The sequence below is a fragment of the Streptomyces sp. HNM0574 genome, assembly GCF_012726235.1.
Lineage (GTDB): Bacteria > Actinomycetota > Actinomycetes > Streptomycetales > Streptomycetaceae > Streptomyces.
This window is the reverse complement of the sequence record NZ_JAASAH010000003.1, coordinates 402738-518080: the sequence shown is the minus strand read 5'-3', so window position 1 is coordinate 518080 and position 115343 is coordinate 402738. Positions and strand designations below refer to the sequence as shown.

At 73.0% G+C, this 115343-nt stretch carries 84 protein-coding genes and 1 other RNA gene (1 of these 85 only partly in view); 59 read left to right on the top strand and 26 right to left on the bottom strand.

The window, feature by feature from the left end; translation table 11 throughout:
* Nucleotides 1-1335: the 3' portion of a preprotein translocase subunit SecA gene (gene secA, locus HCC30_RS08965; RefSeq protein ID WP_169441816.1), read on the top strand. The gene continues 1485 nt to the left of window position 1, outside the view; only the last 1335 of its 2820 coding nucleotides appear in the window; its start codon lies beyond the left edge, outside the window; the stop codon is at nucleotides 1333-1335.
* Between the two features lie 93 nt (nucleotides 1336-1428).
* Here the strand turns inward: secA and HCC30_RS28510 are convergent, their stop codons facing one another.
* Nucleotides 1429-2304, bottom strand: a complete 876-nt coding sequence (locus HCC30_RS28510; protein WP_240979408.1) for an Rv3235 family protein — start codon at nucleotides 2302-2304, stop codon at nucleotides 1429-1431.
* Nucleotides 2305-2585: 281 nt separating this feature from the next.
* Here HCC30_RS28510 and HCC30_RS08955 point away from each other — a divergent pair, with 281 nt between their 5' ends.
* From HCC30_RS08955 to HCC30_RS08915, 9 genes are all read left to right on the top strand, one after another.
* Nucleotides 2586-3092, top strand: coding sequence for a hypothetical protein (locus tag HCC30_RS08955; protein WP_169441815.1), 507 nt, complete (start codon nucleotides 2586-2588; stop codon nucleotides 3090-3092).
* Nucleotides 3093-3182: 90 nt separating this feature from the next.
* Nucleotides 3183-3926, top strand: a complete 744-nt coding sequence (locus tag HCC30_RS08950; RefSeq protein ID WP_346776550.1) for an HAD family hydrolase — start codon at nucleotides 3183-3185, stop codon at nucleotides 3924-3926.
* 477 nt (nucleotides 3927-4403) lie between these two features.
* Nucleotides 4404-9440 carry an NAD-glutamate dehydrogenase gene (locus HCC30_RS08945; protein ID WP_169441813.1) on the top strand — a complete coding sequence of 1679 codons (5037 nt, stop codon included), beginning with the start codon at nucleotides 4404-4406 and terminating at the stop codon, nucleotides 9438-9440.
* A gap of 193 nt (nucleotides 9441-9633) precedes the next feature.
* Complete coding sequence (locus HCC30_RS08940; protein WP_169441811.1) at nucleotides 9634-11076, top strand: polysaccharide pyruvyl transferase family protein; 1443 nt, start codon at nucleotides 9634-9636, stop codon at nucleotides 11074-11076.
* Between the two features lie 269 nt (nucleotides 11077-11345).
* Nucleotides 11346-12812: a bifunctional cytidylyltransferase/SDR family oxidoreductase gene (locus HCC30_RS08935; RefSeq protein ID WP_169441810.1), complete on the top strand. Its 1467-nt coding sequence runs from the start codon at nucleotides 11346-11348 to the stop codon at nucleotides 12810-12812.
* Nucleotides 12812-14947 carry a hypothetical protein gene (locus HCC30_RS08930; protein WP_169441808.1) on the top strand — a complete coding sequence of 712 codons (2136 nt, stop codon included), beginning with the start codon at nucleotides 12812-12814 and terminating at the stop codon, nucleotides 14945-14947. Before HCC30_RS08935 ends, HCC30_RS08930 begins: the two co-directional genes overlap by 1 nt.
* Nucleotides 14948-14988: 41 nt before the next feature.
* Nucleotides 14989-17211 carry a glycosyltransferase family 4 protein gene (locus tag HCC30_RS08925; protein ID WP_169441807.1) on the top strand — a complete coding sequence of 741 codons (2223 nt, stop codon included), beginning with the start codon at nucleotides 14989-14991 and terminating at the stop codon, nucleotides 17209-17211.
* 45 nt (nucleotides 17212-17256) lie between these two features.
* Entirely contained in the window at nucleotides 17257-18306 is a 1050-nt protein-coding gene (locus tag HCC30_RS08920) for a glycosyltransferase family A protein (protein WP_169441805.1), read from the top strand.
* 31 nt (nucleotides 18307-18337) lie between these two features.
* Nucleotides 18338-20473: a hypothetical protein gene (locus HCC30_RS08915; protein WP_240979446.1), complete on the top strand. Its 2136-nt coding sequence runs from the start codon at nucleotides 18338-18340 to the stop codon at nucleotides 20471-20473.
* Nucleotides 20474-20505: 32 nt separating this feature from the next.
* On the opposite strand, the gene HCC30_RS08910 is transcribed toward HCC30_RS08915, so the two are convergent.
* The gene (locus HCC30_RS08910) at nucleotides 20506-22944 is read right to left on the bottom strand and encodes a glycosyltransferase (protein ID WP_169441803.1); all 2439 of its coding nucleotides are present in this window, start codon (nucleotides 22942-22944) and stop codon (nucleotides 20506-20508) included.
* A gap of 219 nt (nucleotides 22945-23163) precedes the next feature.
* Here HCC30_RS08910 and HCC30_RS08905 point away from each other — a divergent pair, with 219 nt between their 5' ends.
* A complete protein-coding gene (locus tag HCC30_RS08905) occupies nucleotides 23164-24282 on the top strand; it encodes an acyltransferase family protein (protein WP_169441801.1) in 1119 nt (372 codons plus the stop codon).
* Between the two features lie 220 nt (nucleotides 24283-24502).
* The gene (locus HCC30_RS08900; RefSeq protein ID WP_169441800.1) at nucleotides 24503-25468 is read left to right on the top strand and encodes a class I SAM-dependent methyltransferase; all 966 of its coding nucleotides are present in this window, start codon (nucleotides 24503-24505) and stop codon (nucleotides 25466-25468) included.
* A gap of 37 nt (nucleotides 25469-25505) precedes the next feature.
* Here HCC30_RS08900 and HCC30_RS08895 read toward each other — a convergent pair whose 3' ends face one another.
* From HCC30_RS08895 to HCC30_RS08880, 4 genes are all read right to left on the bottom strand, one after another.
* A complete protein-coding gene (locus HCC30_RS08895) occupies nucleotides 25506-26408 on the bottom strand; it encodes a carbohydrate ABC transporter permease (protein WP_169441798.1) in 903 nt (300 codons plus the stop codon).
* Complete coding sequence (locus HCC30_RS08890; protein WP_346776556.1) at nucleotides 26405-27688, bottom strand: sugar ABC transporter permease; 1284 nt, start codon at nucleotides 27686-27688, stop codon at nucleotides 26405-26407. The genes HCC30_RS08895 and HCC30_RS08890 overlap by 4 nt, the downstream gene beginning before the upstream one ends.
* Before the next feature lie 47 nt (nucleotides 27689-27735).
* The gene (locus HCC30_RS08885) at nucleotides 27736-29175 is read right to left on the bottom strand and encodes an ABC transporter substrate-binding protein (RefSeq protein ID WP_169441795.1); all 1440 of its coding nucleotides are present in this window, start codon (nucleotides 29173-29175) and stop codon (nucleotides 27736-27738) included.
* Nucleotides 29176-29285: 110 nt separating this feature from the next.
* Entirely contained in the window at nucleotides 29286-32678 is a 3393-nt protein-coding gene (locus HCC30_RS08880; protein WP_169441794.1) for an FtsK/SpoIIIE domain-containing protein, read from the bottom strand.
* Between the two features lie 642 nt (nucleotides 32679-33320).
* Here HCC30_RS08880 and HCC30_RS08875 point away from each other — a divergent pair.
* The 4 genes from HCC30_RS08875 (at nucleotide 33321) to HCC30_RS08860 (ending at nucleotide 39096) form a co-directional block, all read left to right on the top strand.
* Entirely contained in the window at nucleotides 33321-35084 is a 1764-nt protein-coding gene (locus HCC30_RS08875; RefSeq protein ID WP_169441792.1) for a serine/threonine-protein kinase, read from the top strand.
* 188 nt (nucleotides 35085-35272) lie between these two features.
* Nucleotides 35273-36676, top strand: a complete 1404-nt coding sequence (locus tag HCC30_RS08870; protein WP_169441791.1) for a serine/threonine-protein kinase — start codon at nucleotides 35273-35275, stop codon at nucleotides 36674-36676.
* Between the two features lie 83 nt (nucleotides 36677-36759).
* Entirely contained in the window at nucleotides 36760-37878 is a 1119-nt protein-coding gene (gene prfB / locus HCC30_RS08865) for a peptide chain release factor 2 (RefSeq protein ID WP_169441789.1), read from the top strand.
* Nucleotides 37879-38205: 327 nt separating this feature from the next.
* Complete coding sequence (locus HCC30_RS08860) at nucleotides 38206-39096, top strand: LPXTG cell wall anchor domain-containing protein (protein WP_169441788.1); 891 nt, start codon at nucleotides 38206-38208, stop codon at nucleotides 39094-39096.
* A 129-nt stretch (nucleotides 39097-39225) separates the two neighbouring features.
* On the opposite strand, the gene HCC30_RS08855 is transcribed toward HCC30_RS08860, so the two are convergent.
* On the bottom strand, nucleotides 39226-39429 hold the full coding sequence (locus HCC30_RS08855; protein WP_169441787.1) for a hypothetical protein: 204 nt from the start codon (nucleotides 39427-39429) through the stop codon (nucleotides 39226-39228).
* Nucleotides 39430-39811: 382 nt separating this feature from the next.
* Here HCC30_RS08855 and ftsE point away from each other — a divergent pair, with 382 nt between their 5' ends.
* The 7 genes from ftsE (at nucleotide 39812) to HCC30_RS08820 (ending at nucleotide 45656) form a co-directional block, all read left to right on the top strand.
* The gene (gene ftsE, locus HCC30_RS08850) at nucleotides 39812-40501 is read left to right on the top strand and encodes a cell division ATP-binding protein FtsE (RefSeq protein ID WP_169441786.1); all 690 of its coding nucleotides are present in this window, start codon (nucleotides 39812-39814) and stop codon (nucleotides 40499-40501) included.
* Nucleotides 40502-40617: 116 nt separating this feature from the next.
* Nucleotides 40618-41529: a permease-like cell division protein FtsX gene (gene ftsX, locus HCC30_RS08845; RefSeq protein WP_169441785.1), complete on the top strand. Its 912-nt coding sequence runs from the start codon at nucleotides 40618-40620 to the stop codon at nucleotides 41527-41529.
* Nucleotides 41530-41596: 67 nt separating this feature from the next.
* Nucleotides 41597-42862 carry a S41 family peptidase gene (locus HCC30_RS08840; protein ID WP_169441784.1) on the top strand — a complete coding sequence of 422 codons (1266 nt, stop codon included), beginning with the start codon at nucleotides 41597-41599 and terminating at the stop codon, nucleotides 42860-42862.
* A gap of 18 nt (nucleotides 42863-42880) precedes the next feature.
* Complete coding sequence (gene smpB / locus HCC30_RS08835; protein WP_169441783.1) at nucleotides 42881-43408, top strand: SsrA-binding protein SmpB; 528 nt, start codon at nucleotides 42881-42883, stop codon at nucleotides 43406-43408.
* Nucleotides 43409-43556: 148 nt separating this feature from the next.
* Nucleotides 43557-43926, top strand: a transfer-messenger RNA (tmRNA) gene (ssrA, locus tag HCC30_RS08830).
* A 123-nt stretch (nucleotides 43927-44049) separates the two neighbouring features.
* Complete coding sequence (locus HCC30_RS08825; RefSeq protein ID WP_169441782.1) at nucleotides 44050-44724, top strand: GPP34 family phosphoprotein; 675 nt, start codon at nucleotides 44050-44052, stop codon at nucleotides 44722-44724.
* A 2-nt stretch (nucleotides 44725-44726) separates the two neighbouring features.
* Nucleotides 44727-45656, top strand: a complete 930-nt coding sequence (locus tag HCC30_RS08820) for an oxygenase MpaB family protein (protein WP_169441780.1) — start codon at nucleotides 44727-44729, stop codon at nucleotides 45654-45656.
* A gap of 215 nt (nucleotides 45657-45871) precedes the next feature.
* Here HCC30_RS08820 and HCC30_RS08815 read toward each other — a convergent pair whose 3' ends face one another.
* Nucleotides 45872-47104, bottom strand: a complete 1233-nt coding sequence (locus HCC30_RS08815; RefSeq protein ID WP_169441778.1) for an MFS transporter — start codon at nucleotides 47102-47104, stop codon at nucleotides 45872-45874.
* Nucleotides 47105-47428: 324 nt separating this feature from the next.
* Here HCC30_RS08815 and HCC30_RS08810 point away from each other — a divergent pair, with 324 nt between their 5' ends.
* The 4 genes from HCC30_RS08810 to HCC30_RS08795 all read left to right on the top strand — a co-directional run bounded on the left by HCC30_RS08810 (nucleotide 47429) and on the right by HCC30_RS08795 (nucleotide 53704).
* The gene (locus tag HCC30_RS08810; RefSeq protein WP_169441777.1) at nucleotides 47429-48394 is read left to right on the top strand and encodes a LysR family transcriptional regulator; all 966 of its coding nucleotides are present in this window, start codon (nucleotides 47429-47431) and stop codon (nucleotides 48392-48394) included.
* Between the two features lie 124 nt (nucleotides 48395-48518).
* Entirely contained in the window at nucleotides 48519-49865 is a 1347-nt protein-coding gene (locus HCC30_RS08805) for a nitrate/nitrite transporter (protein ID WP_169441776.1), read from the top strand.
* Between the two features lie 157 nt (nucleotides 49866-50022).
* Nucleotides 50023-51201, top strand: a complete 1179-nt coding sequence (locus HCC30_RS08800; protein WP_169441774.1) for a uroporphyrinogen-III synthase — start codon at nucleotides 50023-50025, stop codon at nucleotides 51199-51201.
* Nucleotides 51202-51385: 184 nt separating this feature from the next.
* Nucleotides 51386-53704 carry a UvrD-helicase domain-containing protein gene (locus tag HCC30_RS08795; protein WP_169441772.1) on the top strand — a complete coding sequence of 773 codons (2319 nt, stop codon included), beginning with the start codon at nucleotides 51386-51388 and terminating at the stop codon, nucleotides 53702-53704.
* A 291-nt stretch (nucleotides 53705-53995) separates the two neighbouring features.
* Here HCC30_RS08795 and HCC30_RS08790 read toward each other — a convergent pair whose 3' ends face one another.
* Nucleotides 53996-54202 (bottom strand): cold-shock protein, encoded by a 207-nt coding sequence (locus tag HCC30_RS08790; RefSeq protein WP_169441771.1) that lies wholly within the window; start codon nucleotides 54200-54202, stop codon nucleotides 53996-53998.
* A gap of 312 nt (nucleotides 54203-54514) precedes the next feature.
* Between HCC30_RS08790 and HCC30_RS08785 the strand changes: the two genes are divergently transcribed.
* Both HCC30_RS08785 and HCC30_RS08780 read left to right on the top strand, forming a co-directional pair.
* Entirely contained in the window at nucleotides 54515-55948 is a 1434-nt protein-coding gene (locus HCC30_RS08785; protein WP_169441769.1) for an NAD-dependent malic enzyme, read from the top strand.
* 483 nt (nucleotides 55949-56431) lie between these two features.
* Entirely contained in the window at nucleotides 56432-56713 is a 282-nt protein-coding gene (locus HCC30_RS08780) for an HU family DNA-binding protein (protein WP_169441768.1), read from the top strand.
* Between the two features lie 154 nt (nucleotides 56714-56867).
* Here the strand turns inward: HCC30_RS08780 and HCC30_RS08775 are convergent, their stop codons facing one another.
* Entirely contained in the window at nucleotides 56868-57596 is a 729-nt protein-coding gene (locus HCC30_RS08775; protein ID WP_240979407.1) for an HAD family phosphatase, read from the bottom strand.
* Between the two features lie 62 nt (nucleotides 57597-57658).
* Nucleotides 57659-58399, bottom strand: coding sequence for a GntR family transcriptional regulator (locus tag HCC30_RS08770; RefSeq protein WP_169441766.1), 741 nt, complete (start codon nucleotides 58397-58399; stop codon nucleotides 57659-57661).
* Nucleotides 58400-58667: 268 nt separating this feature from the next.
* Here HCC30_RS08770 and HCC30_RS08765 point away from each other — a divergent pair, with 268 nt between their 5' ends.
* The 5 genes from HCC30_RS08765 to HCC30_RS08745 all read left to right on the top strand — a co-directional run bounded on the left by HCC30_RS08765 (nucleotide 58668) and on the right by HCC30_RS08745 (nucleotide 63840).
* Nucleotides 58668-59816 carry an extracellular solute-binding protein gene (locus HCC30_RS08765; protein ID WP_169441764.1) on the top strand — a complete coding sequence of 383 codons (1149 nt, stop codon included), beginning with the start codon at nucleotides 58668-58670 and terminating at the stop codon, nucleotides 59814-59816.
* A 65-nt stretch (nucleotides 59817-59881) separates the two neighbouring features.
* Nucleotides 59882-60811, top strand: a complete 930-nt coding sequence (locus tag HCC30_RS08760; RefSeq protein ID WP_169441763.1) for an ABC transporter permease subunit — start codon at nucleotides 59882-59884, stop codon at nucleotides 60809-60811.
* Nucleotides 60799-61674 carry an ABC transporter permease subunit gene (locus HCC30_RS08755; RefSeq protein WP_169441761.1) on the top strand — a complete coding sequence of 292 codons (876 nt, stop codon included), beginning with the start codon at nucleotides 60799-60801 and terminating at the stop codon, nucleotides 61672-61674. Before HCC30_RS08760 ends, HCC30_RS08755 begins: the two co-directional genes overlap by 13 nt.
* Nucleotides 61671-62858, top strand: coding sequence for an ABC transporter ATP-binding protein (locus HCC30_RS08750; protein WP_169441760.1), 1188 nt, complete (start codon nucleotides 61671-61673; stop codon nucleotides 62856-62858). Before HCC30_RS08755 ends, HCC30_RS08750 begins: the two co-directional genes overlap by 4 nt.
* A 4-nt stretch (nucleotides 62859-62862) precedes the next feature.
* Nucleotides 62863-63840, top strand: a complete 978-nt coding sequence (locus tag HCC30_RS08745; RefSeq protein WP_169441759.1) for an endonuclease/exonuclease/phosphatase family protein — start codon at nucleotides 62863-62865, stop codon at nucleotides 63838-63840.
* 59 nt (nucleotides 63841-63899) lie between these two features.
* Here the strand turns inward: HCC30_RS08745 and murA are convergent, their stop codons facing one another.
* Complete coding sequence (gene murA, locus HCC30_RS08740) at nucleotides 63900-65234, bottom strand: UDP-N-acetylglucosamine 1-carboxyvinyltransferase (RefSeq protein ID WP_169441758.1); 1335 nt, start codon at nucleotides 65232-65234, stop codon at nucleotides 63900-63902.
* Nucleotides 65235-65662: 428 nt separating this feature from the next.
* Here murA and HCC30_RS08735 point away from each other — a divergent pair, with 428 nt between their 5' ends.
* The 10 genes from HCC30_RS08735 (at nucleotide 65663) to HCC30_RS08690 (ending at nucleotide 78528) form a co-directional block, all read left to right on the top strand.
* A complete protein-coding gene (locus tag HCC30_RS08735; RefSeq protein WP_169441756.1) occupies nucleotides 65663-66358 on the top strand; it encodes a YqgE/AlgH family protein in 696 nt (231 codons plus the stop codon).
* Nucleotides 66359-66369: 11 nt separating this feature from the next.
* Nucleotides 66370-66672 carry a DUF3039 domain-containing protein gene (locus HCC30_RS08730; RefSeq protein WP_169441755.1) on the top strand — a complete coding sequence of 101 codons (303 nt, stop codon included), beginning with the start codon at nucleotides 66370-66372 and terminating at the stop codon, nucleotides 66670-66672.
* Nucleotides 66673-67016: 344 nt separating this feature from the next.
* The gene (locus tag HCC30_RS08725) at nucleotides 67017-68354 is read left to right on the top strand and encodes an extracellular solute-binding protein (RefSeq protein ID WP_169441887.1); all 1338 of its coding nucleotides are present in this window, start codon (nucleotides 67017-67019) and stop codon (nucleotides 68352-68354) included.
* On the top strand, nucleotides 68351-69265 hold the full coding sequence (locus HCC30_RS08720; protein ID WP_169441753.1) for a sugar ABC transporter permease: 915 nt from the start codon (nucleotides 68351-68353) through the stop codon (nucleotides 69263-69265). Before HCC30_RS08725 ends, HCC30_RS08720 begins: the two co-directional genes overlap by 4 nt.
* Nucleotides 69262-70122: a carbohydrate ABC transporter permease gene (locus HCC30_RS08715; RefSeq protein WP_169441751.1), complete on the top strand. Its 861-nt coding sequence runs from the start codon at nucleotides 69262-69264 to the stop codon at nucleotides 70120-70122. The genes HCC30_RS08720 and HCC30_RS08715 overlap by 4 nt, the downstream gene beginning before the upstream one ends.
* 61 nt (nucleotides 70123-70183) lie before the next feature.
* Nucleotides 70184-71887: a beta-N-acetylhexosaminidase gene (locus tag HCC30_RS08710; protein WP_169441750.1), complete on the top strand. Its 1704-nt coding sequence runs from the start codon at nucleotides 70184-70186 to the stop codon at nucleotides 71885-71887.
* A 470-nt stretch (nucleotides 71888-72357) separates the two neighbouring features.
* Complete coding sequence (locus HCC30_RS08705) at nucleotides 72358-73218, top strand: FAD binding domain-containing protein (protein WP_240979405.1); 861 nt, start codon at nucleotides 72358-72360, stop codon at nucleotides 73216-73218.
* Complete coding sequence (locus tag HCC30_RS28505; RefSeq protein WP_240979404.1) at nucleotides 73215-75554, top strand: 2Fe-2S iron-sulfur cluster-binding protein; 2340 nt, start codon at nucleotides 73215-73217, stop codon at nucleotides 75552-75554. Before HCC30_RS08705 ends, HCC30_RS28505 begins: the two co-directional genes overlap by 4 nt.
* 76 nt (nucleotides 75555-75630) lie before the next feature.
* Nucleotides 75631-77997 carry a molybdopterin cofactor-binding domain-containing protein gene (locus HCC30_RS08695; protein ID WP_169441747.1) on the top strand — a complete coding sequence of 789 codons (2367 nt, stop codon included), beginning with the start codon at nucleotides 75631-75633 and terminating at the stop codon, nucleotides 77995-77997.
* 195 nt (nucleotides 77998-78192) lie between these two features.
* Complete coding sequence (locus HCC30_RS08690; RefSeq protein WP_169441745.1) at nucleotides 78193-78528, top strand: hypothetical protein; 336 nt, start codon at nucleotides 78193-78195, stop codon at nucleotides 78526-78528.
* Between the two features lie 87 nt (nucleotides 78529-78615).
* On the opposite strand, the gene HCC30_RS08685 is transcribed toward HCC30_RS08690, so the two are convergent.
* From HCC30_RS08685 to HCC30_RS08665, 5 genes are all read right to left on the bottom strand, one after another.
* Nucleotides 78616-79824 (bottom strand): hypothetical protein, encoded by a 1209-nt coding sequence (locus tag HCC30_RS08685; RefSeq protein ID WP_169441744.1) that lies wholly within the window; start codon nucleotides 79822-79824, stop codon nucleotides 78616-78618.
* Nucleotides 79825-80046: 222 nt separating this feature from the next.
* Nucleotides 80047-81198 (bottom strand): hypothetical protein, encoded by a 1152-nt coding sequence (locus HCC30_RS08680; protein WP_169441742.1) that lies wholly within the window; start codon nucleotides 81196-81198, stop codon nucleotides 80047-80049.
* A 35-nt stretch (nucleotides 81199-81233) separates the two neighbouring features.
* Nucleotides 81234-83033, bottom strand: coding sequence for an NAD(P)/FAD-dependent oxidoreductase (locus HCC30_RS08675; RefSeq protein WP_169441740.1), 1800 nt, complete (start codon nucleotides 83031-83033; stop codon nucleotides 81234-81236).
* A 214-nt stretch (nucleotides 83034-83247) separates the two neighbouring features.
* Nucleotides 83248-83580, bottom strand: a complete 333-nt coding sequence (locus HCC30_RS08670) for an AzlD domain-containing protein (protein WP_169441739.1) — start codon at nucleotides 83578-83580, stop codon at nucleotides 83248-83250.
* Nucleotides 83573-84382 (bottom strand): AzlC family ABC transporter permease, encoded by an 810-nt coding sequence (locus tag HCC30_RS08665; RefSeq protein WP_169441737.1) that lies wholly within the window; start codon nucleotides 84380-84382, stop codon nucleotides 83573-83575. The genes HCC30_RS08670 and HCC30_RS08665 overlap by 8 nt, the downstream gene beginning before the upstream one ends.
* A gap of 82 nt (nucleotides 84383-84464) precedes the next feature.
* Here HCC30_RS08665 and HCC30_RS08660 point away from each other — a divergent pair, with 82 nt between their 5' ends.
* The 8 genes from HCC30_RS08660 (at nucleotide 84465) to HCC30_RS08625 (ending at nucleotide 95413) form a co-directional block, all read left to right on the top strand.
* Entirely contained in the window at nucleotides 84465-84902 is a 438-nt protein-coding gene (locus tag HCC30_RS08660) for an Lrp/AsnC family transcriptional regulator (protein WP_169441736.1), read from the top strand.
* 168 nt (nucleotides 84903-85070) lie between these two features.
* Nucleotides 85071-87431, top strand: coding sequence for an ABC transporter family substrate-binding protein (locus tag HCC30_RS08655; RefSeq protein WP_169441735.1), 2361 nt, complete (start codon nucleotides 85071-85073; stop codon nucleotides 87429-87431).
* 180 nt (nucleotides 87432-87611) lie between these two features.
* The gene (gene typA, locus HCC30_RS08650; protein ID WP_169441734.1) at nucleotides 87612-89483 is read left to right on the top strand and encodes a translational GTPase TypA; all 1872 of its coding nucleotides are present in this window, start codon (nucleotides 87612-87614) and stop codon (nucleotides 89481-89483) included.
* 249 nt (nucleotides 89484-89732) lie between these two features.
* The gene (locus HCC30_RS08645; RefSeq protein WP_169441733.1) at nucleotides 89733-91367 is read left to right on the top strand and encodes an ABC transporter substrate-binding protein; all 1635 of its coding nucleotides are present in this window, start codon (nucleotides 89733-89735) and stop codon (nucleotides 91365-91367) included.
* Between the two features lie 6 nt (nucleotides 91368-91373).
* Nucleotides 91374-92297, top strand: a complete 924-nt coding sequence (locus tag HCC30_RS08640; RefSeq protein ID WP_169441732.1) for an ABC transporter permease — start codon at nucleotides 91374-91376, stop codon at nucleotides 92295-92297.
* Nucleotides 92290-93312 (top strand): ABC transporter permease, encoded by a 1023-nt coding sequence (locus HCC30_RS08635; protein ID WP_169441731.1) that lies wholly within the window; start codon nucleotides 92290-92292, stop codon nucleotides 93310-93312. The genes HCC30_RS08640 and HCC30_RS08635 overlap by 8 nt, the downstream gene beginning before the upstream one ends.
* Before the next feature lie 6 nt (nucleotides 93313-93318).
* Nucleotides 93319-94299, top strand: coding sequence for an ABC transporter ATP-binding protein (locus HCC30_RS08630; protein WP_169441730.1), 981 nt, complete (start codon nucleotides 93319-93321; stop codon nucleotides 94297-94299).
* Entirely contained in the window at nucleotides 94289-95413 is a 1125-nt protein-coding gene (locus tag HCC30_RS08625; protein ID WP_169441729.1) for a dipeptide ABC transporter ATP-binding protein, read from the top strand. Before HCC30_RS08630 ends, HCC30_RS08625 begins: the two co-directional genes overlap by 11 nt.
* 308 nt (nucleotides 95414-95721) lie before the next feature.
* Here HCC30_RS08625 and HCC30_RS08620 read toward each other — a convergent pair whose 3' ends face one another.
* From HCC30_RS08620 to HCC30_RS08600, 5 genes are all read right to left on the bottom strand, one after another.
* Nucleotides 95722-96819: an oligopeptide/dipeptide ABC transporter ATP-binding protein gene (locus tag HCC30_RS08620; RefSeq protein ID WP_169441728.1), complete on the bottom strand. Its 1098-nt coding sequence runs from the start codon at nucleotides 96817-96819 to the stop codon at nucleotides 95722-95724.
* Between the two features lie 24 nt (nucleotides 96820-96843).
* Nucleotides 96844-97914 carry an ABC transporter ATP-binding protein gene (locus HCC30_RS08615; RefSeq protein ID WP_169441727.1) on the bottom strand — a complete coding sequence of 357 codons (1071 nt, stop codon included), beginning with the start codon at nucleotides 97912-97914 and terminating at the stop codon, nucleotides 96844-96846.
* Between the two features lie 9 nt (nucleotides 97915-97923).
* Nucleotides 97924-98901, bottom strand: a complete 978-nt coding sequence (locus HCC30_RS08610) for an ABC transporter permease (RefSeq protein WP_169441726.1) — start codon at nucleotides 98899-98901, stop codon at nucleotides 97924-97926.
* Between the two features lie 143 nt (nucleotides 98902-99044).
* Nucleotides 99045-100838, bottom strand: coding sequence for an ABC transporter substrate-binding protein (locus tag HCC30_RS08605; protein ID WP_169441725.1), 1794 nt, complete (start codon nucleotides 100836-100838; stop codon nucleotides 99045-99047).
* A 137-nt stretch (nucleotides 100839-100975) separates the two neighbouring features.
* Entirely contained in the window at nucleotides 100976-102013 is a 1038-nt protein-coding gene (locus tag HCC30_RS08600; protein WP_169441724.1) for an ABC transporter permease, read from the bottom strand.
* Between the two features lie 500 nt (nucleotides 102014-102513).
* Here HCC30_RS08600 and HCC30_RS28975 point away from each other — a divergent pair, with 500 nt between their 5' ends.
* The gene (locus tag HCC30_RS28975) at nucleotides 102514-103749 is read left to right on the top strand and encodes a hypothetical protein (RefSeq protein ID WP_169441723.1); all 1236 of its coding nucleotides are present in this window, start codon (nucleotides 102514-102516) and stop codon (nucleotides 103747-103749) included.
* 334 nt (nucleotides 103750-104083) lie between these two features.
* Here HCC30_RS28975 and HCC30_RS08590 read toward each other — a convergent pair whose 3' ends face one another.
* A complete protein-coding gene (locus HCC30_RS08590) occupies nucleotides 104084-106348 on the bottom strand; it encodes a prolyl oligopeptidase family serine peptidase (protein ID WP_169441722.1) in 2265 nt (754 codons plus the stop codon).
* A gap of 223 nt (nucleotides 106349-106571) precedes the next feature.
* On the opposite strand from HCC30_RS08590, the gene HCC30_RS08585 reads away from it, so the two are divergent.
* From HCC30_RS08585 to HCC30_RS08570, 4 genes are all read left to right on the top strand, one after another.
* Complete coding sequence (locus tag HCC30_RS08585; RefSeq protein ID WP_169441721.1) at nucleotides 106572-106766, top strand: DUF2304 family protein; 195 nt, start codon at nucleotides 106572-106574, stop codon at nucleotides 106764-106766.
* A gap of 72 nt (nucleotides 106767-106838) precedes the next feature.
* Nucleotides 106839-107840, top strand: a complete 1002-nt coding sequence (gene mshB, locus HCC30_RS08580; RefSeq protein ID WP_169441720.1) for an N-acetyl-1-D-myo-inositol-2-amino-2-deoxy-alpha-D-glucopyranoside deacetylase — start codon at nucleotides 106839-106841, stop codon at nucleotides 107838-107840.
* Nucleotides 107837-108289 (top strand): DUF6113 family protein, encoded by a 453-nt coding sequence (locus HCC30_RS08575; protein ID WP_169441719.1) that lies wholly within the window; start codon nucleotides 107837-107839, stop codon nucleotides 108287-108289. Before mshB ends, HCC30_RS08575 begins: the two co-directional genes overlap by 4 nt.
* Before the next feature lie 129 nt (nucleotides 108290-108418).
* Nucleotides 108419-110653, top strand: coding sequence for a hypothetical protein (locus HCC30_RS08570; protein WP_169441718.1), 2235 nt, complete (start codon nucleotides 108419-108421; stop codon nucleotides 110651-110653).
* Between the two features lie 83 nt (nucleotides 110654-110736).
* Here HCC30_RS08570 and HCC30_RS08565 read toward each other — a convergent pair whose 3' ends face one another.
* Together HCC30_RS08565 and HCC30_RS08560 are read right to left on the bottom strand one after the other, a co-directional pair.
* Nucleotides 110737-111624: a transglutaminase-like domain-containing protein gene (locus HCC30_RS08565; RefSeq protein ID WP_169441717.1), complete on the bottom strand. Its 888-nt coding sequence runs from the start codon at nucleotides 111622-111624 to the stop codon at nucleotides 110737-110739.
* 5 nt (nucleotides 111625-111629) lie between these two features.
* Nucleotides 111630-112664: a GNAT family N-acetyltransferase gene (locus HCC30_RS08560; protein ID WP_169441716.1), complete on the bottom strand. Its 1035-nt coding sequence runs from the start codon at nucleotides 112662-112664 to the stop codon at nucleotides 111630-111632.
* A 151-nt stretch (nucleotides 112665-112815) separates the two neighbouring features.
* Here HCC30_RS08560 and fdxA point away from each other — a divergent pair, with 151 nt between their 5' ends.
* Both fdxA and dapC read left to right on the top strand, forming a co-directional pair.
* A complete protein-coding gene (gene fdxA, locus HCC30_RS08555; RefSeq protein ID WP_169441715.1) occupies nucleotides 112816-113142 on the top strand; it encodes a ferredoxin in 327 nt (108 codons plus the stop codon).
* Nucleotides 113143-113375: 233 nt separating this feature from the next.
* Entirely contained in the window at nucleotides 113376-114491 is a 1116-nt protein-coding gene (gene dapC / locus HCC30_RS08550; RefSeq protein ID WP_169441714.1) for a succinyldiaminopimelate transaminase, read from the top strand.
* Nucleotides 114492-114674: 183 nt separating this feature from the next.
* On the opposite strand, the gene HCC30_RS08545 is transcribed toward dapC, so the two are convergent.
* Nucleotides 114675-115121, bottom strand: a complete 447-nt coding sequence (locus HCC30_RS08545; RefSeq protein ID WP_169441713.1) for an ATP-binding protein — start codon at nucleotides 115119-115121, stop codon at nucleotides 114675-114677.
* Nucleotides 115122-115343: the final 222 nt, after the last annotated feature.

Genomic DNA, 115343 nt, shown 5'->3' with positions numbered 1-115343 from the left:
ACGAACATGGCCGGCCGCGGTACGGACATCAAGCTCGGCGGCAACGCCGACGACCTCGCCGAGAAGGAGCTGCGGGCCAAGGGCCTGGACCCGGTCGAGCACGCCGAGGACTGGGCCGCCGCGCTGCCCGGCGCCATGGAGAAGGCCGAGAAGGCCGTGGAGCAGGAGTTCGACGAGGTCAAGGAGCTCGGCGGGCTGTACGTGCTGGGCACCGAGCGGCACGAGTCGCGCCGCATCGACAACCAGCTGCGCGGCCGCTCCGGCCGTCAGGGCGACCCGGGCGAGTCCCGCTTCTACCTGTCCCTGGGCGACGACTTGATGCGGCTGTTCAAGGCGCAGATGGTCGAGCGCGTGATGTCCATGGCGAACGTCCCGGACGACGTGCCGATCGAGAACAAGATGGTCACCCGCGCCATCGCCTCGGCCCAGTCGCAGGTCGAGCAGCAGAACTTCGAGATCCGCAAGAACGTCCTCAAGTACGACGAGGTCCTCAACCGTCAGCGTGAGGTCATCTACGGCGAGCGCCGCCGCGTCCTGGAGGGCGAGGACCTGCGCGAGCAGGTGCGGCACTTCATGGACGACACCATCGAGGCGTACGTCCAGGCCGAGACCGTCGAGGGCTTCGCCGAGGAGTGGGACCTGGACCGGCTGTGGAGCGCGTTCAAGCAGCTGTACCCGGTCAAGGTCACGATCGAGGAGCTGGAGGACGCCGCGGGCGACCGCGAGGGCATCACCTCCGACTTCATCATCGAGTCCATCAAGGACGACATCCACCAGCAGTACGACGCCCGCGAGGAGGAGCTCGGCGCGGACATCATGCGTGAGCTGGAGCGTCGCGTCGTCCTCTCGGTGCTCGACCGCAAGTGGCGTGAGCACCTCTACGAGATGGACTACCTGCAGGAAGGCATCGGCCTGCGGGCGATGGCCCAGAAGGACCCGCTGGTCGAGTACCAGCGGGAGGGCTACGACATGTTCCAGGCCATGATGGAGGGCATCAAGGAGGAGTCCGTCGGCTATCTGTTCAACCTGGAGGTCCAGGTCGAGCAGCAGGTCGAGGAGGTCCCCGTCGAGGAGAAGGCCGAGGCCGGCGAGAAGAAGGCCTCGCTCGACAAGGAGGAGGCCGTCCCCGCCGGCGCGGGCGCCCCGGCCATCCGCGCCAAGGGCCTCGACGCCCCGCAGCGCCCGGACCGCCTGCACTTCTCCGCGCCGACCGCCGAAGGCGGCGTCGTCGAGGGCGAGATGGACGCGGGCGGCACCCCCGTCCGCTCCGAGGCCGACGGCATGACGCGCGCCGAGCGGCGCAAGGCCCAGAAGGGCAAGCGCCGCAAGAAGTGACCTGGGCATCAAGCCCGGTCCGGGCCCCGTCACCTCGCACCGAGGCGGCGGGGCCCGGCCGCGTTTCCGGCCGGGCCGCGGTGGTCAGCCTGGTCAGCCCTCGACGGCGGTCCTGGCCGGGAACAGGCCGTCCAGTTCGACGGCGGCGCAGAGCCAGCGGCGTTCGGCGTCGTACTCCAGGCGGAAGGCCATGGCCCGCTGACGTCCGCCCGTCATCACCCGCGCGAACGCCTCGATCACGCCCTCGCGGGGGCGGGTGCCCCGCGCCTCCAGCACGGTGGGGGTGCCGCGCTCGCGGCCGCGCGGGCGGAGCGGGGCGAGCGGCCCGAGCGCGAGCAACTGCTCGTACGCGGCGTCCGTGACGTGGCGCAGCAGCGCGTGCACCGGGCGCTGGCCGCTGAGGACCAGCAGCAGCTGCCGGGCGAACCACAGCGGGGGCTGCCGCTCGCGCTCCCGCATCGCGGCGGCCCGCAGGGCCGAGGCGGCGGGCCGGGACGAGGGGCGGCGGCTGTCCCGCCGGCCCGGCGGCCGGGTCCGGGCGGCCCCGCGGGTGCGCGGGACGGGGCGCTCCACGGGGGCGTTCTGCGGGGTGTCGGGTGCGGTGTCGTCCGGGGTTCGCGGGGCGGCGTCGGCGTCCGGCTCGGTGTCGTCCGGGGTGCGGCGGCGTTGCTGCGGGACGCGGCCTTCCGCGGTGGGGCGGCGTTCCGCGTCCGCTGCCCAGGTGGCCGAACCGGCCTGCGCCGTGCGGGAGTTGGGCGTCGCGGCGGAGGGTTGCGTCTCCGGCCGGCTGTGCGCGGCCGTGCGGGGCGGGGCCGTGTCGTCCGGGGCCTGCGGTCGCCGGGCGCTTGCCGCGGCCGTGGCAGGGGCGGATAAGGCGGTCGTGGCCGTGGGCTCGGCCGTGGTGGTCGCGGGTGCCGGCTCCGTGGTCCTGCGGTGCTCGGCGCTCGTCGCGGTGACGTCTGTGCTCATGCTGGAGTCCCCCGTTCCGTGTCCTGGGCTCATCCGCGTGCTGGCGGATACCCGCCGGTAGGTTCCGGTTGTTTCTAGCGGTCGTGATCACGGGCTGCAACGCGTTGCAACCCGGACGGGGAGCGGCGAAAAATTCCCCCGTAAGACGGTCGGGGCTTCTCCGTGTTGACGACGGGCCCCGCTCACCTGCGGTTGTCGGCGGCACCGGCGTCGCGCCGACGGCGAAGTGGGTCCGTATCCTGACGGAGCATCCGGTCCGGCGATACACGAAAGCGGCAGCCATGCGCGTCTACCTCCCCCTGACTCTCCCGGCTCTCGAAGCCGCTCACCGCGCGGGCCGCTCCGGTCCCGAGTCCGGCGCGCAGACCGCGTACGCCGTGACCCCGGGCCTGCGCGAGTGGTGCGGCACCGAGGACTCGGAGGAGCTGGAGTACGCCGCGCTGAGCTGCGCGGCCGAGGCGTCGCTGCGGCTGCTCGCGGCCGCCCCCGAGGCGCCGCGGCGCCGGGTCGTGCTCGCCGCCGAGATCCCCGACGCGGCCGTGACCCCCGCGCCCGAGGAGACCGCGAGGCTGCTGGGCGAGGTGCGGGTCGAGGGCGCGGTGCGGATGTCGCAGGTGGCGGCCGTGCACGCGGATGCCGAGGACGCGGAGCAGGTCGTCACCACGGCCGCCGGCGCGGTGACGGCGGCGGACGACGGTGACGAGGGCGCGGCGGCCACGGCCGACCGCGCCGGGGACCGCGACCTGCTGTGGTTCGCGACGCAGGAGATTCCGGGCCTGCTGTCCTGACCTGCGGTTCCGTCCGGCCCGGCGGCCGCGTCCGGTGAGTTCTTCGTACCGGCCGCCCGGCCTGTGGATAACGCGTACCGGCTGTCGGCCGTGACGCGTACCGTCATGGACATGGATTCGGGGAAATCTTCGGGGAACACGTCGACGGACGATTCGAGGGGGGCGGCCGGACGGGCCCACATCGTGTGGGACTGGAACGGCACGCTGCTGCACGACATCCACGCGGTGATCGAGGCGACGAACGCCGCCTTCGGCGAGCTCGGCATGGAGCCCATCACGCTGGAGCGGTACCGCGAGCTGTACTGCGTTCCCGTGCCGAGGTTCTACGAGCGGCTGATGGGACGCCTGCCGGACGAGCAGGAGTGGCAGGTCATGGACGCCACCTTCCACAAGCACTACTGGCGTGAGGTGCGCGGGGCGGGGCTGGCGGACGGCGCGCAGGAACTGCTGGCGGCGCGCGGCCGGGGCGGGGGAACGCAGTCGCTGTGCTCGCTGGCGCCGCACGAGAGGCTGCTGCCGCTGCTGGACACCTACGGCATCGCGCACCACTTCGTCCGGGTCGACGGCGCGACGGGTCCCGCCGGCGGCGGCAAGGCCGAGCAGATGGCCGGGCACCTCAGGGCGCTGGACGGGGTCGACCCGGCCCGCACGGTGGTCATAGGTGACGCGGTGGACGACGCCCTGGCGGCGGCGCACGTCGGTGCGCACGCGGTGCTGTACACCGGGGGCTCGCACAGCCGGGCCAGCCTGCGCTCGGCGGGGGTTCCGGTCGTGGACACCCTGGCCGAGGCCGTCGACACCGCGGACGATCTGGCCCTCCGGGCCGCCGGCTGACCGCCGTGTCACAGCTCCGTAGCGGGCGTGCATCAGGCCCGTACCGGTCGCACACCCGGCGTCGGGCAGCGCGCGGGCGCGCTTCTCACCGCCGGGTGTGCGCCCCCGCCCGCCGGGCCCGTGCCCAGGCGGGCGCGGGGGCCTCACGAGCAGCGGGGACGCGGAAGCGCGCCGGGTCGCTGTCCAAACCGTCAAAGTTCGCTCTTCAGCTTTGTACACATACGGCCCATGACGGGTCCCTGGCGTAGAGCGATAGCCTTACGTACGTGATCAGCGCGATATCTCACGGAGACGGCGCGAGCCGTGGTGGCTACGGCAGCCACCCGGGCATCGCCGTCGCCCCGCGCGCCACAGCGCCCGGGCATCCGCTGGTCTCTTCGCACGGCACGGCGTCGCGTTCGAACGGTCACCCCGTGGCGATTCCGCGCATCCACCACCCCGACGTCACGCAACGGCGCGCGACAGGAGCCAGAGGACATGCAGACCAAGCTGGATGAAGCAAAGGCCGAGCGGCTGGCAGAGGCCGCCCGGGTAGCTGAGCAAAGCTCTGCCGGGGGGCACCACCCCGTGCCGGGCCTTGAGAACGGCGCCCTCGAGGCGTTTCTCCAGCGCTACTACCTGCACACCGCCCCCGAGGACCTCAACGGCCGCGACCCGGTCGACATCCTGGGCGCCGCGTTCGCGCACTACCGGCTGGGCCAGGAGCGCCCGCAGGGCACCGCGAACGTCCGGGTCTACACGCCGTCCGTCGACGAGAACGGCTGGACGTGCACGCACACGGTCGTCGAGATCATCACGGACGACATGCCGTTCCTGGTCGACTCGGTCACCAACGAGCTCTCCCGCCAGGGCCGCGGCATCCACGTCGTCATCCACCCGCAGGTGGTCGTCCGCCGCGACGTGACGGGCAAGCTGCTGGAGGTGCTCGACGCCGGCCGCGACCAGACCTCCGACGGCACGACGCCGACCAACGGCGGTTCGGGCCAGGAGCTGCCGCACGACGCGGTCGTCGAGTCCTGGATCCACGTCGAGATCGACCGCGAGACCGAGCGCGAGGACCTGAAGGAGATCACCTCCGAGCTGCTGCGCGTCCTCTCCGACGTCCGTGAGGCCGTCGAGGACTGGCAGAAGATGCGGGACGCGGCGACGCGGATCGCGGACGGGCTCCCGCAGGAGCCGCTCGCCGCCGATCTGCCGGAGCGCGAGATCGACGAGGCGCGGGAGCTGCTCGGCTGGCTGGCCGACGACCACTTCACCTTCCTCGGGTACCGCGAGTACGAGCTGTCGGAGGAGACCGTCGAGGGCGAGGAGGAGCTCGTCCTCGCGCCCGTCGCCGGGACCGGCCTCGGCATCCTCCGCTCCGACCCGCACCACACCGACAGCGTCGACGGCCACCCCGTCTCGCCGTCCTTCAACCGGCTGCCCACCGATGCGCGCGCCAAGGCGCGCGAGCACAAGCTGCTGGTGCTGACGAAGGCCAACAGCCGGGCGACGGTGCACCGTTCGTCGTACCTCGACTACATCGGCGTGAAGAAGTTCGACGCCGAGGGCAACGTCGTCGGTGAGCGCCGCTTCCTGGGCCTGTTCTCCTCCGCCGCGTACACCGAGTCGGTGCGCCGCGTCCCCGTCATCCGCCGCAAGGTGGACGAGGTGCTGGCCTCCGCCGGCTTCGCGCCCGACAGCCACGCGGGCCGTGACCTGCTCCAGGTGCTGGAGACCTATCCGCGCGACGAGCTGTTCCAGACGCCCGTCCCGCAGCTGCGCGACATCACCACCTCCGTGCTCTACCTCCAGGAGCGCCGCCGGCTGCGGCTGTTCCTCCGGCAGGACGAGTACGGCCGGTACTACTCGGCGCTGGTCTACCTGCCGCGCGACCGCTACACCACGGGCGTCCGGCTGCGCCTGACCGAGATCCTCACCGAGGAACTGGGCGGCGCCAGCGTCGACTTCACGGCGTGGAACACCGAATCGGTGCTCTCCCGGCTGCACTTCGTCATCCGCCTGGAGCCCGGCGCCCGCCTGCCGCACCTCACCGACGCCGAGACCGACCGGATCGAGGCGCGGCTCGCCGAGGCCGCCCGGTCCTGGGCCGACGGCTTCAACGAGGCCCTGATCGCCGAGTTCGGCGAGGAGCACGCGGCCGAGCTGCGTCACCGGTACGACGCGGCCGCCTTCCCCGAGGGCTACAAGGCGGACTTCGCGCCGCGCGCCGCCGTCGCCGACCTCCAGCACATCCAGCGACTGGCCAGCAGCGAGGGCGACTTCGCGCTCAGCCTGTACGAGCCGGTCGGCGCCATGCCGGGCGAGCGCCGCTTCAAGATCTTCCGGGTCGGTGAGCCGGTCTCGCTGTCCGCGGTGCTGCCGGTGCTCCAGGCCATGGGCGTCGAGGTCGTCGACGAGCGGCCGTACGAGCTGCGCGCCTCCGACCGCAGCACGGCCTGGATCTACGACTTCGGCCTGCGGCTGCCCAGCGGCGCGCAGGAGCTCGGGGACGACGCGCGCGAGCGCTTCCAGGACACCTTCACCGCGGTGTGGACGGGCCAGGCGGAGAACGACGGGCTCAACGCACTCGTCCTGACCGCGGGCCTGACCTGGCGGCAGGCGATGGTGCTGCGCTGCTACGCGAAGTACCTGCGCCAGGCCGGCGCGACCTTCAGCCAGAGCTACATGGAGGACACCCTCCGGCGGAACGTGCACACCACGCGCCTGCTGGTGAACCTCTTCGAGGCGCGGCTCGACCCGGGCCGCTCCGGCGCCGGCCACGAGCTGACGGACGGGCTGCTGGAGGAGCTGGACGGCGCGCTCGACGAGGTCGCGAGCCTCGACGAGGACCGCATCCTGCGCTCCTTCCTGACGGTCATCAAGGCCACGCTGCGCACCAACTACTTCCAGAACGCGAGCGACGGCAGCACCGCCAGCACCGGCCGGGGCACCGGCATCGGCCGCAGCCGCGGCCTCGGCGCCGAGAACCCGCACGCGTACATCTCCGTGAAGCTGGACCCGCGGGCGATCCCGGACCTGCCCGCGCCGCGCCCCGAGTACGAGATCTGGGTGTACTCGCCGCGCGTCGAGGGCGTGCACCTGCGCTTCGGCAAGGTCGCGCGCGGTGGTCTGCGCTGGTCGGACCGTCGGGAGGACTTCCGCACCGAGATCCTGGGCCTGGTCAAGGCGCAGGAGGTCAAGAACACCGTGATCGTGCCGGTCGGCGCGAAGGGCGGCTTCGTCGGCAAGCAGCTGCCGAACCCGGCCGTGGACCGGGACGCGTGGCAGGCCGAGGGCATCGCCTGCTACAAGACCTTCATCTCCGGCCTGCTCGACATCACCGACAACCTCGTCGCCGGTGAGGTCGTCCACCCGCAGGACGTGGTGCGGCACGACGGCGACGACACCTACCTCGTCGTCGCCGCCGACAAGGGCACCGCCACCTTCTCCGACATCGCCAACGAGGTCGCCGTCGCGTACGGCTTCTGGCTGGGTGACGCCTTCGCCTCCGGCGGCAGCGCCGGCTACGACCACAAGGGCATGGGCATCACCGCGCGCGGCGCCTGGGAGTCGGTCAAGCGGCACTTCCGCGAGCTGGGGCACGACACCCAGACCCAGGACTTCACCGCGGTCGGCGTCGGCGACATGTCCGGTGACGTCTTCGGCAACGGCATGCTGCTCTCCGAGCACATCCGCCTGGTCGCGGCCTTCGACCACCGGCACATCTTCCTCGACCCGAACCCGGACGCGGCCACCTCGTACGCCGAGCGCCGCCGGATGTTCGAGCTGCCCCGCTCGTCCTGGGCCGAGTACGACACCTCGCTGATCTCCGCCGGCGGCGGTGTGCACCCGCGCAGCGCCAAGTCGGTGCCGATCACCCCGCAGGTGCGCGAGGCCCTCGGCATCGACGAGGGCGTCACCAAGATGACCCCGGCCGAGCTGATGCGGGCGATCCTGCGGGCCCCGGTCGACCTGCTGTGGAACGGCGGCATCGGCACCTACGTCAAGGCGGGTTCGGAGACCAACGCGGACGTGGGCGACAAGGCCAACGACGCGATCCGGGTGGACGGCCAGGACCTGCGGGTCAAGGTCGTCGGCGAGGGCGGCAACCTCGGCCTCACCCAGCTGGGCCGGATCGAGTTCGCGCTCGGCGGCGGCCGCGTCAACACCGACGCGATCGACAACAGTGCGGGCGTGGACACCTCCGACCACGAGGTGAACATCAAGATCCTGCTCAACTCGGTCGTCGCGAACGGCGACATGACCGTGAAGCAGCGCAACGCCCTGCTCGCGGAGATGACGGACGAGGTCGGCGAGCTCGTGCTGCGCAACAACTACGCGCAGAACACCGCCCTGGCCAACTCCCAGGTCGGCGCCTCCAGCCTGCTCCAGGCCCACCAGCGCTACATGCGGCGGCTCAGCAAGGAGGGCAAGCTCAACCGGCAGCTGGAGTTCCTCCCGAGCGACAAGCAGATCCGTGACCGCATCGCCGCGGGCCACGGCCTGACCCAGCCCGAGCTGGCCGTCCTGCTCGCGTACACGAAGATCACCGTCACCGACGAGCTGATCGGTACGCAGCTGCCGGACGACCCGTACCTCCAGGGCCTGGCGTACGCGTACTTCCCGAAGGCGCTGCGCGACCGCTTCCCCGAGGAGGTCATCGGGCACGCGCTGCGCCGCGAGATCGTCACCACGCTGCTGGTCAACGACACGGTGAACACCGGCGGTTCGACCTTCCTGCACCGCATGAAGGAGGAGTCGGGCGCGTCGACGGAGGAGATCGTCAGGGCGCACACAGCGGCCCGGGAGATCTTCGGCCTCGGCGCCATGTGGGACGAGGTCGAGTCGCTCGACAACGTCGTGTCCGCCGAGGTGCTCACCAGCATCCGGCTCCAGTCCCGGCGGCTCGTCGAACGGGCCACCCGCTGGCTGCTGAACAACCGTCCGCAGCCGCTGGCGCTCGCCGACACGATCGAGCTGTTCCACGAGCGCGTCGAGCAGGTGTGGGCCGAGCTGCCGCAGCTGCTCAAGGGCGACGACCTGAAGTGGCAGCGCGCCATCTTCGAGCGGCTGGAGACGGCGGGCGTCCCGGAGGGCTTGGCGCAGCGTGTCGCCGGCTTCTCGGCCGCGTTCTGCGGGCTGGACGTCGTCGCGGTCACCGACCGTACGGGCGTCGATCTGATCGACGTCGCCGCGGTCTACTTCGACCTCGGTGACCGGCTCGGCATCACCCAGCTCCAGGAGCGGGTCAGCGAGCTGCCGCGGGCCGACCGCTGGCAGTCGATGGCGCGCGCGTCCATCCGCGAGGACCTCTACGCGGCGCACCAGCTGGTCGCCGCCGACGTCCTGTCCGAGGGCGGCGAGAGCGCGACGCCGGAGGAGCGGTACGCGGAGTGGGAGAAGAAGAACCACAACATCCTCTCCCGTGCCCGGGCGACGCTGGAGGAGATCCAGTCCTCGGAGACCTTCGACCTGGCGAACCTCTCGGTGGCGATGCGCACGATGCGTACCCTCCTGCGCAGCAACCGCTGAGCCGCGGGGCCGGGTGAGCCCGGCCGCGTGAGCGGCGCCTTCCGGCCGTCTTCCCGGGCCCTGTGCCCGGGGAGGCGGCCGTTTGCGTGCGTGCGGCCGTCTCCGGTAGCGGCGGTGCGGGGTGCGCGGCAACGTGGGTTTCCCCGCCCCGTCGCTTTCCCACGGCCTGTCCGGTCAGAGACGCAGGTGAACAATGAAGCGCATCCTTCTCCGCTCGGGTAAGAGTCCGTTCGACGTCGTCACTCCGGAGCAGGTCATCTCGCAGGACCTGATCGGCACCAACTCCGGGAACCTGCTGTTCAGCGACGCGGCGCACAAGATCCTGCTCACCCCCGGGACGGAGGTGACCTCGAACGGCATCAGGACCGACCCCTCGCCGTCGAGCGCCGCGCGGATCAACGAGCGGTACGACGTGTTCGTCGTCCCGCTCGCCAACGCCTTCCGGCCCAGCTTCCAGGGCGCACTGGACCGGCTCTCGCAGCTGATCGAGCAGCTGCGCATCCCCGTCGTGGTGCTCGGCGTCGGCGCGCAGGCGGGCGCGGACTACGACACGGCGGGCATCAGTGAACTGCGGCCCTCGGTGCGGCGGTTCATGAAGGCCGTGCTCAAGCGGTCGGAGTCGGTCGGTGTGCGCGGCGAGATGACCGCCGACTACCTGCGCGGGCTGGGCTTCGACGAGGTCGAGGTGATCGGCTGCCCGTCGATGTTCCTGCACGGCGACACCTTCCCCGAGCTGCCCGCCTTCGACGGCAGGCGGAAGCTGACGCCCAAGGCCCGGATCGCGGTGAACGTCTCGCGGGGCTCGTCGAAGGTCGGCCCGATCGCGGAGATCGTCGAGGGCACCTGCCGCCGCTACCCGAACCTGGGCTACTTCGCGCAGAACCTCACCGACGCCGAACTCCTCTTCTGGGGCGACACCTCGCACGCCACCGGAAGCACCAAGCGGATGCCGACCCTGGGCACCCACCCGCTGCTGCGCGACGGCCGCCCCCGGGTGCCGATCGACCCGGTGACGTGGATCGAGGAACTGCGCGGCTACGACTTCGCGTTCGGCACCCGCATCCACGGCAACATCGCCGCGCTGCTCGCCGGCACCCCGGCCGTGGTGCTCTGCCACGACTCGCGGACGCTCGAACTCTGCCGCTACTTCGAGATCCCGTACCAGATGCTCGGCGAACTCCCGGCCGACACCGACCCGGCCGACCTGTACGAGAAGGCCGACTTCTCCGGGCTGACCGGCGGCCACCAGGAGCGCTTCGAGCGGTTCACGGCCTTCCTCGACAAGCACGGGCTGCCCAACACCTTCACCCACGGCGACGGCGGCGCCGCCTTCGACGCACGCCTCGCCGAGCTGCGGCTGCCCGACTCGATCCGCCGCTGGGACGGCTCGGACGACGGCGCGCTCGGCTACCGGATCGGCTGGCTCCGCGAGCAGACGCAGCGCGGCCAGCAGAGTCTGCACAAGGAACTGAAGGCGGCGCGGGAGACCCTCGCGGAGCTCCAGGCCCGCAACGAGGAGCTGGAGCGCCGGACCGCGGCGGTGGAGCAGCGGCTCGCAGCTCCGGGCCCGGGCCCGGCGGCCACGGCCTCCGCCGTCCGGGCGTGGCTCCGCCGCAGGCTCGAACGCCGCGCCTGACCCGCGTCCGGCCCGTGCCCGGCCCGCGTCCGCCCCGTTCGGGCCCCGGGCCCGGGCCACCCGGACGGGGGAGGGCCGGGGCCCCGGGGCGGCCGACGGAGTGCAGGACCCTCCCGCTTCGCTGAGGATGAAGGCGACAAACCTCGCATCTGTGGGGAACCGGCGTACCGGGCCGAGCTGTTCGGACGCCGGTGCCTCCACGACGGCGCGGCCGGGCGGGCACCAAGGGCCCGGACCGGCGGCGCCGCCGCAGGGGAAAGGGAGCCGCCATGACAGCCCCGACGCGTGCCGAGCGCCGTACGAGCGCCACGGGTCCGCTGCACAACACCGCCGTCGTCCTGGCCGCCGGGACGGGGGAACGAGTCGGACTCGGGACCCCGAAACAGCTGGTGAAGATCGCGGGCAAGACGATCCTGGAGCACACGCTCACCGTCTTCGAACTCGCCCCCGGCATCGACGACATCGTGGTGATGATGACGCCCGGCTACGTGGGCGACGCCGAGAAGATCGTCGACAAGGCCGGGCTCACCAAGGTGACGCACATCCTGGAGGGCGGGGCCAGCCGCAACGCCACCACCGAACGCGCGCTGGCCGCCCTCGCCGCGCGGCTCCCCGAGGGCGAGGACCAGAACGTCGTCCTGCACGACGCCGTCCGCCCCCTGCTGTCGCAGGAGGTCATCGCGAGCTGTCTGACGGCGCTGGAGACCTACCGCGCCGTCGACGTCGCCATACCCTCGGCCGACACCATCATCGTCACCAGACCGCACGGCGACGACGGCGAGTGGATCACCGACATCCCCGACCGCAACCGGCTGCGCCGCGGCCAGACCCCGCAGGCGTTCCGGCTGTCCACGCTGCGCGAGGCGTACGCGCGGGCCGCGAAGGACCCCAACTTCGTGGCCACGGACGACTGTTCGGTCGTGCTGACCTATCTGCCGGACGTGCCGGTCGACGTCGTCGTCGGCGACGAGCACAACATGAAGATCACCGAGCCCGTCGACATCCACCTCGCCGACCGGCTCTTCCAGCTCTCCTCGCACACCGTCCCGCCCCGTCCGGACGACTCGGCCTACCGCAAGCTGCTCGCCGACAAGACCCTCGTCGTCTTCGGCGGCTCCTCCGGCATCGGCGCCGACCTCGCCGGCCTCGCCGAACACCACGGCGCCCGGGTCTTCCGGCACAGCCGCTCCACCACGGACACCTACGTCGAGCGGCTCGGCGACGCGGAGCGGGCGCTCGCCGAGGCCCACGAGAGCACCGGACGCGTCGACTTCGTCGTGAACACCGCCGCGATCCTGCGGATCGGCAGGCTCGCCGAGTTCGACGACGCGCTGGTGCGCGAGACCCTCGACGTGAACTACCTGGGTCCGGTGCTCATCGCCAAGGCCGCGCACCCCTATCTGGCCGCCAGCAAGGGCCACTTCCTGCTGTTCACCTCCAGCAGCTACACGCGCGGACGGGCCGAGTACAGCCTCTACTCGTCCACCAAGGCCGCCATGGTCAACCTCGTGCAGGCCCTCGCCGACGAGTGGGCCGAGGACGGCATCCGCACCAACTGCGTCAACCCCGAGCGCACCCGCACCCCGATGCGGCTCCAGGCGTTCGGCGAGGAGCCCCCGAGCACGCTGCTCACCTCGGAGGCCGTCGCCAGGACCTCCCTGGACGTGCTGCTGTCCTCGCTCACGGGCCACGTCATCGACGTGCGCCTCGACGATCCGATGGAGAACGCTTCCTGATGCCCCGCATGGAACCCGGCGCGGCAGCCCGCCTCCTCGCCCAACGCCCGTACGCCACCGCCTGCTTCGCGCTCGGCTGGCTGCTGATGCCGGCCGCGGCGCTGTGGGGGAACGCGCCCGCGTTCGCCGCCGCGCTCGTCCTCGGCTACCTCTCCGACCGGTCGCTCAGCCGGGACGGCGGGCGGCTCGACAAGGCCCTGCGCGAGGTGCGGTTCCCCGCGACCGTGCGCTTCCTGCTCCGCCAGGTGCTGCTGGTCCTGCTGCTGGTGCGGGCCGGCGCGTCCGCCGGGCTGCTGACCGTCGCGCTGGTGGCGCTCCTCGCGTACTACCTGTTGCAGGTGCCGCAGAGTGTGCTGCTGCACCGGGTCCGCGGCTCGCGGAAGCTGCCGCTGGCGGCGCGCAACATCGACCTGACGGGGCTGGGGCTGCGCGACACCCCGTCGCGGACGTGGACGTCCAGGGCGTTCAGCAAGTCCATGCACACCGACGTCCTGGCGATGGCCGGGCTGCTGGCCGCCGTGACCGTCGGCCTGGACTGGCCCGGCTACCTCGGCTGCGGCCTGACGGTGGCGCTCTGCCTCGGGTACGCGCTGGTGCTGGGCGTGGTGTGGCTGCGGGCGCGGGGCATGCCGGACAAGGAGCGGGTGCTCGACCACGCGGACGCCTGGCTCCGCTCGTACCGGCCGACGGTGATGCTCTACTTCTCCGGCACCAGGGGCTCCGCCTACCAGGCCAACATGTGGCTGCGGACGCTGGCGGCGGCGGGCGGGCGTCCGCTGGTCCTGCTGCGCGAGCGGCACATCCTGGAGAACCTCGACCCGACGCCGCTGCCCGTGCTGTGCGTCCCGTCCGCGACGGACGTGATGAACCGCGACTTCTCCTCGGTGCGGCTCGTGCTGTACCCGGCGAACGTCGGCCCGAACATCCACGTGCTGCGGATGCCGCAGGCCAGGCACGTCTTCATCGGCCACGGCGACAGCGACAAGGTCGCCTCGATCAACCCGTACGCGAAGGTCTACGACCAGGTGTGGACGGCGGGACGCGCGGGCCGGGACCGGTGGGCGGCCGCCGGGGTCGGCGTGCGCGACAGCGCCGTCGTCGAGGTCGGCCGGCCCCAGCTGGCCGAGGTGCGGCGCGGCCCGCGCCCGGCGGACGGCAGCCCGCTCACCGTGCTGTACGCGCCGACCTGGGAGGGCTGGACCGACGAGCCGGGCAACACCTCGCTGATCGTCTCGGGCGCGGCCGTCGTCGAGCTGCTGCTCTCGCTCCCGACGCCGGTGCGCGTGCTGTACAAGCCGCACCCGTACACCGGCATCCGCGCGCCCGAGGCCCGCGAGGCGCACGGGGCGATCGTGGCCGCGCTGGAGCGGGCCAACGCGCGCGCGGAAGCGGACCGCGCCGGGGCGGACGGCGGGGAGGAGGCGCTCCGGGTGGCCGCCGCGCGGGAGGAACTGGAGCGTGTGGAGGCCGAGTTGGCGTCCCTCGGCAGCCGCCCCCGGCCTGAGGCCGACGACGCGGAGCGCTCCCGGGACGCGCACTTCACCGCGGCCGACGCGGCCCGCGCCGAGGAGCTCGCGCGGGCCAGGGAGGCGCTGCTGTGGCGCGGCACCGAACCGTGGCGGCACCAGCACATCACCGCGGAAGGACCGCACCTGTACTCCTGCTTCAACGCCTGCGACCTGCTCGTCTCCGACGTCTCCAGCGTCGTCTCCGACTTCATGGCCGGCGGGAAGCCGTACGCGATCACGGACGTGGCGGAGCTCGGCGCGGACGAGTTCCGCCGCCGCAACCCGTCGGCCGGGGCCGCGTACCTGCTCTCGCCGGACGCGCGGGAGCTCGGTGACATCGTCACCCACGCCGCTGCGCACGCCGGTTCCGGGGACGACCCGATGGCGGAGGAGCGGGCGCGGCTGCGGCACTACCTCCTCGGGCCCGAGACGCCGGACGCCACCACCCGGTTCAACGCGGCGGTCGCGGCGCTCCTCCCGCCGGAGGCGGAGCACGGCCCGGATTCCGCGACGGAGCCCGTCACCGACGCGGACGACGGGGAGGACCCGGACGGTCCGGAGGCGCGCGGGTCAGCGGCGCACGGTCCGCCAGGACCCGAGGAACCGACCTCCGTGCCCGCCGGATAGCGGCCACGACGACGTCCCACGACCAGTGCGCGAGGCTCACGTTGAAGATCTCCTTCCTCATCCACTCCGGCTACGGCGTCGGCGGCACCATCCGCAGCACGCTCAACCTCGCCACCGCGCTCGCGGACCGCCACGAGGTGGAGATCGCCTCGGTCTTCCGGCACCGGGACGTCCCCGCCTTCGAGGTCGACCCGCGCATCCGCCTCGTCCCGCTCCTGGACACCCGCCCCGGGCACCCCGAGCGGGACACCGGGCACCCGCTGCACCAGCGCCCCTCGGAGCACTTCCCGCAGGGCGAGGGCCGGTACCGGCAGTACAGCCTGCTGACGGACGAGCGGGTGCAGGCGTACCTGGCGGCCACCGACGCGGACGTCGTCGTCGGCACCCGGCCCGGACTCACCGCGTACCTCGCCCAGTTCGTCCCCGCGGGCGCGGGCACCGTGCGCGTCGGGCAGGAGAACATGTCGCACAACCATCACGGGCACGCGCTGCGGACCGAGATGGCGCGGCACATCGCCCGGCTGGACGCCTTCGTCACCGTCTCCGGCACCGACGCCGCCGTCTACCGCGCGCACCTGCCCCCGTCGGTGCCGGTGCACCACATCCCCAACAGCGTGCCAGCGCCGCAGCTGCCGCCCTCGGACGGGACCAGCCGGATCGTCGTCGCGGCCGGGCGGCTGGCCGCCGTCAAGAGCTACGACCTGCTGGTCGACGCCTTCGCCCGGGTCGCGGCCCGGCACCCGGACTGGCAGCTGCGCATCTACGGCGGCGGCGACCAGCGGGCCGCGCTGCGCAAGCGCGTGGACGGGCTGCGGCTGCACAACCACGTCCGCCTGATGGGCCCGCACTCGCCGATCGACCCGGAGTGGGTGAAGGCGTCGATCGCCGTGTCGACCTCCCGGCACGAGTCGTTCGGCATGTCCGTCGTCGAGGCGATGCGCTGCGGGCTGCCGGTCGTCAGCACCGACTGCGACTACGGGCCCCGCGAGATCATCCGGCACGGCACCGACGGGCTGCTCGTCCCCGTCGGGGACGCCAGAGCCGTGGCGAAGGCGCTGCTCACCCTGATCGAGGACGAGGACCTGCGGCACCGCATGGCGGAGGAGGCCCTGCGCGGCGCGGGCCGCTTCGACCCGTCCCGGGTGGCGCGGCAGTACGAGGACCTCTTCCGCTCCCTCGTCCCCGCGGGCGAGGAGGAGAGAGCCGGGCGGGCCCGGGACGACGTCCCCGCGGGCGCGGGCGTGGGCACCCTGGCCCGCGCGGGCGGCACCGGACCGGAACCGGAACCCGGTCCCGCGCCGGCCGCGACCGCCCCCGTCGCCGACTGCGCCGTCGCCCCCGACGGCGGGCTGACCCTGCGCTTCCAGCCGCCGCTGACCGCTTGGGACGACCCGGACTTCCGGCGGGACGGCGTGCCCCGGCTGGTCTGCGTCCGGCGGGGCCGGCGCGGGAGCCGCGAACGCACCTTCCCCGTCGGGCTGGAGGGCGACGTGACGGTCCCCGCGGGCGGGGACTTCGCCGAGGGGGTGTGGGACGTCCACGTCACGCCGCCGGACTCGTCCCGCAGGCTGCCCGTCACGGCCCGCACCGTCGACCAGCGCGGCGCGCTCCACCCGCGCGCCCCGGGCGCCGCCGGACCGGTCGGGCACGTCCTGCCCCGGCGCGATCCGGAGGACGGGCGGCTCACGCTGCACACCTGGTCGCGCCCGGTGCACGCGGAGGTGACCGGAATCGACGTCGGGCGGGGCGACTTCGTCGTCCACGGCCTCCTGCTCGGCGCCCCGGACCGAGCGGAACCCGGGCCCCCGCCCGAGCTGGTGCTGACCCTGCGGGCCGCGCCGGAGCGGCAGTTGAGGTTCCCGGGGGAGTGGCGGGACGGCACGGGGTTTTGGTGCACGGTCCCCGCGGCCGTGCCCGCCGCGGCGCAGCGCAGCCCGCACGACGTGTGGGACGTCGCGCTGCGGTACGCGCCGGAGGCGGAACCGGTCGCCGTCGGACGGTTCCTGGACGACATCGTGGAGAAGAAGACCGCCTGCGCCTACCCCCGCCTGATCCTGCCGAAGGGCGGCCGGGCCGCGCCAGGTGACCTCGCGCGGCGGCTCGTCGACCGGGGCGCCCCGTCGCGGGTGCGGGTGCGGCTGTTCCACTCGCGGCACAACGATCTCGCCCTGAACGTCGTCGACATCGGCCCCGGCGAGCGGGAGCGGTGGCCCGCGCTCCGCGGCTGCGGCCGCTTCCTCCGCCGCCACCTGGCCTCGGCCTGACCCGGGCCGCGAACCGAGGAGCACCCGCATGACGGAGCAGCAGCGATGACCGAGCAGGAGAGAGCAGTGAGCGAACCCGACGTCACCGTGATCGTCGGCGTCTACAACGGGATGCCGTATTTCCGCCGGTGCCTGGCCTCCCTGGAGGAGCAGACGATCGGCCCCGGACGGCTGGAGGCCGTCGTCGTGGACGACGGATCGACCGACGGCAGCGGCGAGTTCGCCGAACGGTTCGCGCGCGGCACCGACCTCCCCGTCCGCGTCGTGCACCAGGAGAACTCCGGCGGGCCCAGCCGCCCGCGCAACGTCGGCCTCGGCCTGGCGCGCGGCCGGTACGTCTTCTTCCTCGACGCGGACGACTACCTGGGCGAGGAGGCGCTGGAGCGGATGGTCGCGGCCGCCGACCGGAACAAGACGGACGTCGTCCTCGGCCGCATCACCGGCGTCAACCGGAAGGCGCCGCGCTCGATGTTCACCGAGAACGTCGAGCGCACCGACCCGTACAGCAGCAACGTCACCAGAACGATGAGCGCCGAGAAGCTCTTCCGCCGCAGCCTGCTGGAGCGGCACGGCCTCCGCTTCACCGAGGGCATGACGCACGGCGAGGACACCTGCTTCACGCTGGAGGCGTACGTGCGGGCCGACGGGCTCTCCGTCGTCGCCGACTACCCCTGCCTGTACATCCTCGGCCGCACCGACGGCGGGAACCTCACCAGTGTGGAGAGCACCACGGACGGATTCCGCGCCGCCGAGGCCCAGTTGGGGCTGATCGCCCGGCTGCTGCCGCCGGGCGAGGAACGGGACCTGCTGTCCGTCCGGCCGTTCCGGATGAAGATCCTGCGGACGTTCAGGACCCGGATGCGGCGGGAGCCGGAGGAGCTGTGGCAGGAGTGCTTCGACCACGCGGTGCCGCTGCTGGAGCGCTATCTGACCCCCGGCATCGAGCGCCGGCTCCGCGCCGACGAACGGCTGCGCCTGCACTTCCTCGCCGAACGCCGCTCCGACCTCTTCCGCGACGTGCTGAAGGTGATGGCGGCCCGCGACGCGGCGGCCCGGACCCCCGCGCCGGACCCCGGCCGTGACCGCGCCGAGTGAACTCCCGCCCGGGCGCCGCCTCTTGAACGCCCTGGGCGGTCTGTTCCGGCCCGCCGCGCTGCCGCTCGCGCTGGCCGCCGGCTACCTGCTCCAGCTGCTGGGCGTCCTGCTGGTGCTCACCCCGTGCGTCCTCGCGGGCGCGGTGCTCGGCGTCGGGCTGGAGGCGGCGCTGCTGGGGCGGCGGTGCGGCGGGGTCGCGCGGCGGCTGGCACGGCTCCAGTTCAGCCGCCCCGTACGGCAGTTGCTGCGGGACGCGCTGCTGCTCGGCGGCCTGCTGCGGGTGGACGCGCTGCGTCCGCCGGGCGCCGGGGCCTGGCTGCTGGTGGCGCTGCTCGCCTGCTGGGCCACGCACTTCGGCTGCCAGGGCGTGGCCGGCCGGGTGCGCCGCTCCCGCAGGCTGCCGTTCGTCACCCGCAACATCGACACCGACGGCCTGCGCCTCGGCCACGCCCCGCCCAGGCTGTTCGGCGGCCAGGGCACGGCGCGGCTGGTGGCCGTCGCGGCCGTGGTGACGGCGGGCACCGTGGTCACCGCCGCGACCGGCCGCGCCTGGTGGGCGGCCGGTGCCGCGACCGCCTGCTGCGCGGCCCTGTGCGCCGGGACGCTGCTGCTCGGGCTGCGGCTGCTGCCCTCCCGGCGCCCGGTCGGCGAGGCGGAGGCGCTGGAGTGGCTGGAGGACTGGCTGACGGCGTACGCGCCGACGGTCGGCCTCTACTTCTCCGGCGGGGCGAGCTCCGCGTACCAGGCGAACATGTGGCTCTCCACGCTGGCGCGGCTGGAGGGCAGGCCGCTGATCGTGCTGCGGGAACGCTTCATGGTGCGGAAGATCGCCGCGACCGACGTACCGGTGCTCTGCGTCCCCAAGGTCGCGCACCTGATGCAGCTGGAGTCCTCGGGCCTCGCCGTGCTGCTGCACCCGGCCAACTCCGGTAAGACCTCCCAGGTGCTGCGCATCCCCACGATCAAGCACGCCTTCATCAACCACGGCGAGAGCGACAAGCTCTCCTCCTGCAACCCCTACGCCAAGGCGTACGACCAGGTGTGGGTCGCGGGCCCGGCCGCGCGCGAGCGCTACCGGCTGGCCGACGTCGGCGTGGACGACGCGGACGTCGTCGAGGTCGGCCGTCCCCAGCTCGCCCCGATCCGCGCCGGTTCGGGCCCGCCGCCGGACGGCCGGATCACGGTGCTGTACGCGCCGACCTGGGAGGGCTGGACCGACGACCCGGGCAACACCTCCGTCGTGCTCGCCGGTGAACGCCTCGTCCGCACGCTGCTCGCCGACGGCCGGGTGCGCCTGCTGTACAAGCCGCACCCGATGACCGGCTCCGTCGACCCGGCGGCGGGCGCCGCCGACCGCCGCATCCGCGCCCTGGTCACCGAGGCGGCGGCCCGGACGGCGGAGGGACCCGTGGCGGGGCCGGGCGAACTCGCCCGCGCGGAGGCCGCGTTGCACGGGCTGACCGAGCCGGGGTTCCGCCCCGGCGCCGACGAGGCCGAGCGGATGCTGCTCCAGTCCGCGCCGCCCGCCGACCGCGCGTCCCGCGTCGAGAGGGCGACGGCCGCCTGGGAGCAGGCGTACTGGGACGCGGCCCCGGCCCGGCAGCACCGCGTCGTCGCCGGGCCGCCCGGACCGCACCCCTCCGTCTACTCCTGCTTCAACCAGGCCGACGCGCTCGTCTCCGACGTCTCCTCCGTCGTCTCCGACTGGCTCGCCGGCGAGAAGCCGTACGCGGTGGTCAACACCAGCGGCCTGGCCGAGGACGACTTCCGCGCCGCCTTCCCGACGGCCGGCGCCGCGACGGTCCTCTCGCCGTCGGCCGCGGAGGTGCCCGCGTTCCTCGCCGCCGTCCGCGACCCCGCCTCGGACACCCTCGCCGGTGCCCGCGCCGCGCTGAAGGTGCGGCTGCTCGGCCCCGCCGAACCGCCTTCCCTGGAGCGCTTCGACCGTGCGGCCCTCGCCCTGCGTGCCGAGGCCGAGGCGCACCGCTCCAGATCGCCGCAGGCCGCCGAGGCGGGACGCGAGGAGGCCAGGGCCGTGGCGGCGGCCGACTCCGAGGCGGAGCGGGCCGAGTCCGATCCGGAACCGGATGCGGAACCCGGGCCGGACGCCGGACACACCGCGGCCGGGCCCGCCGCCTCGGACGGGCCCGGCCACGAGGTGCCGTGACGGGAAGCCAACTCCCGGGTGCGGACGCGGAGTCAGGCGTCCTGCGCGCTGCGTCTGCCGGTGGGCTCGGACCGCTCACCGGTCCCCGGCTCGGTGTCCTGCGCGTACTCCGTCTCCCAGGGGGATTCCGTCTCCGGCTCGGCGGCGGACGGCGGTTCGGGCGTCTCGCGCGGCGGGGTGAGGTGCAGCGCGAGGTCGTTGTTGAGCGAGAAGTACAGCCGTACGCCGCGGGGGCTGTCCGCGAGCCGGGCCGTCGGCACCACGTCGGTCTTCTTCCGGTCGGCGAGGTCGCCGAGCAGCCGCGCGAGCCGGACGGTGTCGCCGTCCGCAGCGCGCAGCCACAGATCCCACACGGCCCCCTCGTCCTCACCGGAACCGGAACCGGAACCTGAACCGGAACCCGGCGCCCGGTCCGTGCCGAGCGTCGCCGGGAGGTCGTACGGCAGCTCGAAGGAGACCGTGCCGCCCGACTCCGGGGCGTGCAGCGGGAGTTCGAAGGCGTGCGGGCCCTCGCCGCGCGGGGCGGCCACCACCGTGCCCCCTTCCCACGCGCCGGTCCGCGCCGCCCGCCCGTACAGCCGCGCGCGGACGCCGAAGCCCCGCGAGCCGAGCGCGACCGAGGTGACCTCCGCGTGCCCGGCCCGCCGCCAGGCGCGCACCGCGAGATAGCCGTCCGTCGTGGTGTACGGCACCCACGGGTGCACCTCGCCGTCCTCGCCGACGGGCGCGGGCAGCGTCAACAGCCGTGCCGTCTCGACGAGTTCGGCGCGCACCCGGCTGCGCCGCCCGTCGAGCGCGCGCTCCACGTAGGTGTCCCAGCGGGCCTCGGCGAGCCGGTGCCCGGCGTGCTCCAGCCGCACCTCCAGCCAGCCGCCGGCCGCCTCCGTCAGCGGCGGCAGCGGAACCCGCACCTCGGCACCGGCCTCCCGGCGGCGCGGCCGCAGCACCAGCGAGGCTCCACCCCGCGGCAGCCGCCCGGCCCGCAGCCGCACCGCGAGCGAGCCGTCCGCGGTGACCCGGACCCGGGCCCGGGGGCGGCGCATCGCCGGCGGCTGCGCGGCGGCCTCGGTACGGCGGTCGTGCCGCCCGCGCTGCGCCCGCAGCCCGCGCAGCGCCTGCCGCAGCGGCCGCAGCAGCGGCCCCGCGAGACGGCGCACGCCCCGGCGCAGCACGCGGCGCATCATCCCGGGCAGCGAGTCGCCCCGGGGCGGCGCCTCCTTCGGCGCGCTCTCCGCCGGCTCCGCGGCCGCCGGTGCCCCCGCCGCACCGGTGATCCCGGGCGCGGCGGCACCCCGGCGCTCCTCCAGCAGCTTGTCGATCAGCTGCTCGTACTCGGCCGCGATCCGCTTCGGCGCGTACCGCTTCGCCTTGTGCTGCGCCGCCTGCCCCATCCGGTGCCGCAGTCCGGGGTTGTCCATGAGCTGGGCGAGCGCGTCGGCGTAGGCGCGGACGTTGCGCTCCTCGTCCTCGCCGAGCGGGGTGAGCAGCCCGTCCTGCCCGTGGCCGACGATCTCGCCGGGGCCGTAGGGGCAGTCGGTGCTGATGACGGGGACGCCGCAGTGCATGGCCTCGACCAGCGTCATCCCGAAGGACTCCGCGTCCGAGGAGACGGCCGCGATCGCGCCCTTGGCCCACTCGGTCTCGATCGGCGCGTGCGGGCCCATCAGCGAGACCCGGTCGTACAGCCCGAGTTCGTCCACCCGGGCCCGCAGCGCGGCCTGCTGCCTGCCGCGTCCGTACAGCCGCAGCCGCCACTCCGGGTGGTCGTCGGCGACGAGCGCGAAGGCCGCCAGCAGCCGGTCGTAGCGCTTGACCTTCACCAGCCGCCCGGCCGCGACGATCAGCTTGCTGTCCCCGTGCGAACTCTCGACGGCCGTCGCGGGAACGGAGTTGGGGACGCAGGTGATCAGCGTGCCGCTCGCGTCGGCCTCCGGGATCGCCGCCCGGTACTGCGCGGCGTCCGCGTAACTGACGGTGATGAACGCGTCGAGGTGCGGGACGGCGGCGTCCTGGTGCCCGCGGACGTGGTCGTTGTGCATCGCGTGCGTCAGGTGCTCCTGGCCGATCCGGACGTAGCGCTGCTCGCCGTACGCGGCCAGGTAGTCGTTCAGCTTGGGGCGGGTGGCGATGACGACGTCCGCCTCCGTCCCCCGCAGCCACTCCCGCACCCGCTCGTCGCCGAGTCGGGTCGCGATGCCGCGCTCGAAGTGGTCGACGCCCTCGGTGAAGCGCTCGCTCCGCTCGTGGAAGCGCGGGTCCTCGCCGTCGTAGCGGGGACTGTCCCGCCGCAGGTCGATCAGGGACGACAGGCGCACCCGGGAGTCGAAGGGCAGGGCCGGGGCCGCGGCGGTCCGGCGGAGGCTGACGACCTCGACCGAGTGCCGGGCCGCGAGCGCACGGGAGAGGTTCACCGTCGCGCGGATCGTCCCGCCGATTCCGTAGGCGTTGTCCAGCAGGAAAGCGATCTTCATTGAGCCAGATTCCTCACAGGCGCTGCTCCAGGGAGGCATCCGGATTTCCTCAATGCCCCGCGACGCGAAGATTGTGCCCATGCCATGTGCGGATCGCGAGTTGATACCGGTGCCTCACGGTTCGTGGCGCGTGGCATGCGCCGGGTTCCGTCACCCGTACGTGGCGGCGGCGGCATGGCTCGCGCGGGGGCGTGCGGGAGTGGGCCTACCGTCTGATCAATGTCCTCCGAGACCCTCTCCCACCCGGTCAGCGCCGCGCCGGCGGTGTCCGGGAGCAGTGCTGCTCGCGACCCCTTCCTGGACAACGCGAAGTTCCTGCTCGTGGTTGTGGTCGTGATCGGACACAGCTGGGCTCCCCTCGCGGAATCCACGCGCGGACTCAAGGCCGCCTACCTGTTCGTGTACGCCTTCCACATGCCGCTGTTCATCCTGCTCTGCGGCTATTTCTCCCGTGGTTTCACCGGCCGCCCCGAGCAGGTGCGGAAGCTGGTCGCCACCGTGCTGGTCCCGTACCTGCTCTTCGAGACCTGCTACGCCGCGCTCGAATCCGCCGTCCGGGACCGGCCCTTCTCGCTCACCCCCGCCGAGCCCACCTACCTGTGCTGGTTCCTGATCGCGCTGTTCGTCTGGCGGCTGACCGCGCCGGTGTGGCGCGCGGTGCGCCTTCCGGTCGTGGTGGCCGTGGCGATCTCGCTGGCCGCGGGGCTCGCCGGTACGGCGGAGGATCTGGCGCTCACCCGCGTACTGATGTTCCTTCCCTGGTTCGTGCTCGGGCTGCGGCTGCGGCCGGAGCACTTCCGGCCGCTGCGCGCCCGTGCCGCGCGCCGGTGGGCGCTGCCCGTACTGGCGGGTGCCGCCGCGGGCGCCTGGTGGGCGGCGCCGCGCGTGAGCCGGGACTGGCTGCTGATGCAGCGGGGCGCGGACGGACTCGGGGTGGAGCCGCTGCCGTATCTCGCCGCCCGCGCGGGCCTGTTGGTGCTGACGGCGGTGCTGGTGGTGGCCTTCCTCGCGGTGGTCCCCAGCTCGCGGCGGGGGTTCACCCGGCTCGGCACGATGACGATGTACCCGTTCCTGCTGCACGGCCTGATCGTCAAGTCCGCCGAGGGCGCGGGACTTTACGCGTACGTCCGGGCCGGCGGGCCCCTCGCGCTCGTCGCGCTGACCCTCGTTGCGGGGGCGCTCGCGATTCTGCTGTGCGCGCCGTTCGTGCGCCGCGCGCTCCGGTTGGTGGTGGAACCGCCGTTCCCGCGCTTCCTGGTACCCACGGGAACCGCGAAGGGGCACCCCGGGCAGCACGGGCACCCCGGACATCCCGGACGTCCGGCCAACGCCGGCTGAACTGCCGATGGCCGCAGCCGGTCGCGCAGCGGAAGCCCTGCGCGGCATCCCCCGAGCGGGGTGCGCACCCCGGCGGACGGCGCCTATACAGGGCTGAGGCCCTGTCTCCGGCGGCCGGCGGTCCCTCCTGATGCGCCGCGGCGGACGCGGTCCGTCACCGGCGAGCCGGCACGGCCTGAGCACGCAAGCCGAAGCTCCCCTGTTCTAGGAGACGCGCCGCATGACTGCTTCCGCCACACCCGCCTCCCCCTCCGGCACCGCCGACGAGGGCGGGCACAAGCTCCCCCGGCCCGGCTCCTTCTACGACGTGCCGGGCTGGTTCTACAACGGCGACGTCGTCCTCTTCGACTGGTTCCTCGGCCGCCAGAGCCGCCTCGACCAGCGCGGGGACCTGCTGGAGATGGGCGCGTACATGGGCAAGAGCGCCATCATGATGCGCTCCTACCTGCGCCCCGACGAGACCTTCACCGTCTGCGACCTGTTCGACTCCGACCAGGAGGCGGCGGACATCTCCGCGCACAACGAGCGCGAGATGCGCGGCTCGTACGCGACGCTCACCCGGCGCGCCTTCGAGGCCAACTACCTGTCCTTCCACGAGCGGCTGCCGCGCATCCTCCAGGCGCCCACCTCCGTCGTGCCGGACGAGGTCGAGGACGGCAGCTGCCGGTTCGTGCACGTGGACGCCTCGCACATGTACGAGCACGTCCACCCCGACATCGACGCGGCCCGTGCCGCGCTGGGCGAGGACGGGCTCGTCGTCCTGGACGACTTCCGCTCCGAGCACACCCCGGGCGTCTCCTGCGCGACCTGGCAGGCGGTGCTGGAGGGCGGGCTGCGGCCGGTCTGCGTCACCAGCCAGAAGTTCTACGGCACCTGGGGCGACCCGAAGGCCGTGCAGGACGAGCTGCACGCCGAGCTGAAGGAGCGCGGCGACTGCTGGCTCCAGTACCAGGACGTCGCCGGGCACCGGCTGCTGCTGGTCGGCGGCCGGAAGGCCGCGCCGCCGCCCGTCCCCGCCTCCCGGCACGCCAAGGGCACCGGCCGGGCCGAGGGGCAGGGGCAGCGGCAGGAGGCGGGGCGCGGCCCCGGCGGGCGGCCCCGGCCCACGCTGGCGCGCCGGGCCGCGCGCGAGCTGCTGCCGCCGATCGTCGCGCGCCCGCTCGCCCGCGCCCTCGCGCGCCGGTAGCGGTTCCCGTGCGCGGTGAAGTGGCGTGCTCCGGGCGTCACTTCACCGCGCCCGCCAGCACGCCGGTGACGAACTGCCGCTGGAAGGCGAAGAAGACGGCCAGCGGGACCAGCATCGAGACGAAGGCGCCGGGCGCCAGGACGTCGATGTTGTTGCCGAACTGCCGTACCTGCTGCTGGAGCGCGACCGTGACGGGCGGGCTGCCCGAGTCGGCGAAGATCAGCGCGACGAGCATGTCGTTCCACACCCACAGGAACTGGAAGATGCCCAGCGAGGCGATCGCGGGCCCGCCCAGCGGCAGCACGACCCGGGTGAACAGCCGGATCTCGCCCGCGCCGTCCAGCCGTGCGGCCTCCAGCAGTTCGCGCGGGATGCCGGCGAAGAAGTTCCGCAGCAGGAAGACGGCGAACGGCAGCCCGAACGCGGTGTGGAAGAGCACCACCCCGGCCGTCGTCTCGAAGATGCCGAGCGCGTTGAACAGCTTCGCCACCGGGATCAGCGCGACCTGCACCGGCACCACCAGCAGCCCGACGACCAGCAGGAAGGCGGCGTCCCGGCCGGGGAAGTCCAGCCAGGCGAAGGCGTATCCGGCGAGCGCCCCGAGCAGCACGACCAGCGCGGTGGACGGCACCGTGATCAGCACGGTGGTCAGCAGCGAGCCGGTCACCCGGTCGTCGGCGAACAGGGCCGTGTAGTTCTCCGTCGTCAGCCGCCCCGGGTCCACGATCCAGGGGAAGTCGGCGGAGAGGCCGAGGACGGTCCACCAGCCCGAGCTCGCGCTGTCGCCGGACGGGCGCAGCGAGGAGCCCAGCAGCCCGGCCGTCGGCAGCAGCCACAGCAGGGCGACGGCGACCAGCCCGAAGCGCACCGCCCAGTGCCCGGTCAGCCCCACGATCCGGGCGGCCGGGGCTCCGCGGCGGGAGGTGCTGGTGGCGGTCATCGGCGGGGCTCCCTGCGCAGGCGTCGGACGTTGAGGACCATCACCGGCACCACGAGCAGCAGCAGGATCACCGCGATCGCGCTGCCGACCCCCTGGTTCGTCCCCGTGCCGAAGGACGAGAGGTAGAGCTGGAGCGCGAGGACGTTGGCGTCGGCCTGGGTGGCGCCGGGCGCGATGATGTACACGAGGTCGAAGACCTTCAGCACGTTGATCATCAGCGTGACCAGGACGACGGCGAGGACCGGGGCCAGCAGCGGCACCGTGATCCGGCGGAAGACCTGCCACTCCCCGGCGCCGTCCACCCGCGCCGCCTCCAGCAGTTCACGCGGTACGCCCGCGAGCCCGGCCGCGATCAGCACCATGGCGAACCCGGCCCACATCCAGATGTACGCGCCGATGATCGCGGGGGTGACCAGCGCGGGCCCCAGCCAGTCGACGCCGTTGTACGGGGCGGCGAAGTCGGCGGCGGGCAGGCGCAGCCGGGAGCCGTCGGCCGCGGGCGGCAGCGTGAACGTCCCGTCCCCGGCCGTCTCCGTGGACGCCACGACCCGGCCGCCGTCGACCGCCTCCACGGTGATCCCGCCGAGCCCCCGCTCGCCCGGGTCGACCGCGCCGGGTTCGCCGCCTCCGCCGCGGGTGAAGTCCAGCCAGACGGTTCCGGTGACCGAACTCGCGTCCTTCGCGGGGGACTTGGCCGCCGGCGCGTCGGCCGCCTCCTGCGGCGGGATGCCGACCAGGGGCAGCGCCGCCGGGTGCGCGGAGGAGACGGGGGAGGTGGTCACGAAGCCGCCGTTGTCCGCCGCGGGTTCCAGGGGCGCGCCCGGGCGCGGCCTGGCGCCCGGCCAGACGGAGCTCTCGGCGAAGGTGTCGTGCACGCCCGTCCACACGGCGTTGGCCACGCCCCGGTCCGGGTCCTGCTCGTAGACCAGCCGGAAGACGATGCCGGCGGCGAGCATCGAGATCGCCATCGGCATGAAGACGACCAGCTTGAACGCCGTTCCCCAGCGCACCCGTTCGGTGAGCACGGCGAAGACCAGCCCGAGCGCGGTGGCCACGGCCGGGGCGACGGCCAGCCACACCAGGTTGTTGCGGACGGCGGTGAGGATGCCCTCGTCGGTGAAGACCTCGGCGTAGTTGCCGAGTCCGACGAAACCGGTGCCCCGGGCGTCGAACAGGCTGCGCACCACGGACCAGCCGATCGGGTAGAGCACGAGCGCGCCGAGCAGCAGCAGCGCGGGCAGCAGGAAGCAGGCCGCCACCCACGGCCGCGCCCGCAGCACCGAACCTCCGGCGGCCCTCGTGCCCCCGCCGCCGGCGGGAGCGGCCGTCACCGGTCGTACGCCTTGAGTGCCGCCTGCTCCAGGGAGCGCTGGGCGCCGCCGACGTCGTCCGGGTTCTTCAGGAAGTCCTGGAGGGCCTTCCACTCGCCCTCGCCCTTGGTGCCGCCGAACGCGGCGGGCGCCTGGTCGGACATGTCGAAGCGGAAGTCGTCGCCCGCGCCGGTCAGCGCCTCGGCGATGCCGCGCTGCACTTCGTTGGGGTAGACGGCCGGGTCCAGCTCCTTGTTGGGGGAGACGAAGCCGCCCTCGGCCGCCCAGATCGCGGCCGCGTCCGTCGAGGCGAGGAAGGTCAGCAGCGCGTGCGCCGCCTCGGTGTCCTTCAGCGCGACCGCCGCGTCCCCGCCGGTGACGACCGGCGGCTTGGCGCCGACCCGCGGGAACGGGTACGCCTTGGCGTCCTCGCCGATCCGCGCCTCGGTGTCGTGGGCGATGTTGACGCCGACGAAGTCGCCCTCGAAGACGGACGCCGCCTCGGGGGCCTGGGCCTGCGCGAAGACCTGCGTCACGGACTTGGGGAACTCGGTGCGCAGGGCGCCCTGGTTGCCGCCCGCGAGGAGTTCCTTGCGGCCGAAGAGCTCCGCGAGGGTCTCCAGCGCCTTCCGTACCGAGGGGTCCGTCCACTTGATCTCGTGCCGGGCCAGCCGGTCGTACTTCTCGGGGCCGGCCTGGGAGAGGTAGATGTTCTCGAACCAGTCCGTGAGCACCCAGCCGTCGGCCCCGCCGACCGCGACGGGCGGCACCCCGGAGTCGGCCAGGACGCGGGCGTCGGCCAGGAACTCCTTCCAGGTCTTCGGCTCGCCCACCCCCGCCGTCTCGTAGGCGCTGGTGTTGTACCAGATCAGGGACTTGTTGGCGGCCTTCACGTACACGCCGTAGGACTGCTTGCCGTCGGGCCCCCGGTGGCTGCCCAACTCCCGCCAGCCCGCCGAGTAGTTCTTCTTCAGCTGCCGCTCCGTCGCCGGGTCGAGCGGCTTGGCCCAGCCCTTCTCGGCGAACTGCCGGAGCACGCCGACCTGCGGCAGCATCGCGACGTCCGGCGGCTGCCCGCCCTCGATCTTGGAGCCGATGAAGGTGGCCACGCTGTCGCCGGTGGGGACGAACTCCACCTCGGCGCCCGTGCGTTGCTCGAACTCGTCGGTGACCTTGCCGAAGTTCTTCGCCTCGTCGCCCGTCCAGACGGCGGCGACCTGGAGCTTCTGGCCCTTGAGGTCCGGCAGCCGGACCGTCTCCCGGTCCTGCGCGGGCGGGCCGCCGTCCCGCGCGCCTCCGCCGGAGCCGTCGGCGCCACCGGAACCGGAGCCGCCGCCTCCGCCGCAGGCCGCGGCGGAGAGCGCGAGCGTCAGCGCGAGCACCGCGCCCGTCGCGCGCCGCGTGCGCCTGCTGATCCCGGTGCGGGTGGTGCGTGTGCCACGGAGCGAAGTACGCATAGCTACCGCCGTCCCCATCCCGTCGGCGCGCCCCGCCGAACCGGCCGCCGCGCCGCCTGCGTCCCGTGCGAATGTCCTACGCCCGGGAACGCGGGCCCGGCAAGAGCGCGTCAGCTGTCAAGGGCGCCTTCTTGACCACTCCGTGACCTGGCCCCCGAACCGGCGCCCGGAGCGGCGGAAGCGGTCTGCGCCGACGGCTCGGCCGCGGACGCGCGCGGGGGCACCGCACCGGCCGACTGGGCCGCGCGGCCGATCGCGCTGGCCAGCAGCGCCAGGTCCGTCGGGCCGTTGCCCAGCTCGCGGACGGGTCTGCGCTCCGGCGGGTCACCGGCGCGGGCCCCCTCCAGCGGGACGACCGTGGGGCGGAGCGTCGACGTCCGGGGGATGCGGCCGGTGACCCGGCCCGCCTGGAACGCCGTCGTCCCGCCGTCCGCCGTCGTGAGCAGGCCCCGGCCCGGCACCAGCCCCTCGCCGTCCGCCTCGCCCTCCTGGGCCTCGCCGGTCAGCTCCACGCGCAGCTCGGCGCCCGCCGTACGGGAGACGCCCGTCTCGGCCGTGCGGTCCGGGCGGCCGGTGGCCGCCACCAGATGGACGCCCAGCCGCGCCCCGTGCCGGGCCACCGCCTCCAGCGCCCGCACCACCGAACCGGCCGCGGGGCGCCCGGGGTTGCCCAGCGCCGGATCGACGAGGGTGTCGAAGTCGTCGACCAGGACGACGAGCCGGGGCAGCGCCGCCCGCGCGGCCTCGCCGGGACGCGCCGCAGCGCCGTCCCGTCCCGGGCGCAGCCGCAGCGTGCCCCGGGTGGCGTCCGGCTCCAGATCGGCGGCGCCCTCCTCGGCGCCGGCCCCGCGCACCGCCTCCGGCGAGCTGCGCGGGGGCACCACCCGGGGCGCGGGGCGCGCGCCCCGCCGGACGTGCTCCTCGTACGTGCCGTCCTCGCCGAGGAGTTCGGCGCGGCGCTTCAGCTCGGCGCTCAGCGACTGCGCGAACTCCCGCATCACCACCGGGTCGTCCGCCGCCAAGTGGCCGCTCACATGCGGGAGTTCACCGCACACGCGCAGCCCCTCGCGGGGCGCCCCGCCGTCCCCGTCGACCAGCAGCAGCCGCAGCCGGTCGGGACGCTCGCCCGCGGCCAGCGAGGCGGCGAGCGAGCGCAGCAGCTCCGTCTTGCCCGTACCGGCGGGGCCGGTGACCAGCGCGTGCCGCGGCGCACCGGGGGCGGAGGCCAGCTCGGCCTCCAGCGGGCCGCGCGGACCGGCGCCGAACACCAGCGAGGCCCGGCCCGGCTCCGCGCTGTCCGGCTCCGACCAGCGGGCCAGCAGCGCGGCCGGGGTCGCCCTGGCCAGGCCCAGCTCGTCCAGCAGCCGCGCCGTACGCGGCAGCGTCACCACCGGACGGGACGCCGAACCCGCGGCGCCCGCCTCGGAGTTCTCGGCCGACTCCGTCTCCCGCAGCGGCGCCAGCGCCCGCGCGAACCGCTCGGCCCACGCGGCGGACACCCCGTCCACGGTGGCGACGGTGCCGCCGCCGGCCGCCGGGGTCGCCACCGCCGTACCCGGCGCCGCCGCCCGGGCCCCCGGCGGGTGCGCCTCCTGCCGGACGACGCGGACGGCCGTGGCCACCGCGCCGCTCAGCACGCCCAGCACGCCGCAGGAGCGGAAGGCGGGGGAGGCCGCGTACGCGGCGCGGGTCGTCTCCGTCAGCGGGGAGGCGGGCGTCGCGGGCGGGGTCTCGGCCAGGCACAGCACATGGATGCCGGCCGCCGGGCCCTCGGCCGTGAGCCGCGCCACCGCCTCCCGCACCGCCGCGTGCCCGGGATCGCCGTCGACGACCAGCAGCGTGTACGGCCCGGGGTGCGGGGCGCCCGGGGCGCGGGCCGGGCCGGCCCGGCGCTCCTCCTCCAGCCGCCGGGTCAGCTCGGCCGTCCGCGCCGCCGCCTGGTCGCTGTCGTACGCCGTCAGCAGCCGGCAGTCCTGGCCGTGCGCCGGGCGCAGATGCGGCAGCCAGCCCAGCCAGGACCACTCGGCGGCCCGCTCCCGCACGCTCCGCGAGCGGTCGGCCGCGAGCAGCACGACGTCCAGCGTGCTCGGCCCGTGCAGCGCGGTGAGCTGCGCGAGGACCCAGCGCGCGAGGCCCGTCAGCCGGTCGCGGGGACCGGCGAGGCCCAGCGCGCCCGCGTCCCGCAGCCCGACCGTGACCGGGTCGCCGGGGCGGCCCGCGCCCTGGTGCGCGGTGCCCAGCCGCAGCGTCAGCGCGTCCGGATGGCCGGGCCCGCGCTCCCACAGGCGCGGCCCCGGGCCGAGCGCCGTGAGCAGCACGGACGACGGATCGGGCAGCCGCTGCCCGGCCGCGGGGGCTCCGGAGCCCCACGCGTCCGTGCCGGGGGCCCGCTCGTCGGGGTGCGCGGTGTGGCCGTGCGCGCCGGGCGCCGGCTGCGGCGCGGGCGCGTGGCCCCCGTCCGCTCCGTACGGGGGCGCGCCCGCTTCCTCCTCGCGGGCTGCGCCGGTGATGCGGCGGGCCCAGGCGCCCAGGCCGCGGCCGCGCCGCCGCTCCGCGTCCGCGCCGGGACCGGCCGCGGGCTCCGCCGGGCGCCGCGGGGCGACGCCCGCGCCGTGCGTCCCGTCGTCCCAGGGTGCGGGGCCCGTGCCGGGGTGCCCGACGGGAGCGGCGGGGAAGTGCGGTGCGGAGACGGGCTGCGCGGGGGCGGAGGGGGCGGCGGCGTACGGCTGCTCGTGCGGGTTCCGGTGCGGGCCGTCCTGCGCGGGGTGCGGGGCGAGGCGGAGTCGGCCGTTGCCGTCGGGGACGGTGGCCAGCGTGAGCGGCTCCCCGCCGTCCGACTCGCCCGTGACGGCCGGGAGTTCGAGCCGGAGCGCGGACTCGCCGACGGCGAGCGTCGCACCGGGACGGAAGAGGACGGGACGGCCGCCGACCGGCACCCCGTCCAGCGTGGTGCCGTTGGTGGAGCCGAGGTCGGTGACCGTCACCGCGCCGCTGTCGCCGACCGTCACCGCGCAGTGCAGCCGGGAGACGTCCGGGTCGTCGAGCGGCACGTCCGCGTCGGCCGAGCGGCCCAGCCGGACGTTCCCGCCCTGGAGCAGATGGACCCCGCCCGCGTCCGGGCCCGCGACCACGTGCAGCCGGGCCAGGGCCGGGCCGTACGCGGGGACCGTCACCGGTGCGGCGGGGCCGTGCAGCGCGATCACCGAGCCGTCCAGCAGCGGGGGTTCGCCGATCATCGTCCGGTGCGGATCGAGCCGTTCCGTTCCCGCGTAGACGGCCACCGACTCGTGGGCGTGCTCACGCGAGGCCTCCGCGCCGCCGTCCCCGTGCTTCTCGGGCGCGGCCGCCGCGGCCGAGGCGGCGGCGGACGCCAGCGCGCTCGTCACGGCGGCGAGCATCGTGCCGGCGGGCGCCGTCACGAGCACGTCGCACACGCCCTCCGCGCCGCCCCCCGGGCGCCGGCCGCCGCGCGATTCAAGGGCGACAGTCAGCCGGATCTGCATCGGTCCCTCCCGGTCCCCTCCGCGCAGTGCACCGGTGAGGCAGCCCGCCCCTCGTCACGCCCGTGCGTCCGGTACGCACTCACCCGCACTGCTCTTGATGCCGGGTGCATCCTCGCACCCGACGCCGACATCCTGCCCCGTCCAGGGCGCTCAATGATCTTGATTGGCCGCCTCGGAGCGCAAGACTTCCAGGTCGGACCGCCTGCCGACCGTTTCCGTACCCGCTCCGGGGCGGACCACGGCGCACCACGGCGACAACGGGCCACGGCCGGGCCGGACCGCCCCGGACCCGCGTACCGAACCGGTCACCTCCGGTCGGAACCGGTCGCCGGGCCGTACGCCGCGCCCCGCACCACGTGGCGGATATCGCACCAGGGCCCCGGCGGACGCCGTCCCGGCCGCATCCGGACGGCTCCGCACGGGAAGGGATCGGACACTGCCCGCAGCGGGACCGGCTCTGACCGGGAACGCTGTTCCGGCCGCGCGCGGGGCGCAACCGTCCGGACCGGGCGACGCGTCTCACCCGGAACGCCCCCGGAACCTCCGGAGCGTCCCGGGGCCCGTTCGCGGGCCGGGCAACCGGCCGGGAGGCGGCACTATTGTGTGCGGGATTGCAGTACGACACACCAGGGAGCGCATGACGTGCGGCCGGTAGGCAGCAAGTACCTGCTCGAGGAACCGCTCGGCCGCGGCGCCACGGGCACCGTCTGGCGGGCGAGCCAGCGGGAGACGGCGGGCGCCGAGGCGTCGGTGGCCGGTCAGCCGGGCGAGGCCGTCGCGATCAAGGTCCTCAAGGAGGAGCTGGCGAACGACGCCGACGTCGTCATGCGCTTCCTCCGGGAGCGCTCCGTGCTCCTCAGACTGACCCACCACAACATCGTCCGGACCCGCGACCTGGTGGTCGAGGGCGACATGCTCGCCCTGGTGATGGACCTCGTCGACGGTCCCGACCTGCACCACTACCTGCGGGACAACGGCCCCTTCTCGCCGGTCGGCGCCGCGCTCGTGGTCGCCCAGGTCGCGGACGCGCTCGCGGCCAGCCACGCGGACGGCGTCGTCCACCGGGACCTCAAGCCGGCCAACGTCCTCCTCGCCGAGAGCGAGGAGGAGGGCATGCGGCCGATGCTCACCGACTTCGGCATCGCCCGCCTCGCCGACTCCCCGGGCCTGACCCGCGCGCACGAGTTCGTCGGCACCCCCGCCTACGTGGCCCCCGAGTCGGCCGAGGGCCGGCCGCAGACCTCCGCCGTGGACATCTACGGCGCGGGCGTCCTGCTCTACGAACTCCTCACCGGACGCCCCCCGTTCAGCGGCGGCACCGCGCTGGAGGTGCTCCAGCGGCACCTCAGCGAGGAACCGCAGCGGCCCCCGGGGATTCCCGAGCCGCTGTGGACGGTGCTGGAGCGCTGCCTGCGCAAGAACCCCGAGGAGCGCCCGAGCGCCGAGAACCTCGCGCGCTCGCTGCGCACCGTCGCCTCCGGCGTCGGCGCGAGCGCCACTCCCGAGCAGGCCACGGCCGCACTGGGCGTCGCGGCGCTGCTCGCGCCCGACCCGTCACCGGCGACCGTCCCCGGAACAGGCATGGCGGCGGCCGCAGCGGGCAGCAGCGACGCCGACCCGACACAGGCGCTGCCCCACAACCCCCCGGGCCAGGGGCAGGCCACGTACGACCCGGAAGGGGCGACCAGCGTCATGCCACAGACGCCGGGCCACGGCGGCCCAGGAAACAGCGGACCGGGAGACCCCGGTCAGGGCCAGGACGGCCACGACCCGTACGGGCAGGACCAGCACACCGCGGCCAACGCGCAGGAGGGCCAGGGCACTTCGGCCGGCGACCCCACCCAGGTCATGCCCCCGGTGCCGGGCGGCCCGCCGCCGGGCCCGCCACCGCAGGGGCAGCCCGAGGGGCCGCACCCGTGGGGGGACCAGATGCGCGCGGCCCGCGACCGCAACGAGCCCACCCAGGTGCAGCCGCTCGACCCGAGCCTGGACCCGCTGCGCCGCCGCCCCCAGCGCGCCCCGCAGCCGCCGCCCCCGTCCGGCTACGGCCAGCAGTACGCGCAGCCGTACGAGCAGGACTACGGCCGGCAGCCCCAGCGGCCGCCCCAGCGCCAGCAGCGCCGCCCCGCGCAGCCGCCGCCGCAGCGGTACGAGCCGGAGCCGCCGCGCTCCCGTGAGCCGCGGCGCGAGCGCGAGCCGCGCCGCCGCAGCGCGAACCCGATGCACATTCCGGGACTCGGCTGCCTCAAGGGCTGCCTCTTCATGATCCTGGTGCTGGTCGTCATCGCGGTGCTCGTCTGGAACTTCACGCCGGTTCCCGAGTGGTGGGCGCAGGGCAAGAGTTTCTGGGAGTCGGTCCAGGACTTCTTCGGCAAGATCCAGGACTTCACCAACAGCACCGCATAACGTCACGACGGCATAACGGCGTCACGCGTACAGAAGCGCGCGAGAAGATCCCGTACGGGATGTTCCCGCGCGCTTCTGCCGTGAGATCAGAGATTTATCGACTTCCGCGGACGGATTTCCCCCACAGAAGTGATTCTTCGCGGCATCCGGGGCTCTCAACACCCCACTCGCCCAGTAGCTTTGTCGCTATGGCACGGAAGATCGGCAGTCGCTACACCGCTCACCAGATCCTGGGACGTGGCAGCGCCGGCACGGTGTGGCTGGGCGAGGGCCCCGACGGGCCGGTCGCCGTCAAGATGCTGCGCGAGGACCTCGCCTCCGACCAGGAGCTCGTCGAGCGGTTCGTCAGGGAGCGCAGCGCGCTGCTCTCCCTCGACCACCCCCGCGTCGTCGGCGTCCGCGATCTCGTCGTCGACGGCAACGACCTCGCGCTGGTGATGGAGCTCGTCCGGGGCACCGACCTGCGCACCCGCCTGGAGCACGAGCGCCGCCTCGCGCCGCAGGCCGCCGTCGCGGTCGCCGCCGACGTCGCCGACGCGCTCGCGGCCGCCCACGCGGCCGGCATCGTCCACCGCGACGTGAAGCCGGAGAACGTCCTGCTGGACGCGCTCGCCCCGGCCGGGCCTGGCGGGGCGCCGCCCGCGCTGCTCACGGACTTCGGCATCGCCAAGCTGATCGATTCCCCGCGCCGCACCCGCGCGACCTCGATCATCGGCACCCCCGACTACCTGGCCCCCGAGATCGTCGAGGGCCTCCCGCCGCGCGCCTCGGTCGACATCTACGCGCTGGCCACGGTGCTGTACGAACTTCTCGCCGGATTCACGCCGTTCGGCGGCGGCCACCCCGGCGCGGTGCTCAGGCGGCACGTCACGGAGACCGTCGCCCCGCTGCCCGGCGTCCCCGACGAGCTGTGGCAGCTGATCCACCAGTGCCTGGCCAAGGCCCCCGCCTCCCGGCTGCGCGCGGCGGAGCTCGCCGGACGGCTGCGCGAGCTCGTCCCGGCCCTGGAGGGCTACCCGCCGCTGGACATCGACGAGCAGCCGGAGGACGAGTACCCCGACCACGCCGACGACTGGCCGGACGAGGCGGCCGCCTCCGCGCCGGGCCACCCGGAAGCGGGCACCCGCTCGGGCGCCGGGACGTACGCGGGCGCCGGGCACGCGGTCCCCGGGGGCGCGGGTGGCTCCGGCGGCCAGGCGCGTGCCGGGGCCGGGGGCGCGGTGCCGCTGGTGCAGCGCGTCTCCCGGCCGGACTCCAACCGGGACACCCACACGAGCATGCGCGTACCCGGCGCCGAGGAGCTCGCGGGCGGCGCCCACGGCACCGCGCGCACGCCCCGTACGCCGGGGGAGCCCCGCGCGGGCTCGGCCAGGAGCCGGGCCGCGGCCGCCGCGCTGCGGAAGCGGCGGCTGAAGCTGACGGCGCTGGCCGCGACGGTCGCCACGGCGGCCGGGGTCGGCGGCTGGCTGGCGGCCTCGGCCGGCGAGGACGACACCACCACCCGGCCCGCGCCCGCGGTCGAACAGCCCGACGAGTACCAGGGCGACGAGGGGCAGGCGGCCCCCGGGCAGGTACCGCTCGACCAGCGGTGACGGCACCGTCACCCACCGGGGCCCCGGACGGCGGGGGCCCCGGGGCTGGTCGGCACGCTGCCGCCAGCCGTTAGGGTGGAGAGGTGGCAGTCGTCGATGTATCCGAAGAGCTCAAGTCCCTCTCCTCCACCATGGAGTCGATCGAGGCAGTCCTCGACCTGGACAAAATGAGGGCCGATATCGCCGCGCTCGAGGAGCAGGCGGCGGCCCCCGACCTGTGGGACGACGTGGACAACGCCCAGCGGGTGACCAGCCGTCTCTCCTCCCTGCAGGGCCAGCTGCGCAAGACCGAGGAGCTCCGCTCCCGCATCGACGACGTCGGGGTGCTCTTCGAGCTCGCCGACTCGGAGGACGACGCGGACGCGCGCACCGAGGCCGAGGGCGAGCTGAAGTCCGTGCGCAAGGCGGTCGACGAGCTGGAGGTGCGCACCCTGCTCTCCGGTCAGTACGACCCGCGTGAGGCCGTCGTCAGCGTCCGCGCCGAGGCCGGCGGGGTCGACGCGGCGGACTTCGCCGAGCAGCTGATGCGCATGTACCTGCGCTGGGCGGAGCGGCGCGGCTACCCGACCGAGGTCTTCGACATCAGCTACGCGGAGGAGGCGGGCATCAAGTCCGCGACCTTCACGGTGAAGGCCGACTACGCCTACGGCACGCTCTCGGTGGAGCAGGGCACGCACCGGATGGTGCGGATCTCCCCGTTCGACAACCAGGGCCGCCGCCAGACGTCCTTCGCGGGCGTCGAGGTGCTGCCCGTCGTGGAGCAGGTCGACCACATCGACATCCCCGAGAACGAGCTGCGGATCGACGTCTTCCGCTCCTCCGGGCCCGGCGGCCAGTCGGTCAACACCACCGACTCCGCGGTCCGCATGACGCACCTGCCCACCGGCATCGTCGTCTCCTGCCAGAACGAGAAGTCGCAGATCCAGAACCGCGCCGCGGCCATGCGCGTCATGCAGGCCCGGCTCCTGGCGCACCGCCGCCAGGAGGAGCAGGCGAAGATGGACGCGCTGAAGACGGACGGCGGCAACTCCTGGGGCAGCCAGATGCGTTCCTACGTCCTGCACCCGTACCAGATGGTCAAGGACCTGCGGACGGAGCACGAGGTCGGTAATCCGCAGAGCGTGCTCGACGGCGACATCGACGGATTTCTCGAAGCGGGAATCCGCTGGCGGAAGCAGCAGGAACAGGAAGCCGCCGCATAGTCGGGCTTCCTCTCCGGCGACTCACGTGGCCCGCGTCACCCCGTTCTCGACGGGATGGCGCGGGCTTCGCCGTGGCTTCGGGGGGCTTCGGAGTGCGTGATTCCTGTCGCATCCGGTGAACTGGCCCGGCCCCGCAGGCAATTCGTTCGGTACGCGCTTGACTGCGATGTGAAAAGTGGGAAAGCTGTTCGCTCGGCATGCCTGTATCCGGTGAGCATGCGGGGGGTGTGAACGGACGGGATGCGTCCGGATCTCTTCATGATCTTCCGTGGCCCCCGGAGCACGGCTGCACCTTTGACAAGTACAGCTACTGGGGGTAGTTGGCACATGACCAATTCGAAGACGCGGCTGCGGGTTGCGCGGATTGCTGCCGGTGCGGTGTTCGCCGCAGGCGCTTCGCTCACCGCGGCGGGCGCAGCCCAGGCCGCCGGCCTGAGCGGCAACAGCGGTGACCAGGAGGTCACCCAGAACGAGGGCGTCGACGCCAAGGACGACGAGGGCTCGGTCGCCGGTGTCATCGCGGGCAACAGCGGTGGCGACGACGGCGGCGAGGACGACGAGGGCGCGATCCTCGGTCTGATCCAGGGCAGCAGCGGCGGCGACGACGAGGGCTCCTCCGAGGGCTCCGACGGCGGTTCCTCCGACGGCGGCGTGATCGAGGGCTCCGACGGCGGTTCCTCCGACGGCGGTGTCATCGAGGGCTCCGACGGTGGCTCCTCCGACGGCGGTGTCATCGAGGGCTCCGACGGCGGTTCCTCCGACGGCGGCGTGATCGAGGGCTCCGACGGCGGTTCCTCCGAGGGCTCCGACGGCGGCTCCAGCGAGGGCACCGACGGCGGTTCGTCCGAGGGCTCCGACGGCGGCTCCTCCGAGGGCACCGGCGGCGACACCGAGGGCACCGTGAGCGGCGACCCGACCGGTGGCGAGGACGGCGGCGAGCAGCCCGCCAACACCGGCGGCACCGGTGGCGGCGACGACTGCGACGTCGACAACACCGACGTCAACTGCGAGGACGGCGGCGCCGCTCCGGACAGTGGCGGCAGCGAGCCGGTCCAGCAGCCCTCGCAGCCCGAGGCGCCGAAGGAGGAGCTGGCCGAGACCGGTTCCGCCGAGACCAGCTTCCTGCTGATCGGTGCCGCGACGATGATCGCGGGCGGTGTCGGCTTCCGCCTGATGCCGCGCCTGGTCTCCCGTCGCGCGGGTGGCGCGGCTGCCTGAGCCACGGCTCACAGCTGAAGTACCAGCGGCGCACAGCCGCGAGCGAAGGGCCCGGAACCTGCACGGTTCCGGGCCCTTCGTCGTCTCTGCGGTGCGCGCACCCGGCGCTCACGGACGGTGCGTACGCGCCTACGCGGTGGCCACGCGCTCGGCCAGCAGCGCGACGGCGGCCAGCGCCATCAGGGCCACGAACAGGGCGAGCAGCGCGCTGGGGGTGAGGTGCGCGAACGGGGTCTCGCGCTGCATCCGTTCACGGTGCGCGCGGCACACGTGGCAGCGTCCCTCGCTGACGGGGCCCGCGCAGTTGGCGCACACCAGCCGGTCGCATGTCATGCGATCTCCTCCTCAGCTGTGCCAACGCCACCCGTGAGTGATTCGTTCCCCTACGGTGCTGCCCTCCACTGTGCCAGCTCCGCGCGTCCGGTGCAGAGCGCACCCGGAACGGTCCGGAGCGCGCGGGCGCGCGTCGGCGGGAGTCGGCAGCCGTGACGGGCGAACGAAGAGGCCGCGGACGGCGGGGGAATGGCGGCGAATGCGGTGCAATTGCGGTAGCTCACGCGGAAACACGGGAAGCGCGGTGATCCGTGCCGTGAAGAAACGCACCAAGGCCCCACGCTCACTGCGAGCCGCACACCGCTTCGCGTAAGGTCGCTGCACCGACGGGGGGCCGTACGGCGGCTCCCGCTGCCCCTACCCAGGTCGACGTGGTGTACCCGTGATCCGATTCGACAACGTCTCGAAGACTTACCCGAAGCAGAACCGGCCCGCCCTGCGCGACGTCTCGCTGGAGATCGACCGCGGCGAGTTCGTGTTCATGGTGGGGTCCTCAGGTTCCGGCAAGTCCACTTTCCTGCGGCTGATCCTCCGTGAGGAACGCGCCAGCCACGGCCAGGTGCACGTGCTCGGCAAGGACTTGGCGCGGCTGTCCAACTGGAAGGTGCCGCAGATGCGGCGCCAGCTGGGCACCGTCTTCCAGGACTTCAGGCTGCTGGCCAACAAGACGGTCGGTGAGAACGTCGCGTTCGCGCTGGAGGTCATCGGCAAGTCCCGCGGCCAGATCCGCAAGACGGTTCCCGAGGTGCTCGACCTGGTGGGTCTGGGCGGCAAGGAGGACCGGATGCCGGGCGAGCTGTCCGGTGGTGAGCAGCAGCGCGTGGCGATCGCCCGCGCCTTCGCGAACCGCCCCATGCTGCTGATCGCGGACGAGCCGACGGGCAACCTCGACCCGCAGACCTCCGTCGGCATCATGAAGCTTCTGGACCGCATCAACCGCACCGGGACCACGGTCGTGATGGCCACGCACGACCAGCAGATCGTGGACCAGATGCGCAAGCGCGTCATCGAGCTCGAAGGCGGAAGGCTCGTCCGTGACCAGTCGCGCGGCGTCTACGGCTACCAGCACTGACCGCCGGTCAGCCCGCAGGACGGCCCGCGACAGGACGCGGCACGACACGACATCAGCAGCACGGGCGGCTCGGGCAGCCTGAGCAGCCACCGCCGGCAATTCACTGAAAGGACGCCATGCGCGCCCAGTTCGTACTGTCGGAGATCAGCGTCGGTCTCCGCCGCAATCTCACGATGACCTTCGCGGTGATCGTCTCGGTCGCACTGTCGCTCGCCCTGGCGGGCGGCTCGCTGCTGGCACGGGAACAGGTCAGCACCATGAAGGGGTACTGGTACGACAAGGTCCAGGTGTCGGTCTACCTCTGCAACAAGAACGACGCGGCCTCCGACCCCAACTGCGCGAAGGGCGCGGTGACCGCGGAGCAGAAGCAGGAGATCAAGGCCGAGCTGAACAAGCTCCAAGTGGTCGACAAGGTCTACCACGAGACCGCTGACCAGGCGTACAAGCACTACAAGGAGCAGTTCAAGGACTCGCCGCTGGCGGACTCGCTCACCCCGGACCAGATGCAGGAGTCCTACCGCGTCAAGCTGACGGACCCGACCAAGTACCAGGTGGTGCAGACGGCGTTCTCCGGCAGGCAGGGCGTGCAGGAGGTCCAGGACCAGCGAAGTCTGCTGGAGAACCTGTTCAATCTGCTCAACGGCATGAACGTCGCGGCGCTGTGCGTGATGGCGCTGATGCTGGTGGTCGCCCTGCTCCTGATCGTCAACACCGTGCGGGTGTCGGCGTTCAGCAGGCGGCGGGAGACGGGGATCATGCGACTGGTCGGCGCGTCCAGCTTCAAGATCCAGATGCCGTTCATCCTGGAGGCCGCCATCGCGGGGCTGATCGGCGCGGGCTTCGCGTGCGTCCTGCTGGTCGGCGCGAAGTACTTCCTCATCGACAGCTGGCTGGCCCAGCAGATCGTGCTGATCAACTTCATCGGCTGGGACGCGGTCCTCAAGGTCCTGCCGCTGATAGCGGCGGTGGGCGTGCTGATGCCCGCGGTTGCGGCCTTCTTCACGCTCCGCAAGTACCTGAAGGTGTGACGCACGCCGCGGGTGTCATCCGGCCAACCGCCCGTATGGCACCCGCGTCTGGCCTAGACTCCCCACCATGTCGGGCACGTGGCGCTCTGTACCGTCCCCCGCTTGCGGAGGGGACACAGGCCCCAGGCGCATCCGCCGGGGGGCGGCCCTGGCATTGGTCTTCGTGAGCGTCCTCGCCACCGGCGCCGTGACGGGTGCCTGGGGCGACGGCGTCCGCGCCCTCGCCGACCCCGCCGGTGCCGGCGCCGAACTCAACTCCCCGGCCTCCGGCGGCAGTACGGACCACTCCCCGCGCCCCGGCGCCGGCGGCGCACCCGACCCGCGGGCCGGATCGGCGCACGACGCCGAGGAGTTGGTGAGCCGCAGCGGCGACCGCTGGTCCGCCTCCTACAGCGCCCGCGAGTACGAGGGCCTCCAGCGCGACCTGCACGGCGAGTACGTCGGCGTCGGCCTCTCCGTCCGCCGCGCGCACGACGCCCGGGGCGCCGCGGTCAGCGTCACGCGCGTCCAGCCCGGCAGCCCCGCCAGGGAGGCCGGGCTGCGCCCCGGCGACCGGCTGCACTCCGTCGACGGGAAGGCCGTCGAGGGCCTGCCCGTCACCGAGGTCGTCTCCCGCCTCCGCGGCGCGCAGCCGCGTCCGACGGCGCGGGACGCCGAGGCGTCCGCCCCCGGCAGCACCGTCCGCCTCCGGTTGGCCAGGGACGGCAGGCAGTGGACGGAGACGCTGCGCCGGGCCCGCCTCACCGTCGACTCGGTGACCGTCCGCGAGCTGGGCGGGGGCGCGCGGCTGGTCAAGGTCTCGTCGTTCACCGCCGGTTCCGGCGAGCAGCTGCGGCGCGCGGTAGAGGAGGAGGTGCCGCCGGGTGCCGGGGTCCTGCTGGACCTGCGGGGCAACTCCGGCGGCCTGCTCCACGAGGCCGTCGACGCCGCCTCCGGATTCCTCGACGGCGGACTGGTCGCCACCTACGACGACGCCGGCCGCGAGCGCGCGCTGTACGCGGAGCGCGGCGGGGACACCGAGCGTCCGCTCGTGGTGCTCGTCGACGGCGGGACGATGAGCGCCGCCGAGCTGCTGGCCGGGGCGCTCCAGGACCGGGGCCGGGCCGTGGTCGTCGGCTCCCGCACGTTCGGCAAGGGCTCGGTGCAGATGCCGAGCGAGCAGCCGGACGGCTCCGTCGCCGAGCTGACCGTGGGGCACTACGCGACTCCGTCGGGTCGCCAGGTGGACGGGAAGGGCATCACGCCGGATCTCTCGGTGTCGCTGCCGGGCGGTGCCGAGGGTGCCGTGGCGAAGGGCCGCACAGTATTGAGTGGCCTCGACACCCGCCCCTAGTGGAACAATGGCCTGGCTATGGCGAAGATGAAGACGACCCGCAAGGCGAAGGTCAAGGAAGACAAAGACGCGCCGAAGCTCATCGCCCAGAACAAGCGCGCCCGGCACGACTACGAGATCCTCGACACCTACGAGTGCGGCATCGTGCTCACCGGTACCGAGGTGAAGTCCCTGCGCCAGGGCCGTGCGTCTCTGATCGACGGATTCGGGCAGATCGACGGGAATGAGGTCTGGCTGCACAACGTTCACATTCCGGAATACGCCCAGGGGACGTGGACGAACCACGCGGCCCGGCGGAAGCGGAAGCTCCTGCTGCACCGCGCGGAGATCGACAAGCTGATCGGCAAGACGCAGGAGACCGGGCACACGCTCGTCCCGCTGCGGCTGTACTTCCTCAAGGGCCGCGCCAAGGTCGAACTGGCGCTGGCGAAGGGCAAGAAGGAGTACGACAAGCGGCAGACGCTGCGCGAGAAGCAGGACCGGCGGGACGCGGACCGCGCGATCTCGGCGGCGAAGCGGAGGCAGCGGGCGCGCGAGGGCGCCTGAGGCCTGCGGGGGCCTTCGGGCTCCGGCGGGCCGGCCGGCGGCTCCGGGAACAAACCGGGGGCGTAAACGGTTGGCCTGGATGTGGCAGGGTCCCGTACCATGGTCACAGCGCCGCTCGCGAGGGCGGAGCAGCTTGTTAATTCAACATGGGGATGATCGGTTTCGACAGCGGATGTCGAAGCAGGGGAAGCGAGCCGAGGAACGCGGCAATGATCTCGTTAACCACGTGTCGCAAAAAATAATCGCCAATCAGAAGCGCGATTCCTTCGCGCTTGCTGCCTAAGCAGCAAGCATGAAGTGTCAGCCCGGGTGCGTTCCCGACCCGGATCCTGGCATCAGCTAGGGAACTCACCGCGTAGGCCCGGTCACGGGGCTTACCGGGACATCCAACAGTGACTGGGCCCGTCGGAGACTTGTCCGTGTGATCTCCGGGGCCGAGAAAATCGCAGCGGACTGCGCTCGGAGAAGCCCTCCTTCCGCTCCGTTGGACGCGGGTTCGATTCCCGCCATCTCCACCACCCCATGTAACCCCTGGCCCGCGAGTCTCTCGCGGGCCAGGGGTTTTTTTGCGTCCGCTCCGGGCGGCCGGGAGGCGTGTTCCCGGCCTTTCCCGGCCTCAACGCCCGTGCTGTGATGGACGGATGCACGACGGACGCGACCACCCGGGCCTGCTCGGCACCCTGCCCTGCGCGCTGTATCTCCTCGCCTGCGACATCGAGAAGGAGAAACTCACCAAGCGGGACGTGATCGGTCACGTCCTGCGTGCCGCGGTGCTCATCGAGCTCGGTGAGCGCGGCTGCCTGCGGGACGACCGCGGACGGGCGGCCGTGGTGGCCGGCCGGGGCGCGGGGGAGCCGTTCCTCGACCTGGCGCTGGGGCGGCTCGCGGCGCGGCGGCGGTCGATGCGCTGGAAGACACTGGTGACCGTGGACCGCAAGGAGACCGTGCAGGCCGTCGAGGCCGCGCTCGTCGAGGCCGGGGCCGTGCTCGTCGAGCCGCGGCCGTGGCGCTCGCGGCGGGTCGTCGTACGGGAGCCGCTGCGGGTGATGGAGCTGCGGTCGACGGTGCTGGAGACGCTGCGCAGCGGTGTTCCGGCCGGGCGGGTCGGGACGCGGGAGGCGGCGCTGGTCGCGCTGTCCGCCGCGGGCGAGCTGCCCGCCGTCCTCTCGGGGCGGGAACGGCGGCAGCACAAGGCGCGGATCAAGGAGCTGACGGAGCGCGCCGGTGCGGCCGCGCCCGCGCTGCGGAAGGCGATCCGCGACATGCAACACGTGGCCGGAGCGTTGGCGGGCGGAGCGGCGGGAGGCGGGACGTAGCCATGACGGGACGCGGCGACGGTGCGGACGCGGAGGCCCGGGGTGAACGGGCCCGTGCCGTCGAGCCGTTGGGGCCCGACTCGCTGACCTGGAAGTACTTCGGGGACTGGCGCGGGGTGCTGCTGGCGCCGTGGGCGGGGGCGATGCAGAACATGCACCCGGGCCTGGGCGCGGGGGTCGCGGAGCACTCGCGGTTCTTCGAGGAACGCTGGGAGCGGCTGTTCCGCTCGCTGTACCCGATCGGCGGCGTGGTCTACGACGGCCCGCGCGCGGCCCGTACGGCCCGGGAGGTGCGCGGGTACCACGACGGGATCAAGGGCGTCGACGAGCACGGGCGCCCGTACCACGCGCTCGATCCGGACACCTTCTACTGGGCGCACGCCACCTTCTTCATGCTGACCGTGCTCGTCGCCGACCGGTTCGGGCCCGGGCTGGACGAGGCGGAGAAGCGGCGGCTGTTCGAGGAGCACGTGCGGTGGTGGCGGCTGTACGGGATGAGCATGCGCCCGGTGCCCGGCAGCTGGGACGAGTTCCGCGCGTACTGGGACCGGATGGCGTCCGAGGTGCTGGAGGACAACCGGCCCACCCGCGAGATCCTCGACATCCGCGGCATCGCCAAGCCGCCGGTGCTGCGCCGGCTGCCGGACGTGGTGTGGCGGCTGGTGCGGGTGCCGCTGGCGCGGTTCACGGTCTGGTACACCGTCGGCCTGTTCCCGCCCGCCGTGCGGGAACGGCTCGGGTACGGGTGGACGGCGCGGGACGAGCGGCTGCTGCGGTGCTTCGGGCGGCTGGTCCACCACGCGTGGAAGCTGGTGCCGGCTGGGCGGCGCTTCCATCCGCGGGCGCGGGCGGGGTGGGAACGGGGGTGCTCCGCGGGGGTTGCTCCGGTGACTTCGCCTTCGCGGAACTTGCGGTCTTCTCGGGGGAGTTGAGGGGGGCTGTGGGTGGCTCTCGGGTGCGGGTGCTTCGGGGGTCGGGTCTTTGCGCAGTTCCCCGCGCCCCTTTTTCGCGCAGTTCCCCGCGCCCCTTATCGCGGGCCCGCCCCGCTTGGGAGGTCTGCGCCAGAGGCGCAGGGCTGGCAAGCGCAGCGCCTAGCCCCGGCGCGGGGTGCTCCATGCCGCCCCGTACGCGCAGTTCCCCGCGTCCCTTATGGGCGCGTCCGCGTGGTCGTGAGGGCGAATGTCAGGAGGGCCGCGGTGGTGGGGAGGGTGAACGGCCAGGGGGTGGGGGTGTGTTCGGAGGCCCAGCCGCCGGCCGCGGCGCCGATGGCGATGCCGCCGAGGAGGGCGGTGACGGCGAGGGTCATGCCCTCGGTGAGGCGGGCGGGCGGGACGTGCTGTTGGAGCAGCGTCATGCCGGTGACCATCGTCGGCGCGGTGGCCATCCCGGCGACGAGCAGCGCCGCGGCCAGCAGCGGCAGGCTGTGGCTGTGCGCGGCGAGCAGGGGCAGGAGCAGCAGGACCGCCATGGCGCCCACGCAGCGGCGCATCCGGCGGGGGAGCGGCCCGCGCGGGCGCAGCGCCCCGAACGCCAGCCCCGCGACGGCCGATCCGGCGGCCTGGCAGGCGAGGACGAGTCCGCCCGCGGCCCGGTGGCCCTGCCCGTCCGCGTAGGCGAGGGTGACGACCTCCATCGAGCCGAAGACCATGCCCGTGCCGAGGAAGGTGAGGAGCAGCGGCGGCACCCCGCGGACGCGCAGCGGCGCCGGGGACGGGGTCGCGCGCGCGGGGGAGACGGGCGGTTCGGTGCGGCGCTGGGCGGTGAGCAGCAGGGTGCCGCCGAGGAGCAGGGCCGCGCCGGTGAGGGTGCCCAGTTCGGGGCGTACGGCCGTGCACAGGAACGCGGCGAGGACGGGGCCCGCCATGAAGCACAGTTCGTCGGCGGCCTGTTCGAAGGAGTTGGCGGTGTGCCGCGCGGCGGGGTCGGCGCGCCACAGGTGTGCCCAGCGGGCCCGTGACATGCCGCCGGTGTTGGGCATCGTGGCGGTCGCGGCGTACGCGGCGAACAGGGTCCACGGGGGCGCCCCGTGGTGCACGCACAGGGCGAGCGCGACGGCGCCCGCGGTGGCGAGCGCGGCGGCCGGTACGGCGACGCGGGCCTGCCCGTGCCGGTCGGTCAGCCGGGCGACGAGCGGGGCGACGACGGCGGTGACGGCCAGCCCCGTCGCGGTCACCGCCCCGGCGAGGGCGTACGAGCCGTAGCCGCCCGCGATCATGATGACGGCGGCGACGGAGAACATGCCGCTGGGGAGCCGGGCCGTCAGGCTGCCGGCGGTGAAGGCGACGGTGCCGGGGGCGGAGAACAGGTGCCGGTACGGGGCGAGGGGTGTGCGTCGGCACCAACTCTTGGTCTGCGCAGGCGAGTTCGGTTGCTCGGGCATACGGGGCAGCCTTCCGGCGGCTGTCCGGGCACGTCCAACACCTGTTCGGCACCATTCACACGGGCCGGTTGTGAGTGCGGCCCCGCCAGGGGTGCGGGGAACTGCGCGACCGGCCACGGCGTACGGGGTGGCCCGGTGAAGGCAGTTGTGCACCCCGCGCGGGGGTGGGCGCGCTTGCCAGCCCTGCGCCTACGGCGCAGTTCTCCCAAGCGGGGCGGGCCCGCGACAAGGGGCGCGGGGAACTGCGCAAAAAGCCCCAGCCGCGAAGCACCCGCACTCCGAGAACCCGGCGCACCCCGCGAAGCCCCCCGATACCCTCCCCCCATGTCCGGTGATCTGGAGCCGCGGCTGCTCCGCGCCTTCTGCGCCGTCGCGGACGAGCTGCACTTCACGCGTGCCGCCGCCCGCCTGCTCGTCGCGCAGCAGGCGCTCAGCCGCGACGTCCGGCGGCTCGAACACCGCCTGGGCGCCCCGCTGTTCGTGCGGACGACGCGGCAGGTCGAGCTGACGGCCGAGGGGCAGCGGCTGCTGCCGTACGCGCGCCGGGTGCTGGCCGCGCACGACGAGCTGGCCGCCGCGCTCTCCCCCGGGGAGCGGCCGCTGACCGTCGACGTCGCCGCACCGGTGAGCACCGGCGGGCTGGTGCTGGAGGAGGCCCGGAGGGCCGCGCCCGCGACGGAGTTCGTGGCCAGGTTCCACAGCGGGCTGACCGGCGCGGCGGCCGAGATCGCCGCGGGCACGCTGGACGTGTCCACGGGCCGGGTCGCGGGACTGCGTCCCGAAGTCCTGGACGAGCTGGGCCACTTGCTCGTCCGGTACGAGCGGGTGGCGGTGCTGCTGCCGGAGCGGCACCGGCTCGCGGCCCGGCCCGAGGTCCCGCTCGCCGAGCTGGCCGGCGAGGTGCTGTACGCGGGCGCCGGGAACGGGGCGACGGCCGAGTGGACGGACTTCGCGCGGGCCCTGTTCGCGGGGCGCGGCATCGAGGTGGCGCCGCCGTTCCCCCGGATCGAGGGGGAGACGGAGTTCGCGCGGGTGGTGCGGGCGCGGGGCTGGTCGGTGCTGGCGAGCGAGGTGTTCATCGGCGTGCCCGGCATGGTGCTGCGTCCGCTCACCGCCCCGGTGCCGCTGGCCCCGGTGTCCCTGGTGTGGCGCCGCGGGCTGCGGCACCCCGGCCTGGACGCGCTCCGCGAGGCCGCGCGCACGCTCTCCGCGCGCCACAACTGGACGTCCGCACCGCCCGGTTGCTGGCTCCCGCCCGCCGACGCGGCCCTGCTCCCGCGTACGGGCTGAGCGGCTCACCCGCGGCGGCCGGCCCGGGTGAGCGGAGGGTTTCGCCGGTGTCATCTCGCGGCACGGGGGCGAAACGCGGCCTGCCTAGCGTCGGCGCCCGAGACCCGAGTGCCGTGGAGGCGTCATGACCGCAGTGCCCGCACCCCCGTCCCTGTCCGAGCCGCCCGCGCGCCGGGGCGGCCGGTGGATCGAGCACTGGGACCCGGAGGACCCGGTGTTCTGGCGCGAGGGCGGCGAACGGATCGCCCGGCGGAACCTGTGGCTGTCCGTCCTCGCCGAGCACGTCGGCTTCTCGGTGTGGACGCTCTGGTCGGTGATGGTGCTGTTCATGGGCCCGGAGTACGGGGTCGACCCGGCCGGGAAGTTCTTCCTGATCTCGGCGGCGACGCTGGTCGGCGCGCTGGTCCGGGTCCCGTACACCTTCGCCGTCGCCCGCTTCGGCGGCCGCAACTGGACGGTGGTCAGCGCCTCCTTGCTGCTGCTGCCCGCGCTCCTCGCCTGGCTGGTGATGGAGCCGGGCACGCCGTACGCGGCCTTCCTCGCGGTGGCGTTGCTGACCGGGCTCGGCGGCGGCAACTTCGCCTCCTCGATGACCAACATCAACGCGTTCTTCCCGCTCCGGCACAAGGGCTGGGCGCTCGGGCTGAACGCGGGCGGCGGCAATCTCGGCGTCCCCGTCGTGCAGTTGCTCGGGCTCGCCGTCATCGCGTGGGCCGGGGCCGGGCACCCGCGGCTGGTGCTCGGTGTCTACCTGCCGCTGATCGTGCTCGCGGCCGTGCTGTGCGCGTTCCGGATGGACAACCTGGCCACCGTGCGGGGCGACACCGGCGCGGCACGGGAGGCCGCGGCCGACCGGCACACCTGGATCATGGCGCTGCTCTACACCGGCACGTTCGGCTCGTTCATCGGCTACGGCTTCGCGTTCGGGCTGGTGCTCCAGACCCAGTTCGGGCGGACGCCGCTCCAGGCGGCCTCGCTCACCTTCCTCGGTCCGCTGCTCGGCTCGCTGACCAGGCCGCTCGGCGGTCGGCTGGCCGACCGGTGGGGCGGAGCGCGCATCACGCTGGCCACGTTCCTCGCCATGGCGGCGGCCACCCTGGTGGCCGTGGCCGCCTCGCTGAGCCTCTCGCTGCCCGCGTTCCTGGCCGCGTTCACCGCGCTGTTCGTGCTCAGCGGCCTCGGCAACGGCTCCACGTACAAGATGATCCCGGGCATCTTCGACGCGCGGGCCCGCGCGGCCGGGCTGACCGGCGAGGCCGCCGCGGCCCGCGCCCGTCGGCTCTCCGGCGCCGCGATGGGCCTCACCGGCGCGGTCGGCGCGCTGGGCGGCCTGGCCATCAACCTCGCCTTCCGCCAGTCCTTCGCGACGCTGGGCAGCGGGACGGCGGCGTACGTCACCTTCCTCGCGTTCTACGCGGTGTGCTCCGCGGTGACCTGGGCGGTGTACGTCCGTCCCGGTGCGCGGAGCTGAGGCGCCCGGCGCGCGCGGGGGCGCGTAACATCCGGGAAACCCCGGAAGACCAGGGCCGACACGCGGACGCGGCACACTCGCCCCAGGGCCCCGAGGGCCTCACCGCCCGGCCGGCCCCGGGCGGACGAACGGCGACAGAAAGCGGCGACGGACAGCGATGCGGCACGCAGCGGACGACACCCCGGCACCGGAACAGGCGACGGACGGGCGCCCGCCCGGGAGGGCCGGGACGGGCGTCCCGCCGCTGTCCGGCTTCACCGTCGGCGTCACCGCGGCGCGGCGGGCCGAGGAGCTGGGGGCGCTGCTGGAGCGGCGCGGCGCCGAGGTCGTGCACGCGCCCGCGCTGCGCATCGTCCCGCTCGCCGACGACAGCGAACTGCTGGACGCGACCCGGGAGTTGACGTCCCGTCCGCCGGACATCGCGGTCGCCACCACGGCGATCGGCTTCCGCGGCTGGATCGAGGCGGCCGAGGGCTGGGGACTGGGCGAGGAGCTGCTGGCCCGCCTCGGCGAGGTCGAACTCCTCGCCCGCGGGCCCAAGGTGCGCGGCGCGATCCGCGCGGCCGGGCTGCGGGAGCGGTGGTCACCGGCGTCCGAGTCGATGGCCGAGGTGCTGGAGCGGCTGCTGGAGCGCGGCGTCGACGGGCTGCGCGTCGCCGTCCAGCTGCACGGGGAGCCGCTGCCCGGCTTCACCGAGTCGCTGCGCGCCGCCGGCGCCGAGGTGCTGGGCATCCCCGTCTACCGGTGGATGCCGCCCGAGGACCTCACCCCCGTCGACCGGCTGATCGACGCCACCGTGGCCCGCACCCTCGACGCCGTCACCTTCACCAGCGCCCCCGCCGCCGCCTCCCTGCTGCGCCGCGCCGGGGAACGCGGGCTGCGCGAGGAGCTGCTGGCGGCGCTGCGCGGGGACGTCCTGGCGGCCTGCGTCGGCCCCGTCACCGCGGTCCCGCTGGAGGCGGAGGACGTGCCGGTGGCGCACCCCGAACGGTTCCGGCTGGGCCCGCTCGTCCAACTGCTATGCACCGAACTCCCGGGCAGGACGCGCGCGTTGGACGTCGCGGGCCACCGGCTGGAGATCCGCGGGCACGCCGCGCTGGTGGACGGCGAGCTGCGCCCGGTGCCGCCCGCCGGGATGGCCCTGCTGCGGGCCCTCGCGCGCCGCCCCGGCCACGTCGTCTCCCGCGCCGACCTGCTGCGCGCCCTCCCCGGCACGGGCAGCGACGAGCACGCCGTCGAGTCCGCGATGACCCGCCTCCGCGCGGCCCTCGGTACCCCCCGCCTCATCCACACCGTCGTCAAACGCGGCTACCGCCTGGCGTACGACCCGGGGTGAGCCGGCTGCGGAAGGGGCGCGGGGAACTGCGCGACCGGCCACCACGCACCCGCGGACCGCGACGCGGGAGCAGGGACACCCCCGGTTCCGGACCGGGCTCGCGGCGTCCTCCCCGCGCCCCTTTCGGGCGCGTTGTCGCGTACGCTGGACGGCTGCCCTAAGCAAGCAGAAGGGGGCCGCGGCGTTGGGAGCGCAGCACGACAGTGTCCGGGAGCGGGAGATCCGCGGGGAGCAGGCGCACCTCGACGACGTGTACCGGCGGCTCGAGGAGAAGATCGACGAGGCGGGCTCGCTGATGCGGGACGCCGACCGGGGCGCGCAGGTCGGCACCCCGGGCGCCCTCGCCGAGCGGGACGCGCAGGTGTTCCGCGCCGGGGTCCACCTGAACCGGCTGAACAGCGAGTTCGAGGACTTCCTCTTCGGCCGGATCGACCTGCTCGACGGCAAGACCGGCGAACGCGGCCCGGACGGCGCCTGCACCTCCGTCGAACCGGCCGACGGCGCCGTCCGCGCGGACGGCACGGCCGACATCGGCGAGACCCTGCACATCGGCCGCATCGGCGTGATGGACGCCGACTACGCGCCGCTGGTGATCGACTGGCGGGCCCCCGCCGCCGCGCCGTTCTACCGCGCGACGCCGCTCGCCCCCGGCCGCGTCGTCCGCCGCCGGGTGATCCGCAGCAAGGGCCGCCGGGTGCTGAGCGTGGAGGACGACCTGCTGCGCCCGGAGGTCACGGCGCGTTCGGGCGGCGCGAGCCTGCCCGTCGTCGGCGACGGCGCGCTGATGGCGGCGCTCGGGCAGGCGCGCGGGCACACGATGCGGGACATCGTCGCGTCCATCCAGGCCGAGCAGGACCTCGTGATCCGCGCCCCCGCGAACTCCGTCACCGAGGTCGAGGGCGGCCCCGGCACGGGCAAGACCGCCGTCGCGCTGCACCGCGCCGCGTACCTGCTCTACCAGGACAGACGCAGGTACGCGGGCGGCATCCTGATCGTCAGCCCGACGCCGCTGCTCGTCTCGTACACCGAGGGCGTGCTGCCGTCCCTCGGCGAGGAGGGGCAGGTCGCCATCCGCGCGCTCGGCTCCCTCGTCGACGGCGAACAGGCGGGCGCCCCGGCCCCCGGCGAGGACGGCGACGCGTACGACGCGCAGAGCACGGCCCGGGTCAAGGGCTCGGCGCGGATGGCGAAGGTGCTGCGCAAGGCCGCGCGCGGCGCGCTCGAACTGGGCGAGGTGCCGGACCAGTTGCGGGTCGTCGCCTTCGGCGCCCGGATCGAGCTGGACGCGGACGCGCTCACCCGCGTCCGCCGCCAGGTGCTGGGCGGCACCGCGCCGGTCAACCTGATGCGCCCCCGCGCCCGCAGGCTGCTGCTGGACGCGCTGTGGGACCGCTCGGGCGCGCGCAGCCGCTACACGGACCCGGAGCTGGCGGCCGAGGCTCGGGCCGCGTTCGACGAGGACATCACCACGGAGGACGACTTCACCGCCTTCCTCGACGCCTGGTGGCCCGAGCTGACCCCGCGCGGGGTGCTGGCCGCGATGGCCGACGAGAAGCGGCTCGGCCGCTGGTCGCGGCGGGTGCTGAAGCCGGGCGAGGTGCGCGAGGTGGCACGTTCGCTGCGCCGCCTGGACGCCGCGGGCCGGGGCCCGGTGTCCGTGCACGACGTGGCCCTCCTGGACGAGCTCCAGCAGCTCCTGGGCACCCCGGCCCGCCCGAAGAAGCGCGAGGCCGACCCGCTGGACCTGCTCACCGGCCTGGAGGAGCTGACCACGGCCGCCGACCGCGACCCCACGGCCCGCCGCGAGCGCGCCGAGCGGCAGGCGGAGGAGCGGCGGGACTACGCGCACGTCATCGTCGACGAGGCGCAGGACCTGACGCCGATGCAGTGGCGGATGGTCGGCCGGCGCGGCCGCCAGGCCACCTGGACGGTCGTCGGCGACCCGGCGCAGAGCTCCTGGTCCGACCCGGACGAGGCGGCCGAGGCCCGCTCCGAGGCCCTGGGCAGCCGCCCCCGCCGCCGCTTCGAACTGACCGTCAACTACCGCAATCCCGCCGAGATCGCGGAGCTCGCCGACCGGGTGCTCGCGCTGGCCATGCCGGGCACCGAGCCGCCGGAGGCGGTGCGTTCCACGGGTCTGGAGCCCCGGTTCGTCAGCGTCGGGGAGGACCTGGGGGCCACCACCCGCGCCGAGGCCGGGCGGCTGCTGGAGGAGGTGGACGGCACCATCGGCGTCGTCGTCCCGATGGGCAGGCGCGCGCAGGCGCGGGAGTGGCTGGCCGGTCTCGGCGACCGCGTCGTCCCGCTCGGCAGCCTGGAGGCCAAGGGCCTGGAGTACGACGCGACGGTGGTGGTCTCGCCCGCCGAGATCGCCGACGAGTCCCCGGCGGGCCTGCGCGTGCTGTACGTGGCGCTGACCCGGGCCACCCAGCGGCTGACCGTCCTGGCGGGAGAGAAGGACCTGCCGGACGAGGACGGCGTCCCCGACCTGCTGCGGGACTGACGGCGCCCGCGCCGGGAGGGGCCAACTCCCGTGCCCCGCAAGCCCGTCGGCCTCCCGGCCGCCGTGCGGGGCGGTGGGGAGGCCGACGGGAAGAGCTGCGGGGCGTGGCCGGAGCGGGAGGTGGCCGGGCGGGATTCGCGTTCCCGGGTGCTTTGTTAGCCTGGGGGTGGCACCGGCCCGATCCATGCCCCCGGGCCCAACCATTGTCGCTACGAGCGACCACTTGCCGCGAGGCGAGCTGGCGGGTCGGTGTCACTCACAGCGTTCCCGAAGGGGTCCGCGTCCGGCGTTTCAGCCGACGACGCGGACCCCTTCGGCCTGTGGTCCCTTCCTGCCCTGCGCGATCTCGAACTCGACGCGCTGGGTGTCCTCGAGGGTGCGGAATCCCTCGCCGTTGATCGAGCTGTAGTGCACGAAGACGTCGGGGCCGCCGTCCTCCTGCGCGATGAATCCGTACCCCTTCTCCGCGTTGAACCACTTGACCGTGCCCTGAGCCATTGCCGGATCTCCCGTGAGTACCTGTGCGCCGAGACAGCGCTGGTGAGCGATTGCGGGGCGATCCTAGGCCGGTTCGGGCGGTTTTCTACAGATTGAGGTGTGGTGCCGCATATCTCGGGAAGCTGCGGGGGTTCCGCTCCGGCGCACCCCTCCGTATTGTGGAAACGAAATTCCGCAAAGGGAGGCGGGTTACCGCGTACCCACGGGTAGGTGGGACGATCTGTTGACGTCCCCCGCCCGGTGCCGCACACCCTGCGGCCTCACGGGCGGGCGCGGCACAACGCGACAAGGGAAAGCAGAGGGAAGTCGGCAATGAGCTCGGCGCCAAGCGTCTCGTACTCGATGACTGTCCGCCTGGAGGTTCCGGCGGGCGGTACCGCGGTCAGTCAGATCACCACGGTCGTGGAGTCATCGGGGGGTTCGGTCACCGGCCTCGACGTCACCGCCTCGGGGCACGAGCGTCTCCGGATCGACGTCACCATCGCCGCCTCGTCCACGGCGCACGCGGACGAGATCGTCGCCGAACTGCGCGGCATCGAGGGCGTGGAGCTCGGCAAGGTCTCCGACCGTACGTTCCTGATGCACCTCGGCGGCAAGATCGAGATGTCGTCGAAGCACCCCATCCGCAACCGTGACGACCTCTCCATGGTCTACACCCCGGGCGTCGCCCGCGTCTGCACGCAGATCGCGGAGAACCCCGAGGACGCGCGGCGGCTGACGATCAAGCGGAACAGCGTCGCCGTCGTCACGGACGGCTCGGCCGTGCTCGGCCTCGGCAACATCGGCCCGCAGGCCGCGCTGCCGGTGATGGAGGGCAAGGCCGCCCTCTTCAAGCGCTTCGCCGGGATCGACGCCTGGCCGATCTGCCTGGACACCCAGGACACCGACTCCATCGTCGAGATCGTCCGCGCCCTGGCCCCCGGCTTCGCCGGGATCAACCTGGAGGACATCTCCGCGCCCCGCTGCTTCGAGATCGAGGCCCGGCTGCGCGAGGCGGTCGACATCCCCGTCTTCCACGACGACCAGCACGGCACGGCCATCGTCGTGCTCTCCGCGCTCTACAACGCGCTGCGCGTGGTGGAGAAGGACATCGGCGACATCCGCGTCGTCATGTCCGGCGCGGGCGCGGCCGGTACGGCCATCCTCAAGCTGCTGCTGGCCGCCGGCGTGAAGCACGCCGTCGTCGCCGACATCCACGGCGTCGTGCACGCGGGCCGCGAGGACCTCGTCGGCGCCGAGGAAGGCACCGCGCTGCGCTGGATCGCCGACAACACCAACCCCGAAGGCATCACCGGCACCCTCAAGGAGGCCGTCGTCGGCTCGGACGTCTTCATCGGCGTCTCGGCCCCGAACGTGCTGGACGGCGACGACGTCTCGCGGATGGCCGACGGCGCCATCGTCTTCGCGCTCGCCAACCCCGACCCCGAGGTCGACCCCGCGGTGGCCCGCGAGACGGCGACGGTCGTCGCCACCGGCCGCTCGGACTTCCCGAACCAGATCAACAACGTGCTGGTCTTCCCCGGCGTCTTCCGCGGCCTGCTGGACGCGCAGTCGCGCACCGTCAACGACGAGATGATGCTCGCCGCCGCCCGCGCGCTCGCCGACGTGGTGCTCAGCGACGAGCTGAACGCGAACTACATCGTCCCCAGCGTGTTCAACGAGAAGGTCTCCGGCGCGGTCGCCGGTGCCGTCCGGGACGCGGCCCGCGCCGCCTCCGGCGAGAAGGACCAGGCCGAGCGCTCCTGACCCGCACGACGGGCCCACGACCTCGTCCGGCGAGGTCCGTGGCCCGCGGTCCGTTCCGTACGAGCCCCGCGCAGCGTCTGTGCGGGGCTCGTACGGAGTTTTGCGTGCGGGGCGGCGGGGAGTCGCCCCGGCCCGCTTCCGTGCCGTACCAGCCCCGTACAGGGCGCCGCGAACGGCGCGTCGCGGTCTGCGGCACCCTGCGCGCCCCCGTAGGGTTGCGCAGCAGACAAAGCCTCTGGAATGTCACGACAACGAGCCACTGGCGCTTTTCGTGTGACTCCGCCGCTGTCGGAAGGGTGCCGGATTGGCTTTCGCGCCGCTGGTAGGGGCAGGATGCCTCCTTGAGGACTCCGTCCGAGGGGATTCCCCACGGGGCGCGAGGGTCTAAAGCAGACCCGGGTCCGGGGACTGTCCGAGGGCCCTGGCAGCATCGGCTTCGATCTCACGCCTCATTTGGCAAGAAGAACACGGGAGTAACGAGTTATGAACCGCAGTGAGCTGGTGGCCGCTCTGTCCGAGCGCGCCGAGGTGACCCGCAAGGACGCCGACGCCGTTCTGGCCGCCCTCGCCGACACCATTGGCGAGGTCGTTTCCAAGGGCGATGAGAAGGTCACCATTCCCGGCTTCCTCACCTTCGAGCGCACCCACCGTGCCGCTCGCACCGCCCGCAACCCGCAGACCGGCGACCCGATCGAGATCCCGGCCGGGTACAGCGTGAAGGTTTCGGCGGGCTCCAAGCTCAAGGAAGCCGCGAAGGGCAAGTAAGCGTCCGCGGGCGGCCAGGCCGCTTCGCGTACGCGAACGCTGCGGTGAGGCAGCGCACTTGAGGGGCGGCCTCCCGGTCTGATCCGGGAGGCCGCCCCTTGTGCTGTCCGGGGGCATCTCCGGGCGCGCGGACTGCCGTCCGTTCAGCGGGAGTTCACCCGCGGGCTGAGCGGGGCGGCCCGGTGAGGGTGACGTCCTCCAGTGAGCGCGCGAAGTGGACGCGGGGGTCCGCGGCGATGCCGGGGACGGTCGGCACGGCCAGGACGTGGCAGCCGGCGGCCAGTGCGGCGGCGGCGCCGGTGGGGGTGTCCTCCACGGCGAGGCAGTCCTCCGTGGCGGCGCCGAGGGCGCGGGCCGCCGCCGCGTACGGGTCGGGGTGCGGTTTGTCGCGTCCGGACTCGCCGGAGGCCACGGAGTGGTCGAAGCGGTGGCTGCCGAGGGTGGCGCTCAGCACCAGGTCGGCGACGGGGCGTTCGGACGCGGTGACGAGGGCCACGGGGACGCCCAGTTCGCGGGCGTGGTCGAGCAGCCGCAGGGCGCCGGGCCGGAGGGTGACGCCGGCGGTGATGCGGGCGGTGAAGTCGCGGTCCAGGCGGTCGGCGAGGGCGGCGGTCTCCGTCTCGGACAGGGCGAGGAGCGTGCCCAGGCGGTCGGCGGCGTCGCGGAGGGTGAGCCCGGCGAAGGGGAGGACGTCCGGCTCGTCGGCGGGGGCGCCGTGGGCGGCCAGCAGGCCGGCGATGCCGGCGAGCCAGTCGCGTTCGGTGTCGACGAGGGTGCCGTCCATGTCGCACAGGAGGGCTGCGGGGCGCGGGAGTCGGGCCGGTGCCGCGGGGGCGGTGGCGACGGCGGCGGGGGTGTCGCGGGGCGGGGGGACGGGGGGCATGCGGGTCTCGCTGTTCGTGTGGAGCGGGGGCCGGGCGGGGTGCCGGGCCGGGGGTGGAGGGGTCAGCCCGCGGTGCGGACCAGGGGGTTGGTCTGCGTGGAGTTGCGGACGGTGAAGGCGACCGAGCCGGGGCGGTAGCGGTCGTCGGAGGTCTCGACGGGGCGGCCGTCGGCGGTCGTGGTGGTGCGGCGTACGCGGAGCAGGGGGCTGCCGCGGCGGACGGCGAGGTGCTGGGCGTCCTCGGTGCCGGCGGCGACGGCGTCGATGTGATGCTCGCCATGCGCGAAGACGAGCCCGGTGTCGTCGTACAGCCGCTGGGTCACCGACTCGCAGTCGTCCGGGAGGGAGGCGACGGCCGTGCCGATCCAGCCGGCGTAGGCGGTGCGCTCCAGCAGGACGGGGTCGCCGTCGAGGGTGCGCAGCCGGAGCACGCGGAGGACGGGGGCTTCGGGTTCGAGGTGGAGGTGTGCGGCCTCGTCGCCGCGTGCGGTGTCCCAGGCCGTCCTCAAGACGGTGCCGCCCGCGCGGTGTCCGCTGGAGCGGGCCCACTGCGCGAAGCTGCGGAGTTCGGTGAAGCTCTGGCTGGGCGCGGAGGAGAGCACCGTGCGGCGGGCTCCCTGGCGGGAGCCGACGAGGCCCTCGGTGACCAGCGCGGCGACCGCCTGGCGCACGGTGCCGCGGGACGCGCCGTACTCGGCGGCGAGTTCGGCCTCCGACGGCAGGGCCGAGCCCACGGGGTAGCCGCCGTCGGTGATGGCGCGGCGGAGTGCGTCGGCGATGTGCCGGTGCCGGCTGCTGGTCACTGTGCTCCTCGTCTGGGGTGCTCGAACGGTGTGCTCCGATCATGCCACCTGTGCACAGCCGTACGCATCCTCACGCGCGCGGGATATGCGTCTAACCGGTTCTCGGCGTCTTAAACCAGATCCACGAAAACGGATCTGACCTGCACTTTTTTGTTCATCTGCCAGCCATCCCGAGACGTTGCCCCGATCCCGGAGGAGGGCTAACCTGCCCGCTGACTGACAACACTTGTTCATACAGGTGGACGAGCGAGGACTCAGGATTCATCACATGCAGACACCCCGTCCGCGCCGCGCCCGCACCGCGGTGGCCGCGGCCACGACAGCCGTCGCCCTCACCGTGGGACTCACCGGCTGCGGGAAGGCGCCCAGCGTCGGAGACAGCGAGGCGGCGAAGGCGCGGTCGGCGGCGGACCTCGGCGGCATGGACGCGCTGGTCCGGGCCGCGCGGCAGGAGGGCCGGCTCAACGTCTACGCGCTCGCCCCGACCTGGGCGAACTACGGCGAGATGATCACGGCCTTCGAGAAGAAGTACGGGATCACCGTGCACAACGAGAACCCGGGCGGCAGCAGCCAGTTGGCGCTCAGCGCGGCCGAGAAGCGGATCGGCCAGAACCGTGCCGTGGACGCCCTCGACCTCGGCTCGGCGTTCATGCAGTCCGCTTCGCTCAAGGAACTCCTCGCCCCGTACAAGGTGCGCGACTGGGAGGGCATCCCGGCCGCGCAGAAGGAGCGCGACGGCAGCTTCGCCAACAACTACGGCGGCTACGTGTCGATCGGCTGCGACGCCTCCGCCGTACGGCACTGCCCGCGCACGTTCCAGGACCTGCTGAAGCCGGAGTACCGCAACAAGGTGGCGCTCAACGGCAATCCGAACGACTCCAGTTCGGCCTTCGCCGCCGTCCTCGCCGCGTCCCTGGCGAACGGCGGCTCCTTCGACGACCCGCAGGCCGGCCTCGACTACTTCGCGAAGCTGCGGAAGAAGGGCAACTACGTGCCCGTCGAGTCCTCCCCGTCGACCATCCAGAAGGGCGAGACGCCCATCTCGATCGACTGGGACTACCTCAACCTCGGCTACAGCGACACCCTGAAGTCCAAGGGCGTCGACTGGAAGGTCGCGGTGCCCGAGGACGGCCAGTACTCCGAGTACTACAACCAGGCCGTCAACCGGTACGCGCCGCACCCCGCGGCGGCCCGGCTCTGGCTGGAGTTCGTCTACAGCGACGAGGGCCAGAACATCTGGCTCAAGGGCTACTCGCGCCCGGCCCGCCTGGAACAGATGGAACGCGAGAAGACGGCCGACTCCGCCGCCGCGCGGAAGCTGCCCGCCGTCGAGGGCGAGCCCAGGTTCCCCACGCAGAAGCAGCAGAACGCCGCCAAGAAGGCCATCGCCGACGGCTGGGGACAGGCCGTCGGCTAGCGGCGCCGTACCCGCCGCCTCCCGGGCCCGCCCGGTTCCCCCGCCCCCGACAGAAACCCCCGCCGATGAGTGCACTCACCCCCGAGCGGTCCGCAGCACCGCCCACCCGACATCCCGCCGGACCGGAACCGGCCGCCCGCCCCGGGCGGCGCGCGGCCCGCCGCCAACGCTGGCCCGCCGTCGTCCCCTTCTTCGCCTTCCTGGCCCTCTGCTTCGGGCTCCCGGCGGGCACCATGGTGTACGGGGCCCTCACCGTCACCGACCCGGACACCGGACGCAGCCACTTCGGGCTGACCAACATCGGCGACTCGCTCCAGGGCGCCTACGCCGACGGGCTCGCCGGAAGCCTCCGGCTCTCCCTGCTGGGCGCGGTGCTGGCCACCGTCCTCGGGACGCTCGTCGCGCAGGCCGTGGTCTCCTCCGGGCGGCCCGCGCTGCGCAAGCTCGTCGTCTCCGCCTCCGGCGTCTTCGCCAACTTCAGCGGTGCGCCGCTCGCCTTCGCGTTCATCGCGACGCTCGGCACCAGCGGCACCCTGACCCGCCTGTTCGAGCTCCAGCGCGCCGGGTTCAGCCTCTACACCTTCACCGGACTCGTCCTGGCCTACCTGTACTTCCTCGTCCCGCTGATGGTGGTCACCGTGCTGCCCGCGCTGGACGGGCTGCGCACCCAGTGGCAGGAGGCGGCCGCGTCCTGCGGCGCCACCCGCGGCCAGTACTGGCGGCACGTGGGCGTGCCCGTGCTGCTGCCCTCGCTGCTGGGCGGCGCGGTGCTGCTGTTCGGCACCGCCTTCGCCTCACACGCCACGGCGGCGGTGATGGTGGGCAGTTCGGTGCAGCTGATCACCGTGCAGATCGCCAACACCCTCGCCGGAAACGTCATCGTCGGCCAGGAGAACCTGGCGCTGGCGATGAGCCTCAACATGGTCGTCATCGCGCTGCTGGTGATGGCCGTACAGATCCCGCTGCAGCGCAGGAGCGCCCGATGGCTCGGCTGAACACCCAGGCGGCCCCGGCGGCTCCGGGCGCGCGCCTTCCCTCCGGGCGGGGCCTGGTGCTGCTGCTCGCGGGGCTGTACTTCCTGGTGCCGGTGGCGGCCACGCTCTGGTTCACCGTGGACGACGGCACCGGCGGCGTGGACCTCGGCGCCTACACCGAGGGGCTGGTCTCCCCGGCGCTGGGCCGCAGCCTGCTGCTGTCCGTCGGGCTCGGGCTGTGCACCGTGCTGCTGACGCTGCTGCTGCTCGTGCCCGCCGTGGTCGTGGTCTCGCTGCACCTGCCGCGGCTGCGCGGAATCGTCCAACTGCTGTGCATGACACCGCTGGTGGTGCCGCCCATCGCGCTCGTCGCGGGAGTGTCGACGGTGCTGTCCTGGGCGCCGATGCTCGCGGACACCTACTTCTTCCAGACCTTCATGGTGCTCCAGAACCAGGACTTCCCGCTGATCCTGGTGTTCGTCTACACCGTGATGTCGCTGCCGTTCATGTACCGCGCGCTGGACGCCGGTATCCGCGGCGTCGACCTGCGCACCCTCGTCGAGTCCAGCCGCAGCCTGGGGGCCGGACGGCTGGCGACGCTCGCCCGCGTCGTCGTGCCCAACCTGCGCTCCGCGCTGATCAGCGGCTCCGTGCTGAGCCTGGCGATGGTGCTCGGCGAGTACACCGTCGCGTCCGTCCTGGGCTTTTCGACCTTCCCCGTGTGGATGGTCGAGGCCAACGACAGCGGGGACGGGCAGCTCTCCGGCGCCGCCGCCATGCTGAGCCTGCTCTTCACCTGGGGGCTGCTGCTCCTGCTCACCGCCCTCGCGGGCGCCCGCACGTCCCGCCGCAGCCGTACCCGCAACCGGAGGAACCCCGCATGACCCCCGCACCCGCGACCACCCCCGAACCCGGCACCCGGGAACCGGCGGACCCCGCGACGGGCCCCGGCACCGCGACGGCCCCGCGCGGCGGCGTGCCCGTACGGCTGCGCGGCCTGCGCCGGGCCTTCGCCGGGACGACCGCGCTGGACGGGCTCGACCTGGACATCGAGCCCGGTGAACTCGTCGCGCTGCTCGGCCCGTCGGGCTGCGGGAAGACCACCGCGCTGCGCATCATCGCCGGGTTCGAGAGCACCGACGCGGGCGAACTGAGCATGGACGGCGAGGAGCTCACCTCCGTACCGGCCAACCGCCGGGACATCGGCATGGTCTTCCAGTCCTACAGCCTCTTCCCGAACATGACGGCGGCCGAGAACGTCGCGTACGGCCTGCGGGTACGGAAGGTCGGCGCGGCCGAGCGCCGGGAGCGGGCCGCCGAACTCCTGGACCTCGTCGGGCTCCCGGGCCGCGCCGAGCACTACCCGCACCAGCTCTCCGGCGGCCAGCAGCAGCGCGTCGCGCTCGCCCGCGCGCTGGCCGTACGCCCGCGCGTGCTGCTGCTGGACGAGCCGCTGTCCGCGCTGGACGCCAAGGTGCGGCTCCAGCTGCGCGAGGAGATCCGGCGGATTCAGCTGGAGCTGGGCATCACCACCGTCTTCGTCACGCACGACCAGGAGGAGGCGCTGTCGATGGCCGACCGCGTCGCCGTGATGAAGGACGGCAGGCTCGAACAGTGCGCCGCCCCGGCCGAGTTGTACGAGCGGCCCGCGACGCCGTTCGTCGCCGAGTTCGTCGGCACGATGAACCGGCTGCCCGGCACCGTCCGCGAGGACGGCACCGTCGCGCTGTTCGGCCGCGCCCTGCCGGTGCACGGCGAGGTGCCCGCGGCGGGCACCGAGGTCGACGTGCTGCTGCGGCCGGAGAGCCTGAGCGTGGGGGCGGCGGACGGCGCGGAGACGGCGGGGGAGGAGGTCACGGTGCGGGTGGCGACCTTCCTCGGGGCCACCACCCGGCTGCATCTCGCGGCCGCCTCGGGTGCCGAGTTCAAGGCCGACCTGCCCAGCCGGGAGGCCGCCGCGCTCGCGCCCGGCGCCCGCTGCGTCATCACCCCGCACGACCACCCGGTACTCGTCCAGCCCCGTACGGGGCCGGCGGGTGCCACGTCCGCACCGACCGGCAAGGAGTGACCTGATGAGCAGTACGCGGCACACCGTCCTCGGCACGGCCGCCGTTCTCGTCCTGGCGGCGAGCACGGTTTCGGCCACCTCCGCCTCGGCCGCGCCCGAGCGGCAACCACGGGGAGCGGCGGGCGAGTTGACGGTGATGAGCCTCAACACCTGGCACGCGGGAGGCCAGGTCGAGGACGGCGTCACCAAGCTGGCCCGGGTGGTGGAGGAGCAGGACGCCGACATCGTCGGGCTCCAGGAGTCCACGCGGGAGGCGACCGAGGCGCTGGCCGAGAAGCTGGGCTGGCACCACTACCAGCCGGCCGCCGACCGCGGGTTCGTCAGCCGCTTCCCCGTCACCGGCGGGAAGACGCAGCTGGAGGGCGCGGTGGGCGCGCGGGTGCGGATCGACGAGAAGACCGGCCAGGAGGTCGAGTTCTACTCCGCGCACCTCGGCTACACCCCGTACGGACCGTACGACGCCTGCTTCGACGGGATGAGCGTCGAGCGGATCATGGAACGGGAGAAGGAGTCGGGGCGTACGCCGCAGGCGCAGGAGATCGCCAGGGAGCTGGCACCGAAGGTCGAACGGGCGGACCGGACGCCGGTGTTGCTCGTCGGGGACTTCAACACCCCGTCGCACCTGGACTGGAAGCAGGGCAAGCGGGACGCCGGCTGCGCGTACGACAAGCCGGTGGAGTGGCCCGCGACCAAGGCCGTCGAGGACGCCGGGCTGAAGGACTCCTTCCGCGAGGCGCACCCCGACCCGGCGGCCGAGCCCGGCCACACCTGGTCGCCCGTCGCGCCCGAGAAGAACGCGGACTACGGGGGCCGGGCCGAGCCGCAGGACCGGATCGACTTCGTCGACTACGCGGGCTCGAAGCTGACGGTGAAGGACTCGCGGGCCGTGGTGACGGGCGACCCGGCGCGGATGCCGGACCACGCGTCCAACTCCTGGCCGACGGACCACGCGGCCGTCGTCACGACGTTCGCCGTGAAGTAGCGCGATTCCCCGCGCCCCTTCACGGGGCGCGGGGAATCGCGCGAACACCCGGGACGGCGTCAGGCCGAAGGCCGTTCCACCTTCGCGCCGAGGGAGGCGAGCTTCTCCATGAAGTTCTCGTAGCCCCGGTTGATCAGGTCGATGCCGTGCACCCGCGAGGTGCCCTGGGCCGCGAGGGCGGCGATCAGGTACGAGAAACCGCCGCGCAGGTCGGGGATGACCAGATCGGCGCCCTGGAGCTTGGTCGGGCCCGAAACCACCGCGGAGTGCAGGAAGTTGCGCTGCCCGAAGCGGCAGGCGGAGCCGCCGAGGCACTCGCGGTAGAGCTGGATGTGCGCGCCCATCTGGTTCAGCGCCTCGGTGAAGCCGAGCCGCGACTCGTACACCGTCTCGTGGACGATGGACAGCCCCGTGCCCTGGGTGAGGGCGACGACCAGCGGCTGCTGCCAGTCCGTCTGGAAGCCGGGGTGGACGTCGGTCTCCAGCGCGATGGACTTGAGCGGCCCGCCGGGGTGCCAGAACCGTATGCCCTCGTCGAGGATCTCGAAGGCGCCGCCGACCTTCCGGAAGGTGTTGAGGAAGGTCATCATCGACTTCTGCTGCGCGCCGTGGACGAAGACCTCGCCCTCGGTGGCGAGCGCGGCGCTGGCCCAGGACGCGGCCTCCAGCCGGTCCGGGAGCGCGCGGTGGGTGTAGCCGCCGAGCTTGTCGACACCGGTGATCCGGATCGTCCGGTCGGTGTCCACCGAGATGATCGCGCCCATCTTCTGCAGGACGCAGATGAGGTCCTCGATCTCGGGCTCGACCGCGGCGTTGGAGAGCTCGGTCACCCCCTCGGCGAGGACCGCCGTCAGCAGCACCTGCTCGGTGGAGCCGACGGACGGGTACGGCAGCCGGATCTTGGTGCCGCGCAGCCGCTGCGGGGCCTCCAGGTACTGGCCGTCGGCGCGCTTCTCGATCGTCGCGCCGAACTGCCGCAGCACGTCGAAGTGGAAGTCCACGGGCCGGCCGCCGATGTCGCAGCCGCCCAGGCCCGGGATGAAGGCGTGGCCGAGGCGGTGCAGCAGCGGTCCGCAGAAGAGGATCGGGATGCGCGAGGAGCCGGCGTGCGCGTCGATGTCCGCGACGTTGGCGCTCTCGACGTGCGAGGGGTCGAGGACGAGTTCCCCGGGTTCGTCTCCGGCGCGGACGGTCGTGCCGTGCAGCTGCAGCAGCCCGCGGACGACCCGGACATCGCGGATGTCGGGCACGTTGCGCAGTCGGCTGGGCTCGCTGCCGAGCAGCGCCGCGACCATGGCCTTCGGCACAAGGTTCTTCGCACCGCGGACACGGATCTCGCCCTTCAGCGGTGTGCCGCCGTGGACAAGGAGTACGTCGTCAGTCGAGACGGTCATGGAGCTCCGCGTTCCTGGAGACGGGGTGGGACAAAAGGTAATCGTAATGGCCGCCGGCCCTTGTGGGGTAAGGCCGGAGGCCACCTCCTCGCTCCGTGACGCGGTGGAGTCACGCGGTGCGGTCGGCCCGGGACGCCGGGCGCCACGCACTGTTCCCGTGAGGTCCCGGAGGGTCACCTTCCGGAGCGGAACAGGCCGTTCTCCGGGGCCTGTTGTGGCCGGGAACACCGCGGGCGCGGGAACCGCCGGGGCGCCGGCCGCGTCGGGCGGCGGCCACCTGGCGAAGAGCGCGGGAGACGAGTCTCACGCCGCCGCCCGCCGGTTCCCGAGGCGGCCGGGGCCGGAAACCGTCCCCCGCGGGGAAACCGGCGGGGCCGGATTCCGGTCGTCCGGTGCCGCTGAGGCCGTGGTTGCGGGATCATTGCGGCATGACCGAGGCGTCCCCGCTGGCCGGTCGGCTGCTCGTCGCCACACCCGTGCTGTCCGACCCGAACTTCCACCGTTCCGTAGTGCTGCTCCTCGACCACGACGACGAGGGCTCGCTGGGCGTGATCCTCAACCGGCCGACGCCGGTGGACGTCGGCGACATCCTGGAGCCGTGGGCCGCGTTCACCGGTGAGCCGGGCGTCGTCTTCCAGGGCGGGCCGGTCTCGCTGGACGCCGCGCTCGGCGTGGCCGTCGTCCCCGCGGCGCACGGCGCGACCGCGTCCGGTGAGCGCACGGCCACCGCGGGCGCCCCGGACGGCGACGCGGGTGAGGTGCCGCACGGCGGCGCGGCGGAGGAGCCGGCGCCGGGGCCCGCGGGTCCGGGTGACGAGAGCGACAGCGACGGGCCGCTGGGCTGGCGCCGGGTGTACGGCGCGATCGGGCTGGTGGACCTGGAGGCGCCGCCCGAGCTGCTGGCCGCGGAGCTGGGCTCGCTGCGCATCTTCGCCGGGTACGCGGGCTGGGGTCCGGGGCAGTTGGCGAAGGAGCTGGCCGAGGGCGCCTGGTACGTCGTGGAGTCCGAGCCGGGGGACGTCTCCTCGCCCGCGCCGGAGGGGCTGTGGCGGTCCGTGCTGCGGCGTCAACGTGGTGAACTCGCGATGGTGGCCACGTACCCGGACGATCCTTCGCTGAATTAGGCTTGGTTCGTATGAGCACTCCTCTTGAGCCCGAGCGCGGAGCCAGCACCGACACCCTCGTCGAGCCCACCCCGCAGACCTCGCACGGTGACGGCGACCACGAGCGGTTCGCGCACTACGTCCAGAAGGACAAGATCATGGCGAGCGCCATGGACGGCACCCCCGTCGTCGCGCTCTGCGGCAAGGTCTGGGTCCCCGGGCGTGACCCGAAGAAGTACCCGGTGTGCCCCATGTGCAAGGAGATCTTCGAGACCATGGGTGCCGACGGCGGCAAGGGCGGCAAGGACGGAAAGGGCGGCGACGGCAAGAAGTAGCCGCAGCCCCACCGCACCACCTGTTTCCGGCCGCCCCCCGGCGGCCCCGCCATCGGGCTCACACGGCGCGCCCTGCCCTTCCTCCGGGAACGGGCAGGGCGCGCCGTGCTGTGTACGGGGGTTGTGCGGAACGGCGTCCGGTGACATCTCGATCCGGGAAATTGGTCGAGACCACTTGTGGGGCGCTGTGGCGGCTCGTAATCTCCTGCGGAAGTTGTGCACCGCGAAACCGGCGTTGCGGATAGTGCAATCAGCAGGAGTCCGTCCGGGCCTGGCCCGGTGCCGGACCAGTGCTGAGCTGGAGCCGAACTCCGCGGGGCCGCAAGGGGCTTGGGGGTATGGCCGTGAGGTTGGGTACGCGCATCGCCGCCACCGTGGCGGCGCTCGCGATGGCGGGGACGGCGGTGGCCGGGTGCGCACCGTCCACGTCCGTGGCCGGAGGCGGCCCGCAGAAGGACGAGAAGACCGGGACGCTCCGGGTCTGGCTCTTCCGCGAGGTCGCGAACAAGCCGAAGGAACGCGTGGTCGACGACGTCGTCCGGGACTTCGAGCGGCGGCACCGCGGGGTGCGGGTCGAGGTCCAGTACATCCCGGTCGACAGCCGGGCCGAGAAGGTCAAGGGCGCGTTCAACGACCCGGCCTCGGCGCCCGACCTGATGGAGTTCGGCAACACCGACACCGCTGGCTACGTCGTCAACGGCGGACTCGCCGACGTGGAACGGGAGTTCGCGGACTGGGACGCGGCCGAGGACATCGACCCCACCGCCGAGCGCGGCGTCACCGTCGGCGGGAAGCGGTACGGGGTGCCGCTGTTCGTCGGCGCGCGGGCCCTGTACTACCGCACCGACGTCTTCGAGGAGCTCGGCCTCGAACCCCCGCGCACCCTCGCCGAGCTGACCTCGACGGCCCGGAAGATCCGCGCGGAGCGCCCCGAGCTGTACGGGCTCGCCACCGGCGGCGCCTACACCTACGCCGCGCTGCCCTTCCTCTGGGCGCACGGCGGCGAACTCGCCCGCGCCACCGGGAAGTCTGACGGCGAAGGCGGCTCCGGCGAGGCCGTCCGGTACACCGCGCGCGTCGACAGTCCGGCCGCGAAGAAGGGCATCGCCGCGTACGCGCGCCTGCTCTCCGAGGACATCTGCCCGCCGGGCAACTGCGCGCAGATGACCGGCAACGAGGCCGTGGACGCCTTCGCCGGCGGAAAGGCCGGAATGGTCATCGGCGGCGACTTCAACCGGCAGGCCGTCGACGCCGGAAAGAGCAAGGGGAAGTACGGCGTCGTCCCGCTGCCGGGCGTGAAGAAGGGCACGATCGCGCCCGCCTTCGCCGGGGGCAACAACATCGGGATTCTGCGCAGCAGTTCGCACCGGACGCTCGCCGGGGAACTGATGAAGGAACTCGCCGGAAAGAAGGCCCAGAAGCGGTTCTTCCAGGGCATGGGATTCCTCCCCACCTACACCGACACCCGGGCCGAGGTGGCGAAGGAGGAGCCGTTCGTGAGGCCCTTCGTGGAAACCCTCGACGCGGGCGCGGAATTCGTTCCGGTTGCGCCCGGCTGGGCCGAGATCGACGCCGGACGGATTCTGCCCGTGATGTTCCAGCGCGTCGCACAGGGACAGACGGACGTCGACGGCGCGGCGGCCGAGGCCGACGAGATGATGGAGGAGGTCTTCAGCCGGTGAGCGTGACCGCGCACAGGCCACCGCGGGGAATCCGCGGCAGCGCCCGTACCCCCTGGCTCTATCTCGCGCCCGCGCTCGTGGTGATCGCGGGACTGCTCCTCTACCCGATCTACCAGCTCGGGCTGATCTCCTTCCTGGAATACACCCAGGCGCAGGTCAGCGGCGGCGTTCCCACCTCCTTCCGGGGACTGGGCAATTACGCGGAGCTCTTCGGCGACCCGCAGTTCTGGGAAGTCACCCTCGCCACCGTCCTGTTCGCCGCCGCCTGCGTCACCGGAACGCTCCTCGTGGGCTGTTCGCTCGCCGTGCTGCTGACCCGGATACGGGCCGTCCCGCGGCTGGTGCTGATGCTCGCCGCACTCGGCGCCTGGGCCACCCCGGCAATCACCGGATCGACCGTGTGGATGCTGCTCTTCGACCCCGATTTCGGCCCCGTCAACCGGCTGCTGGGACTCGGCGACTTCTCCTGGACGTACGGGAAGTACAGCGCCTTCGCACTCGTCCTCATGGAGGTCGTGTGGTGCTCGTTCCCGCTGGTGATGGTGACCGTCTACGCCGGGATCAAGGCCGTCCCGCAGGAGGTGCTGGAGGCGGCGGCGCTGGACGGCGCCTCGATGTGGCGGACCTGGCGCAGCGTCCTGGCGCCGATGCTGCGCCCGATTCTCGTCGTCGTCACGATCCAGTCGGTCATCTGGGACTTCAAGGTCTTCACGCAGATCTACGTGATGACCGACGGCGGCGGTATCGCGGGCCAGAACCTGGTGCTGAATGTGTACGCCTATCAGAAAGCCTTCGCCTCCTCGCAGTACAGCCTCGGCTCCGCGATCGGCGTCGTGATGCTGCTGCTTCTGCTGGGAGTCACGCTCGTGTATCTGCGGCTGCTGCGCCGCTCGGGGGAGGAGGAGCTGTGAGCCCGTCCGGCACCGCAGGATTCAAGGGCGCGGTCCGCCGCCCGTGGCGGCTCGTCGCGGAGGGGTCGGCGCTCGTCATCGCCGTACTGGTGGCCTTTCCGCTGTACTGGATGGTGCTCTCCGCGTTCAAACCCGAGGGAGAAGTGCAGTCGGGACAGCCCGTTCCGTGGACGCTGAACCCGTCGCTGGACTCCTTCCGACGGGTCTTCGCACAGGACGACTTCGGCCGCTACTTCGCCAACAGCCTGCTCGTCGCGGGCACCGTCGTGGTGGCCTCGGCGGCCATCGCCTTTCTCGCCGCCACCGCCGTCACCCGGTTCCGCTTCCGCCTGCGGACCTCGGTCATGATCATGTTTCTGGTGGCCCAGATGGTGCCGATCGAGGCACTGACCATTCCGATGTTCTTCCTCATGCGGGACGTCGGCGCGCTCAACACCCTTGCCTCGCTGATCCTTCCGCACATCGCCTTCGCGCTGCCCTTCGCGGTGTGGATGCTGCGCGGCTTCGTCAAGGCGGTACCGGATTCCCTGGAGGAGCAGGCGTTCATCGACGGCGCGAGCCGGCGGCGATTCCTCTGGCAGATCCTCTTCCCGCTGGTCCTTCCCGGGCTGGTCGCGACGAGCGTGTTCTCCTTCATCTCCACCTGGAACGACTTCCTGTTCGCGAAGTCCTTCATCATCTCCGCGACGGAGAACTCCACGCTGCCGATGGCGCTGCTCGTCTTCTTCGACACCGAGACGCCCGACTGGGGCGGCGTGATGGCCGCGTCCACCGTGATGACCCTGCCCGTGCTGGTCTTCTTCGTCCTGGTGCACCGCAGGCTCGTCTCCGGTCTCGGCGGCGCCGTCAAGGACTGACCGCCCCGACTCCCGTGCCCCGCACCGCCGTTCAGCCGATCCCGTCAGGAGTGAACACCCCATGGACCCGCACGGACTCGTCCCCGAGCCCCGCACCGTCCTCCCCGGCACAGGCCCCGGCTTCACCTTCGGCCCCGGCACCCGCCTCGACGCCGCCCCCGGCACCGAGCACACCGCGGCCTGGCTGCGCGCCGTCCTCACCCCCGCCACCGGTCTGCCCCTGCCGCCCGCCGGCGAGGCGCCAGGACCCGACGGCGTGCTCCTGCTGCGCACCGACCCGGACCTGGCCGCCGAACACGGGCCCGAGTCCTACCGACTGGACGTCACCGAGGACGCCGTCGAACTCACCGGCGGCGGCCCGGCCGGGGTGTTCTGGGCCGCGCAGACGCTCCGTCAGCTGCTCGGCCCCGACGCGTTCCGCCGCGCCCGCACCGACCCGGAGCGCCGCACCTGGCACGTCCCGTCCCAACACGTCGAGGACGCGCCCCGGTTCGGCTGGCGCGGGCTGATGCTCGACGTGGCCCGGCACTTCATGCCCAAGGACGGCGTCCTCCGCGTCCTCGACCTGCTCGCCGCGCACAAGCTCAACACCCTGCACCTGCACCTCACCGACGACCAGGGCTGGCGCCTGGAGGTGCGCGCCCACCCGAAGCTGACCGGGACCGCGAGCTGGCGCCACCGCACCAAGCTCGGCCACCGCGCCTCCGACCTGTGGGACGTCCGCCCGCACGGCGGCTGGTACACGCAGGACGACATCCGCGAGATCGTCGCGTACGCGGCGGACCGGCACATCACCGTCGTCCCCGAGATCGACGTCCCCGGGCACTCCCAGGCCGCGATCACCGCGTACCCCGAACTCGGCAACGCCGACGCCGTGGACACCGACGCGATGGAGGTGTGGACGGACTGGGGCATCAGCCCGAACATCCTCGCCCCCACCGACACCGTCCTCCGCTTCTACGAGGACGTGCTCAGCGAGGTGCTGGAGCTCTTCCCGTCCCGCTACGTGCACCTCGGCGGCGACGAGTGCCCCAAGGACCAGTGGCGCGCCTCCGCCACGGCACAGCGCCGGATGCGCGAGGAGGGCCTGGCCGACGAGGACGCCCTCCAGGCGTGGTTCGTCCGGCACTTCGACCGCTGGCTCGCGGAGCGCGGACGCCGGCTCGTCGGCTGGGACGAGATCCTCAACGGGGGCGACCCCAGGGAGGGCACCGGCCACGCGCCGGACGCCCCGTCCCGGGCGGTCCTGTCCGCGGGCGCCGCCGTCTCGTCCTGGCGCGGGTACGCGGGCGGGGTCGCGGCCGCGCGGGCCGGGCACGACGTCGTCATGTGCCCCGAGCAGCAGGTGTACTTCGACCACCGGCAGGACGGCGGCGAGGACGAGCCGGTGCCGATCGGCTACGTCCGCACCCTGCGCGACGTGTACCACTTCGAGCCCGTGCCGCCGGAGTTGGCCGGTACCGAGGCCGAGGCGCGGGTGCTGGGGACGCAGGCGAACATGTGGACCGAGGTCGCCGAGACCCCGCAGCGCGTGGACTACCAGCTCTTCCCGCGGCTGGTCGCGCTCGCCGAGGTGGCCTGGTCGCCGCTCCCGGCCCCGGAGCGGCGGGACTTCGCCGGCTTCGAACGCCGCCTGGAACAGGCGCACTCGGCCCGGCTCGACGCGCTCGGCGTCGGCTACCGGCCGCGCTCGGGCCCGTACCCCTGGCAGCGGCGCCCCGGCCTGGCCGGGCGCCCGATCGAGGGAGCGCCCCCGATCGTGTGAGCGCACGGGGGGTGCGGGCGCGCGCTCCCGCACCCCCGCCCCTCGGCGTTCACCGGCTGTTCCCCGACATCTCATCGCGGCAGGCCGAGTCCCCCGAAGCGCCCCGAATCCCCCGGAAGTCCCCGAAGCACGCGCCGAGCCGCCCGAAGCCCCCCGAAGTGCGCGACGGCCCCTGCTCCCGGTCCCTCCCGCGGCGCGGGCGTTCCCGGCGGGCGAAGCTCACCGACCGGTGACAGCGGGGGATTTCGGCACATCTGTTCGTTACGCGGGCAACAGCGGATTTCCGTGATGCATGCACCCTTCCCGGGCCCTCGCGTCAGCAGCATGGTGAGATGTGCCAGAGTTGCCACGTCCGGGCTGTGAGCACGTACCGTACGGGCACGGCAGCCGGGTCCACCGGGGAAGGGGCAGCTGGAGTGAGCACGCACGCGCAGCATGTACGGCATGCACCCGAGGCTGTGCCGTCTGTCATGCTGCCGACCACCCTCGACGAGGCCACCGCCGCGCTCGCGGCCGTGCCCGCCGCCGTCCCCGTCGCGGGCGGAACGGACCTGATGGTGGGGATCAATTCCGGCCAATTGCGTCCGTCCGCGCTCGTCGGCCTCGGCCGCGTCTCCGAGATCCGCGGCTGGCAGTACCTCGACGGGCACGCCCTGCTCGGCGCCGGACTCACCCACGCCCGCATGGGCCGCCCCGACTTCGCCGCGCTCATCCCCGCGCTCGCCGCCGCGTCCCGCGCCGCCGGACCGCCGCAGGTGCGGAACGCGGGCACCCTCGGCGGCAACATCGTCAGCGCCGCGCCCACCGGGGACACCCTCCCGGTGCTGGCCGCGCTGGAGGCCGGACTCGTCATCGCGGGCGCCGAGGGCGCGCGCCGCGAGGTGCCCGTCAGCCATCTCCTCGCGGGAGTCGAGATGCTGCGGCCCGGCGAGATCGTCGGCCATGTGCGGGTGCCGCTGCTGCACGCGCCGCAGACCTTCCTCAAGGCCACCGCGCGCACCGGCCCCGGCCGCGCGCTGGCCTCGGTCGCCGTCGTCCTCGACCCGGCGCGGCGCGGGGTGCGCTGCGCGGTCGGCGGGGTCGCGCCGATGCCGCTGCGCCCGCTGGAGGCCGAGCGCTGGATCGCGTCCCTCATCGACTGGGACGGCGACCGCGCGCTCAACCGCGAAGCTCTGGACGCCTTCGGGGAGTACGTCGCCATGGCCTGCATTCCGGACCCGGCACCGGCGGAGGACGGCGGAGAAACGCCCGTACTCCCGCCCGCGGCACTGCACTTGCGGCGCACGGTGGCCACCCTCGCGCGCCGTGGACTCGGAAGGGCACTCGCATGAGCAACGGGCACGACTACGAGGGCTCCGGGTACGACACCCCTCGCGAGGAGCCGTACGACGGGCAGTACCGGAGCCACGACGGCGGCCAGAGCTGGCCCGCCGCCGGTTCCGGTTACGACCCCGCGTGGGACGGCACGCCCCCCGAGGGCACCCCGTACGACCCCGCGCACTTCGAGGCGCCCGCCGGGCACACGGCGGGCCAGGGCTTCGAGGCAGCCCGGTACGACGGCTACGAGCCCGCCGGGTACGGCGCCGGGTACGACAATTCCGGTTACGCCCCCGGCGGCTACGACGCGTCCGGGTACGGGACTTCCGGCTACGACGGCTCCGGGCAGGTGGCGCCGGAGCAGGGCGCGGGCGACTGGGGCGGCCCCGCCTCCTACCCGCGGCCCACCCAGAGCTGGGGCGCGGGCGAGTACGACGCGGACGCCACGGCCTTCGTGCAGCTCCCGGCCGGGGGCCTGCCCGGCGCCGACCCGTTCGCGGGTACCGGCACCGGCGCCCAGGGCTACGGCGACCCGCTCGCGGCGCCCGGCACCGGCCAGGGCGCGTACACCCCCCCGGCGATCGACCCGGCGGCGGGCACCTACGACCCCGCTCCGGGCCCGCCGACCCCGGCCGCGACCACCGACCCCGCGGCGACCGGCCACTGGACGCTGCCGTTCGCACCGCAGGCACCGGACTCGCAGAGCGAGGCCGCGCACGGCCAGGAGAGCACCGCGCAGCGGGGCGGTTCGGGCTTCAACGCCGGGATGCTGAGCACCGGTTCCGAGCACGGCACCGAGCCGGGCGCCGGCCCGTCGCTGGGCGCGGCCGCCGCGCTCGCGGGCTCGCACGAGGCGCGCACCCGCCGTCCGCTCGGCACCGGCGTCGACCCCGGCCTCCCGGCACCGGAGCAGAACCTTCCGGAGCACCCGGGCGGCCCCGTACCCGACGGCGGACTGCCCGGCGAGCCGCAGCCGTACCCGCAGGCGCAGCCGCACGCCCGGGCGTTGAGCGATTTCGAGCCCCAGCCGGACGGCACGTACGACGGCGGCCAGGGCCTGCCCCCGGTCGCCGACGCCTACGCGCAGCCCCAGCCGTACTCGCTCGCCCAGCCGCAGCCCCGGCCGGAACCGCAGGCGGAATCCCTTCCCGGACCGCTGTCCGGGCCGCTTCCGGAACCGGACGCGCTGCCCGCGCAGCAGGACGTCCCGGAGCCCGCCGCGTACGGCCCCGGCGCGCTGCCGCAGGAGGCGACGTCCGGCACCGGCGAACTGTCCCCGCAGGAGCAGCCGTTCACCGGCGCCCCGGAGGCGTCCGCGGCGGAACAGCCCGTCCCCGGCGAGGAGTTCCCGTCCGCCGGACCGGAGCCGGAGGACGCCGGTGACGCGGCGGCCCCCGAGCCCCGGGACGCCGCCCCGGAGCCCGCGCCCGGCGACGCCGTCGAGCCGGACGGTGCCCCCGGGCCGGAAACCGGAACCCCGCCGGAAGCCGAAGCGGAACCGGTTCCGGAACCCGCGGGCGCCGAAGCCGAACCGGCAGCCGAACCCGAGACCGAACCCACGGCCGAACCCGGCACGGACCCCGCGCCCGAAGGCACCGAACCCGCCACCGACGCCCCGGCCCCCGACGAGCCCCCGGCAGCGGACGCCCCGGCCCCGGACGCCCCGGCCGGGACGCCCGTCGCCGAGGTCCCGGCCGTCGACACCGAGCACCCGCACACCTCCTACGTGCTGCACGTCAACGGCGTCGACCGGCTGGTCTCCGAGTCGTGGATCGGGGAGTCGCTGCTGTACGTGCTGCGCGAGCGGCTCGGGCTGGCGGGCGCCAAGGACGGCTGCTCGCAGGGCGAGTGCGGCGCCTGCTCGGTGCAGGTCGACGGCCGGCTGGTCGCGGCCTGCCTGGTCCCGGCGGCGACGGCGGCCGGGAGCGAGATCCGTACGGTCGAGGGGCTGGCGACGGACGGCGAACAGTCCGACGTGCAGCGGGCGCTGGCCTGTTCCGGCGCGGTGCAGTGCGGCTTCTGCGTGCCCGGCATGGCGATGGCGGTGCACGACCTGCTGGAGGGCAACCACAAGCCGACCGAGCTGGAGACCCGGCAGGCCATCTGCGGCAACCTGTGCCGGTGCTCGGGCTACCGGGGCGTGCTCGACGCCGTCCGCACCGTCGTGGACGAGCGGGCGGCCAAGGCCCAGCACGCGGAGCAGGACGGGCAGCAGGGGCAGGACGCGCAGTCCGGACCCGAGGCGGGGCAGCAGCCCGCCGAGCACCCGGCGGAGGTCACCGCCCGCATCCCGCACCAGGCGGGCCCCGGCGCGGGCGGCGCCCAGGTACCCGAGGACGGCCCCCGGTGACCGGCTCCGGCACCACCGGCGCACCCCGTCCATCACGCAGTTCACGACGCAGACGATGCGGAAAGGCACAGGCGGCATGACTGGTACGGCCGACGGCCACGGTGCCATCACGGCAACTCCCGCTGAGGGCACGGCACTTCCGCCGCTCGACGCCAGGGCCGCCGCCGTGACGCCGCACGGCATCGGTGCGTCCGTGCCCTCCGAGGACGCGCCGGCGAAGGCGGCGGGCACCTTCCCGTACGCCGCGGACCTGTGGGCCGAGGGGCTGCTGTGGGCGACGGTGCTGCGCGCCCCGCACCCGCACGCCCGCATCCGCTCGCTCGACACCGCGCAGGCCGAGGCCATGCCGGGGGTGCACGCCGTCGTCACGCACCTCGACGTGCCCGGTGAGGCCGGGCACGGTCGGCGGGTCGCGGACCAGCCCGCGTTCGCGCGGGACGTGGTGCGCTACTACGGCGAGCCGATCGCCGCCGTCGCCGCCGACCATCCGGACACCGCGCGGATGGCGGCCGCCGCCATCGACGTCGAGTACGAGGTCCTGGAGCCGGTCACCGACCCCGAGGCGTCCTTCGGGGCCGAACCGCTGCACCCGGACGGGAACCTGATCCGGCACATCCCGCTCCGCTTCGGCGACCCGGAGATCACCGGCGAGGTCGTCGTGGAGGGGCTGTACCGCATCGGGCGGCAGGACCCGGCGCCCATCGGCGCCGAGGCCGGGCTGGCCGTGCCGCGCCCCGAGGGCGGCGTCGAGATCTACACCGCCTCGACGGACCCGCACACCGACCGCGATCTGGCCGCCGCCTGCTTCGGCCTGCCCCCGGAGAAGGTCAAGATCGTCGTCACGGGCGTGCCCGGTGCGATGGGCGACCGCGAGGACACCGCGCTCCAGGTCCCGCTCGGGCTGCTGGCGATGCGTACGGGGCGGCCCGTCAAGATCGCGGCGACCCGTGAGGAGTCCTTCCTCGGGCACGCGCACCGGCACCCGACCCTGCTCCGCTTCCGCCACCACGCGGACGGCGAGGGCAAGTTGCTCAAGGTCGAGGCGCAGATCCTGCTCGACGCCGGCGCGTACGCGGACACCTCCTCCGATGTGCTCGCCGCCGCCGTGTCCTTCGCCTGCGGCCCGTACGTCGTCCCGCACGCGGTGATCGACGGCTGGGCGGTGCGTACCAACAACCCGCCCGCCGGGCACGTGCGCGGCGAGGGCGCCATGCAGGTGTGCGCCGCGTACGAGGGCCAGATGGACAAGCTCGCGGCGAAGCTCGGCCTGGACCCGGCCGAGCTGCGCATGCGGAACGTGCTGGCCACCGGCGATCTGCTGCCCACGGGCCAGACCATCACCTGCCCGGCCCCGGTCGCCGAACTGCTCGACGCCGTACGGGAGGAGCCCCTCCCGCCGCTGCCGAAGGACAGCCCCGAGGCGGACTGGCTGCTGCCGGGCGGCCCGGACGGCGCCGGCGACCCGGGCGCGGTGCGGCGCGGCGTCGGCTACGCGCTGGGCATGGTGCACATGCTCGGCGCCGAGGCGACGGACGAGGTCTCCACGGCGACGGTCAAGGTCAGCGGTTCGGTCGCGACGGTGATGTGCGCCGCGGTGGAGACGGGTCAGGGCTTCTCGACCCTCGCGCGGCAGATCGTGCAGGAGACCCTCGGCGTGGACGAGGTGCACGTCGCTTCCGTCGACACCGACCAGCCCCCGGCGGGCGCGGGCGCGCGCGGGCGGCACACCTGGGTGTCGGGCGGCGCCGTCGAGCGCGCGGCGAAGATGGTGCGCACGCAGCTTCTCCAGCCGCTCGCCGCGAAGTTCGGGATGTCGGCCGAGCTGCTGTCCATCTCCGACGGCAAGATCACCTCTTACGACGGGGTGCTGTCGACGACGGTCGCCGAGGCGCTGGAGGGCAAGGAGCTGTGGGCCACGGCCCAGTGCCGCCCGCACCCGACGGAGCCGCTGGACGAGACGGGCCAGGGCGACGCCTTCGTGGGCCTCGCCTTCGCCGCCGTACGCGCCGTGGTCGACGTGGACGTCGAGCTGGGTTCGGTGCGGGTGGTGGAGATGGCCGTCGCGCAGGACGTCGGCCGGGTGCTCAACCCGCGGCAGCTGCGGGCCCGCATCGAGGCCGGGGTGACCCAGGGCATCGGGGCCGCGCTCACCGAACACCTGCGGGTGGCCAGGGGAGTTGTCCGGCAGCCCGACCTCACGGGGTACGCGCTGCCGACGGCGCTGGACGCGCCCGACATCCGCATCGTGAAGCTGATCGAGGAGCGGGACGTCGTCGCGCCCTTCGGCGCCAAGGCCGCCTCGGCGGTGCCGGTCGTGGTCTCCCCTGCGGCGGTCGCCTCGGCCGTACGGTCCGCCACGGGCCGCCCGGCGAACCGGCTGCCGATCCGCCCGCAGGCGGCGGTGGAGACGGCGCGGGAGCGTCCGGAGCAACAGGCGCGGTAGCGCGGCGCGTTCGGGTCGCGGAGGCCGAACGGACGGTGCGGCGCGGTGTGTTGACCGCTCACCCGATGGGGCGGTGACCAGCCACTTTCGGGTGAGCAGCGGCATTGCGGGGTCGGCGGCGGGGGAGACAACCGGCGCCCGGCGATCTTCCACGGTCGCCGGCCGACCTGTGAACTCCCAGAAAGGCAAGACCAGATGCGTCTTCGTCACGCCGTCGCCGTCACCGCCGGAGCCTTCGCCCTCGCGCTGAGCCTCCCCGCCTCCGCGAGCGCGGCCACGGGCGACTTCCTGTACGAGGTTCCGGGGCAGGGCGTCGCGGCCCTCACGGACCCGCCGAGCGGCCAGTGCGTCACGCTGCCCGAGGTGAGCGACCCGCGGGCCACCCCGCCGGCGCACTCGACCCGGAACCACACGGACGCGCAGGCCACCGTCTTCAAGGACGCGAACTGCCAGGGCCCGTCCTTCAAGCACCGCGCGCACGGTGGTTACGGCTCCGAGCGGCTGGAGGTCCGGTCCGTCTGGTTCTCCTGACGGACCGGCGCCGTCCCGGCGCCCTCCCGCAGCGCACCGCCCCGGCACGGGTCTCCGTGCCGGGGCGGTCGTGTGCGGTACGCGTACTCAGGCGGGCTCGCCGGGGGCCGGGGTGGTCGGCGGGTCCCAGTGGCAGTGCGGGGCGACGGTCAGGGTGGCGACGGTGGAGCTGGTCAGCTCGGTGGCGAGGACGCCGTCGGGGAGCGGCAACAGGCGGTGGGCCTTGCACAGTTGGGTGGGGAGCACGGCGACCTCCTCGCGGCCGGGCCGGGTGTAGTCCTGGTCGAAGTCGACGCGCACGATCACGTCCAGCACCCGTGAGGAGATGATCGACGAGCCGAGCAGCCAGAGGCCCGGGCCGCGCTTCGACTCGGGCGGGTCGAAGGCGACGTGCAGCAGTCCGGCCTCGCGGACCTCGGGGGAGCGCAGCCGGAACCAGGCGATGTCGCCGTCCGCGCCGACGCGGCCGAAGGTGCCGGTGCCGGTCTCTTTCGAGCCGAGCAGCACCACCCACAGCGCGCCGCCTCCCGGGCCCGGGCCGGGGACGAGGCCGACGGGCAGGGTGCCGCGTTCGGGCGGCACCGGGATCTGCCGGGTCCGGTGGGTGCGCGGGTCGATGTGGAGCAGGGCGCTGGAGGAGTCCTGGCTGACGTAGAAGTCGCCGCTGCCGGGGTGGCGGGCGACGAAGATGGGCTGCGCCTTCGCGTCGTAGAACCTGTAGTGGGGGCTGTTGAGCGGGTAGCGCAGTACCTGGTTGCTGCCCTTGAGGGTGGCCCACACCTCGTCCCCGAACTCGCCGACGTAGTGCGGGCCCATGCCGTCGGGCAGCCCCACGTGCTGCTTGACGGCCGGCTTCTCGTCGAGCCCGTTCATGCCGGGGTCGATGAGCAACAGGGCGCTCTGCTCGGGTGATTCGGTCGTCGCCCAGACCAGCCCCGGGTGCTTCCGGGAGGCGGCGAGGCCGTGCAGCATCGCGTTCTCGGGGGCGAGGTGGGTGAAGCCGCGGTGATCGAGGACCTTCCCGGTCCGCGGGTCGATCTCCAGCTTCACCAGTCTGCTGGGGCCCTGCTGCGTGACCAGCGCGTACGGCTTGCCGGGCAGCCGCAGGATCTCGTGCGTCTGCTCGGCCCCCGGCAGCCGGTACTCGGCGAGCTCGCGGCGGCAGCCCTCGCCCGAGGCGGGGGCCGCCTTCCCGCCGCCGTGCGCGGAGGCGGGCGGGGCGCCCGTGGTGAGGCCGCTCGCCCAGGGGACGGCGAGGGTCAGGGCGGCCCCCCGGTGAAAGCTGCGGCGGTCCATGCCGGTACCTCGAATCGGTGCGGGATCACTGTGCTCGGTGCCGTGCGCCGCGCGTACGCGGGCACCGCGCCGATCTTCCGGGAGCCGGTGGCCGCTGCCGGGCCGACGTGCCGTCGCGAAATCCCCGGGGGGAGGCACGCCGACGGCGCACCGGCGCACCGGAACGCGGTGCGCGCGCCGGTGCGCCGGTGGGTCAACCCCCTGAAGGCGGGGGCCCGTTGTTCAGTGGTGCGGGATCTCCGGGCAGAGCGGGCCCGGATAGATGCCGGGGTTGCCCGGCACCCGTGCCCCGGCGACGGTCCGGTGGCGGATCCCCGACTCGGGCGGCAGCGCGAAGAGTTCGGAGTGCCGCATCAGCCGTTCCGTCCGGCCCGCGCGGATGCACGGGTCGACGTACGTCTCGCAGGCGAACCGCTCGGCCCCCTGGTACGGACGGCACCTCTTCTGCACCCAGGACGGCACCTCCACGGACTCCACGTCCCGGGCCGTACGGTCGAGGATCTGGCGCTGGCTCTGCTTCGGGCTCTGCACCGGGGTGCCGCGTACCTTCTCCAGGCTGTACGTGCGGCCGCCGGTGACCGCCGAGCCGTAGTTGTCGATGTAGACGTGGGCCCGGCCGAGACGGGTGTCCCGGGAGCCGAGGCCGCCGGCCGTCTCCAGGCCGAGGCCGGAGAGTTCGGCGAAGTGGTACCAGCTGCGGGTCGAGTGCGCGTCGAGCCCTTCGGTGGCGTGCATCCGCTGGAGTTCGTCCTCGTCCAGCAGGGTCAGGAAGACCTCGGACTCGGCGCCCTTGGCGTACCGGAGGGTCGCGGGCAGGTTGCCGTTGCCGTAGTAGTGCGAGGCGTGGGTGATCTCGAAGTCCTTGAGCTTCGCCTTGAGTACGGGGATCGCGGACCAGCCGCGCTTGAAGTTCGCGGACGCGTACTTGCGGGCGAGGGCGGACGGGGCCCGGTTCGCGCCGTAGGCGATCACCACCGTCCGGTCCTTCGCGGCGGGCGGGAGCTTGCCGGTCGGCGTCACGGGGTGCCGCCGGAAGTGCTCGGCGACCGTGGGCGTGCCCTCGTCGGTGCGGATTCTGGCGTCGCGCATGGCGTCGCGGCCGAGGTCGGTGTAGTCGAACTTCTTCCCGTTGACGAAGAGGTACGAGCCGGTCACGTCCTCGTAGGGGTAGGCGAGCGCCCGGCCGACGGCCTCCTTGATCTGCTCGGGCGTGGGGTCGTGTTCGGGCGGGGCGGTGCGGGCGGTGTGCGGCGCCGTCGGGGGACCGGCGGAGGCGGTGCTTCCGGCGCCGCTCAGCGCGGCGAGCAGGAATAGCGCGAGCAGCGGGACGAGGCGGGCGAGCCGCCTGCGGGGAGTGCGGCGGGGGTGGTGCACGGAGGCGTGTCCTTCCGGGGCGGGGCGGGCGGTGCTCAGGCGGGGGACCCGGTCTCCCGGTCGGGGAGCTTGAACGTGGGGAAGAGGTCCGGGTGTTGAGCGATGTAGCCGAACAGCTCGGCGATGACGGCCGAGCCCTGGCCGACGGCGGCGCCGACCCGTGCCGGGTTCCCGTACTGGAGGTCCCCGATCGCGTAGATGCCGGGGATGCCGGTCTGCGTGGAGCTGTTCCGCGCCCGGGCGGCCTTCTCCTCCACGAACTTGCGCAGGGCCTCGCCGGTCAGCCCCTTCTTCGTGCCCTCCTCCCTGGCCTTCTTGACGACCTCCGCCAGCCGCTCGATGTCCCCGGGAAGGTGCGAACCGGTCAGGACGGTGCCGTTGACGGCCGAGAGGAAGCTCTCCTTCTTCACGGCGCCGCTGAACCAGGCGGTGTTGGGCTTCCCGCCGATCAGCACGTACAGCCAGGACACCTTCAGCCTGCCGGGCTTCCCCCGGGTCTTGATCTCCAGCTCGGCCAGTTCACCCTTGTCGTCCGGGAGGCACTTGGTCACCTCGGTCTCCGTGGACACCGTGATCTTCGACGGCTGCGCCTCGATGCGGTCGACCAGGTAGCTCGACATCTTGTCCCGGATGTTCTTGCCCCGGATGAGCAGCGTGACGTGCTCGGCGTACCGCGCGAAGTGCAGCGCCGCCTGGCCCGCCGAGTTCCCGCCGCCGACGATCGCGACCTGGGAGCCCTTCGTGGACGGGGCGTCGGAGGTGAGCGCGTGGTAGTACACGCCGGAGCCCACCAGCTTGTTCTCCACCTCGGGCCTGAGCCGGCTCCAGGTCAGCCCGCCCGCGAGGATCACGGCTCCGGCCCGGTAGCTCTTGCCGTCCAGCCAGACGGTGTGCGGCTTCTCCGCCGTGCCGGGCGTCAACTGGGTTGCGGGGTGGGCCGGTTGCCAGGTCACGCCGTACTTGCGGGCCTGTGTGAGCGCCCTGCGGGCGAGGTCGAAGCCGGAGACGCCGTCCGGGAAGCCGAAGAAGTTGGCGATCTCGGAGGTGGTCCCGGCCTGCCCGCCGGGCACGTCGTCCTCCAGCACCAGGGCCTTGAGGCCCTCGGTCCCCGCGTACACGGCGGCCGACAGCCCGGCGGGGCCGCCGCCGACGACCACGACGTCCAGCCAGTCCTGCTCGGGCTCGTCCACCAGCTTGAAGGCCACCGCGAGCCGGGCCAGGCTCGGGTTGACCAGTGGGTCGGTCGCGAGGGGCGGCCAGATGCGCACGGTCTCGCGGTCCTTCGACTCCTGCCAGCAGAACAGCACCCCGCTCCCGGCGAGGAAGGCCCGTGCCTCGAAGGCCCGGGGCGACCTGAAGTGCCCCTCGATACGCGCCATCGGCAGGCGCCGCTGCGCCGCCTCCGGGAGCCGCTTCCACCAGCGGCACAACTCCTCGTCCAGCGCAGGGATGTTGAGATCGGCGGGGCGCCGCCCGGTGAAGGAGAGGCGCGGCAGGCCCTCGTCCGACTCCCCGGCCGCGCCCGCCTGGTCCTCCCCGCCCACCCCGTCGGGCGCGAGCCACACCCGCGCGGGTTCGGTGCCGGTGCCGTCCGCCGGCGTGCCCGTGGCGGTGAGGGCGGCGGGCGGTTCGCCGCCGTCCGCGACGGCGGCGATCAGGGCCGTGGAGGTGCCCTGTTCGCCGAGCGCGGTCCTGGCCCGTCCGACGTCGGCCTCGTCGCCGGTGAGGACCAGTGCGAACTGGTCGCCGTACCACTCGGTGAAGACCTCGGCGAGCCTGGCCCGGCGGAGCGGGTCCGGATCCATGAGGACGACGGCGTGCTGCGGGCTGGCCATGGTGCGCCTCCAGGGGAGTGCGAAGTTCCTTGATCGCAAGGAGCATTGCGCACCCTGTGAGGTACGTCACTATCCGCTCACACGGCTGAGTGAGAATCCATGGAAACCGGAACTTTCGCCCGGGCGCGGGAGTCGCGGTACGCCGCCCCGGAAACGCGTCGCCCGCGCCCGTCCTCCCTCGGGAGGCGGACGCGGGCGACGGGCCGGGTGCGGGTCAGGCCGCGAGGATCGTGCTGGCCAGGGCCACGTGCACGGCGGTGCCGGTGAGGATGCTCAGCAGCGCGTTCCCCCGCCACAGGTGCAGCCCGACGGTGACGATCAGCGCGATGCCGAGCGCGGCCGCGTGCGGCGGGGTGCGCAGGTCGGCGTTGTGCACCGAGTAGGCCACGAGCACCACCATGATCCCGGCGGGCATGTGCGCGCTGAGGTAGTGCAGTACGGGCGACTCGCGCAGCGGCGCCAGCGCCGCGAACGGGACGGCGCGCAGCGCCCAGGTGACGGCGGCCGCGACGGCGACCGCGGCGATCAGGTATCCGGTGCTAGGCACGGACGGCACCCCCCAACTCCTGCTCCCGTCCGGCCGGTTCGTCCGCCGCGGGCCCGCGCCCGCCGCGGCCGGTCAGCACGTACCGCACCACCAGCGAGCCCACGAACAGCGCCATCGCCAGCACCAGCATCTGGTCCGGCAGCACGACGGCGGCGACCACCGAGCTGAGCAGCGCGAGCACCGGCGTCGGGATGTCCCGCCTGGCCCGGATGCCGTCGATGGCCAGGACCACGAAGAGCGCGGTGAGTGCGAATTCGAGGCCGACGACGGCGTCGGGTATCAGCCCGCCGAGCAGCGCGCCCGCGACGGCCCCGGTGACCCAGTAGGCGTGACAGAAGAACTGCAGCCACAGGATGCGCCCGCCGGTCATCGGCGCCTGCGGCGCGGCCGGTTCGGTGGCGGTCAGCGCGTACGCCTCGTCGGTCAGCGAGAAGGTGCCGTACGCCTTGCCGCGCTTGCTGCGCACCCGGTGCAGCGGGAAGGACAGCGCGTAGAACACGTGCCGGAAGTTGACGAGGAACGCGGTCAGCGCGACCTGCGCCAGCGGCACCGCCGCCAGCACCAGCCCGACGAGCAGGAACTCCAGCGAGCCCGCGTACACCAGCGCGGTGCACAGCACCGCCCACCACCAGGGCAGCCCGGAGTGCACGACCAGCACCCCGAAGGCGATACCCAGCGGAAACAGCCCCAGCCCCACGGAGCTCGTGTCCCGGAAGGCCAGCGCCAGGTCGCTCCTCGTCCGCTGCTCCGGGGGCGCTTCCGGCGCCCCCGTGGCCTCAGCAGCCCGCACACTCGTCGTCATGTAGGCAATTTTAGAGAAGTGGGGACGTAATAGGATTACCGATTGCTACCCAGTTTCAGCCCCCGTGCGCAATGATGTGGGCATGGATGACCTGGATCGCGAAATTGTGTATCAGCTACAGCAGGACGGCCGGCTCTCGAACGTCGAGCTGGCCAAGCGGGTCGGCCTGACGCCGCCGCCCTGCCTGCGCCGCGTGAAGCGGCTGGAGGACGCCGGGATCATCACCGGCTACCGCGCCCGCGTGGACCCGGTGGCGGCCGGGCGCGGGGTGGAGGTGGTGGTCGCCGTGGAGATCGGCGTGAACAACCTCAGCACGGTGGAGGAGTTCGAGGACACGGTGCAGTCGTACGACGAAGTCGTCGAGTTCCGGCGGATGTTCGGCCGCCCCGACTACTTCATCCGCGTCGCCGTCCCCGACCACGAGGCGTACGAGCGGTTCCTCATCACGAAGGTCATGGGTCACCGGGCGGTCTCCCGCGTCGACTCGCACCTGACGATGAAGCGCCTCAAGGAGGAGTGAGCCGGGCGGCGCGCGGGCTCCGCGTGCTCCGGTCGGGTGGCGTCGGCCGCTGGATGGAGGTGTCCCGGTTCTGGCTCCCTTTCCGCGGGCGATAGATGTGATGAAACGCCAATTGCCGCGAAAAGCGCACAGGACGTGAGCATGCGGTCAGCTCTGGAGGTTTCAGCCATGCCAGCCATCGACACCGCCTCGCGGCGCGCCGTCGCCCTCATCGTGGCCGGTGCGCTGCTGCCGCTTGCCGCGTGCAGCTCCAGCTCGGACGACTCCTCGGGCAGCGGCGCGAGCGGCGCGGCCAGGGACGTACGGGACACCGAACGCGCGCAGGTCGCCTCCGGCGGCACGCTGAAGTGGGCGATCGACGAGGTGCCCAGCACGCTCAACGCGTTCCAGCCCTCCGCCGACGCCGCCACCGACCGCATCGCCGGCGCGACCCTCCCCTCCCTCTTCCGCCTCGACGAGAAGGCGCGCCCCGAACCGGACCCCGCCTTCGTGGAGTCCGCCGAGATCACCGAGCGCGAGCCGAAGCAGAAGGTGGTCTACAAGCTCAACCCGAAGGCCCGCTGGAGCGACGGCCGGGCCATCGGCGCCGAGGACTTCGCCGCCCAGGCCAAGGCGCTCAACGGCAGGAACAGCAGCTACTGGAGCGCGCGCAACACCGGGTACGAGCGCATCCAGAAGGTCAGCAGGGGCAAGGAGGCGCACACCGTCGAGGTGACCTTCGCCAAGCCCTACGCCGACTGGCAGTCACTGTTCACCCCGCTCTACCCGAAGTCGGTGACGGGCAGCCCTAAGGCGTTCAACGAGGGCGTCCGCACCGCGCTGCCGGTCTCCGCGGGGCCGTTCCGGGTCAAGACCGTCTCCGCGGACAGCGGCGGCGTCACGCTGGAGCGGAACCCCAAGTGGTGGGGCGACCGCGCCAAGCTGGACCGGATCGAACTGAAGGCCGTACCGCGCGAGAAGCGGCAGGCCGCGCTGCTGGCGGGCGAGCTCGACCTCGCCGAGGTCAACAGCTCCACCGCGCAGCGCGTCTCGGGCGCCAACTCCTCGGGCAAGAACGGCGACGGGAAGAACGCGGAGGGGAAGAACGGCGACACCTCGCCCGGCGGGCCCGCGCACGCCGCCCCGGCGTCGGCCGCCCTCGCGGGCGTGACCGGCGTCGCGGGTGGCCGGGCCGCCGCCTCCCTGGGCGCCTGGGCCGAGCAGCGGATGACGCCGCAGGCCCGCGCCGAGGCTGAGGAGACCGCGCGGGTGCAGCGGGAGAAGCGGCGCCAGTACCTCGCCGAGCAGCAGAAGCTGGAGGGCTTCTCCGTACGCAAGGCCCTCGGCCCCGCGTACACCCAGCTCGCCCTGAACGGTGCCGAGGGCCCGCTCTCCGACGAGCGCGTCCGCCGCGCCGTCGCCCGCGCCCTCGACCGCAACTCCCTGGCCAAGGAGGCCCTGAGCGGTACGGGCCTGCCGCACGAACCGCTCGGCAGCCACCTGCGGATGCGGGACCAGGACGGCTACGCGGACAACAGCGCGGCCATCGGCGGCGAGGACATCGAGTCCGCGCAGTCCCTGCTCGCCGACGCGGGCTGGACGGGCGGCCCCGCCGAACCGGGCAAGCCGAACCCGGGCCCGGCCAAGGCGGGCGAGGAGAAGAGCGGCAAGGGTGCCAAGGGCGAGGACAGCACCGCCTCCGGCGCCGCCTCCGCGACCGGCGCCCAGGCAGGCCCGCAGCGTCCCCCGTACCGGATGGAGGCCGAGAAGTCGGCGGTCCGGCTGAGCGCCGCCCAGATCGACCGCGTCACCGACAAGCCGCTCTCGCTCGCCGCCTCCGCCTCGTCCCAGCACGCGGGGCTGCTCACGCAGGCCGCGCGGGCCCGGCTCGCCGCGGCCGAGGAGAGCGGCTCGGAGTCGGAGATCAAGGCGGCCACCAGCGCGCTGAAGCAGGCCGGCGGGGTGCGCTCCACGGCCGACGAACTGCGGCTGCTCGCGGGCGGTGAGGCCGAGGCGGTGCGGATGAAGGAGGGCAAGCCGCTCGCGCTCCGCTTCGTCCTGCCCAGCGGACCCGGCTCCGACCAGGTCCGGCAGACCGGCGAGAAGATCGCGTCGATGCTGAACGGCATCGGCATCCGGACCCAGATCAAGCAGGTCCCCGCGGAGAGCTTCTTCAAGGACCACGTCGCCGCCGGCGACTACGACCTGGCCCTCTTCTCCTGGCCCGCGACCGCCTACCCGGCCACCGACGCCCGCCCGATCTTCGCCAAGCCGCGCGCCGCGGGCGACGGCTCGCTGCTCGTCGAACAGAACTACACCCGCGTCGGCACCAACCAGATCGACCAGCTCTTCGACGAGGCCGCCTCCGAGCTGGACGAGGGCGCCCGCAAGGACCTGCTCAAGAAGGCGGACGCGCGGATCTGGGCCGCGGCGGGCTCGGTGCCGCTGTACCAGCGTCCGCAGCTGGTGGCCACGAAGGACTCCGTCGTGAACGCCGGGGCCTTCGGCTTCCAGACCCCCCGCTACCAGGACATCGGCTACCAGAAGTAGGCGGCCGGACGCGGTCCGCGGTCGGACGGACCGCATCGGAACGGGCCCGGAGCGGCGCTTGCGCTCCGGGCCCTTACCATGGTTGACGAGGCCGCGGCGAGAATCAGCCCGGCAGGGCGCGGACCCATCGCAGAAACGCACCGCGCGCCCCACCCACGACTTCGGGAGAAGCGCCGCAGCATGCCCACGCGCAATGACATTCGGAATGTCGCCATCGTTGCTCACGTCGACCACGGCAAGACCACCCTGGTCGACGCCATGCTCAAGCAGTCCGGCACCTTCGCCGCGCACCAGCTGGAGTCCGTCGACGACCGCATGATGGATTCCAATGACCTGGAGCGCGAGAAGGGCATCACCATTCTCGCCAAGAACACCGCGGTCAAGTACCACCCCAAGGACGGCGGAGCACCCACCGTCATCAACATCATCGACACCCCGGGCCACGCCGACTTCGGCGGCGAGGTCGAGCGCGGCCTGTCGATGGTGGACGCGGTCGTCCTGCTCGTCGACGCCTCCGAGGGCCCGCTGCCGCAGACCCGGTTCGTGCTCCGCAAGGCGCTCGACGCGCGGCTCCCGGTCATCCTGTGCATCAACAAGACCGACCGCGCCGACTCCCGCATCTCGGCCGTCGTCGACGACACCTACGACCTGTTCCTCGACCTGGACGCGGACGAGGACCAGATCGAGTTCCCGATCGTCTACGCCTGCGCCCGCGACGGCGTCGCCTCGCTGACCCAGCCCGAGGACGGCACCGTCCCGCAGGACAGCGACAACCTGGAGCCCTTCTTCAGCACCCTGCTGGAGACCGTCCCCGCCCCGGTGTACGAGGAGGAGGCCCCGCTCCAGGCGCACGTCACCAACCTCGACGCGGACAACTTCCTCGGCCGTATCGCCCTGCTGCGCGTCAAGAACGGCACCCTGAAGAAGGGCCAGACCGTCGGCTGGATGAAGCGGGACGGCAGCGTCAGCAACGTCCGCATCACCGAGCTGCTGATGACGCACGGCCTCACCCGCAAGCCCGCCGAGTCCGCGGGCCCGGGCGACATCTGCGCCGTGGCCGGCATCCCCGACATCATGATCGGCGAGACGCTGGCCGACCCGGAGAACCCGGTCGCCCTGCCGCTGATCACGGTCGACGAGCCCGCGATCTCCATGACCATCGGTACGAACAACTCGCCGCTGGTCGGCAAGGGCGGCAAGGGCCACAAGCTCACCGCGCGCATGGTCAAGGACCGGCTCGACAAGGAGCTCATCGGCAACGTCTCGCTCAAGGTCCTCAAGACCGAGCGCCCCGACGCCTGGGAGGTCCAGGGCCGCGGTGAGCTCGCGCTGTCGATCCTCGTCGAGACGATGCGCCGGGAAGGCTTCGAGCTGACCGTCGGCAAGCCCGAGGTCGTCACCCGCGAGATCGACGGCAAGGTCCACGAGCCCGTCGAGCGCATGACGATCGACGCGCCCGAGGAGCACATGGGCGCCATCACGCAGCTGATGGCCAGCCGCAAGGGCCGCATGGAGACCATGACGAACCACGGCTCCGGCTGGGTCCGCATGGAGTGGATCGTCCCCGCGCGCGGCCTCATCGGCTTCCGCACGGAGTTCCTCACCGAGACCCGCGGCACCGGCATCGCGCACAGCATCTTCGAGGGCCACGAGCCCTGGTTCGGTGACATCCGCACCCGCCGCAGCGGCTCCCTCGTCGCCGACCGTTCCGGCGTCGCGACCCCGTTCGCGATGATGAACCTCCAGGAGCGCGGCACGATCTTCATCGAGCCGGGCACCGAGGTCTACGAGGGCATGCTCGTCGGCGAGAACTCGCGCTCCGACGACATGGACGTGAACATCACCAAGGAGAAGAAGCTCACCAACATGCGTGCGGCCTCCGCCGACACCACGGAGAACCTGGTGCCGCCGCGGAAGCTCTCGCTGGAGCAGTCCCTGGAGTTCTGCCGCGAGGACGAGTGCCTGGAGGTCACCCCGGACACCGTTCGCATCCGCAAGGTCAACCTGGACGCCCGGGAGCGCGCCCGCGCCGCCTCCCGCGCCAAGCGGTAACCACCGCCACCGCCGCGGGGCCACGGGCCCCCGGCACCGCGACCGCACCCGAGGAGGGGCCGCGCCGATCCGGCGCGGCCCCTCCTTTCGTGTGCGCGGCGCCTTCGCGTACGCCCTTCCGGCCGCGTACGCGAAGGGGGAGTGGCAGTCGGGGGTTTCTCGCGGGCGGACGCCGTGGGACCGCCGGGATCCGGGACATCGAGTGTTATCTCAGGATGAGTCATGTCATCAGGATCGAGGAGGCACCGCATGCGCAGAGCCACGCGTGTGACCTGGGCCGCCGGATGCGTCGCGGCCCTCAGCCTGGCCGCTGCGGGCTGCGGCGGGGGCGGCAGCGGCGGGGCGGGCTCGTCGGACGGCGTCGTACGGGCGTTCTGGACGGATCCGCAGAACCCGCTGGAGCCCGCCAACACCAACGAGGTGCAGGGCGGCAAGGTCTTCGACATGACGTTCCGGGGACTCAAGCGCTACGACCCGGAGACCGGCAAGGCCGAGAACGCCGTCGCCGACTCGATCACCACGGACGACCAGCAGACCTTCACGGTGAAACTCAAGAAGGGCTGGAAGTTCTCCGACGGGACGCCCGTCACCGCCAAGTCCTTCGTGGACGCGTGGAATTACGGCGCGCTCGTCACCAACAAGCAGGTCAACTCGTACTTCTTCGAGTACATCGAGGGATACGAGGACGTGCACCCCGAGAAGGAGGGCGCGAAGCCCACCGCGAAGACCATGTCGGGGCTGAAGGTCAAGGACGACCGGACCTTCACGGTGAAGCTCAACCAGAAATTCTCGCTGTGGCCCGAGACGCTCGGATACAACGCGTTCGTGCCGCTCCCGGAGAAGTTCTTCGAGGACCACGACGGCTGGCTCCAGAAGCCCGTCGGGAACGGCCCGTACAAGGTGGACTCGTACACCAAGGGACAGTCGATGCGGCTGTCGGTGAACGACGAGTACGCCGGTGAGGACAAGCCGAAGAACAAGGGCGTCGAGCTGAAGGTCTACACCGACCAGAACACCGGCTACACCGACATCCAGGCAGGAAACCTGGACGTCATGGACGAACTCCCGGCCGGGCAGCTGAAGAACGCGGAACGGGATCTCGACGGGCGCTACATCAACCAGCCCGCGGGAATCACCCAGACCATTTCCTTCCCGCTCTACCGGGACGAGTGGAAGAGCGACAAGGCGAAGCTCGTCCGCCGCGGCCTGTCGATGGCCATCAACCGCGAGCAGGTGACCGAGAAGATCTACCACGGCACCCGCGAGCCCGCGACGGACCTGACCTCGCCGGTGCTCAAGAAGGACGGCGGCTACAAGCCGGGCCTGTGCGGCGAGACCTGCACCTACGACCCGAAGAAGGCCAAGCAGCTGATCCAGAAGGGCGGCGGCCTGCCCGGCGGCAAGGTGACGCTCACCTCGAACGTCGACACCGGCTCGCACCGGCAGTGGATGGACGCGGTCTGCAACAGCATCAACAACACGCTCGGCAAGAGCAACGCGTGCAGCGTCGAACCGGTGCCCACCTTCGGCGAGTTCCGCAAGAACGTCTCCGGCAAGAAGATGAAGAGCATGTTCCGCACCGGGTGGCAGATGGACTACCCGCTCATCCAGAACTTCCTCCAGCCGCTGTACTACACGGACGCCTCCTCCAACGACGCGGGCTACTCCAACCCGCGTGTCGACAAGCTCATGGACGAGGCGAACAGCTCGGAGGAGAAGGAAGCCGTGCGGAAGTTCCAGGAGGCCGAGAAACTCGTCCTGGCCGACCTCCCCGCCATTCCGCTCTGGTACCAGAACGGGAACGCCGGCTATTCGGACCGCGTCAGCGACGTGAAGCTGAACCCGTTCTCGGTGCCGGTCTTCACCGACATCAAGGTGAAGTGACGACACGTGGGGCGCTACGTCATCCGACGACTGCTCCAGATGATCCCGGTCTTCATCGGGACCACGCTGATCATCTTCGTAATGGTGTACGCGGTCGGGGACCCGGTCAACGCCATGTTCGGCGACCGGGCCCCCGACCCGGCGACGGCGGCGCAGCTCCGCGCGGAATTCAACCTCGACAAACCGGTGTGGCAGCAGTACGTGCTGTATCTGGGCAACATCTTCACCGGTGACTTCGGGAACGCCTTCAACGGGCAGCCCGTCATCGAGCTGATGCGGACCGCCTTCCCCATCACCGTCCGGCTCGCGATCGTCGCCATCGTCTTCGAGATCGTCATCGGCCTCACCCTCGGTGTGCTGACGGGCCTGCGCCGCGGCAGGCCCGTCGACACCTCGGTGCTGATGCTGACCCTCGTCGTCATCTCCGTACCGACGTTCGTGACGGGGACGCTGCTGCAGTTCCTGCTCGGGGTGAAGTGGGGGTGGATCCAGCCGGCCGTCACACCGGAGGCGCCGATCGGCCAGCTCATCGTCCCCGGGCTGGTACTGGCCCTCGTCTCGCTCGCCTACGTCACCCGGCTGACGCGCACCTCGATCGCGGAGAACGCCCGCGCCGACTACGTCCGCACCGCCGTGGCCAAGGGGCTGCCGCGGAGCCGGGTGACCGTCCGGCACCTGCTGCGGAACTCGCTGATCCCCGTGGTCACCTTCCTCGGCACGGACGTCGGCAACCTGATGGCCGGGGCGCTGGTCACCGAACGCATCTTCAACATCCAGGGCGTCGGCTTCCAGCTCTGGCAGGGCATCGTGCGGCAGAACTCGCCGACCGTCGTCGGCTTCGTGACCATCCTCGTGATCGTCTTCCTGCTCGCGAACCTGCTCGTCGACCTCCTCTACGCCGTGCTCGACCCGAGGATCCGCTATGGGTGACACCACGCCGCAGAACCAGCAGGCCCCCGGCGGCCCGCCCGCGATCGGCGGTTCCGGCGGCGCCCTCGACATCGCCTCCGCCGAGGGCGGCAGCCTCGGCGCCCCGGCCGGCCCCACCGGACCCTCCGGCCCCGGCGGCCCCGGGGGAGCCCCGGCGGGCGGCCGGGCGCGCAGCCTGTGGTCGGACGCCTGGCACGACCTGCGCCGCAACCCGGTCTTCCTGATCGCCGGGCTGCTGATCGTCTTCCTCGTCCTGATCTCGCTGTGGCCCTCGCTGATCGCCAGCCGCGACCCGCTCAGCTGCCGGCTGGAGAAGTCCCTCGACCCGGCCGAACCCGGTCACTGGTTCGGCTTCGACACCCAGGGCTGCGACGTCTACACGCGGGTCGTCTACGGGGCGCGCACCTCGGTGACCGTCGGCGTCTTCGCCACCGTCGGCGTCGCGCTCGTCGGCAGCGTGCTCGGCGGGCTCGCGGGCTTCTTCGGCGGCTGGTGGGACGCGGTGCTCTCGCGGATCACCGACATCTTCTTCGGCATCCCGATCATGCTCGGCGGCCTGGTGTTCCTCTCCATGACCGGCAGCCGCTCGGTGTGGACGGTGATCTCCTTCATCGTGCTGCTCGGCTGGCCGCAGATCGCCAGGATCGCGCGCGGCTCCGTCATCTCCGCCAAGCAGAACGACTACGTGCAGGCGGCGCGGGCGCTCGGCGCGGGGAACGCGCGCATGCTGGTGCGGCACATCCTGCCGAACGCCGTCGCGCCGGTCATCGTCACCGCGACCATCGCGCTCGGCACGTACATCTCCCTCGAGGCGACGCTCAGTTACCTCGGGGTCGGGCTCCAGCCGCCCACGGTGTCCTGGGGCGCGGACATCTCCGACGCCTCCCAGGGCATGCAGTTCCGCAACGCGCCGCACATCCTGCTCTATCCCGCCGCCGCGCTGAGCATCACCGTGCTGGCCTTCATCATGCTCGGCGACGCCGTGCGCGACGCCCTCGATCCCAAGCTGAGGTGAGCGCAGGTGCCCCTGCTCGACGTACGCGACCTGCACGTCGCGTTCCACACCCGGGACGGGGTGGCCCGGGCCGTCAACGGCGTCAGCTACACCGTCGACGAGGGCGAGACGCTGGCCGTCCTCGGTGAGTCCGGCTCCGGCAAGTCCGTCACCGCGCAGGCCGTGATGGGCATCCTCGACATGCCGCCGGGACGGATCACCGGCGGCGAGATCCGCTTCGAGGGGGAGGACCTGCTCCGGCTTCCGGAGGAGGCGCGGCGCAAGGTACGCGGCGCGCGGATGGCGATGATCTTCCAGGACGCGCTCTCCGCCCTCAACCCCGTACTGAGCGTGGGCTACCAGCTCGGTGAGATGTACCGGGTGCACCGCGGCGCCTCCCGGAAAGAGGCCAGGGCCAAGGCCGTCGAACTCATGGACCGCGTCCACATCCCCGGCTCCGCGAAGCGGGTGGACGACTACCCGCACCAGTTCAGCGGCGGCATGCGGCAGCGCATCATGATCGCGATGGCGCTCGCGCTGGAACCCCGCCTGATCATCGCGGACGAGCCGACGACCGCGCTCGACGTGACCGTCCAGGCACAGGTGATGGAGCTGCTCGCGGACCTCCAGCGGGAGTACCGGATGGGGCTGATCCTCATCACCCACGACCTCGGGGTCGTCGCCGACGTCGCCGACAAGATCGCCGTGATGTACGCGGGCCGGATCGTCGAGAACGCGCCCGTCCGCGAGCTGTACCGGGCGCCCGCGCACCCGTACACCAAGGGCCTGCTCGACTCGATCCCGCGCGTCGACCAGAAGGGGCAGCAGCTCAACGCCATCAAGGGCCTGCCGCCCAGCCTGCTCGCGATCCCGCCCGGCTGCGCCTTCAACCCCCGCTGCCCGATGGCCAGGGAACGCTGCCGCGTGGAGGAACCGCCGCTGTACGAGGTCGGCCCGGGACGCAGCAGCGCCTGCCACTTCTGGAAGGAGATGCCCGATGCACCGTGACGCGACGGGCCGCGGCGAGACCCGCATCGGGGACGGCGCCGCGCGGGCCCTGCCGGCCGAGAGCCGCGGCGAGAACGTGCTCGCGGGCGCGGAGCCGATCCTCGAAGTACGCGATCTGGTCAAGCACTTCCCGCTCACCCAGGGCATCGTGCTCAAGCGGCAGGTCGGCGCCGTCAAGGCCGTCGACGGGGTGTCCTTCACGCTGGGGCGGGGGGAGACGCTCGGGCTCGTCGGCGAGTCCGGCTGCGGCAAGTCGACCGTCGCCAAGCTCGTCACACACCTGGAGAAGCCGACCTCGGGGGAGATCCGCTACAAGGGCGAGGACATCACCGGGCTCTCGGGCAAGGCGCTCAAGGCCGTACGCCGCAACATCCAGATGGTCTTCCAGGACCCGTACACCTCGCTCAACCCGAGGATGACGGTCGGCGACATCATCGGTGAGCCGTACGACATCCACCCCGAGGTCGCACCCAAGGGGGACCGGCGGCGGCGGGTGCGGGAGCTGCTGGAGGTCGTCGGCCTCAACCCGGAGTACATCAACCGGTATCCGCACCAGTTCAGCGGCGGGCAGCGGCAGCGGATCGGGATCGCGCGCGGGCTGGCGCTGCGGCCCGAGGTGATCGTCGCGGACGAGCCGGTCTCGGCGCTGGACGTGTCCGTCCAGGCGCAGGTCGTCAATCTGATGGAGCGGCTCCAGGACGAGTTCGACCTGAGCTACATCTTCATCGCGCACGACCTGTCCGTCGTCCGGCACATCTCCGACCGGGTCGGCGTGATGTACCTCGGGCGGATCGTCGAGATCGGCAGCGAGAGCGAGATCTACGAACACCCCACGCACCCCTACACGCAGGCGCTGCTGTCGGCGGTGCCGGTGCCGGACCCGGTGGCGGGGGAGGCGCGGACGCGGATCGTGCTGGAGGGGGACGTGCCCTCGCCCGCGGATCCGCCGTCCGGCTGCCACTTCCGGACGCGGTGCTGGAAGGCGCAGCAGCGGTGTGTGGTGGAGGATCCGGCGCTGGTGGTGCCGGAGGGGTTCGAGCACGTCGCCGGGCCGGCGCGGCATCCGTCGGCCTGCCACTTCGCGGGGGAGTTGCCGTCGGGGGACGGCGAGTAGGGGCTTCCGGGGGTCCGTCGCGGGGCGCGGGTGTGTCGGGGCTGGGGTTTTCGCGCAGTTCCCCGCGCCCCTTTTCGCGGACCCGCCCCGCTTGGGAGGTCTGCGCCGTAGGCGCAGGGCTGGCAAGCGCAGCGCCTCAGCCACGGCGCGGGGTGCTCAATCGCCGTCGTCGGCCACCCCGTACGCCGTGGCTGGTCGCGCAGTTCCCCGCGCCCCTTTCCACGGCGCGGGGTGCCCGACTGCCGTCACCGGACCACCCCGTACGCCGTGGCCGTTCGCGCAGTTCCCCGCGCCCCCCGACGGGGCGCTCAGCTCAGGGCCGTGTCGAGGACGATGTCCTCCTCGCGGGCGGTGGTGGAGCCCTCCTCGGGGAAGTGGCAGGCGGTGAGGTGGCCCTCGGTGCTGCCGGAGATCCGGACCAGCGGGGGCTCCTCCGTCGCGCACTTGTCCTGCGCCTTCCAGCACCGGGTGCGGAACCGGCAGCCCGAGGGCGGGTTGATGGGGGAGGGGACGTCACCGGCGAGGCGGATGCGTTCCCGCTCGCCGGCCTCGTCGTCCTCGCTCAGCACGGCCTCCGGCACGGCGGAGAGCAGGGCGTGCGTGTACGGGTGGCGGGGGCGGGTGTAGAGCGACTCCCGGTCGCCGACCTCGACGATCTTCCCCAGGTACATCACCGCGAGCCGCTGCGAGAAGTGCCGGACGATGGCCAGGTCGTGGGCGATGAAGACGAACGCGATGCCCAGCTCGCGCTGCACCTCCTGGAGCAGGTTGACGACCTGCGCCTGGATGGAGACGTCCAGCGCCGAGACCGGCTCGTCGGCGACGATCAGCTTCGGCTCCAGGGCCAGCGCGCGGGCCACGCCGATGCGTTGGCGCTGGCCGCCGGAGAACTCGTGCGGGAAGCGGTTGTAGTGCTCGGGGTTGAGGCCGACGGTCTCCAGCAGTTCCCGGATGCGGCGCTCGCGGCCGCCCGGCGGCTTGATGCCGTTGACCTCCATCGGCCCGCCGATGATCGAGCCGACCGTCATCCGGGGGTTCAGCGAGGAGTACGGGTCCTGGAAGATCATCTGGATCTCCGAGCGGACCGGCGCCAGTTGCTTCCGCTTGGCGTGGGTGATGTCCCGTCCCGCGTAGCTGATCCGCCCGGCGGTCGGCTCCAGCAGCCGGGTCAGCAGCCGGCCCGTCGTCGACTTGCCGCAGCCGGACTCGCCGACGAGGCCGAAGCTCTCGCCCGCGTGCACGGTGAGGTCGAGACCGTCGACGGCCTGGACCGCGCCGACCTTCCGCTTGACCGGGAAGCCGCCCATGATCGGGAAGTGCTTGGTGAGGCCCTCGACCTCCAGCAGCGGCTCACCGGTGCCCGGCGCGGACTCCACCGGTTTGGTCAGGGTGGTGTTGTCGCCCATGGTGTGTCTCTCCCCAGCCTCGGCCTAGACGAGCCGGGGCTTGATCTGCTCGATGAAGATGGACTGCTTCTGCTCCGCCGTCAGATGGCAGGCCGCGCCGCGCCCCTCGGGCAGCGCCGGGCGCTCGCCGTCGCAGGCGGCGCCGGTGACCTGGTCCTTCTGCTCGCAGCGCGGGTGGAAGGGGCAGCCCGGCGGCGGGTTGAGCAGGCTGGGCGGGGTGCCGTGGATCGGGTTGAGCGTCTCGTCGACGTTGCTGTTCAGCCGGGGCATGGAGCTCAACAGGCCCCAGGTGTACGGGTGTTGCGGTGAGCGCAGCACCTCGCGCACGCTGCCGCGTTCGACGGCCCGGCCGCCGTACATCACGAGGATGTCGTCGGCGACGTTGGCGATCACCCCGAGGTCGTGGGTGATGAAGATGATCGCCGAACCGAACTCCTGCTGGAGGTCCTTGAGCAGGTCGAGGATCTGCGCCTGGACGGTGACGTCGAGGGCCGTGGTCGGCTCGTCGGCGATCAGCAGGTCGGGGTTGCACACCAGCGCCATGGCGATCATCGCGCGCTGGCGCATGCCGCCGCTGAACTGGTGCGGATAGTCGTTCACCCGCAGCTTGGCGTTGGGGATGCCGACCTTGTCGAGCATCTCGGCGGCCCGCAGGTGCGCCTCCCGCTTGGAGACGCCCAGGTGCTTGCGGTACGGCTCGGCGATCTGGCGGCCGACGGTGTAGTACGGCGAGAGCGCGGTCAGCGGATCCTGGAAGATCATCGCCATCTTGTTGCCGCGCAGCGTCTCCAGCTGCTTCTCGCGGGCCCGCGTCAACTCCTGGCCGTCCAGCACGATCTCGCCGGTGACCTCGGTCGTCCTGGGGTTGTGCAGGCCCAGGATCGACAGGTTCGTGACGGACTTGCCGGAGCCGGACTCGCCGACGATCCCGAGCGTCTTCCCGCGCTCCAGGTCGAAGGTGAGCCCGTCGACGGCCTTGACCGTGCCGTCCTCGGTGTCGAAGCGCACGCGCAGGTCGCGTACGGAGAGGAACGCGCCGCCGGAGTCCGCCTCGCGCGGCCCGGGAACGTCCGCTTCCTTGGTCGGGGTGCTCAACTGGTGCTCCTAGGAGAGGCGTACGCGCGGGTCGATGAACGCGTAGGCGGCGTCCACGATGACGTTGAAGAAGATGATGAAGAAGGCGGAGAAGAGCATCACGCCCATCACCATCGGCAGGTCCGTGTTCTGCACGGACTCCACGGCCAGGCGTCCGATCCCCGGCAGCGAGAACGTCCACTCGGTGATCATCGCGCCGCCGATCAGCGAGCCCATGTCGACGCCGAAGATCGTGACGATCGGGATCAGCGAGCCGCGCCAGGCGTAGCGGAAGAACACCGTCCTGGACGACATGCCCTTCGCCTTGGCCGTCCGTACGTGGTCCTCCTGGAGCTGCTCGATCATCGAGGAGCGGGACAGACGCGTGTAGTTGGCGGTGAAGATGATCTGGATGACGCACCAGGGGATGAGCAGCCCCATGAACCAGCCCGCCGGATCCTGGGTGATCGGCACGTACTTGGGCTGGTCCAGCAGGTTCAGGTTGTAGACGAACAGCGCCAGCGCGAGCGGGCCGATGAAGTAGATCTGGAGCGAACTCAGCACCAGGGAACCGGTGCTGGCCACCTTGTCCAGCAGCGAACCCTTCTTCCAGGCGGCGAGCATGCCCGCGCCGAGACCGATGAAGAGGAAGACGGCGGCGCCGCCGAGGGTCAGCGAGACGGTCGTCGGGAAGCGGTCGAGGATGGTCTCCCAGACCGGGTCCTGGCTCGCGAAGGAGTAGCCGAAGCAGGGCGCGTTGCACGGGCCCTGGGCGAAGTCGCGGCCCTGGAAGATGCCGACCATGAAGTCGAGGTACTGCTGAGGAACCGGCTTGTCGATCCCCATGCTCTTGCGGATGACCTCAAGGGCGTCGGGGGTGCAGTTCTTGCCGCACGCGAGCATCGCCGGATCGCGGGGCACGGCGTAGAAGAGGAAGAACGTGACCGCGCTGATGACCAGCAGGATCACGATCGCGCCGGCGAAGCGGCGGGTGAGAAATCGAAGCATGGCAGTTCGCAGCTCTCGTGGGGCGGCCAAGTCGTGGTGGGGGCGCGGCGGTCAGGGCGCGCGGGCCCGCCCGGCGGGGCGGGCCTGACGTGCTCCGCCGGTCCCGGGGCGGGACGTGCCGCCCCGGGACCGGCGGGCGCCGGCTACTTCTTGACGTACACCTGGGTCGGGTCGATGGCGCTGATGACGTCGTTGAGCACGACCCCGCCGACCTTCGAACCGTGCAGCTGGATCTGCTTGTAGTACATGAGCGGGATCTCGGGCAGGTCCTCCTTGAGGATCTTGTCCGAGAGCTTCATCCACTCGTCGGCGGCCTTGTCCCGGTCGGTCATCTGGGAGATGCGGTCGATCTCCTTGTTGACCTCGGGGTTGTCGTAGTGCGAGTAGTTCGGCGAACCGTCCTGCACCTGGCGGCCGTCCAGGGTCGGCGGGAGGACGGTGCTCGCGCTCGGCCAGTCGGCGCCCCAGGACGCGTGGTACATGTCGTAGTCGTTGTCGACCTTGCCGATCTGGTCGTACCAGGTGTCGGCGATGACGTCCTTCTTCTGGACGTTGAAGCCGGCCTTCTCCAGGTTGTCGGCCGCGGCGACGACGAACTGCTGCCACTCCGGGGCGTTCTGGTAGGCGAAGGTCAGCTTCATGCCGGTCTTGCCGGCCTCCTTCAGCAGCTTCTTCGCCTTCTTGACGTCGCCCTGCGGGTTCTTGATCTTCCCGTACGGGTCGGTCGGCTTGTGGCCCGCGACGGTCGGGCTGATGTAGTTGCCCGCGGGCTCGCCGCCACCGGCGCCGCCGAAGGCGGAGATCAGCGACTGCGAGGGCAGCGCGTACGCGATGGCCTCACGGACCTTCTTGTCCTTCAGCCGGTCCATGTTGAAGGCGACCTTGCCGACGTACGGCTGGTAGCCGGAGACCGAACGCTTCTTGACCTCCGGGTCGTTGCGCACGTTCTGCATGTTGGACGCGTCGACCTGGTTGGTGAAGCTGAACGCCGTCTGGTTCTCCTGGCTGTCGGAGACCAGGCGCTTGGTGGAGTCCTCGAAGGACACCCCGAACTTGATGTTGAAGGCGTCCACGTACTGGTGCCGCACCGGGTCCGTCTCCGGGTCCCACTCGGGGTTGCGGACCAGCCGCATGCTCTTGCCGGACTTGAACGAGGCGATCTTGTACGGCCCCGAGGTCACCGGCTTCTTGTCGTACTTCTGCTTCGTGTCGCCCTTCTCCTGGACGATGCTGTACCCGGCCATGCCCAGCGCGTAGGGCAGGTCCGGGACCGGCTTCTTGAAGTGGAAGACGATGGTGCGGTCGTCCGGGGTCTCCAGGATGTCGTCCGGCAGGTGCTTGCCCTCGTACGGGCCGCCCTTGAGGAGCTTGCGGTAGTCCGTGCCGTTGGTACCGGCCAGCCACTGCTGGATGAAGATCGGGCCCTCGGAGATGAAGTCGGCGAACTGCCGCTCGAAGGTGTGCCGCAGGTCCTTCGAGGTGATGGGCGAGCCGTCCTCCCACTTCACCCCCTTCTTGAGCTTGTACGTCCAGGTCTTGCCGCCGTCGGAGGGCTTGCCGCTGTTCTCGGCCAGGTCGCCGACGACGGTGTAGTGGCCGGAGTCGTCGCGCTTGTAGCTGGTCAGCCGGCGGTGGATGAGGGTCGACATCGAGCCCTCGTCGCTGACGTACATCTGCGCCGGGTCGAGGTGGGCGAAGCTGTCGCGCTGGTACACGGTGAGCTCGCCGCCCTTGCGGGCGCCCTTGACGGCCTTCGCCGGGCCCGTCGACGCCTTGCTGTCACCGAAGTCGTACTCCACCTGCTGGCGCTTGGCGTCGTCCTTGCCGACGTCGCCCTCGCCGCCGCCCCCGCCGCTGCTGCACGCGGTCAGGAGGAGCACTCCCGAGGTCAGCGCCGCGGCGGCGGCGCGGGTTTTGCGCTTCGTCACTGAGCTCATGGTCGTGTAGCACCTGCCTGTCGGTTGTCCGTCGCTGCCTGAGACTCGTGCGGCGCCGGGGTGGCAGCACCCTCGGCTCGTCCTGCCCGTGCGGCCGGTGGCGGGCCGTACGGCCCCTCACCGGCCCGACTCGGCCCTCAGCGGCCCGACTTGGGGTCGAAGGCGTCCCTGACGGAGTCACCGAGCAGGTTGAACGCGACGATGAAGATGACCATCGCGCCGCCGGGGAAGAACATGTAGGTGAGGTCGCTCTGGTAGACCTTCGCGCCGGTCGCGAACATCCGGCCCCAGTCCGGCACCGGCTCCTGCATGCCGACACCCAGGAAGGACAGTCCGGCGATACCGGTCACGAAGTTCGGCAGCATGTACGTCGACTGCACGAGGATCGGCGTGACGACGTTGGGCAGCAGCTCCTTGCGGATGATCCGCCAGGGCGGGGTGCCCGCCACCTTCGCCGCCTCGATGAACTCCCGCTCGCGCAGGGACAGCACCTGTCCGCGCAGCAGCCGCGCCAGCGTCATCCAGCCGAGCAGCCACATCACGTAGACCAGCACACAGGCGCGCAGCCAGGTGGGCATCTCGTCCTGCGGGTCGACGAAGAGGGCCATCACGACGGGGGTGAAGGCGACGAAGAAGAGCTGGTTGGGGAACGACATCATCAGGTCGGTCAGCCGGCCCAGCGCGTAGTCGATCTTCCCGCCGAAGTAGCCGGCGGAGACGCCGATGACGATGGCGGTGAGGACGGACAGCACCGTGATGAGCACGGCGAGCGTCAGCGACGTCCGCATGCCGTAGACGAGCTGCATGAACACGTCCCGGCCCAGGCCCGGTTCGAGGCCGAACCAGAACTCGCCGTCGATGCCCCCGTTGGGCTTGATCGGGTAGCCGTTCGCGTTCAGCAGGCCCGGCTGCGTCTGGCCGTACCGGGTGTACGGGTCCTTGCCGTACAGCCAGGACAGGACCGGGGCGAGCGCCGCGACCAGGAAGAAGAAGAGCACCACACAGGCCGAGATCACGCCCGTGCGGTCACGCTTGAAGCGCGCCCACATCAGCTGGCCGGGTGAGCGGCCCACCAGACCGGCGTCGGTTCCCTTGCCGTCCGGTGCCTTCGGGCCGTCGTCCCCGGGACCCGTCGTGCCGGTCCCGGCTTCCGCAGCCTGGGAAGTACTCGTCATTACGTTGTGCCCCCGCGCTCAAGTCTCGCCGGTACCCGGTTAGTTGGCTTCGGTGCGTGCCGTGGGTTGAGCGGACTTTTGCAAGTGAATAAGTGGGCAGTCAAGAGGTTCCGGAGACGGCGTGCGGACTTCGGGAGCATCTTGAGCGAAGGTTTCGCAGATCGAGGTCAGCGCGTGCTTGACATCGTTCCGGAACAGCGGGCATAGCCGCATAAGTGAGCGTCAAACGCCGTGACATTCCCGCAACGTGGACGCCACGGCACCGATATACGGTGACGGCACCCTGAACTCCGTACGGCCGTGCGGGTGCCGTGGAAGGCCGGGAGCAGCGTCGTCGCCGTGCTCCCGGCCTTCCTATAGTGGAGCGTCGCGGCCCGGAATCGCCTGGCCGCGACGATCGTGAGCCGTTACCGGATCGCTTTGTTGTTCTGCGCCGTACGCGGGCATACGTGGGGACACTCAGGGCAGTGCGGTACCAATCCCCACCCAGGAGCCGGAAGATGGGCCAGGACAGAACTCTCGCGCGGGGCGCGCGCGTCACGGGGGCGGCCGTACTGGCCGTGCTCGCGCTCCTCAGCCTCGGCTGGATCATCCGCGACTTCGCAGAAGCCAAGCATGTGACGGACGTGTGGGGCCTGTGGACGGGACTCCCCGCACGGGCCGACGGCGGGTGGGCCGGCTCGTACCTCGAACCGGCGCTGCTGGTGCTCTACACCGTGAGCGCCGTGACGGCGGCCCGCTCCTCCTCGGCCGCGGGCATCCTCGCCTCGGCCGGCGTGCTCACCCTCGTCCTGCGGCTGCCCTCGCTGTGGCAGCTGAACGCCGAGTGGATCCGCTCCGTCGACGAGACCAGGGACCTCGCCTTCACCTCCGTCCTGGTGGCGCTGGCGCTGGCCCTGGTGCTGCTCGTCGTCGCCGGGGTGGGCCGCAGGCCCGTCGGCGGACCGCCGCAGCCCGGCGCCGTTCCGTACGGGGCGCCCGGGTACGCGCCCGGGGCGTTTCCCGGGCAGGTGCCGCCGGGGTTCGCCGGGGCGGTTCCGCCGCCCGGGGGTCCGCTTCCGGGCGGGGCCGGGCCGCACGGCGGGGCTCCTCTTGAGGCACCGGGGCGGCCCACCGCGGCCGGAGCCCTCGCGGGGGGCCTGGCGCTGGGCGTGACGGCGGCCGTGCTCGCCGCCTGGGAGCTGCACACCTGGATGACCGCGGGCTGGGACGGGTACATCCCGACGCTCGCCGAGGACCACGGCGCGGTCTCGCTGCTCTCCGTGCCGCCGCACTGGTTCAACTGGGCGGTGGTGCTCATATCCCTGGTCGGGGCGCTCGCGACCGTCACGAAGGCAACGTACGCGCGGCCGTTGGGCATGAGCGTCGCCGCGATGTACCTCGCGGGCGGCGTCTTCGGACTCTCCGGCGCGCTCCAGGGCGACCTCGGCGCGCTGGAGACCAGCGGCTGGCTCGCCCTCGCCTCCCTCGCCCTCCAGACCACCACCGGCGTCCTCCTCCTCGTCGTCCTCTCCCGCCAGGAGGCGGGCGACGACGGTCAGTTCGTCCCGGAACTGGTGGTCGAGATGGACGCTCCGGTGCCGGGTGCCGCTCCTGTGCCGGGTCCCGGCCCGGCGGGTGCGGCTCCGGCTTCGCCGGCCGGCCCTGCCCCGGGCTTCGGCCCGCCGCCCCCGGGCCCCGGCTTCGGGCCCCCGCCCGCCGTACCCCCGATGCCGCCGGGGCCGCCGGCCCCATAAGGGGCGCGGGGAACTGCGCGAACGGCCGCGGCGTACGTGGTGGTCCGGTGACGGCGGTTGTGCACCCCGCGCCGGGGTGACGGGCGCTGCGCTTGCCAGCCCTGCGCCTAAGGCGCAGACCTCCCAAGCGGGGTGAGCCCGAGAAGCGCCGCAGGCACAGCGGGGCGGGCCCGCGATCAGGGGCGCGGGGAACTGCGCGAAGACCCGAGCCACAACGCACCCGCACCCCCGCGAAGCACGCACCCCACGAAGCACCCGCGCCCCGCGAAGCACCCGCACCCCGCGAAGCACCCGCACCCCACGAAGCACCCGCCCCCCCCCCGCGACGGAAGGCTTAAACCACCGGCAACGCCCGCCTGAGAAAGGCGGCTTGGAGGTGGAGGAGGTTCTCCGCCACCTGTTCCTGCGGCGTCATGTGCGTGACCCCGGACAACGGCAGCACCTCGTGCGGCCGCCCGGCCGCCAGCAGCGCGCTGGAGAGCCGCAGCGTGTGCGCCGCCGCGACGTTGTCGTCCGCGAGCCCGTGGATCAGCATCAGCGGCCGGTGCGTGTCCGCCGCGTACGAGAGCCCGTCGTCGGTGATCAGCGAGGCCGCCGCGTACGACTCCGGGTCGTCCTCGGGGGTGCCGCAGTACCGCTCGGTGTAGTGGGTGTCGTACAGCCGCCAGTCCGTCACCGGCGCGCCCGCGACGGCCGCGTGGAAGACGTCGGGGCGCCGCAGCACGGCGAGTGCGGCCAGGTAACCGCCGTAGGACCAGCCGCGGATGCCGACGCGTGACAGGTCCAGCGGGTGGTCCTCCGCGAGCGCGTGCAGTGCCTCGACCTGGTCGTCGAGGGTCACCGCCGCCAGGTCGCGCGAGACGGCCTTCTCCCAGCCGGGGGAGCGGCCCGGGGCGCCCCGGCCGTCGGCCACGACCACGGCGAAGCCCTGGTCGGCGAACCACTGCGAACTCAGGTACGCGTTGTGCGCGGCCACCACGCGCTGCCCGTGCGGCCCGCCGTACGGGTCCATCAGCACCGGCAGCGGACCGTCGCCCGCGCGGTACCCGGTGGGCAGCAGGACGGCGGCGGGGATGCGGCGCCGTCCGGCGTGGGTCAGCAGCGGCGCGGTGCCGAGCCCGGGCGTCTCGGCGTGCGAGGGCACCAGGTCGACCGCCGCCCCGGCGCCGTCCGGGCCCGGCCGGTGCACCGTGACGCGGGAGCCGGGCCGGTCCAGGGTCACCGAGGAGAGCAGCAGGACGTCACCGCCGCGTACGCCGGAGGCCACGTGCGGCCCCTCCTCGGCCGCGAGCCGCTCCGGCGCGCCCTCCCCGGCGAGGGGGACGCGGTAGACGCCGATGTCGCCGACGGCCGTGCCGGAGGCACCCGTTCCGGGGGAGGCGGAGAAGAGCACGTCCCGCTCGCCGACGTCGAGGACGGCGCGCACGTGCAGCGCGTCCGTCGTCAACTGCCGCTCCCCGGCGAGCAGTACACGGGCTCCGGAGTCGCCGGTTCCGGTGGCGGCGCCCGGGCGGTCCTCGACGCGTACCAGGGTGCCGTCCGGCGCCCAGGCCGGGACGCCGCCGAACAGCTCCAGCCAGGCCGGGTCCTTCTCGGTGTGCACGACGGACGTCGCCACCGGGCCGGTTCCGCCGAGGTCGAGCGTCAGGTACTGCTGCTCGCGCTGGTCGCGGGTCTGGACGAGCAGCAGCGGCGGCCCGGCGGACGACCAGTGGACGCGCGCCAGGTACGGCCAGCGCGCGCGGTCCCACTCGACGGGGCGGCGCTCGCCGGTGGCGGCGTCGACGAGGTGCAGGCTCACGTCCGCGTTCGCCGTGCCGGCCGCCGGGTAGGCGACCTCGGCCGGTGCGGAGGCGGGGTTGGCCGGGTCGGCGATCCACCAGCGGGTGACGGGGCTGTCGTCGACCCGGGCGACGAGCAGCCGGTCGCTGTCCGGGGACCACCAGTAGCCCCGGGTGCGCGACATTTCCTCCGCCGCGATGAATTCAGCCAATCCGAACGTGACCGTTCCGGGTGAACCGTCCGTATCCAGGGGCGTCTTACCGGTGTGCGCTCCTGCCGGGGGTTCGTCCTCGGGTGCGGCGAGCGCCCGGTCGCCGGTGCCGTCGCTGCCGATCACCCGCAGCGCGCCGCCGGAGACGTACGCGACCCGGCGGCCGTCGGGGGAGGGGCGGGGGTCCACGACCGGTGCGGGCGTGGCCAGTTCGCGTGCGGTGCCCGCGCGCAGCTCCGCCACGAACAGGCGCCCCGAGAGGGCGAACGCGGCGAGTTCGACGGCCGTGTCGGTGGCATATCCGACGATGCCGCCCGAGCCCTCCCTGGTGCGTTCCCTGCGGGCCCGCTCCTCGGCGGACAGCTCCTCCTCGGCGCCGCTGAGCAACGCCCCGGGATCGGCCGCCGGATACTCACGCGGCGGGTGGCCGGATTCGTTCGCCGGGTCGGGAAGTTCCCTGACCCAGAGGAGATTGGCCCGGTCGGTACCGCTGCGCGAACGCAGGAAGACGAGACGGGAACCGTCGGGAGAGATCGTGAAGGCTCGGGGAGCGCCGAGTGTGAATCGTTGGGTGCGGGCGTGCCGGCGGGGGAACGTCGAGGCCATGCGGCCGAGCGTAGACGCTCCGCGGGAGCGGTTCCGGGCTTGGCTGGATGTGAATATGCGCCCCTCCTCTGCTCCCGTGCACCGACTCGTGCCGTCTCACGGATAGTTATGATCCGTTGCGCATGGTGGGAGCTGGGTAAGAAGCCCCGTGGCCGCCGTGCCATGGGGGCCACAGCTGTCCAAATGTCCTTTCCGACTGCGCGTTTCTTGGAGGTGAACCGCCGTGGCACTCTCGATTTCGGCGGTGGTGCTGCTGGCGATCATCGTCTTTCTGCTGGTCAAGAAAGCAGGGCTCAAGGCAGGGCATGCCCTGGTATGCGTGCTGTTGGGCTTCTACCTGGCCAGCTCATCCATCGCCCCCACCATCAGCGAAGTGACCTCGAACGTGGCCGGGATGCTCGGCGATCTCAAGTTCTGAGATCGCGGTCCCTCAAGCCGTGCCGCGGCCGCCGCTCCGGCGGCCGGCGAGTGACGACGTAGGCTCGGGGGCATGAGCACTGCCCCCGGCCGACGACTGCTGCTGGTGCACGCGCACCCGGACGATGAGTCGATCAACAACGGCGCGACCATGGCCAAGTACGCGGCCGAGGGCGTCCACGTCACCCTCGTCACCTGCACCCTGGGTGAGGAGGGCGAGGTGATCCCGCCCGAGCTGTCCCACTTGGCACCGGATGCGCCGGACACGCCGGATGCGCCGGACGTCCCCGACGTCCTGGAGGCGCCGGAGGGGGACGGAATCACCCCCCTCGGGCGGTACCGGAGAGACGAACTGACCGCCGCCATGCGGGAACTCGGCGTCACCGACCACCGACTGCTCGGCGGCGCCGGGCGTTTCCGCGATTCCGGAATGATGGGCGCCGCCACCAACGAGCGGCCCCGCAGCTTCTGGCGCACCCCCGTCGACGAGGCCGCCGCCCCCCTCGTCCAGGTGATCCGCGAGGTGCGCCCCCAGGTGCTCGTCACCTACGACCCCGACGGCGGCTACGGGCACCCGGACCACATCCAGGCGCACCGCGTCGCCATGCGCGCCGTCGAACTCGCCGCCGATCCGGCGTACCCGAGCACCCGGCCGTCCGGTGAAGAGGCGCCGCAGGAGCCGCACACCCTCGGCCGCGTCTACTGGAACTGCGTGCCCCGCGCCGCGCTCGCCCCCGGCTTCGCGCAGCTCGCGCGGGCCGCCGAGGCGGGCACCGGCCCGTTCCCCGGCATCGCCGAACCCACCGACGTACCGGGCCTGGTGGAGAGCGAGGAGACCGTCGACGCCGTGATCGACGGCACCGCGTACGCGGGCGCCAAGGCCGCCGCGATGGCCGCGCACGCCACCCAGGTGAGTGTCGACGGCGCGTTCTTCGCGCTCTCCAACGGACTGGGCCAGCCGCTGGCGGCCACCGAGTACTACCGTGTCGCCGACAGCGGGCCGGGCGGCGCCACCGCCGTCCCCCGGCGCCCCGGCGCCCCGGCCCAGGACCTGTTCGCGGAAGTGGACGCATGAGCAACGCACGTACGGGCGCGGGCGGCAGCCCCGCGGCGCGCACCGGCAGCACCTCCGTCGGGGACTGGCCGCGGCCGGTCCCCGAACGGCGCGGGGCACGCTTCGCGGTCTACGGGCTGCTGGGGGTGCTGGGCCTCCTGGCGGGCGCCGCGGGCGCTTTGCTGCAGAGCGCCTGGTTCCCCGGCGGTCTGGTGCTGTCGCTCGCGGCGGCGGCCGGGCTCTTCTGGGGCGGCGGCAAGCTGTGCCGCACCAAGGTCGGTGCCGTGGCGCCGGGGACGGGATGGGCCCTCGCCGTCTGGTTCCTGACGACCACCAGGCCGGAGGGCGATTTCGTGTTCGGCGCGGGATTGGGATCGTATGTCTTTCTCCTGGGTGGCACCTTCGCGGCTGTGATGTGTGCCACGATCGCGCTGCCCGCGCCTCCGTCCCTGGGACGCAAGTCCCCTTGAGGGGACGTGTGTCGGTGAGGTTCCGTGGCCAGGGGACCTCCTGCCGTCGCCCCAAGTATGGTGGTGCGCGCCGGCGAGCCGTCCGCGGAAAAGCAAGATGGACGGCGAATCCAACCGGGAGTACCTGCATTGAGCCGTGAAACTGACAGTTCGTCCTCCGGGCCCAACGGGCGTGGCGGTTCGTCGTACCCGCCGGGGACCGAGCCGTACGGTCCTTCCGGTACGGCCGGAGAGCCCACTGGGCAGTCCGGTTCACCGGGCCCGGGAGGGGACACAGACAACAGCGCCGAGGAGCGCAAGACCGAGACGACGCTGACGACCCGGATCCGGATCAACATCCCCGGCTCCCGGCCGATTCCGCCCGTCGTGATGCGCACCCCCATGGGCGAGCCCGAGGCACTGCCGTCCTCGGACCGCGAACAGGACCGCCCCGAGGACGGGACGACCGCCGCGGGTCCGGCGACGGACCCCGGGCCCCCCACCTCCAACGGCGTGCCCGCACCGACCGGCGCCCCGGCGTCGAACGGTGTGCCCACGCCCACCGGCGCCCCCGCGTCGAACGGTGCCCCGGCCGTGCCCGGGCCCGCCGCGCCGCGCGAGCCCGAGGGCGCCGCGGCGCCCGGAGAGGGGCCACAGAGCGGGGAGTTCACGCAGGAGACCAGCGACTGGTTCGCCCCGCGCAAGTCCTCGGGCCCGTCCGCCGGTCCCGGCGCCGAGCCCACCGGGCCGCAGACGCCCGACACTTCGGGCCCGGGCCCGCTGGCCGCACCGGGCCTGGCGGACTTCGACGCCCCGGGTGCCGGCCTGGCCGACTTCGACGCGCCCGCCCCGTCCGGTTCCGCCGGCCCCAGCGGCGCGACGACCGGCCCGGCCATGGGTGACATGCCGCTGCCCGGACACCCGGGCGCGGACGACGAGCCCGCCGCGCCGGCCCCCTTCGGCGCCGGCGGCGACGGCCACCGCGAGCCGATCACCCCGGGCGCGGCCGCAGGGCGCCCCGCCGGCTTCCCGGCCCCGGGCACCCCGGCGACCTCCACCGACCCCGGCGCCCCCGCCGGCCCGGGCGCGCCCGGCGGCCTCGGCGGCCCCAAGGGCCCCGACGGCGCCACGGGCCCGCTCGGCGGTCCCGGCGGTCCCAAGGGCCCGGACGTCTCCGGGCCGCCCGCCGGTCTCGGTGCCTCCGCGGGGCTCGGCGCCCCCGGCGGCATCGGCTCGCCGCCCACCCGCAGCGGGCCCGTCGGCCCCTCCTCGGGTGACGACCGCATCGCCGGTGACACCCTCGTCAGCGGCATCCCGCGGGTGCCCTCGACCGAGGCGGCTCCGTCCGCCGCGGGGGCCGGAGCGGGTGAGTCCGTCGCGCGGGACGAGCAGGAGCGGGAGCCCGAGGGCCCGGCCGCCTCCGGCTCGGGCGGCGGCCGGTCGAAGCTGATGCTCGTCGGCGCCGGACTCGTCGGCGTCCTGGGTGTCGCCTACGGCACGGGCCTGCTGCTGGACCACGCGGACGTGCCCAGCGGCACCACCGTGCTCGGCGTGGACATCGGCGGGACGAGCAAGCACCAGGCCGTGAACAAGCTGGACGGGGCGCTGGGCAAGAGCACCACGCAGGCGTTCACCGTCGTCGTCAACGGCGAGAAGGCCCAACTCAAGCCCTCCGTGGCCGGGTTGACGCTGGACACCGAGGCCACCGTGCGGGACGCGGCGGGCCGGGACTACAACCCGGTCACCGTGATCGGCTCCCTCTTCGGCGCCTCCCGCGAGGCCGAACCCGCCATCAAGATCGACGACGAGAAGATGGCCTCGGCGCTGGCGGCGGTCACCCAGCAGACCGGTGGCACCGGCGAACCCCAGGACGGCATGGTCAAGTTCGTCGACGGCAAGGCCGTCGGCGTCCCCGGCAAGCCGCACAAGGGCGTCGACCCGGAGAAGTCCGGCGCGGCCCTGGAGCAGGCGCTCCGCGAGCGTGCCGTCACCGGGAAGAACACGCCGGTGACCCTGCCGGTGACGATGCAGCAGCCGACGGTCGGCGAGCAGGAGATCAACCGGGCGATCGAGGAGTTCGGCCGCCCCGCGATGTCCGGCCTGGTCACGGTCAAGGCGGGCGACGCGTCGATCCAGTTCAGCCCGGAGAAGTCGCTGCCGAAGTTCCTGTCGATGAAGGCGGTCAACGGCTCGCTGGTCGACTCCTACGACCTCCAGGCACTGGAGCAGCTGTACGGGACGACCTTCGACGGCGTACGCATCACCCGCGGCAACGGCACCAAGACGCCGGTCATGCCGCAGGACGTCGTGGTCGCGCTGCGGGAAGCGCTCAAGGAGACGGACCCGGCCAAGCGCGTCCAGGAGATCCCGGTCAACGGGCAGTAACGGCACGCACGGAGGACGGGCCCCGCCGGATCATCCGGCGGGGCCCGTCCCTTCTCCTGCGGTGAACGCCCGTGCGCCCGGCGTCAGTTCAGCCGGGCCCTGGCCGCCCTGGCGGCGCGGCGCACCGCGTCGGCCGAGGACGGCTCCATCGCGGCGATCACGTCCGCGTACGCCTCCATCTCGGCCGCGCCCTCGCGGAACGCGCCGCGCTCCACGAGGAGCTGCGCGTGCTCGTAGCGCAGCCTGGCCGGATGGTGCGGGAGCAGCAGCGACAGCTCCAGCGCCCACAGCCGCACCGCGGACTGCTCGGGCCGCGCCGCCGCCCACGCCTGCACGTTGTTCAGCACCCGCAGCACGATCTCCAGCGGCCCCGCGGGCTCCAGCAGCACCTCGGGGATGCCCTCGCGCTTCCCGGTGGCCCCGGCGACCAGGAGCTCCGCGTCCGCCTCCGTCAGCAGCCGGCCGCCGCCGAAGGGGTCGACGAGCACACCGTCGCCGTGCACGTCACCGAAGCCGACGACGAAGTGGCCCGGCAGCGCCACCCCGTGCACGGGCGCGCCTGCGCGCCGTGCCACCTCGATCCACACCACGGACAGCAGGATCGGCAGCCCGCGCCGCCGCCGCAGCACCGACTGGAGCAGGGACGAGTCCAGCCGCCGGTAGTCGGCGGCCGTCCCGTGGAACCCCTCGCCCTCGCCGAGCAGCCGCTCCAGCGCCCGGGCCCACTGCGCGGGCGTGCGGCCCGGCTCGTAGGGCAACATCCCGGCCAGCCGGTCGAGTTCGACCTGCGCCCGGTCCAGCGAGGACTCGTACGGGGCCTGGTGCGCCGTTGTGCCGTCCTCCGCGTCCTCGCCCGGGACGGCGGAGCTCACGGCGGCCTCGACGCCGATGAGCAGGCACAGCAGCGCCAGGTCGGGGTGGGTGTCGCGGGCGGCCTGCGCGAAGCGCTCCCTGTTGTCTGTGCGATCCATCCGGTTCAGTCCCGAGGTGCGCGGCGGTAGTGGTAGGCGTGATGCGTCGCGAAGCCCAGCCGCTCGTACAGCGCGAGGGCCTCGGTGTTCTCCCGCTCCACCTGGAGACAGGCGGCCGAGGCGCCCTCCTCCAGCGCCCTGCGGGCCAGTTCGCCCATCACGGCGGTCGCCAGCCCGGCCCGGCGGCGCTCCGGCAGCACCTCGACGGCGGCGAACGAGGCCCACCGCCCGTCCACCACACACCGCCCGACGGCCGCCGGCACCGCGCCCTCGGCCGGAACCGTCGCGAACCAGACGGACGGGCCGCCGCTCAGCACCTTCAGCGCGACCTGCGGCGTACGCCCCGTCCGCCGGTACGCGGCGAGCCACCGCTCGTCCGGGGTGCGGGCGAGCTCGACCCGGGGGTCGGGGGCGCGGTCGGCGAGCGGCGCGAGGGCGCCGATCTGCGACAGCGTGTGCTTCTCCGCGCCCCAGCCGCGCTCCTCCAGCGCGGCCGCCAGCATCTCGCCGGAACCGTCGTCCGCCGTCGCGACCTGCATCAGCGGATCGAGGCCCCGCTCGCCGTACCAGCGCACGACGCGTTCCAGCGCGGCGTCCAGGGGTATCCCCGGATCGCCCACGGCGAGCACGGAGTTGGCCCGCGAGGTGAAGCTCTCCGGCCGCGAACCGGGCGTCCCGCCGGGCTCGGCAGCGGCGCGCAGCGTCCACGCGCCGAGCGGCTCGGTCTCGACGGCGGGCCAGCTCCGCGCCGCCGTGCGCCGCAGTTCAGGCACACTGGCAGCAGGGAGGCCGCGCTTCCGCGCGGGTTCGCGCGGAATGACCTTTCCCGCCACAACTGCATCCTCGGCGAGCCGGACCGTCTCTCCGTCGCGACGCGTGACGCTGAGCACGCCCTCCGTCCATGATGTGAGAACTCCCACCGTGTCGGTGAACCGTCCCCCAGGGGCGCCGGACCCGGTCAAAGACCGCACCGATACCCTTTTTCCCACGTCAGACGCGGTGATGCGGACCTTCAGGCGTCCGCCCGTGGTGAATTCCACAGCTCTACCCGCCCCTCCTGTTCGTCTCGTGCCCGGGAACGGAGATACTAGGTGCGGGCATCGACCGCCGTTCGTGCAAAGCAGCGCTCCCGCGCGCCCCGCGGCGGAGCCGGACACCGGTCCGCCAGCCCTAACGAGGAGGAACGACAGCGTGACCTACGTCATCGCGGAGCCTTGTGTCGACCTTAAGGACAAGGCCTGCATCGAGGAGTGCCCGGTCGACTGCATCTACGAGGGCCAGCGGTCCTTGTACATCCACCCGGACGAATGCGTCGACTGCGGGGCCTGTGAGCCGGTCTGCCCGGTGGAAGCCATCTTCTACGAGGATGACACTCCCGAAGAGTGGAAGGACTACTACAAGGCGAACGTCGAGTTCTTCGACGAGCTCGGTTCGCCCGGTGGTGCCAGCAAGCTCGGCCTGATCGAGCGGGACCACCCGTTCATCGCCGCCCTCCCGCCGCAGGAACACGACGAGTGACGCCTCGGCGCTGTGGCGTGTTCGCCTAGCGAGTCCGCGGCCGTGCGCCCCCGGCGTACGGCCGCGGAAGGTGTGGTCCCGCAGAGCACCCCGGCCCGGCCGGTGGGTGCCCTGCGGGGCCACGCTGCATTCCGGGGCGTCCCGGGGTTTCCGGGCGTCACGGAGCGTCCGGGCTCCCCGGGAGCCCACACCGGGTCTCACCCGGGGTGTCACGAGAGAAAGCGAGCCAACCCGTGCCTCCCGTCTCCGACCGCCTCCCGACCTTTCCCTGGGACCGGCTCGAGCCGTACAAGACCGCCGCCGCGGCGCACGCCGGCGGCATCGTGGACCTGTCCGTCGGCACCCCCGTCGACCCCGTTCCCGGCCTGGTCCGGCGCGCGCTCGCCGACGCGGGCGACAGCCCCGGCTATCCGGCGGTCTGGGGCACCGGGGAACTGCGCGACGCGATCACCGGCTGGTGCGAACGCCGCCTCGGCGCCCGGGGGTTGGGGCACGCCAACGTGCTGCCCGTCGTCGGCTCCAAGGAGCTCGTCGCCTGGCTGCCGACCCAGCTCGGCCTCGGCTCCGGCGGCCCCGGCGAGCCCCGCGACAAGGTCGCCTACCCGCGGCTCGCGTACCCGACGTACGAGGTCGGCGCGCGGCTCGCGGGCGCCGAACCGGTCGCGTACGACGTGCCGGAGGAGACCGACCCCGCCGGGCTCAGGCTGCTGTGGCTCAACTCGCCCTCCAACCCCACCGGACGCGTCCTCGGCGCGGACGAGCTGAAGCGGGCCGTGGAGTGGGCGCGGGCGCACGGGGTGCTGCTCGTCAGCGACGAGTGCTACCTCGAACTCGGCTGGGAGACCGACCCGGTCTCCGTCCTCCACCCGGACATCTGCGGCGGCAGCTACGAGGGCATCGTCGCCGTCCACTCCCTCTCCAAGCGCTCCAACCTGGCGGGTTACCGCTCCGCCTTCCTGGTGGGCGACTCCGCCGTGCTCGGCGAGCTGCTCCAGATCCGCAAGCACGGCGGCATGATCGTGCCCGCTCCGGTGCAGGCGGCGACGATCGCGGCGCTCGGCGACTCCGAGCACGTCGAGGAGCAGCGCGCCCGGTACGCGGCACGGCGCTCGGCGCTGCGCACGGCGCTGGAGGCGCGCGGCTTCCGCATCGAGCACAGCGAGGCGTCGCTGTACCTGTGGGCGACGCGGGACGAGCCCTGCTGGGGCACCGTCGCGGACCTGTCGAAGCAGGGCATCCTCGTCGCCCCCGGCGAGTTCTACGGGCCGGCGGGGGAGCGGTTCGTCCGCGTCGCCTTCACGGCGACGGACGAACGCGTCGCCGAGGCGGTCCGCCGCCTGGAGGGCTGAACGCGCCGCTCCGGCCGAACGGGCCGCCTCCGGGCGGCTGTTGGCCGGGGCGCGCGGCGAAGAGCGTGAACACGGCGAAGGGGCCCCGGGGAGAGTCGTCCGGGGCCCCTTCGGTGTCCGGTGCCGCGGTGCGCGCGCGGCAGCCGACGACGTCGGCCCCGGGGGGCGGGCCGACGGGCCGGGTCAGCCGAGCGGCAGCTTCGGGGTGCCCTCGGTGACCCCGCCGAGCGCGCCGCCGGCCTGGCCGACGGGCAGGTCGGACGCGAGGCCGCTGGTGGCCGAGGCGAGCTGGCCCACCGTCTGGCCGGCCTGGCCCGCGGTGCCGCCGACGGCGTCCTGCGCGGCCGGGACGGCGGTCTTGCCCGCGCTGCCCAGCGTCTCGCCGGCGGCGGGGAGGGTGCCCTGGAGCGCGGCGCTGCCGGTGTCGGCGACGGTGCCGGTGGTCTCCTGCGCCGCGCTGTCGACGGTGCCGCCGAGGTTCTGACCGTCCACGTTGGTCAGGCCGCCGACGTCCGGGGTCTTCGGCATCTCGGCGGCGCTCGACGCACCGGCGGCACCGACCACGGTCGCGGCGCCCGCCGCCGTCAGCAGGGCAGCCTTGGCGATGCGGCGGGTGAGGGGGAGGGACATGATGCTCCTTCGGCTTCGACGGAGAGTTCGGGGTTCGGGCCGGGTCTCCCGGGCCGCCCGGCGGCTCTCGTCGGAATCCGGCGACGGGCGGCGTCCGGCGGGCTCCGTGTCACCCGGTCGGACGCAGTGCCTATCGGCCCCGGCAGGGGGAAGGTTGCGGGCCGCGAAGGTAAAGGGTTGGTAACGCGGGGCGGGCCCGCGCGGCGCGGAAACGGGCATTCC

Bases quoted from the DNA above. Each gene is read 5' to 3' on its own strand.
- HCC30_RS08635 (WP_169441731.1), top strand. From the start codon at position 92,290: ATGGGTGACACCACGCCGCAGAACCAGCAGGCCCCCGGCGGCCCGCCC.
- HCC30_RS08870 (WP_169441791.1), top strand. From the start codon at position 35,273: ATGGCACGGAAGATCGGCAGTCGCTACACCGCTCACCAGATCCTGGGA.
- HCC30_RS08935 (WP_169441810.1), top strand. From the start codon at position 11,346: ATGACAGCCCCGACGCGTGCCGAGCGCCGTACGAGCGCCACGGGTCCG.
- HCC30_RS08895 (WP_169441798.1), bottom strand. From the start codon at position 26,408: ATGACCGCCACCAGCACCTCCCGCCGCGGAGCCCCGGCCGCCCGGATC.
- HCC30_RS08660 (WP_169441736.1), top strand. From the start codon at position 84,465: ATGGATGACCTGGATCGCGAAATTGTGTATCAGCTACAGCAGGACGGC.
- HCC30_RS08880 (WP_169441794.1), bottom strand. From the start codon at position 32,678: ATGCAGATCCGGCTGACTGTCGCCCTTGAATCGCGCGGCGGCCGGCGC.
- HCC30_RS08750 (WP_169441760.1), top strand. From the start codon at position 61,671: ATGACCCCCGCACCCGCGACCACCCCCGAACCCGGCACCCGGGAACCG.
- HCC30_RS08760 (WP_169441763.1), top strand. From the start codon at position 59,882: ATGAGTGCACTCACCCCCGAGCGGTCCGCAGCACCGCCCACCCGACAT.
- HCC30_RS08665 (WP_169441737.1), bottom strand. From the start codon at position 84,382: ATGACGACGAGTGTGCGGGCTGCTGAGGCCACGGGGGCGCCGGAAGCG.
- HCC30_RS08910 (WP_169441803.1), bottom strand. From the start codon at position 22,944: ATGAAGATCGCTTTCCTGCTGGACAACGCCTACGGAATCGGCGGGACG.
- HCC30_RS08820 (WP_169441780.1), top strand. From the start codon at position 44,727: ATGACGGGACGCGGCGACGGTGCGGACGCGGAGGCCCGGGGTGAACGG.
- HCC30_RS08565 (WP_169441717.1), bottom strand. From the start codon at position 111,624: ATGGATCGCACAGACAACAGGGAGCGCTTCGCGCAGGCCGCCCGCGAC.
- HCC30_RS08730 (WP_169441755.1), top strand. From the start codon at position 66,370: ATGAGCACTCCTCTTGAGCCCGAGCGCGGAGCCAGCACCGACACCCTC.
- HCC30_RS08605 (WP_169441725.1), bottom strand. From the start codon at position 100,838: ATGAGCTCAGTGACGAAGCGCAAAACCCGCGCCGCCGCCGCGGCGCTG.
- HCC30_RS08590 (WP_169441722.1), bottom strand. From the start codon at position 106,348: ATGGCCTCGACGTTCCCCCGCCGGCACGCCCGCACCCAACGATTCACA.
- typA (WP_169441734.1), top strand. From the start codon at position 87,612: ATGCCCACGCGCAATGACATTCGGAATGTCGCCATCGTTGCTCACGTC.
- HCC30_RS08775 (WP_240979407.1), bottom strand. From the start codon at position 57,596: ATGCCCCCCGTCCCCCCGCCCCGCGACACCCCCGCCGCCGTCGCCACC.
- HCC30_RS08710 (WP_169441750.1), top strand. From the start codon at position 70,184: ATGGACCCGCACGGACTCGTCCCCGAGCCCCGCACCGTCCTCCCCGGC.
- HCC30_RS08900 (WP_169441800.1), top strand. From the start codon at position 24,503: ATGACTGCTTCCGCCACACCCGCCTCCCCCTCCGGCACCGCCGACGAG.
- murA (WP_169441758.1), bottom strand. From the start codon at position 65,234: ATGACCGTCTCGACTGACGACGTACTCCTTGTCCACGGCGGCACACCG.
- HCC30_RS08905 (WP_169441801.1), top strand. From the start codon at position 23,164: ATGTCCTCCGAGACCCTCTCCCACCCGGTCAGCGCCGCGCCGGCGGTG.
- HCC30_RS28510 (WP_240979408.1), bottom strand. From the start codon at position 2,304: ATGAGCACAGACGTCACCGCGACGAGCGCCGAGCACCGCAGGACCACG.
- HCC30_RS08575 (WP_169441719.1), top strand. From the start codon at position 107,837: ATGAGCAACGCACGTACGGGCGCGGGCGGCAGCCCCGCGGCGCGCACC.
- HCC30_RS08860 (WP_169441788.1), top strand. From the start codon at position 38,206: ATGACCAATTCGAAGACGCGGCTGCGGGTTGCGCGGATTGCTGCCGGT.
- HCC30_RS08800 (WP_169441774.1), top strand. From the start codon at position 50,023: ATGCGGCACGCAGCGGACGACACCCCGGCACCGGAACAGGCGACGGAC.
- HCC30_RS08840 (WP_169441784.1), top strand. From the start codon at position 41,597: ATGTCGGGCACGTGGCGCTCTGTACCGTCCCCCGCTTGCGGAGGGGAC.
- HCC30_RS08600 (WP_169441724.1), bottom strand. From the start codon at position 102,013: ATGACGAGTACTTCCCAGGCTGCGGAAGCCGGGACCGGCACGACGGGT.
- HCC30_RS08780 (WP_169441768.1), top strand. From the start codon at position 56,432: ATGAACCGCAGTGAGCTGGTGGCCGCTCTGTCCGAGCGCGCCGAGGTG.
- HCC30_RS08610 (WP_169441726.1), bottom strand. From the start codon at position 98,901: ATGCTTCGATTTCTCACCCGCCGCTTCGCCGGCGCGATCGTGATCCTG.
- HCC30_RS08705 (WP_240979405.1), top strand. From the start codon at position 72,358: ATGCTGCCGACCACCCTCGACGAGGCCACCGCCGCGCTCGCGGCCGTG.
- HCC30_RS08745 (WP_169441759.1), top strand. From the start codon at position 62,863: ATGAGCAGTACGCGGCACACCGTCCTCGGCACGGCCGCCGTTCTCGTC.
- HCC30_RS08815 (WP_169441778.1), bottom strand. From the start codon at position 47,104: ATGCCCGAGCAACCGAACTCGCCTGCGCAGACCAAGAGTTGGTGCCGA.
- HCC30_RS08685 (WP_169441744.1), bottom strand. From the start codon at position 79,824: ATGGACCGCCGCAGCTTTCACCGGGGGGCCGCCCTGACCCTCGCCGTC.
- HCC30_RS08645 (WP_169441733.1), top strand. From the start codon at position 89,733: ATGCGCAGAGCCACGCGTGTGACCTGGGCCGCCGGATGCGTCGCGGCC.
- HCC30_RS28975 (WP_169441723.1), top strand. From the start codon at position 102,514: ATGGGCCAGGACAGAACTCTCGCGCGGGGCGCGCGCGTCACGGGGGCG.
- HCC30_RS08855 (WP_169441787.1), bottom strand. From the start codon at position 39,429: ATGACATGCGACCGGCTGGTGTGCGCCAACTGCGCGGGCCCCGTCAGC.
- HCC30_RS28505 (WP_240979404.1), top strand. From the start codon at position 73,215: ATGAGCAACGGGCACGACTACGAGGGCTCCGGGTACGACACCCCTCGC.
- HCC30_RS08885 (WP_169441795.1), bottom strand. From the start codon at position 29,175: ATGCGTACTTCGCTCCGTGGCACACGCACCACCCGCACCGGGATCAGC.
- HCC30_RS08655 (WP_169441735.1), top strand. From the start codon at position 85,071: ATGCCAGCCATCGACACCGCCTCGCGGCGCGCCGTCGCCCTCATCGTG.
- HCC30_RS08790 (WP_169441771.1), bottom strand. From the start codon at position 54,202: ATGGCTCAGGGCACGGTCAAGTGGTTCAACGCGGAGAAGGGGTACGGA.
- HCC30_RS08955 (WP_169441815.1), top strand. From the start codon at position 2,586: ATGCGCGTCTACCTCCCCCTGACTCTCCCGGCTCTCGAAGCCGCTCAC.
- HCC30_RS08930 (WP_169441808.1), top strand. From the start codon at position 12,812: ATGCCCCGCATGGAACCCGGCGCGGCAGCCCGCCTCCTCGCCCAACGC.
- HCC30_RS08625 (WP_169441729.1), top strand. From the start codon at position 94,289: ATGCACCGTGACGCGACGGGCCGCGGCGAGACCCGCATCGGGGACGGC.
- HCC30_RS08620 (WP_169441728.1), bottom strand. From the start codon at position 96,819: ATGGGCGACAACACCACCCTGACCAAACCGGTGGAGTCCGCGCCGGGC.
- HCC30_RS08545 (WP_169441713.1), bottom strand. From the start codon at position 115,121: ATGTCCCTCCCCCTCACCCGCCGCATCGCCAAGGCTGCCCTGCTGACG.
- HCC30_RS08940 (WP_169441811.1), top strand. From the start codon at position 9,634: ATGAAGCGCATCCTTCTCCGCTCGGGTAAGAGTCCGTTCGACGTCGTC.
- HCC30_RS08825 (WP_169441782.1), top strand. From the start codon at position 44,050: ATGCACGACGGACGCGACCACCCGGGCCTGCTCGGCACCCTGCCCTGC.
- HCC30_RS08805 (WP_169441776.1), top strand. From the start codon at position 48,519: ATGACCGCAGTGCCCGCACCCCCGTCCCTGTCCGAGCCGCCCGCGCGC.
- HCC30_RS08755 (WP_169441761.1), top strand. From the start codon at position 60,799: ATGGCTCGGCTGAACACCCAGGCGGCCCCGGCGGCTCCGGGCGCGCGC.
- HCC30_RS08695 (WP_169441747.1), top strand. From the start codon at position 75,631: ATGACTGGTACGGCCGACGGCCACGGTGCCATCACGGCAACTCCCGCT.
- mshB (WP_169441720.1), top strand. From the start codon at position 106,839: ATGAGCACTGCCCCCGGCCGACGACTGCTGCTGGTGCACGCGCACCCG.
- HCC30_RS08675 (WP_169441740.1), bottom strand. From the start codon at position 83,033: ATGGCCAGCCCGCAGCACGCCGTCGTCCTCATGGATCCGGACCCGCTC.
- smpB (WP_169441783.1), top strand. From the start codon at position 42,881: ATGGCGAAGATGAAGACGACCCGCAAGGCGAAGGTCAAGGAAGACAAA.
- HCC30_RS08735 (WP_169441756.1), top strand. From the start codon at position 65,663: ATGACCGAGGCGTCCCCGCTGGCCGGTCGGCTGCTCGTCGCCACACCC.
- ftsX (WP_169441785.1), top strand. From the start codon at position 40,618: ATGCGCGCCCAGTTCGTACTGTCGGAGATCAGCGTCGGTCTCCGCCGC.
- HCC30_RS08690 (WP_169441745.1), top strand. From the start codon at position 78,193: ATGCGTCTTCGTCACGCCGTCGCCGTCACCGCCGGAGCCTTCGCCCTC.
- HCC30_RS08945 (WP_169441813.1), top strand. From the start codon at position 4,404: ATGCAGACCAAGCTGGATGAAGCAAAGGCCGAGCGGCTGGCAGAGGCC.
- HCC30_RS08785 (WP_169441769.1), top strand. From the start codon at position 54,515: ATGAGCTCGGCGCCAAGCGTCTCGTACTCGATGACTGTCCGCCTGGAG.
- HCC30_RS08765 (WP_169441764.1), top strand. From the start codon at position 58,668: ATGCAGACACCCCGTCCGCGCCGCGCCCGCACCGCGGTGGCCGCGGCC.
- HCC30_RS08810 (WP_169441777.1), top strand. From the start codon at position 47,429: ATGTCCGGTGATCTGGAGCCGCGGCTGCTCCGCGCCTTCTGCGCCGTC.
- HCC30_RS08920 (WP_169441805.1), top strand. From the start codon at position 17,257: ATGACCGAGCAGGAGAGAGCAGTGAGCGAACCCGACGTCACCGTGATC.